Origin of the sequence: Thalassoroseus pseudoceratinae (assembly GCF_011634775.1) — a bacterium.
GTDB classification, from domain to species: Bacteria; Planctomycetota; Planctomycetia; order Planctomycetales; family Planctomycetaceae; genus Thalassoroseus; species Thalassoroseus pseudoceratinae.
On the sequence record NZ_JAALXT010000005.1, the window covers coordinates 403,701 to 519,043 of the forward strand.

General features: G+C 55.4%; 96 protein-coding genes and 1 tRNA gene (1 of these 97 only partly in view). 39 read left to right on the top strand and 58 right to left on the bottom strand.

Annotated elements, in window-relative coordinates:
* Positions 1–2 precede the first annotated feature (2 nt).
* Positions 3–419 carry an Hsp20/alpha crystallin family protein gene (locus G6R38_RS19310; RefSeq protein ID WP_166830088.1) on the top strand — a complete coding sequence of 139 codons (417 nt, stop codon included), beginning with the start codon at positions 3–5 and terminating at the stop codon, positions 417–419.
* A 34-nt stretch (positions 420–453) separates the two neighbouring features.
* On the opposite strand, the gene G6R38_RS19315 is transcribed toward G6R38_RS19310, so the two are convergent.
* The gene (locus G6R38_RS19315) at positions 454–1,107 is read right to left on the bottom strand and encodes a class I SAM-dependent methyltransferase (RefSeq protein WP_206028641.1); all 654 of its coding nucleotides are present in this window, start codon (positions 1,105–1,107) and stop codon (positions 454–456) included.
* A 157-nt stretch (positions 1,108–1,264) separates the two neighbouring features.
* Between G6R38_RS19315 and G6R38_RS19320 the strand changes: the two genes are divergently transcribed.
* Positions 1,265–2,200, top strand: coding sequence for a universal stress protein (locus G6R38_RS19320; RefSeq protein ID WP_166830090.1), 936 nt, complete (start codon positions 1,265–1,267; stop codon positions 2,198–2,200).
* A 41-nt stretch (positions 2,201–2,241) separates the two neighbouring features.
* On the top strand, positions 2,242–3,435 hold the full coding sequence (locus tag G6R38_RS19325) for a cysteine desulfurase family protein (RefSeq protein WP_166830092.1): 1,194 nt from the start codon (positions 2,242–2,244) through the stop codon (positions 3,433–3,435).
* 43 nt (positions 3,436–3,478) lie between these two features.
* Here G6R38_RS19325 and G6R38_RS19330 read toward each other — a convergent pair whose 3' ends face one another.
* Positions 3,479–3,922 carry a hypothetical protein gene (locus tag G6R38_RS19330; protein WP_166830094.1) on the bottom strand — a complete coding sequence of 148 codons (444 nt, stop codon included), beginning with the start codon at positions 3,920–3,922 and terminating at the stop codon, positions 3,479–3,481.
* 346 nt (positions 3,923–4,268) lie between these two features.
* Between G6R38_RS19330 and G6R38_RS19335 the strand changes: the two genes are divergently transcribed.
* Positions 4,269–4,814, top strand: coding sequence for a hypothetical protein (locus G6R38_RS19335; RefSeq protein WP_166830096.1), 546 nt, complete (start codon positions 4,269–4,271; stop codon positions 4,812–4,814).
* A 66-nt stretch (positions 4,815–4,880) separates the two neighbouring features.
* Here the strand turns inward: G6R38_RS19335 and G6R38_RS19340 are convergent, their stop codons facing one another.
* The 3 genes from G6R38_RS19340 to secA form a co-directional block, all read right to left on the bottom strand.
* Entirely contained in the window at positions 4,881–6,191 is a 1,311-nt protein-coding gene (locus G6R38_RS19340; protein ID WP_166830098.1) for a 3-deoxy-D-manno-octulosonic acid transferase, read from the bottom strand.
* Positions 6,192–6,219: 28 nt separating this feature from the next.
* The gene (locus tag G6R38_RS19345; RefSeq protein WP_166830100.1) at positions 6,220–6,600 is read right to left on the bottom strand and encodes a flotillin-like FloA family protein; all 381 of its coding nucleotides are present in this window, start codon (positions 6,598–6,600) and stop codon (positions 6,220–6,222) included.
* 67 nt (positions 6,601–6,667) lie between these two features.
* Positions 6,668–10,240 (bottom strand): preprotein translocase subunit SecA, encoded by a 3,573-nt coding sequence (secA, locus tag G6R38_RS19350; RefSeq protein ID WP_166830102.1) that lies wholly within the window; start codon positions 10,238–10,240, stop codon positions 6,668–6,670.
* Between the two features lie 417 nt (positions 10,241–10,657).
* Here secA and cutA point away from each other — a divergent pair, with 417 nt between their 5' ends.
* The 3 genes from cutA (at position 10,658) to G6R38_RS19365 (ending at position 13,363) form a co-directional block, all read left to right on the top strand.
* Positions 10,658–10,984 (top strand): divalent-cation tolerance protein CutA, encoded by a 327-nt coding sequence (cutA, locus tag G6R38_RS19355; RefSeq protein ID WP_166830104.1) that lies wholly within the window; start codon positions 10,658–10,660, stop codon positions 10,982–10,984.
* A 122-nt stretch (positions 10,985–11,106) separates the two neighbouring features.
* The gene (gene rph, locus G6R38_RS19360) at positions 11,107–11,835 is read left to right on the top strand and encodes a ribonuclease PH (protein ID WP_166830106.1); all 729 of its coding nucleotides are present in this window, start codon (positions 11,107–11,109) and stop codon (positions 11,833–11,835) included.
* 340 nt (positions 11,836–12,175) lie between these two features.
* The gene (locus G6R38_RS19365) at positions 12,176–13,363 is read left to right on the top strand and encodes a hypothetical protein (RefSeq protein ID WP_166830108.1); all 1,188 of its coding nucleotides are present in this window, start codon (positions 12,176–12,178) and stop codon (positions 13,361–13,363) included.
* Positions 13,364–13,465: 102 nt separating this feature from the next.
* On the opposite strand, the gene G6R38_RS19370 is transcribed toward G6R38_RS19365, so the two are convergent.
* From G6R38_RS19370 to G6R38_RS19390, 5 genes are all read right to left on the bottom strand, one after another.
* On the bottom strand, positions 13,466–14,839 hold the full coding sequence (locus tag G6R38_RS19370) for a hypothetical protein (protein ID WP_240928290.1): 1,374 nt from the start codon (positions 14,837–14,839) through the stop codon (positions 13,466–13,468).
* Between the two features lie 523 nt (positions 14,840–15,362).
* Positions 15,363–15,632, bottom strand: a complete 270-nt coding sequence (locus G6R38_RS19375; RefSeq protein ID WP_166830110.1) for a hypothetical protein — start codon at positions 15,630–15,632, stop codon at positions 15,363–15,365.
* A 135-nt stretch (positions 15,633–15,767) separates the two neighbouring features.
* A tRNA-Glu gene (locus G6R38_RS19380) sits at positions 15,768–15,842 on the bottom strand.
* A gap of 116 nt (positions 15,843–15,958) precedes the next feature.
* On the bottom strand, positions 15,959–16,156 hold the full coding sequence (gene csrA, locus G6R38_RS19385; RefSeq protein ID WP_166830113.1) for a carbon storage regulator CsrA: 198 nt from the start codon (positions 16,154–16,156) through the stop codon (positions 15,959–15,961).
* A gap of 236 nt (positions 16,157–16,392) precedes the next feature.
* A complete protein-coding gene (locus G6R38_RS19390) occupies positions 16,393–16,725 on the bottom strand; it encodes an HU family DNA-binding protein (RefSeq protein ID WP_166830115.1) in 333 nt (110 codons plus the stop codon).
* A gap of 422 nt (positions 16,726–17,147) precedes the next feature.
* Here G6R38_RS19390 and G6R38_RS19395 point away from each other — a divergent pair, with 422 nt between their 5' ends.
* The 4 genes from G6R38_RS19395 to surE all read left to right on the top strand — a co-directional run bounded on the left by G6R38_RS19395 (position 17,148) and on the right by surE (position 19,901).
* A complete protein-coding gene (locus tag G6R38_RS19395) occupies positions 17,148–17,705 on the top strand; it encodes a response regulator (RefSeq protein WP_166830118.1) in 558 nt (185 codons plus the stop codon).
* Positions 17,706–17,881: 176 nt separating this feature from the next.
* Entirely contained in the window at positions 17,882–18,460 is a 579-nt protein-coding gene (locus G6R38_RS19400; protein ID WP_166830120.1) for an FHA domain-containing protein, read from the top strand.
* A 6-nt stretch (positions 18,461–18,466) separates the two neighbouring features.
* A complete protein-coding gene (locus G6R38_RS19405; protein WP_166830122.1) occupies positions 18,467–19,108 on the top strand; it encodes an RsmD family RNA methyltransferase in 642 nt (213 codons plus the stop codon).
* Between the two features lie 31 nt (positions 19,109–19,139).
* Positions 19,140–19,901, top strand: coding sequence for a 5'/3'-nucleotidase SurE (gene surE / locus G6R38_RS19410; RefSeq protein ID WP_166830123.1), 762 nt, complete (start codon positions 19,140–19,142; stop codon positions 19,899–19,901).
* A 3-nt stretch (positions 19,902–19,904) separates the two neighbouring features.
* Here surE and G6R38_RS19415 read toward each other — a convergent pair whose 3' ends face one another.
* The 5 genes from G6R38_RS19415 to ilvN form a co-directional block, all read right to left on the bottom strand.
* Complete coding sequence (locus tag G6R38_RS19415) at positions 19,905–21,698, bottom strand: sulfatase-like hydrolase/transferase (protein WP_166830125.1); 1,794 nt, start codon at positions 21,696–21,698, stop codon at positions 19,905–19,907.
* 94 nt (positions 21,699–21,792) lie between these two features.
* A complete protein-coding gene (locus G6R38_RS19420; protein ID WP_166830127.1) occupies positions 21,793–22,173 on the bottom strand; it encodes a DUF4288 domain-containing protein in 381 nt (126 codons plus the stop codon).
* A gap of 137 nt (positions 22,174–22,310) precedes the next feature.
* Positions 22,311–23,315, bottom strand: coding sequence for a ketol-acid reductoisomerase (gene ilvC / locus G6R38_RS19425; RefSeq protein WP_166830129.1), 1,005 nt, complete (start codon positions 23,313–23,315; stop codon positions 22,311–22,313).
* 54 nt (positions 23,316–23,369) lie between these two features.
* The gene (locus tag G6R38_RS19430) at positions 23,370–23,750 is read right to left on the bottom strand and encodes a four helix bundle protein (protein WP_166830131.1); all 381 of its coding nucleotides are present in this window, start codon (positions 23,748–23,750) and stop codon (positions 23,370–23,372) included.
* A 17-nt stretch (positions 23,751–23,767) separates the two neighbouring features.
* A complete protein-coding gene (ilvN, locus tag G6R38_RS19435) occupies positions 23,768–24,325 on the bottom strand; it encodes an acetolactate synthase small subunit (protein WP_166830133.1) in 558 nt (185 codons plus the stop codon).
* Between the two features lie 332 nt (positions 24,326–24,657).
* Between ilvN and G6R38_RS19440 the strand changes: the two genes are divergently transcribed.
* Complete coding sequence (locus G6R38_RS19440; protein ID WP_166830135.1) at positions 24,658–25,668, top strand: site-2 protease family protein; 1,011 nt, start codon at positions 24,658–24,660, stop codon at positions 25,666–25,668.
* A complete protein-coding gene (locus tag G6R38_RS19445; protein WP_240928291.1) occupies positions 25,665–26,759 on the top strand; it encodes a tRNA dihydrouridine synthase in 1,095 nt (364 codons plus the stop codon). The genes G6R38_RS19440 and G6R38_RS19445 overlap by 4 nt, the downstream gene beginning before the upstream one ends.
* 70 nt (positions 26,760–26,829) lie before the next feature.
* Here the strand turns inward: G6R38_RS19445 and G6R38_RS19450 are convergent, their stop codons facing one another.
* The 12 genes from G6R38_RS19450 to G6R38_RS19505 all read right to left on the bottom strand — a co-directional run bounded on the left by G6R38_RS19450 (position 26,830) and on the right by G6R38_RS19505 (position 40,186).
* Positions 26,830–27,297: a cytochrome C oxidase subunit IV family protein gene (locus G6R38_RS19450; protein ID WP_166830137.1), complete on the bottom strand. Its 468-nt coding sequence runs from the start codon at positions 27,295–27,297 to the stop codon at positions 26,830–26,832.
* A 45-nt stretch (positions 27,298–27,342) separates the two neighbouring features.
* Positions 27,343–28,131, bottom strand: coding sequence for a cytochrome c oxidase subunit 3 (locus tag G6R38_RS19455; protein WP_206028642.1), 789 nt, complete (start codon positions 28,129–28,131; stop codon positions 27,343–27,345).
* Positions 28,121–29,827, bottom strand: a complete 1,707-nt coding sequence (gene ctaD / locus G6R38_RS19460) for a cytochrome c oxidase subunit I (protein ID WP_166830139.1) — start codon at positions 29,825–29,827, stop codon at positions 28,121–28,123. Before ctaD ends, G6R38_RS19455 begins: the two co-directional genes overlap by 11 nt.
* A 47-nt stretch (positions 29,828–29,874) precedes the next feature.
* Entirely contained in the window at positions 29,875–30,846 is a 972-nt protein-coding gene (gene coxB, locus G6R38_RS19465) for a cytochrome c oxidase subunit II (protein ID WP_166830141.1), read from the bottom strand.
* A gap of 69 nt (positions 30,847–30,915) precedes the next feature.
* Positions 30,916–31,740 (bottom strand): SCO family protein, encoded by an 825-nt coding sequence (locus G6R38_RS19470; protein ID WP_166830143.1) that lies wholly within the window; start codon positions 31,738–31,740, stop codon positions 30,916–30,918.
* Positions 31,740–32,192 (bottom strand): hypothetical protein, encoded by a 453-nt coding sequence (locus G6R38_RS19475; RefSeq protein ID WP_166830145.1) that lies wholly within the window; start codon positions 32,190–32,192, stop codon positions 31,740–31,742. Before G6R38_RS19475 ends, G6R38_RS19470 begins: the two co-directional genes overlap by 1 nt.
* A complete protein-coding gene (locus G6R38_RS19480) occupies positions 32,185–33,414 on the bottom strand; it encodes a hypothetical protein (protein ID WP_166830148.1) in 1,230 nt (409 codons plus the stop codon). Before G6R38_RS19480 ends, G6R38_RS19475 begins: the two co-directional genes overlap by 8 nt.
* A 152-nt stretch (positions 33,415–33,566) precedes the next feature.
* Positions 33,567–34,184 carry a c-type cytochrome gene (locus tag G6R38_RS19485; protein WP_166830152.1) on the bottom strand — a complete coding sequence of 206 codons (618 nt, stop codon included), beginning with the start codon at positions 34,182–34,184 and terminating at the stop codon, positions 33,567–33,569.
* Between the two features lie 82 nt (positions 34,185–34,266).
* Positions 34,267–34,812 carry a DUF3341 domain-containing protein gene (locus G6R38_RS19490; RefSeq protein ID WP_206028643.1) on the bottom strand — a complete coding sequence of 182 codons (546 nt, stop codon included), beginning with the start codon at positions 34,810–34,812 and terminating at the stop codon, positions 34,267–34,269.
* Entirely contained in the window at positions 34,802–36,202 is a 1,401-nt protein-coding gene (gene nrfD / locus G6R38_RS19495; protein WP_166830166.1) for an NrfD/PsrC family molybdoenzyme membrane anchor subunit, read from the bottom strand. Before nrfD ends, G6R38_RS19490 begins: the two co-directional genes overlap by 11 nt.
* A gap of 129 nt (positions 36,203–36,331) precedes the next feature.
* Complete coding sequence (locus tag G6R38_RS19500) at positions 36,332–39,433, bottom strand: TAT-variant-translocated molybdopterin oxidoreductase (protein WP_166830190.1); 3,102 nt, start codon at positions 39,431–39,433, stop codon at positions 36,332–36,334.
* Between the two features lie 3 nt (positions 39,434–39,436).
* The gene (locus tag G6R38_RS19505; protein ID WP_166830203.1) at positions 39,437–40,186 is read right to left on the bottom strand and encodes a TAT-variant-translocated molybdopterin oxidoreductase; all 750 of its coding nucleotides are present in this window, start codon (positions 40,184–40,186) and stop codon (positions 39,437–39,439) included.
* 316 nt (positions 40,187–40,502) lie between these two features.
* On the opposite strand from G6R38_RS19505, the gene G6R38_RS19510 reads away from it, so the two are divergent.
* On the top strand, positions 40,503–42,239 hold the full coding sequence (locus G6R38_RS19510) for a HEAT repeat domain-containing protein (protein ID WP_166830206.1): 1,737 nt from the start codon (positions 40,503–40,505) through the stop codon (positions 42,237–42,239).
* A 99-nt stretch (positions 42,240–42,338) separates the two neighbouring features.
* Here the strand turns inward: G6R38_RS19510 and G6R38_RS19515 are convergent, their stop codons facing one another.
* The 3 genes from G6R38_RS19515 to G6R38_RS19525 form a co-directional block, all read right to left on the bottom strand.
* Entirely contained in the window at positions 42,339–43,289 is a 951-nt protein-coding gene (locus tag G6R38_RS19515; RefSeq protein WP_166830209.1) for a PDZ domain-containing protein, read from the bottom strand.
* A 254-nt stretch (positions 43,290–43,543) separates the two neighbouring features.
* Positions 43,544–44,968 (bottom strand): class II fumarate hydratase, encoded by a 1,425-nt coding sequence (locus G6R38_RS19520; RefSeq protein WP_166830211.1) that lies wholly within the window; start codon positions 44,966–44,968, stop codon positions 43,544–43,546.
* A 184-nt stretch (positions 44,969–45,152) separates the two neighbouring features.
* Positions 45,153–45,416 (bottom strand): BON domain-containing protein, encoded by a 264-nt coding sequence (locus G6R38_RS19525; RefSeq protein ID WP_166830213.1) that lies wholly within the window; start codon positions 45,414–45,416, stop codon positions 45,153–45,155.
* Between the two features lie 437 nt (positions 45,417–45,853).
* Here G6R38_RS19525 and G6R38_RS19530 point away from each other — a divergent pair, with 437 nt between their 5' ends.
* Complete coding sequence (locus G6R38_RS19530) at positions 45,854–46,564, top strand: response regulator transcription factor (protein WP_166830215.1); 711 nt, start codon at positions 45,854–45,856, stop codon at positions 46,562–46,564.
* Between the two features lie 125 nt (positions 46,565–46,689).
* A complete protein-coding gene (locus G6R38_RS19535; RefSeq protein WP_166830217.1) occupies positions 46,690–48,072 on the top strand; it encodes a sulfatase-like hydrolase/transferase in 1,383 nt (460 codons plus the stop codon).
* A 54-nt stretch (positions 48,073–48,126) separates the two neighbouring features.
* On the opposite strand, the gene G6R38_RS19540 is transcribed toward G6R38_RS19535, so the two are convergent.
* Positions 48,127–48,582, bottom strand: a complete 456-nt coding sequence (locus G6R38_RS19540; protein ID WP_166830219.1) for a hypothetical protein — start codon at positions 48,580–48,582, stop codon at positions 48,127–48,129.
* Positions 48,583–48,715: 133 nt separating this feature from the next.
* Positions 48,716–49,732 carry a DUF1559 domain-containing protein gene (locus G6R38_RS19545; RefSeq protein WP_166830221.1) on the bottom strand — a complete coding sequence of 339 codons (1,017 nt, stop codon included), beginning with the start codon at positions 49,730–49,732 and terminating at the stop codon, positions 48,716–48,718.
* 408 nt (positions 49,733–50,140) lie between these two features.
* Between G6R38_RS19545 and G6R38_RS19550 the strand changes: the two genes are divergently transcribed.
* The 8 genes from G6R38_RS19550 (at position 50,141) to G6R38_RS19585 (ending at position 65,280) form a co-directional block, all read left to right on the top strand.
* Positions 50,141–52,813, top strand: a complete 2,673-nt coding sequence (locus G6R38_RS19550) for a tetratricopeptide repeat protein (RefSeq protein ID WP_206028644.1) — start codon at positions 50,141–50,143, stop codon at positions 52,811–52,813.
* On the top strand, positions 52,810–53,652 hold the full coding sequence (locus G6R38_RS19555; protein ID WP_206028645.1) for a DUF4159 domain-containing protein: 843 nt from the start codon (positions 52,810–52,812) through the stop codon (positions 53,650–53,652). The genes G6R38_RS19550 and G6R38_RS19555 overlap by 4 nt, the downstream gene beginning before the upstream one ends.
* Before the next feature lie 106 nt (positions 53,653–53,758).
* On the top strand, positions 53,759–54,790 hold the full coding sequence (locus G6R38_RS19560) for an AAA family ATPase (RefSeq protein WP_166830223.1): 1,032 nt from the start codon (positions 53,759–53,761) through the stop codon (positions 54,788–54,790).
* 106 nt (positions 54,791–54,896) lie between these two features.
* Complete coding sequence (locus G6R38_RS19565; RefSeq protein ID WP_166830225.1) at positions 54,897–55,877, top strand: DUF58 domain-containing protein; 981 nt, start codon at positions 54,897–54,899, stop codon at positions 55,875–55,877.
* Positions 55,874–57,976, top strand: a complete 2,103-nt coding sequence (locus G6R38_RS19570) for a BatA domain-containing protein (protein ID WP_166830227.1) — start codon at positions 55,874–55,876, stop codon at positions 57,974–57,976. The genes G6R38_RS19565 and G6R38_RS19570 overlap by 4 nt, the downstream gene beginning before the upstream one ends.
* A gap of 73 nt (positions 57,977–58,049) precedes the next feature.
* Complete coding sequence (locus G6R38_RS19575) at positions 58,050–61,940, top strand: DUF4175 family protein (RefSeq protein ID WP_166830229.1); 3,891 nt, start codon at positions 58,050–58,052, stop codon at positions 61,938–61,940.
* A 3-nt stretch (positions 61,941–61,943) separates the two neighbouring features.
* On the top strand, positions 61,944–64,292 hold the full coding sequence (locus G6R38_RS19580; RefSeq protein ID WP_166830231.1) for a glutamine amidotransferase: 2,349 nt from the start codon (positions 61,944–61,946) through the stop codon (positions 64,290–64,292).
* Between the two features lie 49 nt (positions 64,293–64,341).
* Positions 64,342–65,280, top strand: coding sequence for a hypothetical protein (locus tag G6R38_RS19585; protein WP_166830233.1), 939 nt, complete (start codon positions 64,342–64,344; stop codon positions 65,278–65,280).
* 85 nt (positions 65,281–65,365) lie between these two features.
* Here G6R38_RS19585 and G6R38_RS19590 read toward each other — a convergent pair whose 3' ends face one another.
* The 7 genes from G6R38_RS19590 to G6R38_RS19620 form a co-directional block, all read right to left on the bottom strand.
* Positions 65,366–66,793 carry a DUF1552 domain-containing protein gene (locus tag G6R38_RS19590; RefSeq protein WP_166830235.1) on the bottom strand — a complete coding sequence of 476 codons (1,428 nt, stop codon included), beginning with the start codon at positions 66,791–66,793 and terminating at the stop codon, positions 65,366–65,368.
* Positions 66,793–69,405: a DUF1592 domain-containing protein gene (locus tag G6R38_RS19595; RefSeq protein WP_166830238.1), complete on the bottom strand. Its 2,613-nt coding sequence runs from the start codon at positions 69,403–69,405 to the stop codon at positions 66,793–66,795. The genes G6R38_RS19590 and G6R38_RS19595 overlap by 1 nt, the downstream gene beginning before the upstream one ends.
* Positions 69,406–69,578: 173 nt before the next feature.
* On the bottom strand, positions 69,579–70,580 hold the full coding sequence (locus tag G6R38_RS19600; RefSeq protein WP_166830240.1) for an HlyD family efflux transporter periplasmic adaptor subunit: 1,002 nt from the start codon (positions 70,578–70,580) through the stop codon (positions 69,579–69,581).
* A gap of 52 nt (positions 70,581–70,632) precedes the next feature.
* Positions 70,633–72,000, bottom strand: coding sequence for a glycerate kinase type-2 family protein (locus tag G6R38_RS19605; protein ID WP_166830242.1), 1,368 nt, complete (start codon positions 71,998–72,000; stop codon positions 70,633–70,635).
* A 42-nt stretch (positions 72,001–72,042) separates the two neighbouring features.
* Entirely contained in the window at positions 72,043–72,459 is a 417-nt protein-coding gene (locus G6R38_RS19610; RefSeq protein WP_166830244.1) for a hypothetical protein, read from the bottom strand.
* Between the two features lie 100 nt (positions 72,460–72,559).
* Positions 72,560–72,778 (bottom strand): hypothetical protein, encoded by a 219-nt coding sequence (locus tag G6R38_RS19615; RefSeq protein WP_166830246.1) that lies wholly within the window; start codon positions 72,776–72,778, stop codon positions 72,560–72,562.
* Between the two features lie 146 nt (positions 72,779–72,924).
* Positions 72,925–75,057: a serine/threonine protein kinase gene (locus tag G6R38_RS19620; RefSeq protein WP_166830248.1), complete on the bottom strand. Its 2,133-nt coding sequence runs from the start codon at positions 75,055–75,057 to the stop codon at positions 72,925–72,927.
* A gap of 179 nt (positions 75,058–75,236) precedes the next feature.
* On the opposite strand from G6R38_RS19620, the gene G6R38_RS19625 reads away from it, so the two are divergent.
* The 3 genes from G6R38_RS19625 to G6R38_RS19635 all read left to right on the top strand — a co-directional run bounded on the left by G6R38_RS19625 (position 75,237) and on the right by G6R38_RS19635 (position 78,962).
* Positions 75,237–75,380, top strand: a complete 144-nt coding sequence (locus G6R38_RS19625) for a hypothetical protein (RefSeq protein WP_166830250.1) — start codon at positions 75,237–75,239, stop codon at positions 75,378–75,380.
* Positions 75,381–75,401: 21 nt separating this feature from the next.
* Positions 75,402–76,928 (top strand): dicarboxylate/amino acid:cation symporter, encoded by a 1,527-nt coding sequence (locus G6R38_RS19630; RefSeq protein WP_206028646.1) that lies wholly within the window; start codon positions 75,402–75,404, stop codon positions 76,926–76,928.
* A 165-nt stretch (positions 76,929–77,093) separates the two neighbouring features.
* A complete protein-coding gene (locus tag G6R38_RS19635) occupies positions 77,094–78,962 on the top strand; it encodes an aldehyde ferredoxin oxidoreductase N-terminal domain-containing protein (RefSeq protein WP_166830252.1) in 1,869 nt (622 codons plus the stop codon).
* A gap of 48 nt (positions 78,963–79,010) precedes the next feature.
* Here G6R38_RS19635 and G6R38_RS19640 read toward each other — a convergent pair whose 3' ends face one another.
* Together G6R38_RS19640 and G6R38_RS19645 are read right to left on the bottom strand one after the other, a co-directional pair.
* Positions 79,011–79,325 carry a Rieske (2Fe-2S) protein gene (locus G6R38_RS19640; RefSeq protein WP_166830254.1) on the bottom strand — a complete coding sequence of 105 codons (315 nt, stop codon included), beginning with the start codon at positions 79,323–79,325 and terminating at the stop codon, positions 79,011–79,013.
* 125 nt (positions 79,326–79,450) lie between these two features.
* Positions 79,451–79,867, bottom strand: a complete 417-nt coding sequence (locus tag G6R38_RS19645) for a hypothetical protein (protein ID WP_166830256.1) — start codon at positions 79,865–79,867, stop codon at positions 79,451–79,453.
* A gap of 337 nt (positions 79,868–80,204) precedes the next feature.
* Here G6R38_RS19645 and G6R38_RS19650 point away from each other — a divergent pair, with 337 nt between their 5' ends.
* The 3 genes from G6R38_RS19650 to G6R38_RS19660 all read left to right on the top strand — a co-directional run bounded on the left by G6R38_RS19650 (position 80,205) and on the right by G6R38_RS19660 (position 83,451).
* The gene (locus tag G6R38_RS19650; RefSeq protein ID WP_166830258.1) at positions 80,205–81,128 is read left to right on the top strand and encodes a DUF58 domain-containing protein; all 924 of its coding nucleotides are present in this window, start codon (positions 80,205–80,207) and stop codon (positions 81,126–81,128) included.
* A gap of 12 nt (positions 81,129–81,140) precedes the next feature.
* The gene (locus G6R38_RS19655) at positions 81,141–81,536 is read left to right on the top strand and encodes a hypothetical protein (RefSeq protein ID WP_166830260.1); all 396 of its coding nucleotides are present in this window, start codon (positions 81,141–81,143) and stop codon (positions 81,534–81,536) included.
* Between the two features lie 127 nt (positions 81,537–81,663).
* Positions 81,664–83,451: an ArnT family glycosyltransferase gene (locus G6R38_RS19660; RefSeq protein WP_166830262.1), complete on the top strand. Its 1,788-nt coding sequence runs from the start codon at positions 81,664–81,666 to the stop codon at positions 83,449–83,451.
* 30 nt (positions 83,452–83,481) lie between these two features.
* On the opposite strand, the gene G6R38_RS19665 is transcribed toward G6R38_RS19660, so the two are convergent.
* The 3 genes from G6R38_RS19665 to G6R38_RS19675 all read right to left on the bottom strand — a co-directional run bounded on the left by G6R38_RS19665 (position 83,482) and on the right by G6R38_RS19675 (position 87,220).
* A complete protein-coding gene (locus tag G6R38_RS19665) occupies positions 83,482–84,489 on the bottom strand; it encodes an ABC transporter permease (protein WP_166830264.1) in 1,008 nt (335 codons plus the stop codon).
* A complete protein-coding gene (locus G6R38_RS19670; protein ID WP_166830266.1) occupies positions 84,489–85,757 on the bottom strand; it encodes a pyridoxal phosphate-dependent aminotransferase in 1,269 nt (422 codons plus the stop codon). The genes G6R38_RS19665 and G6R38_RS19670 overlap by 1 nt, the downstream gene beginning before the upstream one ends.
* 95 nt (positions 85,758–85,852) lie before the next feature.
* On the bottom strand, positions 85,853–87,220 hold the full coding sequence (locus G6R38_RS19675; protein WP_166830269.1) for an HD-GYP domain-containing protein: 1,368 nt from the start codon (positions 87,218–87,220) through the stop codon (positions 85,853–85,855).
* 418 nt (positions 87,221–87,638) lie between these two features.
* Between G6R38_RS19675 and G6R38_RS19680 the strand changes: the two genes are divergently transcribed.
* The 6 genes from G6R38_RS19680 to G6R38_RS19705 all read left to right on the top strand — a co-directional run bounded on the left by G6R38_RS19680 (position 87,639) and on the right by G6R38_RS19705 (position 95,470).
* Positions 87,639–88,070: a chemotaxis protein CheX gene (locus G6R38_RS19680; RefSeq protein ID WP_166830271.1), complete on the top strand. Its 432-nt coding sequence runs from the start codon at positions 87,639–87,641 to the stop codon at positions 88,068–88,070.
* A 79-nt stretch (positions 88,071–88,149) separates the two neighbouring features.
* Positions 88,150–88,515 carry a response regulator gene (locus tag G6R38_RS19685; RefSeq protein WP_166830273.1) on the top strand — a complete coding sequence of 122 codons (366 nt, stop codon included), beginning with the start codon at positions 88,150–88,152 and terminating at the stop codon, positions 88,513–88,515.
* 190 nt (positions 88,516–88,705) lie between these two features.
* Positions 88,706–89,782: a protein-glutamate methylesterase/protein-glutamine glutaminase gene (locus G6R38_RS19690; protein WP_166830275.1), complete on the top strand. Its 1,077-nt coding sequence runs from the start codon at positions 88,706–88,708 to the stop codon at positions 89,780–89,782.
* A 181-nt stretch (positions 89,783–89,963) separates the two neighbouring features.
* A complete protein-coding gene (locus tag G6R38_RS19695) occupies positions 89,964–92,417 on the top strand; it encodes a DUF1549 domain-containing protein (RefSeq protein ID WP_166830277.1) in 2,454 nt (817 codons plus the stop codon).
* A gap of 34 nt (positions 92,418–92,451) precedes the next feature.
* Positions 92,452–93,777, top strand: coding sequence for a DUF1501 domain-containing protein (locus G6R38_RS19700; RefSeq protein WP_166830279.1), 1,326 nt, complete (start codon positions 92,452–92,454; stop codon positions 93,775–93,777).
* Between the two features lie 82 nt (positions 93,778–93,859).
* The gene (locus tag G6R38_RS19705) at positions 93,860–95,470 is read left to right on the top strand and encodes a pre-peptidase C-terminal domain-containing protein (protein WP_166830281.1); all 1,611 of its coding nucleotides are present in this window, start codon (positions 93,860–93,862) and stop codon (positions 95,468–95,470) included.
* A gap of 127 nt (positions 95,471–95,597) precedes the next feature.
* On the opposite strand, the gene G6R38_RS19710 is transcribed toward G6R38_RS19705, so the two are convergent.
* A complete protein-coding gene (locus G6R38_RS19710) occupies positions 95,598–96,716 on the bottom strand; it encodes a Gfo/Idh/MocA family protein (RefSeq protein WP_166830283.1) in 1,119 nt (372 codons plus the stop codon).
* A 148-nt stretch (positions 96,717–96,864) separates the two neighbouring features.
* Here G6R38_RS19710 and G6R38_RS19715 point away from each other — a divergent pair, with 148 nt between their 5' ends.
* The 3 genes from G6R38_RS19715 to G6R38_RS19725 are packed head-to-tail and all read left to right on the top strand — an operon-like array spanning position 96,865 to position 99,788.
* On the top strand, positions 96,865–97,863 hold the full coding sequence (locus G6R38_RS19715; protein ID WP_166830285.1) for a DUF1559 domain-containing protein: 999 nt from the start codon (positions 96,865–96,867) through the stop codon (positions 97,861–97,863).
* A complete protein-coding gene (locus G6R38_RS19720) occupies positions 97,863–98,303 on the top strand; it encodes a hypothetical protein (RefSeq protein WP_166830287.1) in 441 nt (146 codons plus the stop codon). The genes G6R38_RS19715 and G6R38_RS19720 overlap by 1 nt, the downstream gene beginning before the upstream one ends.
* A gap of 9 nt (positions 98,304–98,312) precedes the next feature.
* The gene (locus tag G6R38_RS19725; RefSeq protein ID WP_166830289.1) at positions 98,313–99,788 is read left to right on the top strand and encodes a DUF1501 domain-containing protein; all 1,476 of its coding nucleotides are present in this window, start codon (positions 98,313–98,315) and stop codon (positions 99,786–99,788) included.
* A gap of 83 nt (positions 99,789–99,871) precedes the next feature.
* Here the strand turns inward: G6R38_RS19725 and G6R38_RS19730 are convergent, their stop codons facing one another.
* The 13 genes from G6R38_RS19730 to G6R38_RS19790 form a co-directional block, all read right to left on the bottom strand.
* A complete protein-coding gene (locus G6R38_RS19730) occupies positions 99,872–100,333 on the bottom strand; it encodes a TraR/DksA family transcriptional regulator (protein ID WP_166830291.1) in 462 nt (153 codons plus the stop codon).
* Between the two features lie 351 nt (positions 100,334–100,684).
* Positions 100,685–101,230 carry a class II glutamine amidotransferase domain-containing protein gene (locus G6R38_RS19735; protein ID WP_166830293.1) on the bottom strand — a complete coding sequence of 182 codons (546 nt, stop codon included), beginning with the start codon at positions 101,228–101,230 and terminating at the stop codon, positions 100,685–100,687.
* 182 nt (positions 101,231–101,412) lie between these two features.
* The gene (locus G6R38_RS19740) at positions 101,413–102,489 is read right to left on the bottom strand and encodes a FemAB family XrtA/PEP-CTERM system-associated protein (protein ID WP_166830295.1); all 1,077 of its coding nucleotides are present in this window, start codon (positions 102,487–102,489) and stop codon (positions 101,413–101,415) included.
* Positions 102,490–102,538: 49 nt separating this feature from the next.
* Positions 102,539–103,732 (bottom strand): glycosyltransferase family 4 protein, encoded by a 1,194-nt coding sequence (locus G6R38_RS19745; RefSeq protein ID WP_166830297.1) that lies wholly within the window; start codon positions 103,730–103,732, stop codon positions 102,539–102,541.
* Entirely contained in the window at positions 103,722–104,918 is a 1,197-nt protein-coding gene (locus G6R38_RS19750) for a glycosyltransferase (RefSeq protein WP_166830300.1), read from the bottom strand. Before G6R38_RS19750 ends, G6R38_RS19745 begins: the two co-directional genes overlap by 11 nt.
* Positions 104,911–106,047: a glycosyltransferase gene (locus tag G6R38_RS19755; RefSeq protein WP_166830302.1), complete on the bottom strand. Its 1,137-nt coding sequence runs from the start codon at positions 106,045–106,047 to the stop codon at positions 104,911–104,913. Before G6R38_RS19755 ends, G6R38_RS19750 begins: the two co-directional genes overlap by 8 nt.
* 67 nt (positions 106,048–106,114) lie before the next feature.
* Complete coding sequence (locus G6R38_RS19760) at positions 106,115–108,670, bottom strand: RIFT barrel domain-containing protein (protein ID WP_166830304.1); 2,556 nt, start codon at positions 108,668–108,670, stop codon at positions 106,115–106,117.
* Complete coding sequence (asnB, locus tag G6R38_RS19765) at positions 108,667–110,580, bottom strand: asparagine synthase (glutamine-hydrolyzing) (RefSeq protein WP_166830306.1); 1,914 nt, start codon at positions 110,578–110,580, stop codon at positions 108,667–108,669. Before asnB ends, G6R38_RS19760 begins: the two co-directional genes overlap by 4 nt.
* Positions 110,581–110,737: 157 nt before the next feature.
* Entirely contained in the window at positions 110,738–111,358 is a 621-nt protein-coding gene (locus G6R38_RS19770; RefSeq protein WP_166830308.1) for an acyltransferase, read from the bottom strand.
* Between the two features lie 4 nt (positions 111,359–111,362).
* Positions 111,363–111,911, bottom strand: a complete 549-nt coding sequence (locus G6R38_RS19775; RefSeq protein ID WP_166830310.1) for a mechanosensitive ion channel family protein — start codon at positions 111,909–111,911, stop codon at positions 111,363–111,365.
* 104 nt (positions 111,912–112,015) lie between these two features.
* On the bottom strand, positions 112,016–112,531 hold the full coding sequence (locus tag G6R38_RS19780; RefSeq protein ID WP_166830312.1) for a hypothetical protein: 516 nt from the start codon (positions 112,529–112,531) through the stop codon (positions 112,016–112,018).
* A gap of 90 nt (positions 112,532–112,621) precedes the next feature.
* A complete protein-coding gene (locus G6R38_RS19785; protein ID WP_166830314.1) occupies positions 112,622–113,647 on the bottom strand; it encodes a response regulator in 1,026 nt (341 codons plus the stop codon).
* A gap of 247 nt (positions 113,648–113,894) precedes the next feature.
* A protein-coding gene (locus G6R38_RS19790) for a sulfatase-like hydrolase/transferase (protein ID WP_166830316.1) crosses the window boundary here: on the bottom strand, positions 113,895–115,343 show its 3' portion. The gene runs 3 nt beyond the window's last position; 1,449 of the gene's 1,452 nt are visible here — the last part of the coding sequence; its start codon lies beyond the right edge, outside the window; its stop codon occupies positions 113,895–113,897.

The window sequence follows — 115,343 nt, forward strand, 5'->3', positions numbered from 1 at the left end:
CCATGAGTGATCAATCCTTAATCCCAACTGAAACTTGCAACCCGCAGATGACAAGCGAAAACGGGACCAGTGCCGACCAAACCAATGGTCCTGTGTTTCGGCCGCATGTCGATATCGTCGAATCCAACGAAGCGATCACACTGACCGCCGACATGCCCGGAGTCGACGAGAACCATGTCGATCTTTCGATCGAAAAAGATGTCCTAACCATTCGTGGCACGGTGACGCCACCGGATTGGTCCGACTACAAAAACGGATACACGGAGTATCGAGTCGGCAACTATGAGCGGGCATTCCAACTGTCGAACCAGATCGACCGAAGCGGAATCGAGGCGAAAGTCCGACAGGGCGTGCTCCATGTTCGTCTGCCCAAATCCCAGCATGCTCAGACACAACGCGTCACCGTGCAAGCTGGTTAATCCGAATCTCGAAATCGTGTCATGATTCCGAGAATCACAGTTTGCCCCCGTCTTCCATCGAAGACGGGGGCTTTTTCGATGGAGTCTCCACTCGTTGAAATAGAAAGACGGTTTTGCTCATGGTCTCGAAGTGAGCGGACCAATGATTTGCGAGCCATTCAAAGGTTTCGATCGCGTAGAACATCACGTGCGTGGGTTCGGTCTTGTAATGCCAACCTGCAAACTGTTCGGGTGGCGGCAGCGGACTGGTCATGATTGCCAACCATCCACCGGGTTTGAGCAGGCTCCACAACCGATCGAGTTCGAATCGCGGACGATGCAAATGCTCGACGACCTCCGTGGTGGTAATGAAATCGTAACAGGCATCGAACACGGATTCGTCGCGAGCAAACGCCGGATCGTAATTCTCTACCAGAAACCCGGCTTCGCTGAACATCACCGATAGCGTGGGACCGGGACCGCATCCGAAATCGAGACCGACTGCCCCTTCCGGTAACCGTTCCACCAGCGGGATGAACACCTTGCTCAGAAACCGGCGATACGCGGGGTCGGCCGGGTCATTCTCGTGCTGTTCGTAGTGGCCCCGTTCCTCGGGGATGGGCAAGAACTCGGATGACGGCACGAAGACCAACTGGCAACGCAAACACTGCCGATACGAGCGTTTGGAATCGGAATGAAAATCTACCACGTCCACTGATCGGCAGATTGGACAAGTGTCATCGTGGGGATCGTTGAACTTCAGGAACGGCTCTGCAGACACGTTTACTTCTCGCCAATAACGTCGACTTCGGTTAAGATGGAGGAAATCGTTTTGCCGTTTCAATTTTCATGGAAGTGACTCGTCCATGCATAATATCGATAAAGTCTTGGTTGGAATCGACGCCTTCAAAGGTTCCGAGATTTCACTCGCGGGGCTCAGTGAACCTAACAGGAATGCGGTCAATCGAGCAACGTGGTTGGCTGGCCAATCCGATGCGTCCATGATTTTTGCGATCGTTGTCGACGCTGCCGGTCCGACAAAAGACGAGTTCCTCGCCAGCGAACCAGGTCAACAAGTTCAAGCATTGCTTCAGGAACTGGAAGCCCATGCGAAGAGCGAAGGTGTGCAGGCGTCATCGCAGTTGCTCTTTGGGAAATCGGCGGTTGAACTGACACGCGTGGCGGTGCAAGAACCTGCGGACATCCTTATCGTCGGTTCCCGGAACGCCGGCCGAGCGTCTCGGTTGCTGTTCGGAAGCACGGCGATGAAATTACTGCGGTACTGCCCGTGCCCGGTTTGGGTGTCGAAACCTGGAGCGGATTGGTCAGACTTGGAAATCCTCGTTGCGAGCGATCTCAAAGACGGATCGGAAGAACTCCTGGAACTTGGAGTAATGGCCGCCAAGTTGGGGGATGCCCGGTTGCGAGTGGTCCATGCGTGCGAACATGAGATGGAACGACGGATGGCCCACGTGGGCGTGAAAGATCATCAGCTTCAGGAGTTTCGTGAGAAGGAATGCCGTGCCGCCGAGCAGATGCTTCACGAGCAACTTTCCCACACGGACTATCGAACGCTCTCGAAAGGTGTGCAAGTTGATATTTGCCAAGCCGACACCGAGAACGCGATTCTCGATCGTATCGAAGAACATAACATCGCCTTACTCGTGATGGGCACCGTGGGGCGATCGGGGGTGCGTGGGATGTTGGTTGGAAACGCAGCCGAGCGACTGTTGCCGCAAATTTCCTGCTCCATCCTAGCCGTCAAACCCGCCGATTTTCAGTGCCCGTTGAAGTGGACGTAAACACCATCGCGTGAGGGTGTCGTTGGCGGTGCCGCCGGATCATGACCAACTTGCCGATCTATCTGGATAACCACGCCACGACTCGCACCGATCCGCGGGTTGTGGCGGCGATGTCGCCGTTCTGGACCGAATGTTTCGGCAACGCGGGCAGTGGGCAACATCGCTTCGGGCAAATCGCGGCAGATGCCGTGGAAAAAGCCCGTGGTCAAATTGCGGACTGTTTGCAGGTTCCGTCCAACGAAATCTACTTCACCAGTGGTGCCACGGAAGCGAACAACCTGGCTTTGAAAGGGATCTTTGCGGGACGCTCTCAAGGGCCAACAGGGCATTTGATCGTCTCCGCCGCCGAGCATCGGGCGATTCTCGATCCCGCCAAACGCCTCCGACGGAATGGCGTTGAGGTAACGATTCTTCCGGTGAATGAACACGGGCGTGTCGATCCGCAGCAAGTCGCCGATGCCATCCGACCAACCACGAAGTTGGTTTCGACCATCTGGGCAAATAATGAGATCGGAACTTGGAACGATGTCGCCACCATCGGGCGACTATGTCGCGAACGCGGCGTGTGGTTTCACACCGATGCGGTGCAAGCGGTCGGAAAAATTCCTATCGACCTAAGATCGCTGCCGATCGATCTCATGAGTTGTTCCGCTCACAAAATCTACGGTCCGCCCGGCATCGGTGCGTTGATCGTTCGGCGGGGACGACGGCGAATTCGACTCACTCCGTTGCTCGATGGCGGTGGCCAGGAGGGGGGAATCCGCAGCGGCACGGTGCCGGTTCCCTTGGTGATTGGGTTCGGCGAAGCCCTACGAATTGCCGGCGAGGAACTTCCGTCCGAAGAGGTCCGAATTCGAGAACTTCGCGACCAACTTTGGACTCGTTTGCAAACGCGTTGCGACTCGTTGATCTTGAATGGTCATCCCACGGAGCGTCTGGCGGGCAACTTGAACTTGAGTGTGCTGGGAGTGGATGGCACCGCGTTACTGGCGGGACTCACCGATGTGGCGGTCAGTTCGGGATCGGCTTGCACCACTCGCGATCCGGAACCGAGCCATGTGCTGCGAGCAATCGGACGCAACGATCAACTAAGCCGCGCGAGTCTGCGGATCGGTATTGGTCGGTTCAACACCATCGCAGAGATCGACACTGCAGCCGAGCATATCGCAACCGTCATCGAACAACTGCGTGACCACAAACGAAAACACACCGAACATCATGCAACGCACGATTGATTCGGTGTGAATGCGATTTCATCTCGGGTTCAACCGATGTCACCTACGGTCGATACGGACCCGGTGCGGGCACTTGGTATCCGACCGGAGCATACGACTGTTGCGGGGTCGGTGCGTACGATCCCATCTCTGCATTGGTCGCCGGGCTCATTGTGGCAGGTGCATGGTAACGATGCCAAAACTGCTGGGAGTAGGGCATCTGCGGTTGCATTCCCCAACCGGCTGCCGTCTGAGATTGCGACAACACATGCTTGTAGTTGTACGGACGAAAAGCTGTGTAGCCACCGTACGCAGGAATTTCCTGAAAGTAACCGTGCAACCACGGCTCTTGGCTGTCGAATGGATACAACTGACCGCCAAACCCGGCACCATCGAAATAGCCGAACTCACTGACACGGCCATTGGAAACCGGACCATATCCGGGCGTTTCGTAGATCGGACCGGCTGAGAACGCCAACGAAGCGGCGACGACGACACTGCTGATCATGTTACGACTCCCAACCGAACAACCACAGTCTGGCAAATAGTGGAGGCGAGGACCACGGGACACAGTCCGATGGTGAACACGGAATTTCGCCTCCATCAGTGTTATCGGTTTCTTCCGGCAACAAACTCCGGTTTCCGTTAGAAAAATTTCGGACGCGGCGACCGTCACCGTCGGAACTTCCGCCGCAGAAATTCCGAAAACCACCTTGGAAACGACTGTTTTTCCTCAAGTTACCACGGTTGAGTTGTACAGTTTCCCTACGGGATACCATCGTTGCGATCGGTTCCCCTGTCTGATGAACACCCCATGAGTCACCACGAATCCTTCGGAGTCGACAGGGCTTTCTATGCGTAAACTGACACACATACTCGCCGGTGGATTTCTCGCAGCAGCCTGCTGTGGAACACTGTCGGCACAGGACGAAGACCTTCCAACCTTGCGGTTTCCGACGAACCCGTTGGTCGAGACGGACTTGCCGCCCGTTCCGCTGACCGACAACAACGATGGCGACGGAATCCCAGAGAACACCGACGCACCGCCGATCACGCGAAAACGGTACGGATCGATTCTGACCAACGGTAGCTACCAACCGGTTCTCGTGCCCGCTGTTCCGACAGAAGGCGAATATCATCAACCGGGAGGTCCACGTGGCGTCACGGGATCGCCGTATTACTACACCGTCGATGGTCGTCGCGGTCCACTCTACAAAGTGCACGACCGACAAGGTGTGCCGTGGGGCCTAAATCACAGCTCGTACGAATATCACTTCGGTCCCGGCCACTACCGGAATGCCGAAGGTGGTCACTACCGCTTCCCGTACTACACCTATCGGGCACCGTGGTACTTTCCAGGCCACCCGATCTACAACCGCGACACCAACCTGCCTTGGTAATCAGCCTCGTTCTTGAGAGTGAGCGAAATCCGCGATGGACGTTTTGTCCGTCGCGGATTTTTTCGTTCACGGCTTGGCTGTGCCATCGAGGAGCGGAAGAAGGAGTTCGCACGTCCGACTGGTCGCACCTTGTTGCGTGAGGACCAACGCTTGAGCACGCTGCCCGATTTCACGGGCGTCTTCCGGATTCCGCAACCAATCGAGAAATGTCGTTTGAAGTTCTTCGGCATCCGCCGCGACACGGATCGCGTTTCCGGTCTGCAACATCTCGACGACACTGCGAAAGTTCTTCGTGTCCGGTCCGACGACGACGGCCACTCCGTATGCGGCCGGTTCAATCATGTTCTGTCCGCCGCGACCGACCGACAGACTTCCCCCCACAAACGCCATATCGGCAAACCCCCAACACGCGGCCAACTCGCCAAGAGTGTCGACCAACACAACAGGTGTCGCATCGGCCTGCGGTGGTGCTGAATGGGATGAGTCGCGAACGACACTCCGACGCACGAGCGGCAAGTTGAACCGCCCGACCAGTTCCGCGACCTCTTCAAAACGCTCCTGATGCCGAGGAACCAACACCAACCGCAGCTTGGGAAATTCATCACGCAACGCCAACCAAATTCGGATGGCAACTTCCTCTTCCGGTGATTGTGTGCTGCCGGCGAGCAAAACCGTCTCGTCGGTTTTCAGTCCCAATGATTCCTGAATGGATTGCGTCGCGGAGTTGTCTCGCTGGGTGTTGATACCATCGAATTTCACCGACCCGGTCACGTGGACGACTTCGCGGGGCGCTCCCAATTCGATCAATCGTTCGGCGTATGTGGGGTCCTGAGCGGCGAGCAAATCAAACCGTCTTAACAAGTTTCGCATCAAGGGACGAATGCGAGAATAGCCGCGAAAACTCCGTTCGCTAATGCGTCCGTTGATGAGTGCCAACGGGATGTTCATTTTCGATGCGATCCGAATAAAGTTCGGCCACAATTCCAACTCGACAAGCACGATGGCTGTCGGTCGGATGCGTCGAAACGCGTGTTTCACGGCCCAGGTGAAATCCAGTGGAAAGTAACAAACGGTGTGGTCGGGGAACTGCTCCTTCGCGACGGCGTGTCCGGTGGAAGTTGTCGTCGAAACCACGATTTCCAAGTCCGGTCGTTGATTGAGAAGCTCACGCAAGACGGTCCGCAGTTGGAGAACTTCGCCCACACTCACTGCATGAAACCAGACGCACGGCCCATTCGTTTCTCGCTCCGGCAACTTACCGAGCAGTTTCTGCCCCCAACCATCCCGGTATTTGCCGGTGCGAAACCGCTTCCAGAGAATCACTGGAGAAATGCAAACCGCGAGCATCAAATACACGCCGTTGAGCAACCAGCCCATCGGGAATCCTTCCCCAAAAATGTTCGGTTCAACGAGTTTGCAACAGGTCGTCGAGCCGGTGACCCACCTCGGCTTCCACGAGATCATCGAACGATAGGTCGTCTTCGCCTCGCTTGTGCAGTTCGATGTAGGCTCGCGTCACTAATTCGATGTTCGCTCCGCGAAGGTACGCACGTTCGAGATCCGCAATGCGTATTCGTACTCCACTGTGGGCGGCTAGGACCGCGGAGTCAATCACGTGGTTTGGGTTCACGCGACGCAAACGCATGAGGAGAATTTGCGGCAGCGAAATGGGCACTCCCGCCAGAAATGCCTGCAGCCAAGGCCGAAACAATCCTAGAACAAAGACAAAAAAGGACGCAAAGAGAAACAGAACACCCACCAAAATAGCAATGAAGACTGGGTCCATCGTGTACCTCGAATTCGACCGAATCAGTCACCCAGAACCATTGTTGAACGGCGGGCTCGATGTGCCGTTACGCACCTCCACAGCATTTCTTGTACTTCTTGCCGCTCCCACAAGGGCAGGGATCGTTGCGACCAACTTTTTCGCCGCGATTGACGATCGGGTCGACCACTTGATCTTCCTGACCGGGCAGGGGGCCTTCTTCGGTTGGTTGCTGTCCGCTTTGTTGCTGAGGTTGCGGAGCGGCGGCGTGTGTCGCGGCGGTGATCGTCCACAAGGAACCGACGAATTCCGGACTTTGTTTCTCAAGCCGGAAGATCGCCTGCGTGACTTGCTGACCAATTCGGTCCCACACGCCCGCGAACGCCGTGCGGCCTTGTCGTTTGTACTCGACTTTCGGGTCTTTCTGAGCGTAACTTTCCAGCCCGATCGTGGATCGCAAATGATCCATGTAGTAGAGGTGATCTTTCCAAGACTGGTCCAAAACCTCTAACAACAAAGAGCGTTCCGCCTGAGCAATTTCCGGCCGGTAACGACTTTCGATCTGCTCTGCGAGGCGAATCCGAGCATCTTCTTTGCTCAGGGATTCCAACTCAGACCGTTCGATTTTTACATCGAGTTGTTTGTCCGCGAAGCTGCACAGTTTGAGCAATGCATTCTTGTCGACCGGATGGCCATTGCGTTCTTCCTTGCCACCGAATCCGTACGCCTCGTCCAGCAACGCTTCGAGTTCGTCACGGACTCCCGGATCGATCATATAACTGCGGCTACGTTCGGCCAACAGGGTTTCGATGTCCGTACGCGATTTGCCCTGGAGCGTTTCGGGATCAATTTCGGTTTCAAACCGATCCGAGGCCCATTGCACAAGACGTTCACGTGCCACCTTTTCGCCGCCGGTTTGCTGCGGATTATCCGACAGGAAGTTGGTCATCCCGACGGCAACCGGGAAGGTGATTTCCTTCTCGCGGTAGAGTTCGCGGATCTTTTCATCCACCAGTGTGCAGGCTTCGTCGACCTCGAGGTTCTCGAATTCGCTCGGCTCGATGGTCACGGTGAACTGTTGGTTCAGCCAACCGCACAACGCTTTTCGGGGATAATCCTCGGCGAGAAACTCGTCGGCCAAACTGAAATCGAGTTTGGCGATGGCTTCGTTCGCCCGATCCATCAGATACCGGAAGACGTCGTCGCGTCCGATCTTCTTGAGCTCACGGTCATTGGTGTTGAGCCCCCAATGCCGATTGGCCCATTTGGAGAGTGCCAACCAATTCCACTCGCGTTCGTTCTCCTCGCCACCGGGGAGGTTTTCGTCGATTTGGTCTTGGAGGAGTTCCTCACTTTGCCGTTGCGCTTGGTCACGGAGGAAGTCATCCAGTTGCTCGCGGTCCATCCCACGGACTTCGTTCGGCTCGACGAGAATCCCGAAGGCCTGCCCAACCCAACTGGCGATGGATTCCCAACGGTACATATCGTCCAGAAACTCCGGCACCCACTTCTCGACTTGTCGATCGACCATCTCGAGAATCAGACCCCGACAGTTTTCGCCGTCGAGAATCCGTTGCCGATAGGAGTAGACCCGCTTCCGCTGGTCATCCATGACTTCGTCGTATTCGAGCAGGTTCTTCCGGATGTCGAAGTTGCGTTCTTCGACCTTCTTTTGAGCCCCTTCGATCCGTTTGTTGACGAAGCGGTTTTCGATCGACTCGCCTTTTTCCATTCCGAGTCGTTGCAGAACGTTTTTGACCCAATCGCCCGCGAAAATTCGCATCAGGTCATCTTCGAGCGACAGATAGAACCGGCTACTACCGGGATCGCCTTGCCGACCAGATCGCCCACGAAGCTGAAGGTCAATCCGGCGAGATTCGTGGCGTTCGGTGCCGATGACGTGGAGACCACCGACCTCGGCCACCTTCACGCCTTCCGCTTCCATGCCCTCTTCTTTAGCGATGCGTTTGCTGGTTTCTTCCCAGACTGATTTTGGCACATCGATCCGTGATTCATACGCCTGCTTGAGTTCGTCCCACGCCATGTGTTCCGGGTTACCGCCAAGGATAATGTCGGTCCCCCGACCCGCCATGTTCGTGGCGATGGTGACGGCTCCATACCGTCCACCTTGGGCGACAATTTCGGCTTCCCGCTCGACGTGCTTAGCGTTCAGCACGTTGTGTTTGATGCCCGCTCGATCGAGTTTCCGTGACAGCAACTCGGAATTCTCGATGGACACCGTACCGACCAAAATCGGACGGCCGGTCTTGTGAACTTCTTTGATCTCGTCGATCACGGCGTCCCATTTTTCATCTTCGGTGCAGAAGATGACATCAGGATTTTCGATCCGTTGCAGCGGTCGGTTGGTGGGAATGCTGACAACGTCGAGTTTGTAGACCTTCCAGAACTCCGCGGCTTCGGTCATCGCGGTCCCGGTCATCCCGCCGAGCTTCTTGTAGAGCTTGAAGAAGTTTTGCAGCGTGATTGTGGCGAGCGTTTGGTTCTCGCTTTTGATCTTCACGCCTTCCTTCGCTTCAACAGCTTGGTGCAGACCATCGCTCCACTGCCGACCTTCCATCGCCCGACCGGTGTGCTCGTCGACGATGATGATTTCCTGCCCTCGCACCATGTAGTTCACATCTTTTTTATAAAGATGGTGAGCCTTGAGCGAGTTGTCGATCAGGTGCGGCCACTCCATGTTTCCGGCGGAGTAGAAACTGTCGCCTTCCTTGATGTAGCCATGTTTGGCGGCGAGTTGCTCGGCGTGGTGCACACCGTCTTCGGTCAGGTGGCAGCTGTGCTCTTTCTCTTTGACTTCGAAATGCACATCGCGTTTGAGTTCCCGCGCGAGGCGATCGGCTTTCGAGTACTTTGTAATGTCATCATGAGCCGGACCGGAGATAATCAACGGGGTCCGGGCTTCGTCGATAAGGATGTTGTCGATTTCGTCGATGACCGCAAAATCAAGCGGTCCCTGAGCTTGCAACGATTTCGTCGGTTTCATGTTATCGCGGAGATAGTCGAAACCGAACTCGTTGTTTGTCCCGTAGGTGATGTCGCAAGCGTAAGCTTTCTGACGGTCAGCGGAGTTCATGTTCGATTGAATCGCACCGACGGTGAGCCCTAAGCCATTGTAGAGCGGCGACATCCATTCCATGTCGCGGCGGGCGAGATAATCGTTGACGGTAATCACGTGCACGTGACCGGCGAGAGCATTCAGACACGTCGGCAATGTCGCCACGAGGGTTTTCCCTTCCCCGGTGACCATTTCAGCGATCATGCCTCGGTGAAGAATCACACCCCCGACAACCTGCACATCGTAGTGCCGCATCTTCAGAAATCGGATTCCCGCTTCGCGAACCGCTGCGAAGACCTCGGGCAGAATGTCGTCGAGCGTTTCACCTTGAGCCAAGCGAGCACGGAACTTCTCGGCGGATTGCCGAAGTTCTTCGTCGGTCAGCTTTTGCACTTCCGGCTCAAACTTGTTGACCCGATCGAGAATCGAACCGGGAACAATTTCCACGTTGCCGTCTTTGTCGCGTTTGTAGCCGATCTCTGCTACCCGGCGTTCGTTCGACGATCCGAACATCCGAGTGATGGCCCGTTCAACTTTGGCGGTTCCGGCGGTAAATACGTCGCTGACGGTATCAAAAAATGACATGGCCTAGACTTTGCCTGAAAAATCGAATCCCTGATCGAAGCAATCCGTGCGGGTTTGGCATAAAAACCGGCCTCGCAACCCGCAATCTTCCCGTAGCTTAACTGAAATGACTATTCGTTGTCACCGCAGGAATCTTGACAACTCTTTCCATCCGTTTCCAACGGGGCTTCTGAAAGTTTATGCGTGATGCGGCAAACTGGTCAATGTGTGATAAAAGCGAAAAAACAACCAAACTCCCCAGCGTGTGTGACTTTCCAGCCGGCCAACTGAGGACAAATCGGCCACAACTGGGCCAGGAATCTTGAGCGGTTGCTTGGCAGGTGCGGAGCGAAGCGCTAAAACGGAGGTCGTGAGTGCCGTCGCAACAGCAAGACAGCGACGAGACACTCCCTCCAAGAATTCTCAGGGAACAAATTCATGCAGCGATCCCCAATTTTCGCCTATGTGACGGCTCCCGATCACGAAACAGCGGTCCGCATCGGTCGGGCGATCGTGGAAGATCGGTTGGCGGCCTGTGCGAATGTGATCGACGGCATGACTTCGGTTTACCGTTGGAACGACCAAATCGAGGAAAGCTCCGAAGTCGTTCTGATCCTGAAAAGTACCGCCGACCTGACGACATCGCTCACCGAACAGGTGCGGAAACTCCATCCGTACGATTGCCCCTGCGTCGTGACCATCCCAATTCAGGGCGGTGACGCGGAGTTCCTCGAATGGATCTCCCAAGAGACTCGATCACCTTAGAACGTGTCTCGCCCGTTTAAAGTGCCCTACAACAAGCTCTCTCAGCGAACACATAGCGTCAGCCACTGCACCAAAACAAGACATGGTCGAGTACCATGGAACAACAGAAAGACGAACACCCTATGCGTAGCGACAACCGAACAGCCGACAAGATTCGCCCCATTCGCATCGAACGCGGTTTTGCCTCGGCGGCTCCCGGCAGCGTGCTGATCTCCGCCGGCCAAACAACGATTTTGTGCACGGCGAGCGTGGATGAATCCGTTCCGCCGTGGAAGATGGACCCCGAAAACCCCACCGGATGGTTGACTGCCGAGTACAACATGCTTCCCGGCAGTACTTCACCCCGCAAACGTCGTGACCGTTCGAAAGTCGATGGACGAACGACGGAAATTCAACGCCTGATCGGTCGCAGCTTGCGAGCCGTTGTCGACTTTGAAGCTCTTGGGCCGCGAACAATCACGGTCGATTGCGACGTTCTCCAAGCCGATGGCGGCACGCGAACCCTTTCGATCACCGGCGGATTCATTGCCCTGGCTGATGCCATCGCCGGGCTGCGGAAACAAGGTTTGCTCGACAAACCAGTCCTGACGAACAGCGTGGCAGCTGTCAGCGTCGGAGTGTTCGGGTCCGAAGTGCTCTGCGACTTGGATTACTCCGAAGACGTACGAGCCGACGTGGACATGAACGTAGTCATGACCGGCAGCGGCGACTTCATCGAAGTCCAAGGAACCGCCGAAGGGGAACCATTTTCCCGAAAATTGCTCGATGCACAATTGTCAGTCGCCGAAGACGGCATCCGCCAACTCACACGGCTCCAGCAAGAATCCTTGGGAGAAAACTGGCCTCTCTGAAGAAGTCTCCGCCAGAGAACCAAAACGCACGTGGCGGCAAAAATCGCCACAAACCCTTTACATCGAAAGAGTTACCAAATCGCACCAAGATAGCGAAACAGCGAAGGAGTGCACGAAAACGCCAGTCTGGGTAGATGGCCGATGAAGCCACGCCGGGGCTCGTCTGCCCGATGGTCCGTGTCAAACTTTAAGGAAAATTGGCCTCTAGACAGGTTTTGCAAAAATTGCTAGATTCCCCGCGCTTCTCCATCCGGCCAGACGACCCCCCGCGTTGATCAGTGGTTGACGACGCGTTTTGGTGATCGCTGGTGATTACGAAACGAGCAGAAGGGAGTCTGTTGTGAGAATGCGAAAAGCGACGTGGTTCCTCACGGGATTAATGTTACTCGGCATGTGCGTTCCGGCGGCCTGGGGTATTGACAAACCGGTTCGCGGAAAACGGTATCCGCTGACGAAACAACATGGCCCATACATGATTATGGTCGCCAGCTTCAAAGCCCCACCGAAAGAACGCCGCACCTCCGAAGGGCTCACGCCCGAGCAAGCCGCTGACGAACTCGTGTACGAACTTCGGCAGATTGGAATTCCGGCGTACGTATTCTCACGAGATGAAGACCTTGAAAACATTGACACGATCGACCGTCTCGGTCGTCGACGATCGATGTCGTACCGGTCACAACAAGAGCAATTCTGTGTGCTCGCCGGGAACTACAAGAGCATCGACGAGGAAAGCCGCAGCGGAAAAATCGCTCATGCCACCCTCGACTACATCGAACGTAAGTTCGAGCCGAAGTTCCTGACTGATCTCGACAAAGACTACATGCAAAGCCAGCAGGCTTACGGCAAGAATGTGCAAGTCAAGAAGTTGGCCAGCGGCGGAATCGTTCGTCTGACACCAGCGAAAAAGCGAAAGAACAAAAAAGTGCTCGCCGGTGCGTTCCTCACGCTCAACCCCATGCTCGATCCTGAGGAAGTCAAGAACCGCACCTTCGACCCGTTGTTGCTGAAGCTGAACACGGGTGACGAACTGTCGCTGTTGAACAACTCCGGCAATTACACACTCGTAGTGGCTTCATTCTACGGAAAAGCCACGAAGGCACACGTCGGGGCAACCGGTCTGGCAAAACTACGGGAAGCGGCCAAGAAATTCCAAGTGAGTGACGCACTCGGCCAAGCTGCCGTCGATGCGTGGGAACTCGCGAACGCCATTCGCCAAGGGAATTTTGTGGTCGATGACGACCCATCCCAACCGCCCAAACGACAACCGATGGAAGCTTGGGTCTTTCACGACAAGTTTCGCTCCGTCGTGACCGTCGGTTCTTTCGACAGTCCGAATGATCCGAAAATTGCTCAGTATCAGAAACTCTTCCAAGCCAAATACAAGGAACACGCTCTCACCAAGCGGCCGTTCCTGACCGCTGAAACTGTCACGATCCCCGCGATTCTGCAAGAGGGACAAATCCCAGAAAAAAGCTGGCTCTGTGACCCCACCCCTCAATTGGTGGCGGTTCCCAAGCCAATCCGCTGAATCGATTGATCGAATGTTAAAACAAACAGCCCGCCGAATTTCGGCGGGCTGTTTTCGTTGCGTCATTGATGCTTCGGAAATTTCCGGTTCAATGCATTCTGATCAAACGGCACGTTCTCGCGAATGTCGTGACTGCAAACCGGGATCAGGTTCAGGCTGGAACGTGCGTGGCCGATCGTCACGCGGAGCGTAACCAGGATCGGTTGCGTTACTTGGCGAATCGATTGCTGAATCACAACCGCCAGCACTGCAATCCGTACAGCCAGGTGTCGAGCAACCGCCAGGGCAAACCGTCACGGGAACCATGTTGCAAACTTCGTAAGCCACTTGCCGTGGAACACATTTCGCAACCATCCGCGTGCAGGTGGTCGCGATTTGCTTCGGCACACATCGAGCAACCCGACGGGTAACAGTGTAAGGAACTTTCTTCGTCACACAGAATGGCACTTTGCGGCAACGAGTTTCTTCAACATAACGGCAGGTTCGGACCGGAATTTTGCGGGTCCGGGTTTCGCAAACCATTCGACAAGTCCGAACTGGCACGCGACGTGTGTGTTGCTGTTGCACCATTCGGCAAACACGAACCGGAATCTTTTCAACCACTTGCTCGGGCACCATGCGACAAACTTGATACGGCACCTTGGTGACAACGACCTGCGGAACATACCGAGTGACCTGAACTGGACACTGCCGCCGAACCACGACCGGTTTGTATGTCGTGCAGGGGACTTGTCGACAGACGACATTCGGCACGTAAACGCGTCGACAGGTTGTCACGCCGGGACATTGCACCATGCAAATCCGTGGGCCTCGGCATGGATCGCAAGTCAGTCGTGGCAACACGGGACCTGGAATGTACCGACGCTGCGTCGTCCAGCAACCACGATCCTCGCGAACCGTGCGATAAGTTGTCACAGGCTGCATCACCGTGTGGCAACGTTCCTGCATCACGGTTTCGCACACCGGCTTCATCACCGTGCGTCGACATTCCCGTTCCAGGGTTTCCGTCACCGGACGCATCACCGTGCGGCAGCGTTGCCGTTCGATTGTCTCGTAAACCGGACGGCTGGTGGTGTAGCATTCCTCGCGGTAACTCACGTCCCAAACCGGTCGCTGAACCTGATACTGCTCTTCCCGACAAGTGGTCTCGTAGACCGGTCGCCGAACGGTGTAGTTCTCTTGCCGATAGGCGGTCTCGGTGACATTTCGATAGCAGGTCTGCTGCACATTGTCGTACTGAGTTTCGTAGACCGTGCGATTGACGGTGTATTGCTCGGGCTGATAGCACGTTTCGTACACTGTGCGGTAGCAGGTTCGCCGCTCGACTCGGCATGCCGTGTAGCATGAAACCGGTTGGCAAGCTACGGGAGGGCAGCAACGGTAGCTTGCCGCCCCACAATATTGGGCGGAAACTTGCGTTGGAGTCTGTAACATCGCAGCGAACGCCACGATGCAAGTCATATTCATTATTCTCATGGTATTTACCTCTTCACAATGCGAGTGTCCTCGCGTCCCGTCCGACATGACAGGAAAGCAGGCAATTCGGAATGCACCGCCTAGTGGGATTATCCTCACAACATGAGCGAGTAGCAAAGGAATTGACTGGCCAACGGCCAAGAAAGTCGAACTCGGTCGGGTTAACGCGACCAGCAATCAAGGGTAAACCGCAGAGCCTAGGAAACTTGAGTAAAGCTGGGAGATTTCAGCTGAAGGGACTCGATATTCTGCAACATGTCCGCAAATTCGACATGTCACGTGTACTCAAACGACACCAGATATCGTCGTAACGAAAATGCTTGCGAATCGAGTGCTAAATCGGAGAGGTGATACCGATTGGAAGAACTAGGTGAATGACCGAGGTGAATAATTTTTGCAACAGACTGGAACAGTCGCGGAAGACAACCGCCGCGATCGAGACCCCATCAATATCCGCGCAGCGACTCACCGGTCGCTACTACGAAAGACGAATGGGGCTCAACCACAAAGTTCGGACCGCGTGTTAGAACGGAGCTTGAAAGCCCATGACCTGGAAACGAGCCAATTCCATCGTATCGGCTAATTTCACCGCACTCAGGCTTTCATAGCTGAGGACAACTTTCCGAGCCCCCACGCTATCGGGGCGGTCACGTTCGACGAGCAGCAGGCCGCCGGAGATTAAGAAGTTGATGAAGTTAATTGACTCACCGAAGGTCGTCACCACCACGCCTTGGCGGGGAATACTTTCCGGCCAATTCTCGAACAGATTCCGCCATGCTTCGCCCGCTTCCATTCGAGCCTCCTTGCTTTGAGTGGATAAGTGGATAGGAGTGGCAAACAAGACACAAAAAAAGCTCGAGAAGCTTGTTTAGCTACTCGAACTCAAATTTGCTCGGCGTTGTTGATAGAAACGCCAACTTGTGAGTAATGACCCCACGGGGATTTGAACCCCGGTTACCGGATCGAAAATCCGGTGTCCTGGACCTGACTAGACGATGGGGCCAGCGTTTGCGTGGAGGTAATTTAGCAGTTCCACCGAAGGAGTCAAGCCAAGTCACCGCGTTGAACGGTATGGAAATGAAAAATTTATTTCCGAGGTCAACCGCCGCCTGATGACCGCTAACTTTGACACGATCCTTTGGACTCAACCGCCTGTTCCAAACGGATCATTTCAAAGACTTCTTGTCGGTGGATTGGGACTTCGCGTGGTGCTTGAATTCCCAGCCGAACTTTATCTCCGCGAATTTCCACCACCGTAATCACGACATTATCGTTGATCACGATGCTTTCGTCTTTTTTCCGTGACAAGACCAACATGTGAGGGTACTCCGCAGTTCATCCGGGCTGCCATCACCGCTTGGCGAAATCCAAACGTATGGAGAAACATTGAGCCAAACCAATAGCGCAGCCCAAATCCAACACCGCAAGTCTACGGAGCAATGCAACATCAGTCAACGGACTGAGTCAAAAAGACCAGGGGGAAATCTCGAAATTCTCTGAAGAAAACGAGGGTTCCCACCGGTTCCGAATTGGCAATCGTCATCGCAAAGCGACTATGCCATTTCTTTGAGCCCCTTCAAAGCTCGGACTTTCACAACATCCTGAGCCGGTTTTGGCTTGGACATCATTTCTTCGCCGGTCGCAGGGTTGCGGACTTTGCGGGCAGGCTTGGCGTCCTGGTGCAAGACATAAATCTTCAACAAGCCAGGAAGGTTGAACGTTCGCGGGCCCTTTTTGTTGCCGAGTTCTTCGCTGATCAGTTCGGTCAGTGAATCGAGGACACCGCCAACTTCTTTGCGGGACAGCTCTGTGCGTTCGGCCAATTCGTTGAGGATTTCGGATTTGGTTAACGCTTTTTCACGGGCCGGCGCTTTCTTTTTCGCCATATCCTACTCCAGTTGTGTTGGGTGCTGATCAAAGGTTGGTCTTCACAAGATCGCCGAATGGCGTGTTGGTAGTTAACGGAAGATTTGGCGACTTGTCAATGAATGCCAGTGTTTTTCCACACTTTTTACGCGAATACCACCGTAAACACGGCCGAAGTCTCCTTGAAGACTCATGTCTTGTTCAACTTTTGGGAAAGGTTACGATTTATTTCCTAGATTTTCCCTGTCCATACGGATATCCTCTCCAACACCCACGAGCAGTCCCTAAGTCGTGCGACCGGGTTTGCACCACGCGACTCGCAACGACCGGCCCATACCACCCTGTTTCAGAATGCCCATATCATTCAAAACACGGGCGACTCCATATTGACCACTGGCGTTCGCATGATTTTTTTTCCAATCATCGTCAAGGACAGACTTTGATGAAGGACATCCTCCAATTTGGTAAGCAGCGATCCGCATTGATTGTGGATCGGGATCGAGTTTGGTGCAAATCGCTCACGGAACGCTTGAACGAAAGCGGTGCGCACGCCACTGAATGCCAATGTGCCCGCGAGGCGTTGGCTCTTGTGATGCAACAACGCCCAGACATCGTTTATTTGGACCTGCTACTCCACGATGACGCGGGGCAACTCAGTTCGGGCGGTTTTCTCCTGTGTGACCAACTCCGACGCTTCAACCCAAATATCCCTGTGGTTGTGGTCACGGAAGTCGATCTTCCCGATGCCCGCGTGCTCGCGGACAAAGTGGGTGTCTCTGCTTACTTCATCAAACCAATCGATCCCCGAAAACTCATTCGAAAAACGGCTTCGCTGTTCGATCCGTCGCATACACGATCGCTGAATTCCCTGTCGAAAAACTCCCCGGAGCGGGTCTCGTTTCGCTGTTACTGCGGACGTCGGTTTCGCATGTGCCCATCGAGACGCCGTGAGAAAATCGCTTGCCCGGAATGTGGCGAATCCGTTGTCGTCCCGGCGTAAAAACGACGCCTTGTAGGACAAGTGAATTCAAATTCCACTTGCACGATATCAGTAGATCCCATTATAAACAAAGGTGCGGATCTCCAGGATTCGCCTGCCATCCTCCTATCATAACTGAGCCCTTCACATATTCCCATGTGAACGTCTCCACGATCAGTGTGCAACGGAGTCGATTCATGGCCACCTTGATTATCCAATTCGGCAAACACAAAGGCCGTCGCCTACCGGTTCCGCCCAAGGACTGCGTGGTCGGAAGGGATGCGGGATGCTCGATTCGGCTGGGATCGCCTGATATCAGCAAGCGACACTGCGTTGTGCGAACAACAGCCCGAGGACTGCTAGTTCGTGATCTTGGTAGCCATAACGGCACGTTCGCCAACGACGTCCTCGTCACGGAGCCAACGCTCCTGGAAGTCGGAGATGTGCTGCGTGTGGGTACGATTCCCTTTTTGGTCGCCAAGGAGTTGTCGAAGGAAACGGTCACCAGCAAACCAGCCGCCGAGCCATCTCAACGACGGACGGCGAGGCCGGAACGCAAATCCAAGTCGGGGGAAGATGAAATCCTTGGCTGGTTGACCGACGAAGAAGGTGACGGCCGCGACACGACAATCATCAGTGAAAACGGAATTGACCCCAACGCCGATTCGGATTCCGAAGCCGTACCCGCCCACGAGACGGAACAAGAAGGCTCGCTTGTTGCCCAGGCAGCGGATATCATTCGCAGATGGCGTCAAGAACATGGGCAAACAGGTTAATCCTTCGTGCGAATTATTTCCGGTCGTTTCCGTCGTCGAACACTGCAAGCCAACCCAGGCATGGTCACCCGTCCGATCACGGACCGGATCAAGGAAATTCTCTTTGAGCGACTCGGCCCCGAGGTGGTGGAGAACCGTTGCGTAGCCGACATCTTTTCCGGAACCGGCACGCTGGGATTGGAAGCGCTCAGCCGCGGTGCATCGAGCGTCGTGTTTTTCGAGCAGGACTTGAAAGCCTACGAGTTGCTTCGTGAAAACGTCGAGAAACTCGGCGTTCAAGACGAAACACTGTGCTGGCGGACCGATGTGTTTCGCACGTCATTCCGACCGAAAAACGTGGACGAGATGCTGCCGTTTGAACTGGTTTTCTTTGATCCGCCGTACAAATTGGTGGAAACAATGCAACCGGGGCGGCCGCTGTTCAAGTCGCTGCGTCGTCTGGCACGCGATACCGTGACCGCTGATGACGTCCTCATGGTGTTTCGCACGCCTGCGGATTCCGTCTTTTCCATGCCCGAACCGTGGACACGCGAAGACACCTGGCAGAAATCTGGAATGGATCTCCACCTCTTCAGCAAGACGACCGAGGTAACAGAGACGGCCGAGGTGACAGAGACAACAGACACAACCGAATCGACCGAGAGTTGACGCCGGCCGGTCAAACCACTGAAATGTCGGCATGAACTTCCTCCTGACAAACGATGACGGTATTCACGCTCCCGGTTTGGCCGCGTTGCAAGAGGTGGTCTCGACGCTGGGCGATTTCATCACCGTTGCACCACACGAGCACCTGTCCGGTTGCAGTCACCGAGTCGACACCGGTTCGCCGCTGTTGGCTGAGTCGGTTGCGGACAATCGTTACTCCCTGACCAGCACACCCGCCGACTGTGCCCGAATCGGTTTGACTCACCTTGCCAAAGACACGGACTGGGTCCTTTCCGGAATTAACGACGGGGGAAACCTGGGAGCCGACGTCAACATGTCTGGCACCGTGGCGGCCGTTCGGGAAGGAACTCTGCTAGGAAAGCCGGGGATTGCATTTTCCCAGTATCGCAAATCCCGCAGCGATTTCCCTTGGGACGCCCTAATTCCGGTTGCTCGGCGAATTCTGCTCACACTGCTCGAAACACCGCTGCATGCGGGCGCGTTCTGGAACGTGAATTTTCCGGATGTCGGTCGTGAAGCACTGACGCAGTGGGCGGAGGCGGATCAAATTCCCCTGATATACTGCGAACTCGACCCGCACCCGTTGCCGGCTCTCTACGAAGCTCACGAAGACGGCTACATTTATCGCGGTGTGTATGGCGAACGTGATCGGGTCTCGGGACGCGACATCGACGTGTGTTTCTCCGGCGGAATCGCGGTGACACAGATCCTGCCTCCCCGATCACTGAGTGCCGAGGAAATTGAAACACTTCGCCGAGACGCTTCGAGTAGCTAACGGTCAATCGTCGACGCGAGTCACACGAACCGCTTTGACTTCCGGCAGTTGTCCGCCCTGAATATTCGCCCCGCGAATGATGAGCCGCGTTTCCGCCGGCTGCAATTCAACTTCTCCCAGCGGCAAACTCTTCCACTCAAACTCCATCACCTCTTTCCGAGCAATGCGGTCGGGAGCTGGAACGGGTTTGGGGTCGTGCGGCTGAGTGATCGTCTCTGACAACGATTTGTCACCGATCGCGACGGTCAATTTCGCTCCCACTTGCGACTTCGGACATTTGTAGTCAAGCGACACCGCATACCGCCCCGGTTCGACGACTTCGACCGGCCACCACGGATAACTTTCGGTGTTCGTCCAGCCGGAAATCCAATCGTTCGCCCAACCTGCCGGACCGAAGTACCGAATTCCCTGCCCCTTCGCCGGATGTAAATACGCTTCGTGCCCTGGCAGAACCGTGGTGGGTCGGGCAGACAGACCAAGCGGAATCGGTAACGGCTCAAAACTGTCTTGCGTGACGTCCTGATAAATCGTCTCGTACGCTTCACTCAACTCGTCGACGACACTAGGATGCTTCTTCGCCAGGTCTGTGTTCTGCGACGGGTCGGTTTGCATATCGTAGAGTGTCCAGTTCGCTCCCGGATTTCGTCGGACCAACCGCCAACGCTGCGTTCGCACCGCGCCTTTCGATCGCTTGGCGGAACTCCCGAAACCGCGAAAGGTGAACAACTTGCGATCCGGCCAATTGTCGGCAGCGGTCTGGTCTGCGAGCAACAACGGTGAAAGGTCGAGTCCGTCCCACTTGCCATGCGAACCGGCATCGACGCCACAGAGACTTACCAACGTTGGTAGCAAGTCGATGTGCATGGCGATCGGTTTCACGAACCGCCCCGCGGGAATGCGGTCTGGCCACCGCACGAACAACGGCACCCGCACGCCACCTTCGTCGACACTCCCTTTGCGTCCCCGCATGTGACCGTCATACCGATCGGTGTTCGCTCCGTTGTCGGTCAAGAACAGCACGATAGTGTTCTTCGCTAAATCGAGTTCGTCCAACTTCGAGAGCAAGCGACCCAGGTTGTAGTCGATGTTTTCGCACATCGCATACGCACACTTGGTCGTCTCTGGCAGGTCTTTGTGGGCGTATCGCTGCCAGTACTTTTCGGGAACCTGCCAAGGTGTGTGCGGAGTGTTCATCGGCACGTAGCACAGAAACGGTTGGTCGTGGTGCTTTTCGATGAAGTTCAAAGCGTGATCCGTCAACACATCGATAATGAATCCGTCCGACTGAAACTCTTCGCCGTTGTGTTCAAGCGTGGTGTTGAAGTAGTTGTTCCAATGCCCGGCACAGAATCCGACGAACTCCTGAAAACCTTGCCCATTCGGATGCCAAGGATAATGCCGACCGTTGTGCCATTTCCCGAAACACCCGGTTTTGTAACCATTGGCGGCGAAGATTTCCGCAATCGTCACTTCTTCGGTCCGCATGTTCTCTTCGCCACGAGTCACACCATGCGTGCGTGTCCGAAGGTTGTACCGCCCGGTGAGCAAGCTCGCCCGAGTCGGTGCACACACGGGGCTGACAAAAAACCGATCGAACCGCGCTCCGGAAGCGGCCAGAGAATCCATCACCGGCGTGTTGATGTGCGGATTGTCGTGACTATGGACATCCCCCCAACCTTGGTCATCGGTCATCACCAAGAGAATGTTCGGACGCTGAACCGGTTCCGCCGCCAGACCGAACCGCAGTCCACACAGGATGCCCATACCAAGTAATGCGAATCGAATACCAGAGCGCATCGGAAGCCTTTCGAACCGACCCAAGAGTTGAGGAACGAATCCACAATGCCGATCTTTGGGATGAACTTCAACCGTTCCCGGACCGAGCCACTCGCTACTCGGCGTAAAGCACCCAAACTTCGTCGCCGTTGACGAACCGCTTCAAATCGTCTTCGGACTCAACTTCTAAAAATGAGTAGGACACCTCGATTCCATTCGGAAGTCCACCGCCCTCGGCATCGACGCTGACCAACTTCCGGATCCCTTCAAAGGTCAGATGAGCCGGACGATCGTCACACGTCATCGCGTTCGAGCCTTCCGGAAGCTCGGCGGCAGCGGTGCCTTTCACGCGTGCATCATCGGAATCATCCGCCTCAACCAGATAGACACATTCATGCACGGGGTAATTGCTTTGAACCCCATCGTCATACCGGACCAGAAAAACCGCATGGGCGGCGTACCAAGGCATTTCTCTCCCCTTCACAAAAAAACGCATGCTCTCTTTCTTCAAAGAGCATGCGTTTCACGATGGATGCAATCAACAGAACCGTGTTCAAACCAACGGGCACGACTCGGCAAATGACGTTCTCACCTGAGATTCATGCGAAAACACCGAGTTCGACCAACTTGGTTTTAGACTTCCTTGGAGTCGATCCAGGTCATCATGCTACGGAGTTCTTTGCCGACTTTTTCGATCTCGTGATCCCGGTCGCGACGTCGAGACGCTTTGAACGCGGCTTGACCGGCTCGGTTCTCGAGGATCCATTCTTTGGCGAATTGACCTTGTTGAATTTCGCTAAGAATCTTCTGCATCTCGGCTTTGGTTTCTTCGGTGACGATACGAGGACCGCGGGTGTAGTCGCCGAATTCGGCCGTGTTGCTGACCGAGTAACGCATGTAGTTTAAGCCGCCTTGGTAGAACAAGTCGACGATGAGTTTCAGCTCGTGCATGCACTCGAAGTAAGCCATCTCTGGCTGATAGCCAGCTTCGACGAGAACTTCGAAAGCCGCCTTCACCAAAGCGGACACACCACCACAGAGCACAACTTGTTCACCGAACAGGTCGGTTTCGGTTTCTTCGGCGAAGGTGGTTTCGATCACACCACCGCGTGTGCCGCCGATGCCTTTGGCGTATGCGAGGGCCAATTGACGGGAGTTTTCGCTCGCACCTTCAGCGAGAGCGATCAAGCTCGGCACGCCGCCACCTTTTTCGTATTCGCTACGAACGAGGTGACCCGGTCCTTTGGGAGCCACGAGAGCGGCGTCCACGCCTTCTGGCGGCTCGACCTGGCCGAAGTGAATGTTGAACCCGTGCGAACACAGCAGCAAGTTGCCGGCGGACAGGTTCGGTTTGATTTCCGCTTTGTACAAGTCGCCTTGGACTTCATCCGGCAGCAGGATATTGACCAAATCGCCCTTCGCGGTGGCTTCGCTGATCGGCAGCGGCTCGAAACCGTGGCTGACGGCCAAATCGTAATTCGCACTGCCTTTACGTTGTCCTACGATTACATTCAACCCACTATCCCGCAGGTTCTGAGCCTGGGCATGGCCTTGCGAACCGTAGCCGAGAATGGCAATCGTTTTGTCTTTAAGCAGTGAAAGATCAGCGTCGTCTTCGTAGTAAACTTTGGCAGCCATGGTTAACCAGGGGTCAGGGTTCAGAAAAACAGGTGTCAGCAAACAGAGTTCAAGTTACAGCGGTTTTATCAGAAATGGTTGCGGATTCTTGATCATTGCCCCAAGCATTCGGCCAATTTCCCGGCACGCCATGCTGAGGTTCTGATGTTGTTCGAGAGTGATATATTTGCAGTCTTTGGCGAAATCGAGCGAGGTTTCAGTCTCGGCGTTCTCGCCATCGCAGTCGGTCAACTTACTCAGGAAATGGGCCTCGTACCGTCGTTTCGCCCAAGCCTCTCTCAGATTGTTGCAGACTGACCGTGAGGATCGTCGAATCTGAGAGGTCAAAGCGTAGCGTTCTTCGACTGGAAATTCACGCGACAACCAAAAAATCGTCATCGCTGTTCGGTACGCTTTCCGGTAAACCGTCAACTCCCTGACCGACTGAACCGCCACGATCGAAGCTCCCAATGCTACACGGTCTCGGCTTCCTGCTTGCTGCCAACTGATTCCTGTCCACCGTCACCTGGTTCTTGATCCAGTCCTTCGGTGATGGACTTTCGGCGACAGATGGCAATGCGACCGGTGCGGGCAAGCTCGAGAATGCCAAACGATCGCATCGCGTCGATGAAGGCTTCGATCTTCTTTTCCTGACCGGACAGCTCGACCACAACATGCTCGGGCGAGACATCCACAATGCGGCCGCGGAAGATGTCGGTCAGTTCTTTGACTTGTGTCCGGTTGCCGTCGGTGGTTTGCACTTTGATCAACATCAGATCCCGTTCGACATAATCGTCGTTCGAGTAATCTTCGACGCGAACCACTGTGACAATTTTTTCCAGTTGTTTACGTACTTGGTCGAGGACGCGATCATCGCCATTGACCACAAAGGTAATCCGGCTGAACTCTGGGTTTTCGGTTTCGCCGACGGCCAAACTGTCGATGTTGAACGCCCGCGAAGCCAGCATGCCGGAAATGTGGGCCAGCACACCGGGCTGGTTAATCACCAGGGCGCTAAGAACGTGTCGCATGTCTTCAACCTTTGTTGCCACTCAATTTTCGAGCTGGCAATTTTCAAGAAACTGTCCATCATCTGTGTCGATGGACATCCGAACGGGAGCCACTTTCGTGTCGGACCTTGCCCGTTGTTGTGGAACGCACAGTGTAACGCCGAGATCATCCCCTGACAATCAACTCCCCAAGTGTCTCGATTCTTCCGTCCGGACAATCTACTCCGAATCAGGTTCGCCGGAAAAAACGGGATTTGCGGGGGTGGCCAGGGAGTGATAGAATTCATCTCCTGTTAACCTGATGGGTGTGGGCACCTCAGGCGGTTGGCTCACGCGGTTCGGAACACGCTACTATGAATGCTCATGACAATTTCTGGATGTGGTCGATTCCATTCGGCACCTGGTTTGGCGTGCGTGTACGAATCAGCATTTGGCTGCCGCTGATCGTACTGTACATCTTCCTGCGTCTCCCGTGGCCTTTGAATTTCGCGTTGGCGGCGATCGGGTTCGTCTCGATTTTGCTGCACGAGTTCGGGCACATCTTCGCCGCTCGCCTCACCGGTGGTTCCGGGGAAGACATCCTCATGTGGCCGCTCGGGGGTTTGGCATTTGTGAGACCGGCAAATTCGACGTTTGCCCAGTTACTCACACATGGCGGCGGGCTCCTCGTCAACCTAGCGTTGTGCTTGCTGGCGATTGTCCCGGTTTCGCAGTCCGGTTCCTTGGGAGCGGCGTTCTATCCCTTTCTAGTACCGATTCACAACATCACCAGTTGGCCACAGGACGTGGCGATACTGACTTGCTGGCTCAACTGGGTTCTCATCTTGTTCAACCTGATTCCAGTGATGCCGCTCGACGGTGGTCAAATGGTGCGGTCGATCGCGGCTTCGCATGTTGGAAGTCGTCGGGCGGTCGAAATCGGCACGATGGTCGGTTTTGTTGTTGGTGCGGTATTCATGTTGATCGGGATTTTCGTTCCTGATGGAGCCACAATTCGTGGGGCCTCCGTGGTGCTGTTCGGATCGTTGATCTTCATCTCGAACCTCATCGAACGACACCAGATGCAACAAACCGACGTCTACGATGATTCGTTTCTCGGCTACGATTTTTCGCAGGGCTACACCAGCCTGGAACGCGAAGAGGGTGCCGAACGCCGACCAGGACCCATCGCCCGGTGGCGGAAACGTCGACAGGAAGAAAAAGAACAAAAACGCTTGCTCGAACAGGCCGAAGTGGAGCGTGAACTCGATACACTTCTCGAAAAAGTTCACACCCAAGGGATGCAATCGCTCACCGAGAGTGAAAAACGGCGTCTCAAAAAAGCCAGCAATCGCTATAAACAGAAGGGAACGGGGTCAGAGTGAGCGGAATCATTGGCGATGCCAAACACGCCGCCTTGGAGCCGTTGCACCTCGGTTCGGTCCGGTTGGAAACTCCCATCGTGCAGGCAGCACTAAGCGGATATAGCGACGGTCCGATGAGGCGAATTGCCCGCCGAATGGGGGCTTCGTACACACTCTGTGAGGTCATGCTCGACAAATTTCTCGTCGAAGCAAGCCGCAGTCGTAAGAATCGCCGTCACCTAGAGATTGCCGACGAAGAACACCCCGTCGGCGGCCAACTCATGGGAGCCGACCCGGAACTGTTCGAACCCGCTGCTTTGCGGTTGGTCGAAGTGGGTTTCGACGTGATCGACATCAATTTCGGTTGTCCGGTCAAGAAGGTCTTGGGGCGGTGTCGTGGCGGTTTTCACCTCAGCCAACCCGAAGTGGCCATTGAAATCATGCAGCGTGTCCGTTCGGCAGTGCCGGCGGAAATTCCCGTCACCGTCAAAATGCGACGCGGAATCGACGACACGCCCGAAAGCCACGACCGGTTCTACCAGATTTTCGAAGCCGCGTTCGACAACGGTTTAGCTGCCGTCACCGTTCACGGTCGCACGGTGACTCAGCGGTACATCGGCCCGAGCAAATGGGAATTCCTGCGGGAACTCAAGGCGTTCGCCGGCGATCGTGTGGTACTCGGCAGCGGCGATTTGTTCGATGCAGCTAGTTGCCTACGAATGATGGACTACACCGGTGTCGATGGTGTGACCGTTGCCCGCGGTGCGATTGGTAACCCTTGGATCTTCAAGCAAGTCGCACAACTTGCCGCCGGGCTGCCGATCGAGATTCCGACGTTGCACGAGCAACGAAGCGTCATTGCCGAGCATTTCCGTCTGGCGATCGAACTCTACGGCCCCGAACACGGTTGCCGTATGATGCGGAAATTCGGCGTGCAATTCGCAGAACTGCACCCGGAACCCGAAGCTGTCCGCGATGCTTTCGTCAAATCGAAACAGCCATCACAATGGATGGCTGCACTTGATCAATGGTATTCCGAAGACGCACCCGGTCGTGTTCCGCCGATCGAAGAACCAAATCCGGTGTGTGAATCACCGAGTGCCGCTCGCTAACGCGGTTGGCTCGTTCTATCTCGTGTCCACAGCAGCGACTGAGGACCGTCATACGGGCTTGAAGGAACCTCTACTCCGATTCCGCCTTGGACTCAGCTTCGTGTTCTCCAAGCTCGCTCGTTTGAGTACTGTCTGGGCTTGGGAGATCATCCCACGGACCACGATGGATGTAGTCCGCAAAGGTGATGGTGAACAGAATCGCCAGGAACATGAATCCGGATGCCGCAAAGCATTGCCGAAGCGGTGTTGCGTATTTGACTTGCATGAAGAACAGCAAGATCAAGATGGCTTTGATCGTGGCGATGACCAACGCAATTGTCAGGTTGAGAAACTCGCCAACATCGATCAACGACGCTCCATAGGTGATGATCAACAAAAAGATCAACGCCCCGAAGACTGCGTAGTAGGTTTTCTTCTCAACAAAATGATGCGACATGATGGTATTGCTGTCTAAAACAGTTACGGACGCCCAAATGACCGTCGAGAGCCGTTTGCCTTTGATCGTTGCTGGTTCTGTCTCGTGGAGGCCCGAAAGCATGGTTTTTTCGAAGCCCACCACTCACACAGAAGCCCAGAATCCAGTCTAGCGAATGAGATAAAGTAGCGGGTACAGGAAGACCCAAACGATATCCACAAAGTGCCAATACAGCCCGCACATTTCGACCGGCGTGTAATACTCCGAGGAGTAGGAATTCTGAAACGCCTTGTACGCGTAGATGCCCAAAATCGGAATGCCGATGATCATGTGCAATGCGTGTAAACCGGTCATGCCGAAGTAAAACGCCATGAAGATCCGTACGTGCTTCGGCTGCACAGCCTTGCCATGAGCGACAATCGCTTCCGCATGTTCGATCGCGGCTTCATCACCCGACTCTTGCGCGGCTTTGAGTTCTTCTTCGCCATGTTCCAGTAGCAGTCGTTCGTCGTCCGCCAAGTGGAAATTTGGACCGGGAACGAGGTGATGCTTGAACTTCTCGTAGTACTCGAAACTCTTCACTCCGAGAAAGATCGTGCCCAAAATGATCGTGATCACGATGAGCTTGCCAGCACCTCGGGAGTTGTTCGTCTGCGCGGCATGGACCGCGAGCACCATCGTCAAACTACTACACAACAAGAACAGGGTATTGACGAATCCTAAGATTCCGCCAATGCCATGACTGAGGTGCAGGCTCCCCTCGATGAATGCCAAGGGGTACGTTGAACGATAGATGGCATATCCCGCGAAGAATCCGCCGAAGAACATGACTTCAGTGGTGAGGAACGCCCACATACCAAGATTCGCGGCTTCGAACTGCTGTTCGGCGTCGTCGAAGTGATGCGCGACATGCGGGTCGTGTTCGTCATGATCAGTCGAGACAGTCTCAGTGGCCACTCGCTGACTCCTCTGTTGTTGTTTCAGGAATGTATCCCTGATTCATCTTGGCGGGATCGGCTGGTTCGCCGCGTTCGGCTTTCCGTAGTTCTTCGTCCAACACATCGTACTCATACGGCCCTCGCGTCACGATGGGAGTTTGGTCGAAGTTGAACGTGGTGGGCGGAGAAGGCGTAATCCACTCCAGACCGGTTGCATTCCACGGATTGCTGCTCGCTTTGGGACCGTACCGCAACGACCATAGCAAATAAATCAACGGGATTAAGTAACCAATGCCGAGAATCGAAGCCCCAGCGGATGACATCACATTCAGGATTTGAAACTCTTCCGGATAGATGTGATATCGTCGTGGCATCCCCAAGTAACCAAGCAGGAACTGAGGGAAAAACGTGAGGTTGAAACCGACGAAAATAATCACGGCGGAAACACGAGCCCACCACTCTGGATACATACGGCCTGTCATTTTCGGCCACCAGAAATGGATTCCGCCGAGGTAAGCCATCACCATCCCGCCCACCATCACATAGTGGAAGTGAGCGACCACAAAATAGGTATCGTGCAGGTGCACGTCCAAGGCAATGTTCCCCAGGAACAATCCGGTGAGGCCACCGATCGTGAACAACCCGATGAAGCCCAAGGCGTACATCATCGGCGTGTCCCACGTGATGGAACCTTTGTAGAGCGTCGCGGTCCAGTTAAAGACTTTAATCGCCGATGGCACGGCTACAAGCATCGTCAGGAACGAGAACACAATTCCGACATAGATGCTTTGACCACTCACAAACATATGGTGGCCCCAAACGAGGAACCCAAGCACGGCAATCGCCAAACTCGAGAACGCAATGAATGAGTAACCGAAAATCCGCTTGCGGGAGAAACAGGTGATCAACTCACTGACAACGCCCATTCCCGGCAGAATCATGATGTACACAGCCGGGTGGGAGTAGAACCAGAACAAGTGCTGGAACAACAGCGGATCACCGCCAAGGTTAGGGTCAAAAATCGGAAACCCAAACGCACGTTCGATCGCGACGAGCAAAATCGTAATCGAGACAACAGGCGTCCCGAGCATGATGATGACACTTGTGGCATACATCGACCACACGAACAACGGAAGTCGGAACCAAGTCAGTCCGGGGGCTCGCATCGTGTGAATCGTGACGAGGAAGTTTAGCCCCGTCAAAATGGACGAAAACCCGACGATAAACACACCCACAGCCATCACCATCACATAGCTATTTGTGAAGGTACTACTGTAGGGTGTATAGAATGTCCAACCGGTATCGACACCCCCAATGATGATCGACACCAATGTCAGAATTCCACCGACCATATAGACGTACCAACTCATCAAGTTGAGTTTAGGAAACGCCAGGTCTTTTGCACCGAGCATCAGTGGTAACAGGAAGTTTCCTAACACCGCCGGCACCGACGGAATCAGAAAGAAGAACACCATCATCACGCCATGCATGGTGAACATCTTGTTGTATGTCTCGGAGATCAAAAGATCTCCCTTCGGAGTCATCAACTCCAATCGCAACGCGACAGCGGCGGCCCCTCCGACAAAGAAGAACAGCGTGATCGAAATCATGTACATGATCGCGATGCGTTTATGGTCGACAGTCAGAAACCACGACCAAATATTATAGCTCGCGTTGAGATAGTTGCGTTTCGGTGAAATCGCGGCTGCAGCCATGACTATTAAACTCAAAAGGTAAAGTCTGCGAGTCGAATCAGTTCGATTTACTCGTTAGGTTTCTTATTGTCGTAAGCGGCTTGGTCAGCCTTTTCTTCGAGTGACTCCAAGTAGGAAATCAATTGGAGGACCTCATCTTCACTGACTTCATTCGCAAACGTCGGCATGACGGCTTGATGACCGGCGGCGATTTTTTCGTTCGGGTCGAAAATCGATTCCCGGATGTATTCCTCATCGGCCACAATTCGCCGACCACCGTTTAGGATTCGTTCTTTCCCGAGAATCCCCACCAGCGACGGACCTCGTCCACCGCCATCATGCAGGTGACAGTTGTTGCAATGATACTTCTCGAACACCTCTTTACCGGCCACATCGGCTGGTTCACTCGTTTGTTCATTGAGCCATTCGGCGTAGTCGGCGGCTTCCATCACATGGACCGTGCCGATCATCTCGGAGTGGCTCGTGCCACAATACTCGGTACAGAACAGGTGATACTCTCCGACTCGCGTCGGCTTGAACCAAACATAGGTGTACCGGCCTGGCAGCACGTCTTGTTTGATACGAAAGTCCGGGATGAAAAAGCTGTGAATCACATCCTCGGAAATCATCTTCATTTCAATTGTTTCGCCCACGGGAATGTGCAGGTCGTTGATTTCCTGCTTCCCGTTGGGGTGCTGATTCTTCCACATCCATTGTTTGCCAACAGTGTAGAACTGCTCATGCTCCGCGGGTGTGCGTTCCATTTCCAAGAACACGACCACACCCCAGCCGAACATGACCATGGAAATCACAAGCGGAACAATCGACCAACCGATTTCAAGCAGCACGAACTTACTGCCATCGAGTTTCGGTTGTACGGCGTTCGGGCGGCGTCGGTATTTGATGGCAAAGAAGATGATCAACGCGCAGATCAACGCCACAAAGAAAAACGATGTTGAAACGAGGAACCAGTTCAACTGATCGTATTTCTCCGCGAAGGACGATGCCTGTCGTGGGTATAGCCGAAATTCGCTTTCCATATCGGTCTGCTTTTGACGAACGAAAAATCAAAATCGAGTCTATTGGAGCCTCAACGTGGAGTGCCGAGATTACTCGGACGCCACCGTATTGGTCGGCACTCGCTTCTCGCGGCGGAGATGATAAATCACATATCCCGCCAGCCCGATCACCATGGCGATTCCGCCCAATCGGATCGCAGTGAGGACGGCGAATCCATACTTCCCACTTGCAGGATCGTACTGATAGCACAACAGCAGGATGTTATCCGTGACCGTGCTGACTTCACCGTTTGATGCCTCAACAACCGACAACCGCAAGTCACGATATTGAACGCCTTGCAGATACCGCGAGACAATTCCTTCGCTCGTCAGAACAATTAGTCCGGCCGAGTGGGCATACTGTTTGGTCAACGGATCGTATTGAAACTGAAACCCGACGGAATCGGTCAGCGTGCGAATCGCGTCTTTCTCTCCGGTGAGGAAGTGCCAATTCGCCCCCGCTTCCGGTTTTCCATACGCTTTCAAAACGCTTTTCTTTTTGCCGGCGGCCAACTTCGGCCCTTCACGGGAATCGAAACTCAAGGTGATAATGTCGAAGTCTTGGCCAATCTCAAAGTCGATGGCTCGTAGTGTTTCGAGCAGCCCGTCCATTGTCATGTTGCACAACATCGGGCATTCGAAGTACACCAAGTTCAAAACGACGGGGCGATCGTTTTGCATCAAATCCGCCAGTTGAACTTTCTCACCTTTGGAGTTCGTGAATTGAAGATCCAACGGCACTTGCGAACCGAGCCGTTGCTCCAAACTTGCTGCCGATAGCGGATCGAGAATCGACGATTCAGCCGATGCGTCTTTCCCGGCTGCAAAGAGCAGAGCGATTGCGATCAGAAGTAATGTCAAACGAGGTGTGTTCATCAGTTTTCGGACTCCTCGTTCTCGGAGTTCGAATCGTTGCCGCTCGCGCTCCCGGTCAGTTGCTCAAATGCTTCGAGACCTTCGGACTCCAACAACTGCATCGCCCGATCCAGTGGAATTCGAGCAATGTTGTTTGTGCGGTCGACCATCACAGTTTCGGCCAGTTGCTTCTTCTGTGCGGCGAGCATTTCACGATACATTTTGGCTTGCTCCGGCGTCACACGCGGTGATGGCGGAACTGACGAAGTGTCCCAATTTGGTGCGGGCGTCTCCGTTTCGATCGCATCGGGAACCGGTTGCTCGATCAGAAAGCTCGCGAGGAACAGTGTGAACACGATCAACACACCAAGGCTGATCATGGAAATTACGACACCGCGAACCCCAACAGATATTGGTTCGTGACCGCCTTCATCGTGCGTGGAATCAACGTGCGACGAGTGGGAGTCAGCCATGGGTGTGCTCCTCTTCTTCGGTGGCGGTCAGGTCGAATAGCCCTCGCGGTGCATTGAGGGTGTCGTCCGTGAGAAAACTCGGCAGCTTCCACAAGAAAGCGGCCATCCACAACCCACCAATTCCGACAACCGCGAATGGATCAGTCCAGGCAATTTGGAAACCGCTTCGTTCCAAACTTGGCACAATATTCCAGAACACGTCGACCAATCGCATGACAAGAATGCCGATGGCTAATCCACCGAGCAGTTTCGGGGTCTGCTTGAAGCTTCGCGAAACCAGACAGAAGAACGGCACGACGAAATGGAACAATCCCAACAGGATCGAAACAATCGCCCAACCATGTTCCCGGCGAATCAAGTACCAGGAAATTTCTTCCGGCAGGTTGCCGTTCCAGATGATGATGTACTGCGAAAACGCGAAGTACGTCCAAAGCATGATGAACGCTAACAGCAATGTTCCCAGGTCGCCCAGGGTGTTGCGGGAGGCGGAATAAATCGTGACATCTTTACCTTTGAGTTGGAACGGCAACAACGCTGCGACTGCCGCACACAAAGCAAACATCGCCACGCCACCGCCAACGATGACCAACGCTCCGTAAATCGTCGAGTACCACAGCGGGTCCAGACTCATAATCCAATCGAACGATGCAAACGTCGCCGACAGAAACAGAGCGAGCAACCCCATACCGCTAATGAACTTCAATCCTTCGGCGTTGGGCAATCCGGTGGACCGCATTTGTCGTTTGGTGGCCGTGTTCAGTGTGAATGCAAGGAATAGCCAAATGCCGAAATAGATCGGCGCTCGCATCACGAAGAACGGCTCGTTGAGGAAGAATTGCTTCTGTTCCAGCAAATGATTGCTGTGAATGTATTCTTCATTCGCCCAGGGGAAGATGTATCCAATGCCGAGATAAATTGGCACGGCCAAGACGGCCAACGGTAGGATCGTCGAAGAAGCCGCCGCCAGCATCGGCCGCACCGAGACGCCCCAATAGCCACCAACGAGTTGATGCAAAAGTGCCAACCCCAACCCACCGATGGCGAACTGCCACCAGTAGATGTAGCCGAGCAAATACGACTCGTAGAACGAACGCGGGTCGGCAAACAATGCCACGCCGCAAACTGCCAACGACACGACACCAGCGATCAGTGCGCGTGTGCGAATCGTGTTGATTTGCTCGATCAACGGAGGATGTTGTGAATGTTCAACTGTTGTCGACATCAGCCTCATGCCTTATCAAGGCTTTGGTTGTGGCTCCCGTGGTCTAAACCGAAATCATGACTGGCTTCAGAGCGTCACTCGCATCGAGATTGATGCGGCAATCACCACTGACTGACGAGTCGAATTCAGGTTCGGAACAACACGAGGGAACGTTACTCTTTGCTCTCCGGTGCGGATTGCAGTTTATCTTTCAAGTCGGCCGGCAATGCATCGACGGACGCATGATGGCTCAATTGCAATGCTCGAATGTACGCAGCGATGGCCCAGCGATCATCCGGGGGAATTTGCGAGGCATATGGATACATCCGGCCAATGCCGTTGGTGATCACACCGAAAAAGTGCCCTTCGCCCACGCCCCGCAATCGCTCGCCATCGTCGCCACTGACGAAGGATGGCGGTCTTGGGAATCCCCGTTTGACGACCATGCCATCAGCGTTGCCAGAGATTCCATGACAGGGCATACAGAAAATCTGATATCGCTCCTGACCACGGGCCAGCAATTCTTTCATTGTCTTGCCGTCCAACGCCCGATCCGGAAGCCCGCGAACGGGTTCACCGTCAACTCGGCCGGTGAAGAATTCTTCGTCGACTTTGAGTTTTCCTCGGGCAACAGTGCCGGAAATGATCGGGCGGGACGATTGCCCGTCTTGGAAGAATTCGCTCGCTTCCAACGGTTCGTACCGCGGCTGATCGATCATATTTTGATCGCAGCCAACCATCGCTCCGAGAGCGAGCAGTCCTAAACCGAATTGGATAATTCTGGAATCCATTGCGTCTTCAATTCTGAATCGAAAACCGAAAGCACGTTCTTCCGTCGGCCCATCGACTGAAGTCGGCGGGCGTTCAAAATATCTATTGAGGGACTTCGTAAATCGCCGCCGGTTCCAAACTTTCCAGGAACTCCCGCGACGACTGCATTTGAAATTTCTCGTCTCGGGATTGGAGACACAAGAAAAACTTGTCTCGGCTTGCGCTGGCAAACTCGGAAATGTTGAACACCGGGTGATGCGGTCGAGGCAGCCCGTTCAAACCGAGCATTCCCAACACCGCGCCAAACGCTGCGGAAAGCACAGTCAGTTCAAACGTGATCGGAATAAACGACGGCCAACTAAACAATGGCCGCCCCCCGACGTTGAGCGGGTACTCGATCACCGTCAAATAGTACTGCAAGCCGAATCCGCCCAATCCGCCGAGCAAACCCGCCGTTAGCACAATCAACGGAAGTTTCGTGTGACGAAACCCCATAGCTTCCGACAAACCGTGAACGGGGAACGGGGAGTACGATTCAAACCACCGATACCCGTGCTCTCGCGCCTTGCGTGTGGCGGCGATGAGATCTTCGGGTTCGTTGAACTCCGCCATCAGCCCGTAGGTTTCAGGGTCCCATTTAGTGGCCATGCCCGTTCCCCCCTTCTTCCGTCTCCAACAATTCACGCATTTCGAAGATCGAAATCGCAGGCAATAGTCGCACGAAAATGAACAAGCAAGCGAAGAAGAATCCGATAGTGCCGATGTACAACGCCCAATCCCAGAACGTCGGATAATACATATCCCAAGACGACGGCAAGAAATCGCGGTGTAAGCTGGTCACGACGATAATGAACCGTTCCAACCACATGCCGATGTTGATGATGATCGCGATCACGAACAGCATCTTGGAGTTCCGACGAACCGCCGGGAACCAGAGCAGTTGGGGAATCGCAATGTTGCAAGCCAGCAATGACCAGAAGAAGAAGGCGTATGGCCCACCCATCCGGTTTTCCAGCATGTAGGCTTCGACATCATGACCACTGTAGTACGCCATGAACGCTTCCATACCGTAGCCGTACGCGACGACCAACCCGGAAGCCAGCATCACTTTCGCCATGTTGTCGAGGTGGCGATCGGTGATGAAATCCTTCAATCCATATGCAACCCGCAACGGTATACACAGCGTGAGCACCATCGCGAAGCCGGAGTAAATCGCCCCCGCCACAAAGTAGGGCGGAAACACAGTCGCGTGCCAACCGGGGATAATGCCAACTGCGAAGTCGAAACTCACGATCGTGTGCACCGAGACCACCAACGGCGTAGCCAAACCGGCGAGCAGCAAATACGCGGTTTCATAGCGTTTCCAGTGCCGAGCCGATCCTCGCCATCCCATCGACAAAAAGCCGTAAGTGATCTGTGAGAACCGTGTTTTCGCACGGTCGCGGAGGGTGGCCATATCCGGAATCAAACCGACGTACCAGAACAGAGCGGACACCGTGCCGTAGGCCGTCAACGCAAATGCATCCCAAACCAACGGGCTGCGGAATTGCGGATAGATGTCCATCGTGTTGGGGTACGGGAAAATCCAATAGAAATATTGCGGTCGCCCCATGTGCAACAGGGGATACATCCCGGCACAGGCAACGGCGAATAGCGTCATGGCTTCCGCGAATCGGTTGATACTCGTCCGCCATTGTTGACGCAGCAGCAACAGCACCGCGGAAATCAGCGTTCCCGCGTGACCGATCCCAACCCACCACACGAAGTTGACGATCGCAAAACCCCACCCAACCGGGATATTGAGGCCCCAAACGCCGACACCGTACTTAAACAGCACCGCCACGGAGAGCATCAGCAACATGACCAACGCAAAGCTGACCGCGAAGCCGAGAAGCCACTTCCAACCGACCCCCTGTCGGAGCGTCAAACTGGTGATCTTGTCCGTCACCGACCCCAAGCTGTGACCCGGACCGATCATCGGATCGGCGGATGAATGCTGGGCGTCGTGTGAAGACGAGTCTGGCGAATGACTACTCATATCGTAACTCGAAGGCCGTTGGGATTGCCGTTTCTGAACCCATCAACTTTGTTTGCCACAACTCCGCAAGCCGTGGCTTCCAAAAACAATCATTCCGTCCGGCTCGTCGAGCCGTGACTTTCATTCACTCTAATGGTGAGCCGCTTCTTCGCTTGGTTCCAAAGCTGCTAGCTTCGGATGCAAATTTCTCACAACCGCCCCGTAACGGGTTCGCGGCCGTGTATTCAACTCTTCCAGCAACCCGTAAGTTAGCGGGCTTTCATTGGCCTGACTGACCAAGCTCGACTCATCGTTCAAATCGCCAAAGATAATGCTCTGAGTCGGACAAACCGCCTGACACGCTGTGACGATTTCACCATCCTCGATTCGACGGTCTTCTTTTTGCGACTCGATTTTGGCGTGCTGAATTCGTTGAACGCAGTAATTGCACTTCTCCATCACACCCCGAGACCGCACAGTCACATCCGGGTTCTGCAGAAGTTGTAGAACCGGCGTTTCCTGGACCGGCTTGGTGTACTCCAAGAAGTTAAACCGACGCACTTTGTACGGACAGTTGTTCGAACAGTACCGCGTACCGACGCACCGGTTATACGTCATTTCATTGATGCCATCCGGACTATGCGTCGTGGCATGCACGGGACAAACGATCTCACACGGTGCTTGTTCACAATGCACACAGGCAACTGGTTGGTGATCCGCCGTCTCCGGTTCTTCCGGGTCGCCGGAATAGTAGGTATCAATTCGTAACCAGTGCATTTCCCGTCCGCGGGCGACTTCGGTCTTACCAACAACGGGGATATTGTTCTCGGATTGGCAGGCAACCGTGCACGCATTGCAGCCAATGCACGCACTCTGATTGATCACCATGCCCCATTTGTAATCGTTGTATTCCTTTTCCGGATACATGGAGACATGCGGCTCGCCGTGCCCGACGTGCATGAACCCAGGATCATCAGGAGATTCCTGCAACTCTTCCAAGGAACCCGACCGAATCAAATGCCGGTTTTCCATTTGGAAGTGGTGCTGCGTTGTGGCGAGTACGTATTTCTCACCGGCCGATGCCAGCTTCACACCGGAAATCATCCACGGTTCTTCGCTGGTTCGCAATTTGTTTGCATTGAAGCCCGCGTCATCACCGACTCGCCCTGCATGAGTTCGACCATAACCCAAGTGCAGCGTGATCACACCTTCCGGCTGACCAGGCAACTTCATCACAGCGACATCGAGCGTTCGTTCGCCGTGCGTGAGCGTCACCATATCGCCGTTTCGCACACCGAGTTCATCGGCGGTTTTCGGGCCAATCAAGGCCGCGTTATCCCACGTCAACTTCGTGAACGGCTTCGGAAGCTCTTGCAGCCAACCGTTGTTGGCGAACTCACCGTCGCGAATCGTGGGATCAGGACGAAACAGAACCGTCAGACCACCAGCCGATTCCGGCAACTCGAAACCGTCAGCACTCGCAAAGCCCACTTCCAAAGCGACGTCGACCGGCTCGGGCTTGGGCAGCGAAGTTTCATCACCCGCGACAACCCCGTTATGAAGCGACTCCTGCCAGAACGCCTCGAACTTGTCACCCTTGTACTGACTCGCCCAATAATCCTGCACGGCAGTGAAAGCCGTCGTGGATTCCTCACCCAGCATGAACGCCAAAATCTCGGTGACATTTCGACCATCATAGAGTGGCGAGATCAACGGCTGCATCAAGGAGACCGTGCCGTCATAGGCTCGAACATCGCCCCAAGTCTCCAGGAAATGAGCCATGGGAACGTGCCAATGACACAATTGCGACGTTTCATCGCGATGCAAACCGAGATGAACTCGGAACGGGACATTGTTCAACGCATCCGCGAATTCAAGATCCGCAGGCGCGGAGTAGACCGGATTGCCGTCGAGAATCAATAACGTCTCGACCTCGCCAGTCCGCATCGCCTGAACCAACGCCTCGAGCGACTCTATATGACCAGCCTCATGGCCAACCAGCGGCTCGATGTACTCAACCGTCTTGCCGATGTTACCCAACTGCGAATTGATCGCGTGAGCCAACGCATGAACAGCGGGCGGTTGCGATTCACCCGCAACAACCAGACTCGCACCACCTTCGGAGACGCGGTAATCCTTCAGATCCTCAGCGACGGCGGCGATCCATGATTCTAGTTTCTTGTCCGCGTGAAGATCCGGTTCTTCGACATTCACACCCACACGAGAAGCGATCGCCATCGCGATTTGTGCCAAACGCTCCGGACTAACCGCCAGCCGATGATCCGCCTTGGCCCCTGTCAATGTCGGCGTACACTCAATCGCATACATCCGACTCATCGTCAACTTAGTGTCACCGTCACTGCCCATCACATTTCGACGAGCCATGAAGTCACGAGCCGCCACCATACTTGCGGGGCCGGACTGCAAGAAGTCCGCATCGAGTGAAAGCACGACATCCGCTCGATCGAAATGATGAATCGGCTGCACGTCCTGACCAAACGCCAACATCGCTCCAGCCCGAGCATGATCATTACAGACCGACTCGTACTGATGCCATTTCGCGTTGGGATACTTCTTCAGCAACCGCTGAATCTGATCGCGAACCGTCGGCGAGGTCACATTACCAGTCAAAACCCGCAACCCACGGCCCTGATTCGCCTGCTGACCACGAATCTCAACTCGCAGAGCCGACAAGAACCGCTCCCAGGTCGCCAACTGCCCACGGTCGAATACCGTTTGACCACGATCAGGATCGTAGAGCTGCAAGATCGACGCTTGAGCAAACACATCCGTCGCACCAGCGCGGATATCATCACCCTCGCGACCATGCCCCACCGGAACAGCGGGATGCGATGGATTGCCCTCGACTTTCGTCGGACGCCCCATATGACTTTCAACCAGCAACCCCGTGCCGAACCCAGCCAATGGCATAGCAGTCGCGAAGTACAACGGCACACCGGGAATCAACTCCTCCGGCTGCTTGACATAGGGCACAATCTCTTCGTGAGGCTGGGAAGCATTACAGCCGCTCAAACCAGCCAACGCCAAAGACGCGCCCATCACCGTCAGGAATTCGCGACGAGAAGCATCGTCCGTCCACGTATCGGCGGACGCTGGAAACTCGTTGCGAACGACATCTTGAAACTCTTCGGTGTCGGCCCACTCATCGAGCGTACGCCAATACTCCCGACCACGGGCAACCCGCAACCGCTCGCTAACTGATTGATTTTCGAATCCGTTTTTCCGAGGCATGACTCACCGATGACAAGCCGAGCAGTGGGTTTTGGGATGCTCTTTATGAATTCCGTAACGTTCCAACAAACCGTCTGCGATCGCCGCCATATCACCCGCACGATCATCGTCGGCGGCGACCTCAGGAAACTCACGCTTGAGATACTCCTGAAAATCATCGCTCTCCGAAAGCTCTTCACGCGAACGAAGCGTGAACAGAAACTCTCGCGGACGAATATTCTTCTCCGGGTTGCGGTGGCACTCCAAGCACCACTCCATATGCAGCGTATTCTCACGCCACATCAACGGCATCTTATCGACTTCCCCGTGACAACTCACACAGCCAATCCCCTTCGCGAGGTGAATACTGTGATTGAAGTAGGCATAATCCGGGACGTCGTGAACCCGAGTCCAACGCAACGGTTTCTCCTCCGTTGTGTTCGCACTCCGGAAACTCTCAACGACGGGCACGAACATTGACTCATCGCGATACAATTGCGAATGACAGTTCATACACGTTGCCGTCGGTGGCACATTGGCAAAAGACGAATCTTCCACACTCGTGTGACAATAACGACAGTCAATCCCGATGTCGCCCACATGGTGAGCATGACTAAACGGAACCGGTTGAGTTTGGATAACGTCTTCTTCGGTCGAATATGGCGAACGATAGAACGCGTAGAGCACGTAAAAAATCGCTGCGACAATAAACGCCGAACCAAAGATGCTCACCCGTGAAATCGTGTTGAAACTCGGATGAAAAACTTGCGGCATCCGCCTTCTCCGTGAGGCTTCCCATTAACGTGGGGACAAATCGTCAGACTGAGTTCCGCTGGAACACAGGTGAGTATAGGAATCCCTCGTCGGAATACCATATGAAGGAGCGTCGAACCCGGCACTTTCCCGGAAAAACTCTCAGTCAAGATCGGTACGGCTGTGAAATCCACTGTACGAGCCTGTCGTTTTCTCAGTCCGGCCAGTTCCAGTTTTTCAGGAATGAGAATTTTCAATTGGCACACTCGATGCAACGTGAATTCCGTTACAATTCAAACACGCCTGCTTGCCGAAACGACTTAATGGGATGCAACTGATGAACTGCTCTCGCCTACTACTCGCACTTACACTTCTCAGCAGCCCGCTCGGCGGCAGCTTGGTAACGGCAGCCGAACTTAGCCCCCAGGTGCAACAAGCAGTCGACCGCGGACTCAAGTTTATTCTTGGAAAAGTCAGCGGTGCTTCCCCAGGTCAAGACACCATCGGCGCATACGCCGCCTTGAAGGCCGGAGCCAAACCGGATCACCCCGCGATCGCAAAAGTGACCCAGAAAGTCACTGCCGCCGTGCAAGGCACCCGCTACCAACCGCGGAACACATCCCACAACTACACCACCGGCGTCGACTTGATGTTCCTCGAAGCGGTGGACGCCAAGAAATACAAGACAGAAATCGAAGCCATTGCTCGCCACTTGCTCTCGACTCAGTTACGACTTGGAGCGTGGCACTATTTAAGCAGCAGCGGTGGCAACGGCGACACCAGCCAAACCCAATACGCACTGCTCGGACTCTGGGCCGCCAAACGCGCAGGATCAAAAATTCCGTTGCACGTCTGGGACCGTGCAGCCACTTGGCATATCGTCACACAATGCCGCGACGGCAGCTTCGCTTATCACCCCAACCCGAACGGCAACAACAATGGCGGGACGCTCGCACTAACGGTCAACGGAATCAGCAGCCTGATCATTTGTCGTATGCAACTCTACCCGAACGCCGGCGAGATCGGTTCGGGACGCGGTGGCACACCAGCCGGACAGGAAAACCAAGAAGACAAAGCAGATTCCAAGAAATTTGGATTCCTCGAGCAAGTGGACATCGACGAAGCAGAGTCCGAACGAGAAAAAGAAGCCGAGCCGGATGGCCCCGTCCGCACATCACTGGCACGCATCGACGCCGCGATCGAGCGAGCTTTGTCTTGGGTCAATCGCGCTTATCTCTCGCCACGCCCACCGGAATGGCCGATGTACTACATTTACGGCCTCGAACGGATGGCCGCCTTCGCGAACATCGAAACAATCGCGGGACGCAACTGGTACGACGACGGCACCAACACACTCCTGAGGCTGCAACGCAAAGACGGCGGCTGGCCAGGACAATCCAGCGATCCCGCCACAACAGGCTTCGGGCTACTGTTCCTTACACGGGCAACCGCCAAACTGCTCGGCCGAAAAGTGATCACGCCACAAAGCGTGGGCTCGGGACTGCTCATTGGCGGACGCGGACTACCGGACAATCTTGGCCGCGCGGAAATTGAAGACGGCAAAGTCAAACAGCAGAAAGTCGTCGGACCGCTCGACGAATTGCTGGCAGAGCTGGAAAAACTCGACACCGCAAACGTCGCCTCCGCGCAGGCCGCGGTCGTCGACCAAATCAAGATCGGCAACAAAGAAGACCTTGTCGGCCAAACGGAGAAGCTCATCAAACTTGCAGATGATCCGCGACCAGAAGTCCGCCGCACCGCGATTTGGGCCATCGGACAGACGGCGGACATGGGGTTGGCCCGCCTACTCATTGAAGCCTTAGATGATGAGAACCTGGATATTCTCGTCGAAACTCAAGCAGCGTTGCGAACCCTGAGCCGACTACCACGTGGCCAGAACCTGCCCAACTCCCCCTGGAATAACCTTGCCGCCGACGCCACCAAAGCCGAACGCACGGAGTCACTGAAGAACTGGAAACAAAGACTCCGCGATCGTTGGCGACGCTGGTACATCCGCACGCGTCCTTATGACCAACGCAGCGATCTCTTCCTCGAAGTCCGCTCGAAAGACTAGACCGCAAATACGACTTTTATTTCCATGGCAAACAACGAACGGCCGTTGTTACCGCACACCCAAGCAACAGAACCCGCTCGAAGCCCTACGAGAACACGTCTAGTCTCGCGACCCCAGTGTCACCGAAAGCTCCAATACATCTTCCTCCCGCTGCACAACCATGGACAGCACATCGCCTGGGGAGTGCTCCGCGACCAGATTGGCGACATCTCGAAAACTGCTAGCAGAGACTCCGCCCACATTCAAAATGTAGTCGCGAGGTTCCAAGCCCGCCTTCTCAGCCCCACCACCCGGAACGACGGCCACCACCAAGAATCCATTCGATTGCTCGACGCCCTCGACTCCCATGGTGGCATTCCCACGACGGACCACGGCCACATCAGGCCGCTCTTCCTGCAACTTCGCAATCGCGTCCGGCGAAACGCTCGTATCGGGCGTCACCTCAATGACCTGCAGCCCCGGTATATCGAGAACATGCTCTAAGCCATCTTCACCGCCACGCCAATTCGCATCCAACACCGCAGTCGTGGCTCGGCGGAAATCACTCTCTAGCGAACCACCCCATTGCGATGGATCGATTCGCACGGACCCGCCCAGTTCCTCAAACCGAGCCGCACACCGATCCAAACGCAACTTCCGACTCTGACTCCACGAGGCCAACGTCAACGCGGTCACATCGGCATCGGGCGAATTCTGCAATTGATCGAGAGCTTGCTCGGCGACCGTGTAGTACTCGGGACGCGACGAACGGTAAAACTCATGGAGCACCAGGAGAACAGATTCCGCCTGAAGACTGCTGCCATGCAATGCGGTTTCTACGAGTAGCGGACACATCTCCGGCCCAGCTTCCAAGAACCGTTTGATTGCTTCTTCTCGAACCCCTTGATACTCACTTCCCAATGCTTGAGCCCATTCAGATGGCTCGTCGCCGACAAGTTCGTTCACAGGTGGCGCGGAAACAATAATCGCCACACCGACCAGCCCTAACCACAGCAACGCCATGGTGATAGGCCGAATGGTAGCAATAATCCACGTAGCAACAGTTCGCATTTCGACACGCCTCCCGCCGGAATCGGCAAAGGAAAAGGGGAGATTGTCAATTGTGAGCCGAGCAACCCGATTGAGCGCATGCCGACTCTAGATCGAAACCGATCTTCCATGCAGGTGCGAGCGTAAAACCACGTATGATCGCGAGAAACCACGCACACTACACGACATCATGAATCAATGTCGTCTGCGAGGCTGACAAGCAACCCAAGCACGGACCGAGAACGATCCAGCTGAGATTACAACCCGACCGGGCATCAACTTCGCGGTACTGTCATTTTGAATGGGTCAAGAGCGTCTGCAAGAACATCATCGGGAAGAATTCCTTGTTCCTGACACAACTCTCGAATGGTTTTTCCACTTTTAAACGCTTCTTTGGCAAGCGCGGCCGCTTTTTCGTAACCGATGTGCGGGTTGAGACTCGTTACCATCGACAAACTCTTCTCAACCGCTGCCTCACAAGCCTCTTCGTTCGGTTCCAGCTGCTCGATGCACAAATCACGAAAGGCCTTTACTGCCCCTGAGAGGATCGTCACGCTCTCCAAGACCGTCTGCCCCATCATCGGCATCATGATATTCAATTGGAAGTTGCCACCGGCAGCACCGGCGACCGTGATCGCTTCATCAAGCCCCATCACCCGGGCAGCAACCTGCATCAGGCTTTCACACATTACCGGATTGACTTTCCCCGGCATAATGGAGCTGCCTGGCTGAAGATCCGGAATTTTCACCTCATAGAAGCCACACCGAGGCCCAGATCCGAGCCAGCGGACATTATTCGCCAGATTGAACATCGTCACGGCGACAGCTTTCAACTGGCCATGACACTCAACCAGTCCGTCACGCTGCGCATTCGCTTCGAAATGATCACTGGCTTCGACAAAAGGAACGCCGGTTTCATCGGCGAGCACCTTGGAAACTCGATCACCGAACTCGGGATGAGTGTTGATCCCAGACCCAACCGCCGTCCCACCAACGGGCAGTTCAAGAATCGCCTGACACGCCTTCTCGGCTCGGGTAATCGACAATTCAACCTGTCGAGCAAAACCACCGAACTCTTGGCCTAATCGCAACGGAGTCGCATCCGCGAGGTGCGTTCGCCCGATCTTGATGATCCGATCCCAGGCTTGAGCCTTATTGCTCAACTCTTCGTGCAACGCCTTCAACGCCGGCACGAGCCGTTTCGTGATCGCCGTCCCGACGGCCACATGGATCGCTGTGGGGAACGTATCGTTGGTGCTTTGCCCCATGTTGACGTGGTCGTTCGGATGCACGCTCTTCGCCGGCGCGAATCGATCTTCGCCAAGCAATTCGACCGCACGATTCGAGATCACCTCGTTGCAATTCATATTGCTCGACGTGCCGGAACCCGTTTGATACACGTCAATTGGGAACTGATCATCCCATTTCCCGACCGACACTTCCCGAGCGGCATCCAACATGGCGGCGACTTGCTCATCCGACAGGGGATTCTTCCCGGTACCGGTGAGTTTACCGAGATCGCGGTTGGCAATCCCACAAGCGAACTTGACCAATCCCATCGCTCGAATCAGTTCCGACGGCAATGTTTGCCCGGAAACGGGAAAGTTCTGCACAGCCCGCTGTGTTTGGGCGCCGTAATATGCTTCGGCGGGGACTTTCACCTGACCCATCGAATCCTGTTCGATGCGGAACTCGCTCATGGGAATCGACTCTAAGGGGTTTTAATCCCGGCTGATCCAAGTTGGAAAACCGAGTGTTTTTGGGCAAGAAAGTGTGAACACAGTGTTAGTAACAACAGTTCAACCAATGGTAATGAGTTCTTGACGCAACACAATCCTGCGAGTTTTAAATTTTCGGCGAAAAGTGGGGATTTGAATCAGTAAGTCACGTCAATGCTCGGACATTGTCAGCGGTTGGACTCACGGAAATCTCAAAACGGGCCGCGTCGACGTCTCCCAAACGACAAACCCGACTCAACGCCAACTGCTTGGCGTCAAAGCTACTCACCACACCACTGACCAACACACAACCACTCCCAACTTCAACATCCAAAGTACTAAGCTCCGGGTGTCCATCACATTGCAGCGATCGAAGAACTTGACGACGCAACATCTGTCCGTCAAGTTGGTTACCACGTGGGACCGACATCGTTTCATCCCAAAGAAAGCGTATGGGAATGCCAGACCGCTGAGGGTCATGACACGAATTGTGATTTGTTATCAAATGTAGTGCCGTTCGAACCTTTCCATGAAAATAGGATGGGATTTCCTACCACGACCGATGCACACGGTTCGCCGACCGGAGATTGTACCGTACCTGTCAAGACCCGTCTCGTATTTTTTGATTGAAAAGCAATATGTTCGCTGCTTTTCCAAACGGCCAACAACTGGTATGATGTTGACCAAAGCTTCACCAAAAGGGAGCCATATCCCTGTAATTGTCAGGGGAATGGGTGCCCAAGTTTTCTTATCAGGCACAAACCAACCGGTTTCACATCACTAACCGGTTGTCAAGAGAATGAGTTCTTTCGATTCACTGGGGCTTCACCGAACGCAACTCATTACAGAAACTTCGAGTATATGGGAATGACCACGCGATCGAGTTCTTTGGATTCTTCACAGCCATCCGTTTCCCGAGTGCTGATCGTTGATGATCACGAGATTGTCCGGCAAGGATACCGACAAATCTTGGGCAACGATCCCAGTTTAGAAATTTGTGGCGAAGCGGCCACGGAAATGGAAGCCACTCAGAAAATCACCCAACTCAACCCGGACTTAGTCGTGGTTGATATCTCGCTACGCAATGGTCACGGGCTGGAAATCTGCAAGCAAATCCGGGCATGGAACGAGCAATCCGATGCGAGTTCGCCATCGCCGATGAAGTCGCTCGTCGTTTCCGCCCACGACGATGAACTCTACGCCGAACGGGCTCTGCATGCGGGTGCATCGGGATACCTCAACAAAGGTGAGACCGGTGAACGACTCGTGGAAGCGATTCACCGAGTCTTGGAAGGGAAAATCTTCCTTAGCCCCAAGATGACCGAACGCATCCTGAATCGGCTCATTGCCGGCCAACAGGATGAGTATCAATCCCCAATGGATACACTGACCGACCGGGAGCTGGCGGTTTTTGAATTGATCGGCAAAGGGTTGACGACGAAAGAAGTCGCCAGCGACCTGGAACTCAGTCCGAAGACGGTCGAGAGTTATCGGGAGAAGATCAAAGAGAAGCTCAACCTTCCCAATGCTAACCGCTTAGTGCGAGCCGCCGTTCAATATGTGCTCGAAGACGCATAACCGATTGATGCAACCGCACGCTCGCGTGTGTTCTACATAACGCTAATGATGCGGAGACTTGTTGGACCTCATAGAGACCGGTAGGGTGACATTCCCACACCGAAAGTCTTTTGAAGGACCCATCAATGCTTCGATTTGCGTTTGTCACGATCGCAGTCCTGTCCGGTTTCGGCAGGGTCGTCTTCGGAGCCGACCCCATCAATACCAGAACGGACACTCGCCCGAATGTCATTGTGATTCTGACCGACGACCAAGGCACACTCGATGCTGGTTGTTATGGAGCCACAGACCTACAAACGCCGAGCATTGATCGGCTCGCCAAACGCGGGGTGCGATTCACCCAGTTCTATGCAGCTGCTCCTGTATGTTCGCCGAGTCGCGCTGGATTGCTAACCGGTCGCTATCCGATTCTCGCCGGAATGCCAGGAAACGCCGGCGGGCCTCCTAACGAAGGCGTCAACGAACTGTCCGATATGGAAACGCCGAAAAGCGTCTGGGCGAAACAAACCACGATGGCGGAAATGTTCCATGCCGCTGGTTATGCGACTGCTCATATCGGCAAATGGCATTTGAACATTCGCAACGGTGAGCGTCCGCTCGACCAGGGTTTTGACTACTCGTTCGGACACATGGGCGGTTGCATCGACAACTTCACTCACTTCTTCTACTGGAGCGGCCCGAATCGGCATGATCTCTGGCGAAACAATGAACGCATTCGGGAACCGGGACAGTTCTTCCCAGACATGATGGTCACAGAAGCGTCGGAGTTCATCAGCACGAATCGCGAAAAACCGTTCTTCATATACTTCGCGATGAACACGCCGCATTACCCGTATCAGGGTGAACCGGAGTGGCTCGAGACCTACAAAGAGGTGCCATACCCCCGTAACTTATACAATGCGTTCGTTTCCACGTTGGATTCTCGCATCGGCCGATTGTTGGATCACGTCGACAAACTCGGACTGACAAACGACACGATTATCGTGTTCCAATCCGATCATGGACACTCGACCGAATCACGTGCCCATAACGGCGGTGGCAACGCAGGACCGTATCGTGGTGCGAAATTCAGTTTGTTCGAAGGCGGTATTCGTGTGCCGGCAATCATTTCTTGGCCGGGCCATCTGCCCGAAGGCGAAGTTCGGAATCAACTCGCCCACAGTTGTGATTGGCTACCGACGGTCGCGGAACTGTGCGATGTGAGGACGCCTCAAAATATTGATGGCCAAAGTCTCGTGCCTGTCGTTGTGTCCGCCGAAGTAAGTACACCGCACGACACATTGCATTGGACGTTTGGTAACAGTTGGGCGGTCCGCCACGGCGACTGGAAACTCATCGCCAACCCCCGCGACACCTCCAACAGGGGCCCACTCGGCAAAGAGGACAAACTCTTTCTCTCGAACGTCAATCAAGACAAGTCGGAGATGGAAAACCTTGCTCGGAAGAACCCGAACACGGTGAAAGAGCTGAAAGCCCTGCACGATGCCTGGAGCCAAACGAAAAAATAGGGGCGAAATCGCCCCCAAGCAGGTTCGCTAGGTCGCTTGTGACCAAAGTGCCGACTATCGTCGAACCTTCAAGTCAAAGTTATGGCTTCCATTATCACCATCTTTTTCCACCGTCGCTCCGATCGGAGTGTTGTATGGATCATTGAAGTGTTCCGGAAGTTGGTTGACGGCTCCGACATCGGTGGCCATTTCATCTTTCGGAACGGGTGAACCATCCGGCATCAGGATTTGAGTAAACAAGACTCGATACTGACCGGGGGCTGTCCCGTCCCGACCCTGCCGGGTCTGCAATTGATAGGCTCCGGATGCATCGGTGGTCGCAAACCCTCCAGTACCAGGAGTCCCCTCAACTGGAAAAAAAGCGACGCTGATTCCTTCGGCCGGTTCTCCGTTGACAGTAATTTTTCCGGAGACCGGAACAACTTCGTAATCTTCTCCCGCACTACCCCCGCAGCCTGACATCATTACAGAAATGATGACAGCTACACCGAATCGGCCCAATTCAGACATCTCAATTCGCTTTCAGTTTTTTCGACAGGGAACGCCAACCCAAAGAAACACAATCGCTAAAAATTACCGACGACTTTGAAGTCGCCGGTAACGAGTCAATAACAATCTACGTCAGCCCTTAAAGGAGTGATCTTTAATAGTCGCCGAGGACCTGTCCGTCTGCGATGTAGGCGAGATTGTTCCGCGTTGAGGGGTCAATCGTTTCCGACACAAATCGCACGGCCCCATCGGCGAGAAGAACTTGTGCTCCACCAGGATGCAGACTGCCAACGGTGCTCCAGTCTCCGAGTCGGCTAGCCCGTGCGCCGGGTCGTTGGAATGGCGGGCTGTCCCATGAACAGCAAACCGTGAAGTTGATTCCGCGACTGTAAGTCAGGTCGACACCAGCACCGACCCATTTTGAGTAGCCCCATGTCTGACCGGTTCCGTTCCAGACGTCACGCAGCGTTTCGCAGACCGCAACCGTGTTGCTTGTTCCATCGACAATGTCTCGTAACTTCGAGGACGTATCTGGCCCAAACAGTCGACGTGTTCCCTGCGATTCGTCTTTCCATTTGTTCGCCCAACTGGAAACCCGACGGACACTGAAATCGTAGTTCGTGTAGGCACCACCTTCTGCATTTTGTGAGCCGGAGATGTAATAAGCCGAACTCGTGCCGGTGTAGTGTGTTGGTCCCGCATCCGATGGACACAAAAATGCATCCAGTGAGGTTCCGACAACGATATCGTTCGCATTTCCAGACTGACCTGGTTCCAACCCACCGGGCACTGATGATCCGTTACGAGCTGTCGAGGCCGCTAAGTTGAAGTCGAATTGCTCCGCGAGGTTGCCTTGTTCAATAAACGGCAGGAGCAGCAACCATCCGCGATGATTCTTGTGGAACTCACCGCCGCCCGTATTGACCGCTGCCGTACCACTTGTAAATGACGAACTTGCGGATACAGAGTAGGGAAAAGCATTATGTGTGTCGTGGTAGTTATGTAACGCGATCCCCAACTGCTTCATGTTGTTCTTGCATTGCGTACGTCGGGCCGCTTCACGAGCCTGCTGCACAGCGGGCAGAAGAAGAGCAATCAGAATTGCGATGATTGCGATAACAACCAGCAATTCAATCAACGTAAAACCGCGACGGGATGAAGTGTGCCGCATCTCGACCTCCGACAGAAAAGAAGCGTTAGTTTGAGACTAACTGTACGATGTGTAACACGGATCCAAAGAATTTCGATCCGAAAAGTGAATTCAGTGTACCAATCTTTGTTTACTTGTAAACAATTTTTCTTGGATTTATTGAATTGTTCGTCGCAGTACTCTTGATCGGACACTAAGTATTCACGAATACCACGGTTCTTACGACATGACGATTGTGAATACAGTTAGCAATGGGAAACGCCTTTCACTAGAAGTTGCTTGTCAATCACAAGACTTCGGGAGAGCGAACCACTTGAGAACCCGCAAACTCCATTCTCAGTTTGGCTATTGCCTATTCGTTTCGGGTTCGTACGATAGACGGTTGTTGGTCTGTCCAGAGATGACGTTCTTTGATCCGGAACGGAGACCATGCCTTTGGAACTTGCGACTCAACTGTGTCGGCGACTGAACTCAATATCCGCTCGAACCGATGCCGGACCGCTGACCGTCTTTCTTCCCAAACTTCTGCTCACGACCCTTCTGGGGTCGTTTTTTATTGCGCCGACGGCAATCGCGGCGGACCTTTCTAAAGCTCAAGAGTTTTTCGAAACCGGGCAGTACGCAGAATGTATCGCACTGACCGGGGAAGCCATCGAAGACCGAGATTTCTCGGAAAGTTGGCGAACACTCCGGATCGAAGCCCAATTGGCAATCGGGCAATACGCCCCTGCATTGGAATCGTTGACGGCGGCTTTGGAACGTTATCCGCATAGCATTCGACTGCGATGGTTGGGGCGAGATGTCTACCGTTACAACGCGAAGCCCGACGATGCCGAGCGGATGGTCGTGGAATTGATCGAGAAAGTTCAACAGGCGTCGTGGCGGTATCGCAATGTGGCGGATCGGTTGGTGCTGGCTGAGTTCCTGTTGGAGCAGGGGGCCGATGCGAAGGAAGTGCTGCAAAGCATTTTTGATCAGATCAAGAAAGATCAGCCGAACTTGCCGGATGCGTTCATCGCCAGCGGGGAGTTGGCGCTAGCCAAGCACGACTACGGACTCGCCGCCACAGAGTTTGAAAAAGCCCGGAAGTTGGATGAAGACGATCCACGAATTGCGTTTGGATTGTCTCAGGCATACGCCCCGAGTGATGCCGAAAAAGCCCAAACGGCTCTGCAACAAGCATTGGAACGGAACCCCAGGCATGTGCCGAGTTTGCTGTCACTCGTGGATGATCAAGTCGACGCCGAACGCTACGAGACCGCTCACAAAACCCTTGCGGAGATCGAAACGGTCAATCCGTTGCATCCGAAATTGTGGGCGTACCGGGCGGTGTTGGCTCATTTGGAAAACGAACCCGACGAGGAGCAAGCCGCTCGCGAACGCGCGCTGTCTACCTGGCCGACGAATCCGGAAGTCGATTACCTCATCGGCAAGAAACTCTCGCAGAAATACCGGTTTGCCGAGGGTGCGAAGCGTCAACGGCAGGCATTGGAGTTCGATCCGTATTACCTGCCCGCGAAAATGCAGCTATCGCAGGATTTGCTGCGACTCGGCCAAGAAGACGAAGGTTGGAAACTTGCCAGCGAAGTTTTCGAGCGGGATGGCTACAGCGTTGTTGCTCATAATCTTTCGATATTGCATGACCATCTTGATGATTTCGCGATCTTGAAGTCCGATGGTTTCCTCGTCCGGATGGATGCCCGCGAATCCCGAATTTACGGTTCGCGTGTATTGGAGACGCTCCGCCGAGCGAAAGCCGAGTTGGCAAGCAAATACGATGTCGAATTGCCCGAGACGGTGTTTGTCGACATCTATCCGAAGCAGCAGGACTTTGCGATCCGCACGTTTGGTTTGCCGGGAGGTGCGGGGTTTCTCGGCGTGTGTTTCGGGTCGGTCATCACGATGAACAGCCCGGCTTCGCAGGGTGCGACGCCTGCGAATTGGCAGTCGGTGTTGTGGCACGAGTTCTGTCATGTCGTCACGCTGACGAAAACCAACAACCGCATGCCACGGTGGCTCAGTGAGGGCATTTCTGTTTATGAGGAACGCCAAGCAAACCCCGCATGGGGCGAGTCGATGAATCGGCAATACCGGGAAATGATTCTCGGTGAAGACCTCACACCGGTCAGCCAATTGAGCGCCGCTTTTCTGCGTCCCGAAACACCGATTCATTTGCAGTTCGCGTATTATGAATCGTCGTTGGTGGTGGAATACATCATTGAGCAGCACGGTTTGGACACGCTGAAACAGATTCTCGTCGACCTCGGACGCGGACTGCCGATCAATGAATGTTTGGAACGCACAACCGGATCGCTGACGGCCCTTGATGCGGACTTCAGCGATTACGCTCGCAATCGCGCTAAGAATTGGGCACCGGATGCAGATTTTGGCGATCCCGAATTGCCTCGCTCCGCTGATCTGAAAACGCTAGCGAAGTTTGTCGAAGACCATCCGAAAAACGTTGCCGCGTTGCAGCGGTATGCCACGCGACTCGTCGCTGGCGAACAGTGGGAGACCGCGGAAGAAATTCTGACGCAATCTGTAGAACTCTTCCCCGAACGCACCGGTTCAGAAGCGGCACTCGCAATGTTGGTCCGTGTGCATCGCGAGCAGGAGAACACGGACGCCGAACGAAAGACACTCGAACGCTTCATCGCTCTGAAAGACAATGCCTGGGATGCTTCGTTGCGATTGGCGGAACTGGCGAGTGAGCGAAAAGATTGGGCTGCGGTCCTGTCCCATGCCGAGCGGGTCTTGAGCATCAACCCATTGATCCCGGCCCCGCATCGGTATTTGGCCGATGCCGGTGAACGCAGCGGCGACGACGACCGGGCACTCACCGGTCTGTTGGCTCTTGCGGAGATGGAACCGTTCGATCCGGCGGCGTTGTCTTATCGCACCGCGAAATTGTTTCAACGCACCGGCCAAACCGATTCTGCCCGCCGACACGTTCTGCAAGCCCTGGAAGAAGCCCCACGTTACCGGGATGCCCAACGGTTGCTGCTTGCGATTGTCGAGGGACCGACTGAGACACCGACTTCCACCGACCCTCCACCCGCGATCGCGGAGGATCGGACCCCCAACCCCGAGGACCGACGATGAACCGTGTCCGCAATTCTGTCATGACCTTTCTGATCGTGCTTGTGATCGGGAGCATCGCCTGGGCTCAATACGGGCGCGGATGGCGTCGCGGTCGGGTTGATCCTTCGCAAATCGACCCCGCAGACATCGACCGCAATGGCGTGCCAACTTGGGAGAAAGACACTGAGTTCCAACAGGATGTCTTCACGTTTGCCCGCATCCACTACACCTCCTACCGGGATCGTCCCGGTCGCGGAAAGTGGGACACCGATTGGCCCGATAGCGATCTGAATTTTTCATTCCGACTGCAACAACTGACCTCACTCAAAGTCGATCCGAACGGCAAGATCGTGCGGTTGGATGATCCGGAGCTGTTCGACTACCCCTTTATTTACATCATCGAACCCGGCGAGATGATGCTGACCGAACCGGAAGTTCAAGGCTTACGGCGGTATCTGCTCAACGGCGGATTTCTCATGGTCGACGATTTCTGGGGCGAATACGAATGGGACACGTTTTATCAGAATCTCAAACGGGTCTTCCCCGATCGCGAACCCCAAGAGTTGCCGTTGGAGCATGAAATTTTTCACTGCGTGTACGATCTGACCGAGAAACCTCAGATTCCCAGTATCAACCATTACCTCAGCGGTCGCCGCACGGAACGGTGGGACGCGACTGAAGCCCACTACCGCGGTTTGTTCGACGACGACGGCCGAATGATGGCCATCATCTGTCACAACACGGACCTGGGAGACGGCTGGGAACGCGAGGGTGTTGATTCCGGTTACTTCCACGAGTATTCCGAGAAGTGGGCGTATCCGCTGGGGATCAACATCGTGACCTACGCCATGACGCACTAAGAAAAACCGTTGGGTCTCACAAACCCAAACGTCATGCAGTGGGGTTTCATTCTTCGGGTGCCGGCTCACAGAGTTGTGGCACACATTCACTGTCAATTTGCTGCCAATGGAATCGGGATCAAATATCGTGAACGCTGGCGAATCCTACGACGATGAACAAGCCGCTGTCGAGCAAATTCGTAGCGGGCGAGAGCGGATTGAAGCCGAGTTGTCCAAGGTCATCATCGGGCAACGGGAAGTGACGGAGCAACTCTTGCTCAGTTTGTTTGCGGGCGGTCACTGTTTGATCACCGGGGCACCAGGGTTAGCAAAGACGCTGCTCGTGCGGTCGGTCGCTCAGATCTTCCATTTGAAGTTCCAGCGGATTCAGTTCACGCCGGACCTGATGCCTGCCGACATCACCGGCACGGAGATCTTGGAAGAAGCCGAGGACGGTCGTCGACGGTTGCAGTTCGTCAAAGGACCGATCTTTGCGAACGTGATTCTCGCCGACGAAATCAACCGCACCCCGCCGAAAACGCAGGCGGCTCTTTTAGAAGCGATGCAGGAACACCAAGTGACGGCGGCGGGCGTGCGGTATCCGTTGGAGGAACCGTTTTTCGTGCTCGCTACGCAGAACCCGATCGAGATGGAAGGCACGTACCCGCTGCCGGAAGCCCAGCTTGACCGTTTCATGTTCAACGTGCAGATCGATTACCTGCCTGAAGACGATGAAGTCACCGTCGTCACGCAGACCACATCGCGGAAACCCGAGCCGATCGAACCGCTCTTTACGGGCGAGGATATCCTCCGGTTTCAGGATATTGTCCGTCGCGTCCCGGTCGCTGAGGACTTGGTGCGGTACGCGGTGCGTTTGGTCGATGCCACGCGTCCCGGGCGTTCGCATACGCCGGAGTTCGTCAATAACTGGGTCAGTTGGGGAGCGGGTCTGCGGGCGGCTCAATATCTCATTTTGGGAGCGAAAGCCCGAGCGTTGTTCGCCGGTCGCACGCATGTCGCAATCGAGGACATCCAAGCCCTCGCCCACGCCACGCTGCGACATCGTGTCCTGGTCGGTTATCGAGCCGAAGCCGAAGGTGTCTCCGTCGAGAACGTGATCAGCCGACTGTTAGAAACGATCGAAGTGCCCAAGCAATGAGGTTCCCGAATCCATGTGTGCTACGGCTCTGTGAGCCGTGCAATGTGTCAGCGTCGATCGAAAAACACGGCTCACAGAGCCGTAGCACCCTAGCAAAATTTCATTTATGAATGTGAGCACCTCCGAACCCACGACCCCGAATCCGACACGATCGGCGATGGCGTCCGATCCGGATGCGTTAATGCGGATCAAGAATCTCGAACTGCGTGCGAAGGCGGTTGTCGAAGGGTTTCTGACTGGTTTGCATCGCAGTCCGTATCACGGGTTTTCGGTGGAGTTTTCGGAGTATCGCCAGTACTCGCCGGGCGACGATCCGCGTTATCTGGATTGGCGATTGTTTGCCCGCAGCGATCGCTACTACATCAAACGCTTCGAAGACGAAACGAATTTGCGGTGTTGGTTGTTGGTCGATCTCAGTCGTTCCATGGGATTTGGGAGCGGCGACCACACCAAAGCCGAGTACGCCAAAACCGCCGCCGCCACACTTGCGTACTTCATGACGTTGCAACGCGACGCAGTCGGCATAATGACGTTCGACGAAACCATCCGCGAATTTCTGCCGGCCCGGTTCCGCACCGGTCACATGCGACGCTTGATGCTCGGTCTGGAAAACAGTTTGGGTGGCAAGAACACCGACCTGATCACTCCCATCGAACAGATGGCCGATCTGGTCTCGAAACGCGGACTCGTCGTATTGATCTCCGATGTCCTCACGCCGGTCGAACCGCTGCGGCAAAGTCTTTCCTACTTGCGTTCGCGAGGACATGAAATCGTTCTGCTGCGAGTTCTCGATCCCAGCGAGACCGAGTTTTCCTTCCGCGATCCAGTGATGTTTCACGATCTCGAATCCGGCCGGGAAATCTACGTCGACCCCGATGCCGTCCGGGAATCGTACTTAAAAAACTTCCACGAACATGCGGCTTCTCTCCAGCAGATTTGTGACACGTTGGGAATCGATCTCATCTCCGTACCCACCACGCAGCCGTTGGAGTACGTGTTGTTCGACTTCCTCAACATGCGGATGCGACGCAGTCGGTCGGCGGCGACTCGCTCGGCGAATTTGAATGCGGGAGGGCCGACGGCATGAACGTATTGTTCCTGTCCTTCCTTGCAGGGACGGCGGCGGTCGCGTTTCCGATCGTCTTCCATCTCATCCGCCGCACACCGAAAGGTCGGCAGGAATTCAGTTCGTTGATGTTCCTTCAACCCACGCCGCCGCGATTGACCCGTCGCAGCCGTTTGGATGATTGGTTGCTGTTGCTGCTGCGGACCGCGGTGATCGTGCTGTTAGCACTCGCATTTACGCGACCGTTTTGGCAGACCGCAGTGGAACTGTCGGCCGACGATGTTCGTGGAAGACACGTCGCGATTCTGGTCGATACCAGTGCCAGCATGCAACGCGGTAAGTTATGGCCGAAAGCCATCGCCGAAGCGGAGAAAGTTCTAGAGGAACTCGAACCCGCCGATGTGGTCGCGTTATGGACGTTCGATCGCACGCCCGAACGCATTGTGGGATTCCCGGATGAGCAAGCCAAAGACGCCGCGAAACTCAACCACGAACTTGTGCGAGGCGAGCTTGCGAAGCTGGAACCGTCGTGGCGGACGACGCGGCTGGGTGATGCGTTGGTGACCGTTGCGGAACAATTAACTGAAATTGAAGACAAAGACGACGAACCTTCGGCACCGCAAATTGTGTTGATCAGCGATCTCCAAGAGGGAGCCGACTGGCAAACCCTCCAAGCGTTCGAATGGCCCGAGCAAGTCCAAGTCGATGTCAGGTCGCTCACACTGCCGACTCCATCCAATGCGTCGCTGCAATTGCTTACGCGAACCGATTCGGACGAACCGAACGCTCCGCCAAAAGTCCGCGTGCACAATTCGTCAGACTCAACCACCGAACAATTCAGAGTGCGTTGGGCAAGTGCTGATTCGCTTGCCGATGGACAAACCGTGAAGTTCTATGTGCCACCGGGTGAGAGCCGTGTACTCTCGGTACCGCGTGATCAGTCCACGAACGCCGATCGTTTGGTGCTTACCGGAGATCACGCCGAATTCGACAACACGTTCTTCGTGGTCCCACCGAAACAACAACACGTCCGCGTTGCCTATTTGGGTGACGATGCAAGTGACGACCCTCAAGGCTTGTTGTACTACTTCGAATCGGCTCTCGCCGAAACTCCTCAACGTCGCGTGGAAATCACGAAAGTCGACGCGAACGATCCATTGCTCATTTCAAAGAACGCCGCTGACTTCGTATTGGTGACCGCGAAAATCACGGATGCGGAGCAAGCCGCCCTCGAACGCTATTTCAATGACGGCGGAACGGCTCTTGTTGTTCTGCAAGACTCCGAAGTCGTGTCATCGTTTGGCCCCTTGTTGAGCGAGGTCGTCACCGAATCGGAAACCCCGACGGTCACCGAAGATGATTATCAGTTACTTGGTGAAATCGACTTCTCTCACCCGCTGTTCCGACCATTCGCGAATCCGCGTTACAGCGATTTCACCGCCATTCGATTTTGGCAAACCGTGCCGATCGACTTGCCAACGGAATCGTCCGCGACCGTCATCGCCCGATTCGACAATTATCGACCGGCGTTGTGGGAACAAACGGTTGGCGAGGGAAGATTGTTCGTCCTCACCAGCGGTTGGCAACCGAGTCACAGCCAGTTCGCCTTGTCCACAAAATTCGTCCCGTGGCTGGAGGCGTTGCTGTCGTTGTCTGTCGAACCGACATCTTTGCAAACCAGCCCAAGCGACAATCAAACCCTCACGCTGCCGGAGAACCCGAACAACGAAACGCGGTTTGTCGAAACTCCTGGCGGCGAACAACTTCGCGTCCCGAAGGACGCTACGGAAATCGAAACCGCGACGGCACCAGGGATTTACCAACTCGTTAGCGAATCCGGTCGGCAGACCTTCGCGGTCAATGTGCCGCACACGGAGAGCCAAACCGCTCCGTTCGACTTGGAACAACTGGAACAACTCGGCGTTTCGATCGGCGTACAAACCACTCGCGAGGAAGAGTACGCTCGACTGAGTCGGTTGCAGAACATTGAACTGGAAAACCGCCAGAAACTTTGGAAATGGTGCATCGTGGCAGCTTTGGTGTTGATCGGTCTGGAAACCGGTTTGGCCGCCTGGCGAACGCGTCGCACACATTCACCAAAAACGGATCAGCCTGAATGACGGGTTCCCCAATCGTCCCGCATTCAACCATAATGGACTCGTGTGGGATCAAAAACTCTTCCGGAGACATCTCATGATCGACCGTCAATTGGCCCGCCGGTTGGAACCGGTCGCTCGTCGACTGCGACAACTCCGCCTCTCCCATGGTCTCACGATCATTTGGCTGATCGCGGCGAATGTTGCCGTGGTCGCACTTTGCCTCGGACCGGTTTCGAGCCGGTTCACGTTCGGATTGATCGGCACCACGTGCGTGATCGCGGTGATCTACGCTTTGTGCGTTTGGCGAATGACGATCAACGACCGGCGGTTGGCCTGGCGAATCGAGTCGAAGTATCCCGACCTCAATGCCAGCTTGCTGACGGCGATCGAACAGCAACCGAACCTAGCGAATGGCCAATACGGGTATGGATACTTGCAACAAGACGTCCTGCGGCGAGCGCTCACGCACTCCGAACTTCACTCCTGGAAAGATAGTGTACCGAAGTGGCGAGTTTGGGCCGCTCATTTGGTGAACGGGCTGAGCGTGGCTGTGTGGATTCTCTTGTTGCTCGCGTTGTTCGATGTCGAACGGTCGTCCGCAAACACACCGGACGGCTTGGCTTTCGAGGATGTCAAAGTCACCGAAAACCTTCCGTATGAACTCACTGTGGAGCCCGGCGATGCGGATATCGAACGTGGCAGCAGTTTGCTCGTGTTGGCACGGTTCACCGGTCCGCTGCCACCCGATGCCACACTGGTGACCGAAGATGAAACCGGCAACAGTCGGCAAATTGCACTCGCAAAAAGTTTGGACGATCCGGTGTTCGGTGGGCGGATCGCGGCGGTGGATCGACCGCTCACCTACAAAATCGCGTTCGCGAAGCAAGAGTCTAATCCGTACCAAGTCACTGTCTTCGAGTTTCCAAGATTGCAGCAAGCCGACGCAAAACTACACTTCCCCAGTTACACGAATCAAGATGACAAACTCGTTCAAGATGTCCGGCGAGTATCGGCTATCGAAGGCACGGAAGTTACGCTTGTTTGTCGACTCAACAAGCCGGTGCGTGAGACACAGCTCATTGAAGACGGTCAAGAACCCATCGTACTCGTCGCCGATCCTGATGAACCGACCACGGTGCAAACCACATTGACGCTCGACCGCTCTCGCCGATTGGAACTCAAGCTCACCGACAGTGAGGGCCGACAAAATCGAGACCCAGCGGAGTTCGTCTTGAAAGCCTTACCGAACCGTCCGCCGGACTTGAAACTCACGTTCCCCGCGAAAGACATGCAGGTTTCACCGATTGAAGAACTCAATCTGGCGGCGAACGCTTGGGATGATTACGGACTGAAACGCTTCGGTCTCAACTACAACTTGGCCGGCAGCGAGGGCCAGGAAATTGTGCTCGCCGAAGATGTCCCCGCGAAGGAACGACTTGCCAAGGAACACGTGCTGTCCTTCGAAAATCTCGCCGCCGAGCCGGATCAGTTGGTGTCTTACTACTTCTGGGCGGAAGACATCGGTCCCGATGGCGAGCGGCGACGGACATCGGGCGACCTGTATTTCGCCGAGGTGCGGCACTTCGAGGAAATCTTCCGACAGGGGCAGCAACCGACGGCGTCTCAACAACAGCAGCAGCAACAACAGAACGGGGGTAACGCGCAGCAAGCACAAAAGTTAGCCGAGCTGCAAAAGCAGATCATTAATGCTCTGTGGAAAATCGTGCGTCGCGAAACCCGTGATCAACCCACCAAGAAGTTCGCCGACGATCTAGGTTTGGTGCTCGAATCGCAAATCTCCGCACTCGAGCAAACCAAGGAACTCGCGGAGAACCTCCAAGACGCCCAATCCCAAACCTATGTCGAGGCCGTCCAACAGCACATGCAGGAGACAATCGTCGAACTCGGTACAGCCCACGAGCAGGCCATCCCAGAGAAGTTGCAACCGGCACTTGCGTCCGCTCAGTCGGCGTATCAGGCATTGCTCAAATTGCGAGCGAGAGAGCACGAAGTTGTTCGCAGTCAGCAACAACAATCGTCCAGTCAAAGCAGTTCGAGTTCGTCATCCAGCCGTTCACAACAACAGTTGCAACAACTGGAATTGGACGACGACGAAAACCGCTACGAAACGCAGCAAACCGCCTCGCCGCAGGAGACGCAGGAACAGCGGGAGGATCGGCAAGTCCTGAACCGATTGCGGGAACTCGCCCAACGACAGAACGATCTCAACGACCGCGTCAAGGAATTGCAATCCGCTTTAGACGAGGCCCAAACACAGGCCGAAAAAGAGGAACTTGAACGACAGCTCAAACGGCTCCGCGAGGAACAACAACAGATTCTGCGAAACATGGAGGAACTCGATCAGCGGATGACCGAACCGGGCAACCAAGAACGCATGAACCAAGAGCGGCAACAACTTCAGCAAGCCCGCGAGAACGCTCGGCAATCATCCGAGGCATTGCAGGAGGGCATGGTCTCGCAAGCCGCCGCCGAGGGCACGCGAGCCGAGCAGGAACTCCGCGAATTGCAGGACGAATTCCAACGCCGCACGGCGAATCAATTCAATGAAGACGTCCGCAAAATGCAGGAGCAAGTCCGCAAGCTCGAACAGCGAGAACAAGAACTTGCCGAGAATCTCAAGGAAATGGATCAACCAAAGCAGCCATCGAATTCACTCCGTGGCGAATCGAAACGTGAGAAAATCGCGGAGCAACTCCAGCAACAGCGACAAGACCTCAATGACTTGCTCGACCGCATGCGAGAAACCATTGAGCAAGCCGAAACCACCGAACCGCTGCTCGCCGAGGAACTCTACGAAACCATTCGGAACACCCGCCGCGAGAATCCCGAGACGGCTCTCGAATCCGCCGAACGGTCGTTCAATCGCGGTTTCGTGGAAGACGCTCGACAGCAAGAACGGATCGCAGACCGAGGCATCTCCAGTCTCAGGGAAGGCATTGAAAAAGCCGCCGAAAGTGTGCTTGGTGATGAAACCGAAGCTCTCAAGCGAGCCGAACAAGAACTCCGGCAACTCTCCCGCGAGTTAGACCGCGAAATCGCCGAAGCCGACCCGCAAGCCGTCGAAAATCAAGCCGGTAACAATTCGCGAGAGAATGCAGAATCCAATAACGCCAACAACCAAGATGCCGAGTCCTCGCAGCAGAACCCAAGTGGCCAATCCTCGTCATCGCGGAGTCAGAGAAACCCAAACCAAACCGAAGGCGAACAACAAAACGCTTCCGAAAACGGTTCCTCACCAGAATCCGAACAACCAATGCCGAACGGTCAGCAATCCCCGAGCGGTGGGCAGTCGCCGAATAATGAGGAATCACAAGACGGTCGTCAATCATCGAACGAGGAACGGCAACCGAATGACGAACAATCGCCAAGTGGACAACAATCCCCCGGTGGGCAACGCTCGCAACAATCGTCTGAGCAACAACAACCCGGTCAAGCGAATGGCAACGGTGGGCAACCATCGGGCGAGTCGCAGCCGAACGGTTCGCAACCATCCCAACCCCGTCCCGGTCAACGACCGAACGGTGGACAACCCGGAGAGCGTGGCGGAGATGATCGCAACTTGGGACCGGCGGGAATGGGTGGCTTGGACCAGTTATTGAACCCGAGTGGCAACCGTCCGCCAGCGCCGCTCACGGGTGAGGGGTTTCTCGATTGGTCGGACCGTTTGCGAGACGTGGAAGAGATTGTCTCCGATCCGGAACTGCGTGCCGAAGCCGCTCGTATTCGCGACCGAGCCAAGGCGATCCGCAAGGACTTCAAACGCCATTCGCAGCCGCCGAATTGGGACGTCGTCCGCGAGACCATCGCCGAACCGCTGGCCGAGTTGCAGAACCGCGTTTCGGAAGAACTGCTTCGCCGGAGTGCCAAGGATGCTCTCGTTCCACTCAACCGCGACCCCGTGCCCACGCAATACGCGGAGCAAGTGCAACGGTACTTCGAACGGCTCGGAACAGGTCAGGAGTAAATCGTGTTGCCAGAACTTCCAAATTATTGGGGTGCCCTCGAATGGCGACCGTTCGCGATCACCGCAGTCGTCGTGTTGGGAGTGTTGTTGCTGTGGTCATGGACGCGAACACACGTCGCGGGATGGGTCCGAATCGTCGGCGGCTTGGCGAAACTTTTGGCAATCGGGTTGTTGGCGGTGATTCTCGTCGAGCCGATGCGGAGCGAAACCAAACCGCGTCCGGGGGCCAACGGCTTCGTGATTTTGGCCGACAGCAGTCAAAGCCTCACAATTCACGATCCCGACCAGCCAACCACACGAGCCGAACAACTGAAATCCAATCTCGATAACGAAACCGATTGGCAAACCGACCTCGCGGCCGACTTTAAACTGCGACGATATGAAGTTGCCCATCGACTGCGATCGGTCTCTGATTTTTCGGAAATCGCATTCGACGGCACGGAGTCCGCGTTGTCTTCCGCGTTGCAATCCGTAGCCGGTCGGGATTCGACACGTCCGACCGCGGGCATTCTGCTCTTCACCGATGGCAACGCAACGGATCTCTCCGAGACGTTCCAGACCACCGACATGCCGCCGGTGTATCCCGTTCTGCAAGGCGATAACGAATCGCCACGGGACATTAGCATCACCCGTGTCACGGCCGCACAAACGAACTTCGAAACCGCACCGGTCACGATTGCCGCCGAGATCGTTAGTTCCGGCTATGCGGGAAAATCAATCACGGCGCAGTTGCTCGATGAACGCGGGCGAACTCTGCAAGAGCAACTCGTGCGGAATGTGAAAGACGACCACGCCTTCGCCCTGCGGTTTCAAATCAAGCCGTCCAGGCGTGGTGTCTTGTTCTACACGGTGCGAGTTTTCGAGAAGGGCGAAGCGGAGCAATTCGACAATCCCGAAGACAGCGAAGAAGCCACGCTCGTCAACAACACACGACTCGCCATGGTCGATCGTAGCGGTGGACCGTATCGGGTGCTCTATGTAACCGGTCGCCCGAATTGGGAGTTCAAGTTCCTTCGGCGAGCCCTCGATGATGAACCCGAAATCGAGTTGCTGGGACTGGTGCGGATCGCCAACAAGGAACCGAAATTCACGTTCCGCGAACGCGACAACGGCAGCAACCAGTTGTTTCGCGGATTTGATCAGAATGAAGAAACCGCCGAACAATACGACGAACCCGTGTTAGTTCGACTCGGCATCGAAGACCCCGAAGAACTTCGCGACGGGTTCCCGAAAGTCGCCGACGATTTATTCGGCTATCACGCGTTAATTCTGGACGACTTGGAAGCCGACTTCTTCACGCAGGACCAGAAATCGCTGATCCAGCAATTCGTTCGGCAACGCGGCGGCGGGTTTTTGATGCTTGGCGGACAGGAGTCGTTCGTCAAAGGGAAGTACGCGCGGACGCCAATCGGCGAATTGTTGCCGGTGTATGCCGATCGCGGCGTCAACGAATCGCCGGAGGAGAACTACAAACTCGTGCTGACCCGCGAAGGTTGGTTAGAACCGTGGGTGCGGATGCGGTCCACTGAAACGGAGGAACGCAAACGTCTCGGTTCGATGCCGCCCTTCCGAACCGTCAATCGGGTCGCGGCCATCAAACCCGGTGCGAGCGTGTTGAGTCATGTGGAGTCGGCCAGCGGTGCGATTCACCCCGCATTAGTGGTGCAACCGTTTGGGCAAGGTCGATCGGCCGCGATGCTCGTCGGCGATTTATGGCGTTGGCAACTCACTCGAAAAACTGAAGCCGACACCGATCTGCAAAAAGCCTGGCGACAGATGATGCGGTGGCTCGTTGCGGAAGTCCCACAGCGAATTGAAGTCTCCACTCGCCGCAAGACCAATGCACCAAGCCAACCGATCGAGTTGCGAATCAAAGCGTTCGACGAACGTTACCGTCCGCTCGACAACGCAACCGTCAACGTGAAAGTTCAAACACCGAACGAGGAGACGATCGATCTGGCTGCCGAACCGATGGCGGCACTCGCCGGGGAGTATCAGCTGTCATTCGTCTCCCGGCAACCGGGGGCATATCGGGCGACAGTGCAGGTGAAAGCCAGCGACTCCAGCGATGTGGGCCAACGCGAAACCGGTTGGATTTCCGAGCCGGCAGCCCAGGAATTTCAAACTCTCAAACCGAATCGCGCATGGTTGGAACAAGTGGCCCGTGAGACCGGTGGCGAAGTCGTTTCGGCCGACAACTTGGACGACTTCGTCCGCGACTTACCGACTCGAAACATTCCCCTGACCGAAACTCGAATCGACCCGGTCTGGCATAATTGGCCCGTGTTTCTGTGTGCCCTCGGTTTGTTAGTGACGGAATGGGGCCTGCGGCGATGGAAAGGTTTACCATGACGCCCCCTGTTTCCAATTGACCTGTGAAAACCTGACGAGCAATCACACAATGATCGGTACTTTTGTTGTCTTGATGCTAGCTTCGCTTGCCACTCAAGCGGATGCACCAACGGTGATCGTCGTCACCGGCGCTCCAGGAACCGAAGAATACGGCACCGCATTCAACACCTGGGCGGACCGCTGGCAAACTGCTACCGAAGAAGCGAAGGCCCAGTTCATTCGCATCGGCGATGCATCGGATCAAGACGACCGCCAAGTTCTCCAGCAAAAACTCAAGAAATTGGAGGATTCGAAAACGCCTGCGGTGTGGTTAGTGCTGATCGGGCATGGCACATTCGACGGCACACGGGCGAAGTTCAATCTGCACGGGCCGGATGTCACCGCCGAGGAACTCGCAAAATGGCTCACGCCACTACCGATGCCGTTGGCGGTCATCAATACCGCATCGGCCAGCGGGCCGTTCGTGAATCGTCTCTCCGGTCCGAATCGCGTAATTGTCACCGCAACCAAAAGCGGCTTTGAACACAACTACGCCCGGTTTGGTGACTATCTCTCGCAAGCCATTTCCGACGCGGAAGCCGACCTCGACAAAGACGAACAAGTTTCATTATTGGAAGCATTTTTGGCGGCTTCCTCACACACGAATGAGTTCTACAAGCAAGATGCCCGCTTGGTTTCCGAGCATGCGTTGATCGACGACAACGGCGACGGCCTCGGCACACCTGCCGACTGGTTCCGCGGTTACCGTGCGATTCGCACCGCCAAAGACGGAGCCCAAGCCGACGGCCTACGAGCGAATCAATTCGTCCTCATCCGTCGCGGGGATGAGGCGAAATTGTCGGAAACACTGAGACAAAGACGAGACGAACTCGAACGCCAAATCGCTGAACTTCGCGAGAAAAAATCATCGCTCCCCGAAGACGAGTACTATGCACGTCTCGAACCGGTGCTGATTGAGTTGGCGAAACTCTATCAGGATACGGAATAAGTGTAGGCTGGATCGAGACCCAGCACTGGCGGCAAAGATTTGGTAAAAGTGCTGGGACTTGTCCCAGCCTACAAACTTAAAGAGATTACGCGCGGATGCTGTCGATCTTCGTTGGAGTGCGTTTCTCTGGGCCGAGGTGTTTGGGGACGTTCATTGTGGTGAGCATGGTGTTGTAGACGTCGAGACCTTCGGCGTTCACGTCGAGGATTTGCCCGGTTTTGAATCGTCCACCGGCGCCCGTGCAGGCGTGGAAGATGCCGGAGAGTTCGCGTTTGATGTCGTTGTGGCGGCCGTCGCCGGATTCTGTGGAAATGGTAATCAGCGAGTTTTCGAGGATCGTCTTGCCGTTGGCGTCGATGGAATCTTTTCCGTCGAGTCGTGAGAGAAAATACGCGACTTCTCGCATCTTCATGTGGGCGTGAGCACGGAGTTCTTCGTTCTTTTTGTTCTCACGGAACTCGTGCCACCACTCGTGACTGCACCCGCCCGAACCGCTTTTTCTTCGCTGGGCTTTGTCATTGAACTCGAAGACCTTGCGGCCGTTGTATTCGTAGTTGCCAGTGAGCCGAATGCGTTCACCCGCCGCGAGGAACGTCAGTGAACCAAACCGTGTGCGGTCGGTTTGAATGGCCAGGGCGTACAAGTCCGCCATGAGTCGCCATTCGCTGGTCAGTTCTTCGAGCGTAATGTCGATGCCCTCGCCGCCGGGGTCCGCGGTTCCGCCGTGCGGGATTTTCGAGTTCGGTGGAAGCGGCGGGGCGTCTTCGGTTTTGTCGTTCATCGCGAACGCACGTTGTTCGTATTCGCGGATGCGTTCGAGATGTTCGGCGATGCGGGTTCGCGAGGTGTGACCGAGCGGCGAATTCTGTCCGGTGTAGAACCGGTATTGGTCGACGACCGTATCCAAGACGCTGCGTTTCAGACGTTCCCGACGAGCATCAGGACTGCCATCGGTCGGGGCGAGACTGCCGAACACACGATCGAACAGATCGCGTGGTTTTTCCTGCATCGTGGCGGCGACGGTGCCATCGGGGTTGTAACTGTGCACGTACCGACCGACGCGGCTGCGACGAAAGAAGGTTCCGCCGACGAGCGTGGGCACCATTCCGGCGGGCAAGCCTTTGGGGTAGGCGGCATGGCGGATCATTTGATCGATCGACCCGCCACCGGCTTTCGCTTCGCCATCGGGCGGTTCGGCGGTGAACGCGGCGGCGGCACCGTCGTAGTGGGCGTTGCTGCCTTTTTCGTCGGCTCGCACGTGATCTACGCCCCGCATGACCAGCAATTTCTGGCTCAGCGGTTTGAGCGGTTCGAGCACGCCGTCATAGCCTTCTTTCTGTAGCGGTGCGGGGATGCCGAGTCCGAAGAACACGTTGAATGCCCGAGTCGGAACCGTGTTCGCATCGGCGGCGTGAAGTCGCGGCGTCCACATTTCCTCCAAGAACGGCAAACCGACCGTGACCGCGCCCATGCCTTTTAAGATGGTTCGCCGACTGATGGGGTGAGAATTCATTACGACTCTTCCTGTTGGGTGCGGGTGGTTTGGACAAGATCACTCATGACAATGGCCGAAATCAAGCTGGCATATGTGCCGCCGTTCTTCTGGGACTGCTGGTGAATTTCCTTCACCAACGGTGCGTCGGCGGCGATCAAGGGGCGACCGAGGGCGAATTGTGTGACCTTCCAAGTCAGACTTTCTTGCACACGTTCGCTGTCGGCGAGTCGGTCCATCAGTTCGGCCGAGGTTGTGTACGCGATCGGTTTCGCCGTGCCGGGGAACAGAATCGTTCCGTCGCTCCGCAACGGGTTGCCGTGCTCGTCGCGTTCGTGCCACGCTCCGATGCCGTCGAATTGTTCCAGTCCAAACGCGAGCGGTTCGAAGCGGACGTGACAGACTCCGCACCTCGAATCGCCGATGCGTTGCTCCGCGATGAGTCGTTGGGTGAGTCCGGTTTTTGTGGGCGGCGGAGTCGTGTTGACGCACGGCGGCGGAGCGTTGATCGTGCCTCGCAATAAATCGTGGAGCACGAACAATCCGCGGGCCACCATCGAGGCTTCATCACCGCCGATCGTGAGCACACTACCCTGCGTGAGCAATCCCCCACGGTGCGGAACATCGGACAAATCGTAGCGAGCCAGATTATCACTTTGGGGTTTCAGGTCGTAGAACTTTGCGAGTTCCGGCGTGGCGAACGTGACTTGAGCGTTCAACAAATCGGATAATGGACGGTTCTGTTTCCATGCGACTTCACGGAAGAACGCGATTGTTTCCCGTCGCATGTCGTCTGCTAACTTCGGGCTCCATTCGGGGAAGCGGTCTTCGTTGGGACGGAGATTTCTCAGCCGATCGAGATTAAACCACTCGACGAGAAACTGTTCGGAACGATCGATGGTGCGAGGGTCTTTGATCATTCGCCGAAGTTGCGATTCGATCTGCTCCCGTGAACTCAAGCGGCCTTGGTCGGCGGCCTCGAACAATTCACGATCCGGCGGAGCGCCCCAGACGATGTAGCTCATGCGGGAGGCGAGTTCGTAACTATCGAGCAGTCGTCGCCCGCCGTCGCCGCGTTGGTGTTCGATGCGATAGACAAACCGCGGCGACTGCAACATGGCCTGCACGATGTAGCGGATGGCTTCTTCGAAATCGCCGCCGGCACTGGCGACGGTCGTGGCGATGCCGCTGAATTGGTTGACTTCGTCCCGATTGAGTGGGCCGCGAAAAAGCCACTTTCCCATTGCGGCGACATGGTCACGCATGGTGTCGTCAGTCGAGAGTTTACGACTTTTGGAAAACTTCGCCGAGAACTCCAGCACATTCATCCGGTTGACAATGATTTCGGCGAGCTTGCTGTAGGCTTCGATGTGTTTTAGATCGATTCCCAGATTGTAAGCGGTGTTGCGGAAACCGTCGGCTCGCAGATCGGGTGGCAAAAGTTGCTTGGCTTCCTGGCTGATATCGACATCGACCGCCGCTTTCACGGTAGCGATGTACTCCGGCAAGGTCAGCCGTTGTACCCACACGTCACCCGCATGGCCTTCGTTCTTGTAGACGACCGGATCGATGGCTTCGCTAGTCCATTCGGCTCCCTCGTCGAGCCACTTTCGCAGTTGTTCTTTTTCGTCATCGGAAAGCGGTGCCCGATCATGCGGCATTTCATCCTTGGCGACGAGTTGCCACAGTTCGCTGTCCTTCGCATTGCCCGGTGTGATGACGTTCCCCCGATCTCCCCCCGCGAACGCAGCGGCTTTCTTCGAGAGATCCAAACCACCTTGGTGAATGGCGGAATCGTGACATTCCAGGCAGTGTTCCGCGAACAACGGAGCGATGTGCGTTTCAAAGCGGCTTGGGCTTTTTCGCGTTGCCAATGGAGAGGATGTATTGGGATCCGCTTGGCTACCGGCCCGGAACTTCTGAAGGACTTCGTTCGCTGACAACGCGCGGTTGTAAATCGCAACGGCATGGAACTCGCCCAACCAGGGACGATCGTTCGATTGCTCATTCCCTAAGATCAGTCGATAACCCCGGTCCCAATTTCGCAGGTCTCCCGCGACGTTCCGGTTGGCGCTTTGCCGACCGTTCACGAACATTCGGGTCTGCCCGCGTGGGTCCCGTGTGAAGACGACGTGTGTCAGTTCCGTTTTGAGTGACTTCGCAGGTGTACTGGTTGAAGGAATGCCGTTGGTGCTGGTGCGGGTGGATCGCAAGCGGGCGTCGTACTGGTCTTTTTCTTGCCCCAACGTGAAATTGCGGTGACTGGTATCCGACGAGATCGACACTACTCGAGCCGGTCCGTCTTGGGATGTGTTCGCCGGCTTCACCCACGCCTCCACGCTGATAGCATTCGACTTGCGAACGGCCTCAAACACTTTGGTCGCTGGCTGCTTGGAAACGATGCGAGTCGCTGATCGGATCGTGAGATGATCGGCGGCCCAACGCACGTTGCTGGGCGAATCAATGATCAAATCCAATGGGTTGCCGACACCGCTGCGGTCATGAACCACGTTGCCTTTGCCGTCACGGAAATCGTACCGAACGAGCAAACCGTCTGCCGCTTGCGTCTGTGTTGAGGTCAGAATACTCAGAAGAACGGCGAGCAGTCCGAGACGGAATCGATGCGTTTTCATGTCGACACTTTGCGGAACGCGGTGGTCGGAACCAACGAATGGGTCCGTTCAGAATACCAACTTCCACAACATCCTCAAGCAGCTGCCGTCAGATTGAGGATGTGTCGCCGTCTCTCGTGAATTCCGAAGACACGCCGCACGGTCACGCGTCGGATGCCATTTCGGCAACCGAATTATGGGGAAATTACGTGGTTCCAACGAATTTCGACACCGGATTCCTGCCGGACGGACGGCCACCGTTCGGCTGGGGCAATCGTGAGGGTCCGATATCGTGGATCATCACGAAACGCGGCGGTTCCTGCCAAATGGCGTCCGGTGTCGATGGATTCCAAGATGCCGATTCGCTCTTCTTTCGGAGAGAATCGGACCGACACTCGCTGACCGATTTCCAATCGCGCGGCTTTCGCGGCTTTGAGTTCCACGCGAACTTTGGGATGGTCGGTATCTTGAATCGTCATAAACAACGCATTTGCTGGCAGCGTGGCCTCCGGATTGACATGCACGCCCGCGACGACACCGCCAGTCGGAGCGGTCCATGGTTTCGCTTCGGCAAGCCGCTCCCATTCCGCGAACGCGATCTGGCATTCCTGTTGCTTCGCGATGAGCTGATCCAGTTCAAGCTCTTTCCGAATTTGCGCGGGCAGTTCGAGACGTTCCCGTTCGAGTTCCTGTAACTTCGAAGACGGTTGCGACGTAATCCCTACCGTGGCTGCACTGAGCCCGAGAATTTCGGGGGTGCCCAATTCCGTTTCGTCTTGGGTCTTCAACCGCTGGATCACATCGTCGAGTTGTGCCATACGAAGATTCAATTCCGATTCGTATTGGCGGGTTCGCTCGGCAACCTGTTCGGTGGATTCTTGCAGTTCTTTTTCGAGTTCGTTGCGGTAGTTCCAAGCCGTCTCATCCCGAATCTCGGCCAGCGTTTGCCCTTCATGCACCGTTTGCCCCGAGTGAACGGGCAACGCGAGCAACGAAATCGGCGACTCGGCAGTGATATGAACTTCCGGAGCAAGACACACACCCCGAGCGCGTTCCACAGGGCCGGCTTTGCTCCAGCTGACGAAACCGCATCCCAGTCCGAACGCGAAAACGATGGCGAGAAAACAGACCTTCGACGAAGGTTGTGGGGTGAACGACTGCGTCGGAACAGATGGAACGTGAGACGTGTAAGACACGAATCGACTCCCGGATGTCTGATGCTCCCAGAGAAATCAGGAGCAGATCGGATCATGATTGGAAAGGAGGAGATGACGGGTTCCAGAGCGCAACCCGCAAATCCATGACATTTGTATGTGTCGGCCCCGTGATAATCAAACTGTTTGTTTGTGCAAAGAACGGATAAGAATTGTTGATCGCCAAAAATTCGTTTGGATTGAATTGTTTGTGAACGGCGGTTTCGCGAGTTTGCTCATCGGCGATGGCTCCGGCGGCATTGGTGGGGCCGTCTTCACCATCGGTTCCGCCGGAAAGAATTGCGAGGTGATCCATCCCGGTGTCCCAGAATTCCATCAGAGCCGCCAACACGAGTTCCTGATTCCGCCCACCTTTCCTCGGTAACTCGGTCGACGCAAGATGCACCACCGGTTCACCGCCACTAAGCCAACATCGTTTCGGTTCATCGGGAGAAGCCGATCGTGAGAACTCCGCACACTGTCGAGCCAAATCTCGACCGACTTCACTCGCAACCCCTGCATGATCCGTGCCAAGCACTTCAATTTGATAACCCATCGTCACTGCTTGTGCCGCTGCGGCGTCTACCGCAACACGATTGTTACCGATGATGCAATTTCGGACGCTGTCAGGAATGGGCAGCGGATTGAAATTCCGTTCCCTGTGGTGCAAAACCTGCCAAATTGGTTCCGGAACAGACTCCCGACCGGGATCGAATTTTTCCAACACGGCGAGGGCAGCGGTCGGTGTGGATGAGTCTGCAACCGTCGGACCGGAGGCAATGATCTCCAACGGATCGCCGATGACGTCGGAGATGATCAGCGAAATCGTACGGCCTGCCGACGATCGCCGTGCCAAACCGCCGCCTTTGATCTGTGAGAGTTGCTTGCGAACGAGATTCAATTCCCCGATCGTCGCGCCGGATCGCATCAGAAACCTTGTGACGGTTTGTTTGTCCGCGAGTGAAATGCCGTCAATCGGGCAGGGCAACAATGCGCTGCCGCCGCCGGAGATCAACACCAAACATACATCGTTCGGCCCGAGATCGGAGATCAATTCCAAAATCTTCCGAGAACCAACGACGCCCTGTTCCGTCGGTTCGTTCACGCCCGCCGGTCTCGCGGGATGAAGTTGAATTTTTCGCAGCGGTCGCACACAGTCTTCCGGCACATTGACCCAACCGGAGAGGTGATCGAGCAACCCCTGCGAGGCGAAAAACTCCTCGACCGCGGCCGCCATTCCCGCTCCGGCTTTCCCGGCTCCGACGACAACACAACGCTGAAACCGATCACGTGGAATGGCTTCGTCGGCGATCGTCAGCGAGGCGGAATCCGCCGAAAGCACATTTGTGACCAACCGTTGCGAATCGACGGCGGCAACGCCGGCTTTCCAAATTGTGAGAGCATCATCACGCAGATTCGTCATTCCATTCACGATCCTGTTCATGTGCATGCCCGCCGGAACGCATCAGGACGGCGGAAATGTCCGGAGCACTTCAACTCCGTCGATTTTCCACTCCGAAGCGGCATTGAGTTGCATCGTCAAGGCGAACACAACTCGCGACGGCTTTCGCGTCAGGATACACCGAACGACCGCCGTCTGCCCATCCAAACGGACATTTTGAATTGTCCCGGTGATTTCGGTTTCCTGCTGATCGAACTTCTGCCAGACATCATCGGGGGCCGCTTCGGAGTTGCGACGCATCTCCTCGGCCATCAACGATTCCAATCCTGCCCGATCGTTGGCGAGCAATGCCGAGATAAACTTTTCGGCGGTCTCGTGGGCCGTCCATTCGGCTCGCCAGCGATCCGCACCGTAGGCGATGAGCGAGACAGCGGCGATTATGATCGCAGCGAGCAAGACGCGTCCCGTCCAATTCCACATGCCATCACCGCTGAAAATGTTCCGCGCAAAAAAAGACCCTGGCGATGTTCCGACCAGGGCGTTCGTCGATTCCGTTGATTTCCGGTGGGCTCGGCGGCAATTAGGCCGAAGACCGCATTCGCCAGTAGGTTGTCATGACTTCAAACACATCCGCGGGAACTTCGACTTCGTCGTCGGCGAAGTCATCGAGCCAGGCTCGGTTGTGTTCCACGGCATCGCTCAGGATGCGGGCCATTTCTTCGAGACGCACACTCACGCGAGGTTCGGGTGCGAATGCCGAATTGGCGGCTCCTGTAAACAGACGTAATCGTGGTCGCATGCAGCGTCCTTCTGCGGAAGAAACTCAAGCCGGTAGGGACCCAACCGAAGTTCTGTGCAACTGGTGTCCTCAATCTTCAAATCCTTCATCATCGTTATCGGTCGAGATTCGAATGATCTTCATGAAAAATTCGATTACACAACGATTCAAGGAATTGGATCGAGAGTAGGGAATTTAGGGAAAGTTAGCCGCGAGACGTCGGCACCGGGACGGTTGGCGGAACGTCTGGGCCCTTGCCAATCCGTAACCTGCGAATTCGCCGCCGAACCGGCCGCCGAACCGGTGAACTGGAAGCGACCGATCGCAAAATCCTCGACGGAAAGAAACCGATCATTGGCGATCTGCCAGGCTGCATCGGCACTGGCACGTCCCACCGCGATGGTTCCGCCATCACCCAACAAACTGCCGGGACCAGCGATGCGGAGCGTCTTGACGAGTTCGTTCGGTTGCGGAGACTGCCAACGCACAATCGCACCGCCTTCGTTCAACCCGAGGAGACAGTCTGTCAATGAGAGTTGAAGCAGCGTCGATGGCATGGCCCGATCGGCTGACCAATCGAGCAGCGATTGTCCGTCACGAACGGTGACGGACTCCAACCGAATCCGCGATTGCACCGGCGATTCCGGTTTCGCCACGCGAAGGAGCGAAGCCGCATCGACGAACAACGAATTCTGCAACCGAACGTGTTCTGGCAACTCGGCGGCGGTAAAAACCGATCCCGAGGAAAAATGACAATCCCGCACCAAGACTTGGTGTTGGCCTGCCGAATCGAGCGGTTGCCAATTGATGAACGAGGTGGTCCCCTCCGCAACGGTGCTTCGGAATCGACAGCGATTCAGCCCGAAGTTTTCCGCCTGAAGTTCCATTGCGACCGATGTTTCCGTCCCGACGTCTAGACTCTCAAACGTGACGGTCGTCGCGGTGATTTTCCAGGCGGTGGACGTGATCCGTAACCGCGCCGGTTCTGTGCCTACCCCGCGGACGGTCAACGGTCCGACGGTGTTGATCGGCGAAACCGAGTATAACTGTCCGCCTTCCAGTTCAATCACACCATTGGCATCCGGCGAAGGCAAGGGCAACGCCTGCGGTGCCGGTTTGGGGCTGGGTGTTGTTTTCGAGGCGTCGTCGGTTGGCTCGACCGGTTTGTCCGCGGGAACGGTAGGCCTCACAGCGGACGGAATGTTGACCAACCACGATTTCAAACCCGCATCGGACATCGTGACGGCCGCGCCAGAAACACAGAGCAGCATGGCGGCGACAGTTTTCCATCGTCCGCTGGATGTGTCGGTTTTCTCGGGACGACCGAGCGCGGCCTGAAAACTTTCTCGAAAACTGCGAATGATATTCCGGTGTCGCGGACGAGCGGTGCCCCACCGATCCCGCAGTTGTCGAAACGATGACGGCCGCCGATTCGGGTCGGGGTCTGTCAAAGCATGAATGATTTTCGCGAGCGGTTCCGGCGTTTCGATGGCGATTTCCCGGACATCCGGAACGCGTTTCGAGGTGTGAGCTACGAGTTTCGCCAACGGATCCCCCGTGGGATACGGCGACCGTCCCGCCAACAAATGCCACAACAAACACCCCATCGCGTACATATCCGACGTTGTTCGACACGGTTCGCCAGTGCCGATGCGTTCGGGAGCGGTGCCGTCGTAACGGTTGGGAGTGGTGCATTCGGGAACGGTGAGTTGCGGCCGAAGAATCGGTGTCAAACCGGGATCGACCAACACCGCTTGACCGTCCGCCGAAATCCGCACGTTCTCCAATTGTAAGTCGCCGTGCAGAATGCCCGACGTTTCCAATTCCGCCAGTGTTTGCACCATCTGCCGGGCGATGGCCTCCACGACATCCGCCGGGAAGCGTCCGCGTCGCGTGAGCAACTCTCGCAATTGCGGACCATCAGCAAACGGGCTGACGGTGATCAGTTCCTCACCGAAATTCAGCACCGCCACCGGCCCAACCGCTCCGCCATGTCGGACTCGCGGAAACCGCTGAATCAGATCCTGTAGTTCTGCCGCCAGACGTTCGCTGTCCGCCTTGGGACAACGAGACCGTTTCAAAGTGACCCGTCGAGACGCGGACCGATCTTTGGCCGAGTATGTCACGGCTCGTTCACTGGAACCAAGCCGGTCCACCAATACCCACGGACCGACGGTGAGATCCTCGAAGCGATATTCCTCTAGCAAACTGGCCTGGAATGGAGTGAGTTTGCCACGTCCGACGAGTGCATCAATCCAAACCGAATCGAATGCCGGCAAATCTCGCGACAACTTTCGCACACGACCACGACATCTCCGTAGATCGCCCGGCGTGCATAAGCCGAGCTTCAATAATTGTTGCCGAAGTGGTGACGACAGCGGTTCCATCGCATTTGCCCAAGACCGAACGGATTCCGTAACCGCGATATCGCAGATTCCGGCCAAACGGACAAGATCAGCTTGGAGACGATTTGTCGTAAGTGACGTTGCTCCGTCACGATGTGATTGCGTCGCGGGGGCGGATTGTTCAGAATGCGAACCGATCCGCGAAAGTCGTGTTCTGGATGACGCAGTCAAGTTTTCTCGTCATCCGCAACCCACCGAATGTCACCGCGTACAGTTAGTCATCTTGGAAAGGCTTCCACGTGAATACTCCCGCTGAAACGTCCGAAACACCTGCAAAGAGAAGCGGTGGTCATGGATTGGGACCGACATTAGCCATCGTTGCGGCGATTGTGCTTGCGGTGATTGTGGCGTTGATCTTTCCGCACTTTGCGGCATCGCTGAAAATTGGTGGCGATATTTTCCTCGGGCTGCTCAAAATGCTCGTGGTGCCGTTGGTGGTAGTCAGCGTGATGAGCGGCGTCTTGGGTTTGGGAGATGTGCGAAGGATCGGACGCCCAGGGGGAATGGCGGTTTTGTACTATCTATCGACGACCATTCTCGCGGTGGTCGTGGGTTTGGTGGTGGTGAACATCGTTCAACCCGGCAAAGCGGTGAATCAATCCGAACTGGAAGCCGCCGCCGATCAGAGTGAGGAGGCAGTCGAAGCGCGTCAGAAAGCTGCCGCCCGAAAGGCTGCGGATGAAGCATTGGCAACATCGCTGCAAGCCAAAGACGATGCCCAAGCAGAGTTGGACCGCGCAAATTCCGCACTTGCCGAAACGCCAGACGATGAAGCACTGCAAGCCGCAGTCGAACAGGCCAACGCCGATTTGAAGGCCGCCAATCTGGCCGTCACTCAGGCGGAACGTCAGAAACGAGATGCCGGTGAGGAACCCAGTTTGGGGCGAATTCTCGAAAACCTGGTGCGGATGCTGTTCACCGATAACCTGTTCCGCTCCGCAATGAACATGGATTTGCTGCCGTTGATTCTGTTTAGTCTGTTCTTCGCCGGATTGCTGACCACGCTCGGCTCCCGTGTGGATGCAATCACGACACTCGTTGAGCAATTCAACACCGCGTTGATGCAGTTCGTGTTGCTAATCATGAAGACGGCCCCGATCGGGATTTTCTGTCTCGTCGCCGCTCAGTTCGGTGAAGCACAGGCCGAGGATCGTTTGGGCACCGTCATCGCACAGACTCAATCTTACTTCATTACCGTGTTGATCGGTTTGGCCGTTCATGCGTTTGTGACGTTGCCTTTGATTCTCTGGCTCGTCACACGTCGGAACCCGTATCGATTCATGCTAAAAATGGCGAAACCGTTGTTGACGGCTTTCTCGACTGCCAGTTCCTCGGCGACGTTGCCCATCACATTGGAAACCGTGATCGACGATGCGGATGTTTCACGCGAATCCGCCGAATTCGTGCTGCCGTTGGGCGCGACGATCAACATGGATGGCACCGCATTGTACGAAGCGGCGGCGGCAATCTTTATCGCTCAGGCAATGGGGGCAGCCTTCGATCTTACATTGACCAAGCAAATCGTCATCGCGGTGACAGCCACGCTCGCGGCCATCGGAGCCGCCGGAATTCCCCAAGCCGGGCTGTTCACCATGATTATCGTCTTCAACGCCGTCGGTCTACCGGTGGAATACGTGGGCTATATTCTCTCAGTCGATTGGCTGTTGGACCGCTTCCGCACGGCGGTCAACGTGTTTGGTGATTCGGTCGGTTCGGCGGTCGTCGATGGCAGTTTCCGCAGTGCGATGAACGAACCGGTTTCGTAGGACGGTTCTCTGTCTTTATCGTTATCTTTCTGATGGGGGCAGGCGGTCTCGCTCAAAGACCGTCGGCCATCCATCGGCAATTTTGAGACTCGCATTGTGGCCGATCATACGGTTCGGCATAATACAGCCCGTTCTAGAATTATCCGCTGAATTGGAGGAGCAGTCGTGTCGGAGGGACCGGGCAACGGAGCCACCAAAACACCGCAGGACTTCCAAATTCGGCACGTCGATGTCAACTTAACCAAGAAGACCACCGACGTAACGCAAATTCCCTGCGTGGATTACGAAGACGCATTCGGGGGAATGGCTCGCGGGTTCAAGCTACTTGAAAGCTGCCCAGTCAACGATGCGTATGCTCCCGAAGCAACCTTGATCATGAATCTTGGTGTCCTCAGTGGCACCGACTTCATGACCGGATTGCGAACGTATTTCCATGCGTATTCACCATTGAAGATGTCGCTCGTGGGGAAACCCTCTGCGATGTGGTCGGCGGGCAGTGGGAAATTCGGCACGAAATTGCGGATGCTGGGGGTCGACGAAGTCTGCTTCACCGGACGATGTGAATCACCCAGCCTGTTGCGAATTTCCAAAGGCGACGACGAACAACTGCAGTTTGAAATTCTCGACGCGAGCCACCTCGTCGGTTTGCGGACGAACGCCAAGATTCAAACGCTCCATCAGCAATATCCGAATGCTCATTTCGCGGTCGTTGGTCCGGCCGGTGAAAACTACAACGCCGTCCGGTTTGCCGCCATCGCCCTGTCCACAGAGAACCAACTTAAAAGCGGCGATCCCAAAGCCCGTTGGTGCGGACGTGGCGGTATGGGCGGCGTGATGGGTTCCAAAAATCTGCTCGCCATCGTGGCCGACATCAAAGACGTGCAACTGCCCAAAAGCGGCCCGGAACTCAAAACGATCAACCAGGAAATCGCCCGGGGCAAAGGCTCGGCACGATTTCGAGACAAGAAAAAGAACAACGGCGGCGGCGGAACCTGGGCGAATTACGAGGCACTCAACCCCGTCCACGCCATGCCAGAAATGAACTTCGTTCCCACCGGAACCGCGGTTTCACTGCCGTTGCATCGACCATTGGTCGAAGAAATGGAGCCGCTGCTGGTCAAGGACGAATCTTGTTTCCGCTGCGGAATCAGCTGTCACAAAAACGTTTACGACAAGGAAACGGTCGAGAAGAACGGCAAGATGAAAGAAGTGCCCGGCAAGTTTCGGGCAAAACTCGATTTTGAACCGCTCAACTTGTTGGCATCGAACATCGGCATTTTCGATATCCATCAATCTTGCGAACTGGTGGAACTCGTGGACGAGATGGGGATGGACTCCATTTCCTGTGGCACCACGCTTTCGTATGCGATGGAGTACAACAATCGACACCGGGACAAGCCCATCGCGGGTGGACTCCGCTATGGAGATTTCGAAGCCACACGGGACGCCGTCATTGCGATGGGCGAAGGACGACTCGAAGAACTCGGGCAGGGCACGTTGCGATTGTCCCGTCATCTTGGCGAAACCGGTTACGCCATGCAGGCCAAAGGCGTGGAATTCCCAGCGTATTTGCCGCAGACAAATCCGGGATATCCCTGGGCACTCGCCGGCGGGCATATGTCGATGAAGACCTATTTGCTCCTGCTCTACGAACGCGAAACCAACATGGAATACTGGGTCGACGCCATCACCAACCCCAAACGTGGTTTGGCGATCCTGCGTGACGACTTCCTCGGTTCCTGCAAGTTCACCGGACTGCCCAACGATCAGATGGCGACCGCCATCGAGACGGTGTCCGGATTGTCGTGTTCGCCGGACGTTCTGGAAAACACGATCCGTCGTGTGTTCCTCAGAGGCTACAAGTTGGAGCGGATGCAAGGTTTCGGTGCGGACGATTACGTGATGCCCGCCGAATCACTCCAAGAGTATCCACAAATCCAACTGCCGTACTTCAACACTCCGGAGTTCTTCGAGGAACTCAAGAAACAAGTGATCGCCCGGTTCGACGAAATGCTCGCTGCGGAAGAGTGGTAACCGGTCGCATTTGGTAAGCCAAACGCAACCCGGACGGTTCAAGACGCGTTACGCTTCCGGCAGTTCGAGGTAGATGTCTTCTCCCTCGATACTAACTGCGAAGATCGCATGGACCAAGTTCGGGTTCAAACAGTGCCGACCGGTCTCGACATCGAATTGCCATCCATGCCAAGGACAGGTAACGATGTTGCCGTTCAACTGCCCCTCACCGAGCGGTCCGCCGGCGTGAGGGCAAACACCGTCCATCGCGTGCACGACGCCGTCCACATTGAACACGGCCACCACTCGCCCGCTGACGGCGAATTCCCGGCTGGTCCCCGGTGGGATCTCACTGACTCCAGCAATTCGGACACGCTCGGCCACAATCACGTTCCTTCAACGGCGACATTGTCGAGATGACTTCAACACCCGGCTCCCAGCGGAGGCGGACTGCTCATGGTAGACGATGTACGCAGGAAAGTTGAGCGTCGCACGATTCCTGTCGTCGTTTACCATTCGTCGTTGAATTTTTGTCCGTAGCTATCCACCGAACGACCAACGCCAAACTGTTCTGGGGGACGGGAAAGAACTCGCAAACTCACGGAATGACCTGCACAGATTCCTTCACACAGCAGATGGGCTCCGAAATCGTCATCTTCATCAAACGGCAACGCCTGCCAATGCAGGGACGAGATCGAATCGAACAATGAGTGCAGTGACAAGATGTCGAAGGTGAACCGAGACCAACTCAGCTGCCCATCAGATGGGCCGCCTTGCATCTCTGTCTTCGAGACAAACAAAGTCACCTCCCAGAGTGCACCGTTGGTCCAATAGTGACAGCCCACCGGTGCCAAGATGTCGATCGGCAAAATTTCGCCGGCGACAGCATCTGCAAGTTCGGAAAGCCATTTTGGAGGGTTAGCCATGGGAAGTCAGTGTGTGGTAATCGTGGCTGAGCACTTAGGTTGGCGAGACAAGACGGTTTTGGAAATCCTTGCGGAACTCAACAGCTCCGTTCACAATGGTGGGAAACGAATCGTTGCGTGAAGCGTTACTGAACTAATATCTTGGGGCAAGTTAAATGCCAATTCAATTCCAATTCCCGAAACATCGATAAACTGTTGACAAAACACAACATTTGTGAGCCAACACCTCCCAGACCGGTTAAACACCCCAAACAACCCCTGCTAACTTGCGAGACATTTTTGTTTCAGCTTTTGAACACACCTCCCAATCTGCGGCCTCTCCCATAGGAAGATAACAATGCCTTTGCGATCTTCTGGTGATTCGGAGATTCCGCTCGATCCGACAGCACTCGCACAGTTCGGCAAGCTCGAAGTCGTCGCAAGACTCGTGGTGGAAGGCTTTATGATTGGGCAGCACAAAAGCCCGTTCAAAGGCTCCAGCATTGAGTTTGTGGAGCATCGAAAATACTACCCCGGCGATGAAATTCGGCACATCGACTGGCGAGCCTACGGCAAAACCGGCAAGTATTACATCAAGGAATTTGAGGACGAAACCAACCTGAGGTGCTATCTCGTTGTCGATGGTTCCGGCAGCATGGGATACGGGCAGAGCACGCTTTCCAAATTTGATTACGCCCGCTACTTGGCCGCTTCGCTCGGCTATTTGCTGCTCACGCAACGAGATGCGACCGGCTTGATGACGTTCGACACGGCCGTCCGAAACCGATTCGAACCATCCGCGAACCCGCAAAGTTTTCGGCGACTTGTCGAAACGCTCGAAGACACTCGGACCGGTCGTGAAACCAGCATCGCGAAAGTGCTCGCAGACCTGTTGCCGTCCATCAAACGGCGAAGTCTCATTGTCTTTCTGAGCGATTGTTTCGATCGAATCGCCGATTTCGCAACCGCTCTCAAACTGTTCCGTCATGCACGGCACGAAGTGATCGTTTTTCACATTGTGGCCCCCGAGGAAGAGGATTTTCCGTTCAGCCATCCCACGCAGTTCCGAAGTCTCGAACGGGACGGGCATCGCATCCTCGTCGACCCGCATCAACTTCGAAGCATGTATCTCGAGCAGTACCAGAAGTTCTGTGACGACTTGGTGCAAACGTGCGGGAAGATCGGCGTCGACTATGAAAAACTCGTCACTAATCAGCCATACCACACCGCGCTTGGCAAGTTTCTGGATTACCGTGCCCGACGCAAAGCCCAGAAACGGTAAGGAATGATCGCGATGAGTGATGACGAACGTAACTTGGTCATCTACGCGCGTTTGGCGGCGGCATCGCAGGCGAAACGGCAGTTGGCTGGTCGTGACCGTTTTCTGATTCTCGCCGGAGTTGCCGCCACACGGGCAGGTTGGCCAGCCATCGCCGAGGAAGCGCGACGATTGGTGCAGCAGAACAACCCTCGTCATCTCATCGGTCAATGGGACACCTTCGGCGACGCACTTCGTAGTGAGGATTTCCCCGTTTTCCTCAAACAACTTCAGCGAATTTGTGGCCCCGAACAGGCAGACCACTTGCTGCATTCTCTTCGATCCGATCCCACAATACCGCCAGAACCGCAGACCGATGACCTCGGCACCGCCATTCTCGCGATGTGGTCGACAGCTGACGTGAAGGAGTGACCCGCTCCGGAAACCGTCTTGAGCGGAATTCCTATTTCTCCTATTCTCCGCGAGCCTGTTGGAGTCCAAGTCCACGTTGTGCGCATCGCACCTTTTCCGGAAGGTCGACTGCGAAATAAGACTTTGGATGAGCACGACTTGGGTGCCGAACATCGCCACATCAAGATGCCCCTGGGAGAAACCGATCGTGACGGACCATGATCAACGGATGGCAGTGGAAAACCCGGCAATTGCCACACATTCGCCGAACCATCGTCGGTGGCGGATTTGGGCGTTGATCGGGATTTGCGGGCTATTCCTCTTGGTGTTCGAGATTGGCCGTTACCGCACGCTGACGAAACATGAAAGCTTCGTCGCTGTTGTCTCACGTGGCATGTTGACCAGCGGCGATTGGGTGGTCCCTCGATTCGCAAACCTACCGCGATTGAAAAAGCCACCGTTGGCATACTGGACCGCCGCAACCTGGAGTGCAGTCTTCGGAACGCATGCCGAGTGGACCGTGCGGCTTCCATCTGTTCTGGCCGCGTTGATGCTGGCCGGTTTGCTGGGATATTGGGCGAGCCGATGGTACGGACACGCCGCGGGAGTCGCCACGGCCCTGGTACAACTCTCCGCTGTCTTCACGATCGACTTCGGACGTAAAGCCGAGGTTGATATGCAATTGTGTCTTATTACCACTACGGCGTTATTCCTGATCGGCACTTACCGACCGGGGGAATCGCGTGTCCGATCGTTTTGGCGATGGGCCGGGGTGTTGTCGTTGGTGGGGCTGTCCTGGTTGGCGAAATTCCACTACGGCCCCGCGATGATTCTGTCTGTCTGCGGGGTGTGGTTCGTCTCACAGCGTTGGTGGCGATCGTTTTGGAATCTGCTGAATCCCTTAGGGTTACTCGTCATTCTGGCTGCGGTTCTGATTTGGCCTTATCTCGTCCTTCGACAAATCCCGGATGCCTGGGAAATCTGGCAAGCAGAAACTGTTGGGCGGGCAATCGGTCAGTTGGGCCGACAACCGGTTTGGTTCTATCTCCCCCAAGTGGTTGCGTTGATGCTGCCTTGGTCGTTGCTACTGCCGTGGATGTGGCCTCGGAGTTTGCAACGCCTGCGACAAGGTGACGAACGCGAACGCTTCCTGTGGATTTGGTTCTGTGTTCAATTCGCCATTTTGACAGCGTCGGCGTTCAAACATCATCACTATCTCATGGCCGCACTGCCCGCCGTTTCACTGACTTTGGGACGGACGCTCTCCGAAGTCGTGGTGGAACTGCGAAGTGGACAGCGACAATTCTGGCGGGGTTGGGTGGTTGTCAATTTGGTCAGCGGTTGCGCAATAACCGCGGCGAGTTCGGCAGTCGTCGGTCGAAAATGGCCTCATTTGGTGCTGCCGACGGGCGTGGCAATGGCATGCTTATCGGTTGGATTGCTTGCCGCCTCGGTGTTCTTCGTGCAACGACGCTGGCGATCCGGATTAGTCTCCGTAACCGCTGGTTTTGGAGTGTGCTATGTGCTTGTGATGGGCTGGATTTTTCCAAGTCGTGATGGTCGTCTGGCCGATGTCCGGTTCGCAGCGGAACTGACAGAGAAGTCACTGCCCGCACCAATTCGCGTCTACGGACTGAAGGAACATCCGGTCGTCTATTATCTGCCGGAATCAGCCGCACGAGTCGAGGAACCCAATCGACTCAGCGAGGAACTTGAGTCTGCCGGTCGTTTGTTGGTGGTCACAGCAACCAGCCGGACCGCTGAACTGAGTCGAATCGGTGAATGCCGAGTTGTCCAACACGCTCGACACGCAAACGACACCGCACCGGCGAAAGGCGAACCGTTGGCATTGTTCGAACTCCGGGTCTTGGAGCCAGTCGATCAATTGGTTCCGCCAGCCGTCGCGGAGAAAGCAATCCGAAATCGTCACCGATAATCACGAACGGCTGAACCCCTTGAGCGGGAATCACACACCAGAGCGACGTTGTCGCCATTGATCCAACGTGACCGCCGCAATGATGATTGCTCCCAGAATCACCTTTTGATACGACGTGGGAATTTCCAGCGTGACGCAGCCGTTCAGGATGGTCGTCATCACGATGGCACCGGAAAGCGTCCCGAGGATGGAACCGCGTCCGCCGTTCAAACTTGCTCCGCCGATCACGACAGCGGCGATGATCTCCAGCTCTTTGCCCATACCGGCTTTCGGATCGCCTTCGCCGTTGAGAATCGCAAACTGAAACAATCCCGCCACGCCGACGAACACCCCGGCCAACGTGTAAACCAACACCCGCACTCGCGAAACCCGCACACCACACAGGTGCGCCGCCTCTTCGTTCGAGCCGATCGCAATGATCCGGCGACCAAACACCGTGAACCGTAGCACGATCGCGGTCAATACGGACAGAATGAACATCACCCATACACCGCTGGAAACACCGAGCCAGTCGGGAATCGGATAAGGCGTTTGGAGGTTTAACACCCAATCGGGGGCTTTGCCGAAGGCACGAATTGGCGTGTCATCCGACAGAATCAACCCAAGACCGAAGAACATGGTCATCGTGCCCAGCGTGGCGATGAACGGCACCACTCGTAACCCGTTGATCAGCAATCCGTTCAGCAAACCCGTCCCGCACCCGGTGAGCAAACCGGCTGTCAATGCGGCGGCGGTGCCGTAGTCTTCCCGAAAGAACCACGCCGTCACCGTTGCGCACAGTGAAATTGCGGCCCCGGCAGAAAGATCGATCCCACCGGAAATCACAATCAGTGTCATCCCGAGTGCCGCGACTCCAACAAGCGAGGCGTCTCGAAGAATCTTTTGAACCGTTTCCACGGTGAAGAACAGAGCGTCTTCCGGTCGGTCGGCGAGCAGACGGTCCGCGATGCCGAAGATGGCGTAAACAACCACCAACCCCAACAACGGACCGAGCAACGCACCCAGCCGACGAATGATCGAAACTTGAGCGGCAGCCATTAGCTTGGAACGGGGTAGGGGGTGTCGAGACGGTGTTGCGGATGAGCGTCCAAATACTCGGAGACCTTGTCTTCCCGCGAAATGGCGATCGGCAAAAATCCGAGGGCCTGTTCCAGTCGTTCGTTCGGCTCGGCACAACTGAATCGCAGAAAACCGGCTCCGGCCTGTCCGAAACACTCGCCGCCCAAGCACGCGACGCCGAAGTCCTCGTCCGCTCCTTCAAGCAAGTACAACGCCAACCCGTGACTGGTGATCTTCAACCGATTGCACACCGGAGCGACATTCGGGAACACGTAGAACGTGGATGTCGGCTCGATGGTTTGGAAGCCTTCGATCCGGTTGAGGCCGTTGGTGAGAAGCTCCACTTTCTCTTGGAACTTCTTCATTGTGGAATCGCGTTCAGCGTCATCCTGATTGAGTGCCGCCGTTCCCGCCCGTTGAACAAGCGCCGGTGTGCAGGACAGTGTCGTGTTCACCATTTTGCCGATGGCTTCGATCACATGCGGAGCCGAGACGGCAAATCCAAGTCGCCACCCACTCATACTGTAAGATTTGCTGAATGTGTACGCTGCGACACACTGATCCATCATTCCCGGCTGAGCCAACAGCGAATGATGTCGGCCCTTCCACACCATATGACAATACGGTTCATCACTGAATACCGCGATGTCTTTGCCTCGCACGATGTCGGCGATGTTCCGAAGATCGTCTTCGGTCGTCACGCCGCCCGTTGGGTTATGCGGTGTGTTCAGAAAGATCGCTTTGGGTTGTTCGCTGTTGTTCACGAACTGGTCGATATCGTCGATATTCGGACGGAATTCGTTTTCCTGTTTGAGTGCCGAGAGCGTGATACGTCCACCGCGACGCTCGATGTTCGGCACATAGGTCGGAAAATACGGGCTGAACACCAACACGCCGTCACCTGGGTTGACGAACGCTTCACAGAAAAACTGCTCGAAGACCTTCGCACCGGGACCGGCGACCACGTTTTCACGCTTCGCGGGGATGCGGAACTCCCGCTCGACCATTGCGGCGGCGGCATCACGGAATTCTGGCAAACCGGGTGAGGGACAATAGTGCGAATGGTTCTGCTCGATCGACTCAATCCCGACCGATTTCGCCGAAGCCGTGCTATCGAACGGGCTATCACCGATCTCCAGTTCGACCACATCCTTCCCATCCGCTTTCAACGCCTTGGCGACCGCCAAAACGGTAAACGCGGTTTCCACAGTCAATGATTTCGCAAACTCACTCAGCGTGGCCGACACGATGTATTCCTCAAGAAGCGCAATAGCCAGGGGACAGAACGAGCCCCCAGTATGCCCGCAGACACGACGCAACGCAATCGCGTGGAATCACCCCATCAAGCTTGATCGCGGTATTGGTGACACGCGGAACCAGTGAGCACGTCCTTCGAATAGGGAATCTCGTTTCGTCCGGGTGTTGGAATCGCCTGGACGACTTGCCGTTCCGACGTCGCCAGATCGATGATGGAATCATCGGAGACCGGCACTTTTTGCCCTTGGGAATCCCTGACCAACTGCACGATCGGTCGATCAAATTTGCCCCGGTTGGGACGCAACACTTGGGCAACACTTGCATCGTCGAGGGTTACAAAACTCCCGATCGGAAAAAGACTAAACGCATTGAGCAACGCCGTGATAACTTTGGAATCCAAAACCCGCTTCGACGCCAACTGAAGCAAGCACTCGACCGCGCCGTAAGGCATGATGGGGTTCCGGTAAGACCGTGGCGACGTCAATGCTGTATAAACATCCACAACATGCAAAATGCGGGCAAATGGATGAATCGAGGAACCCTTTCGCCCCCGTGGGTATCCTGTTCCATTGAGACTTTCGTGTACCTGATAGACCACTAACGGTACGATCCCTGGAATGCCTGATATTAGAGTCAAAATATCGAGGGTGTGAATCGGATGCTTTTGAATTTCCAAGAACTCAATTTCCGTCAGCCGTCCACTCTTTGACAGAATCTCTTCGGGAACACGGGTCATTCCCCAGTCGTGAACTAACCCGCAAATCCCTAGCAATCGGACATTAGAAACGTCAAATCCCATTTCGACGCCGATTGTCATCGCCATCAAAGACGTTTGCAACGCACGCTCGCTCAAACCTTGTTTATCGGCACTCATCGCAATACTTAACACATGCTCGTTGTCCTCAGCCATATCCGTGAGATAGGTCGCAACAAGTTGTGCAATTTGCTTCCCGTTGAGCTCCTGCCCATGACCAACCTCGCGCATCATTGAGTCGAGTGACTCTCGAGTCGCCTGATGCTGCGTCAGCAACTCCTCGCGGCGTGATGCATCAAAGGGTTTCCGACCGTTGGAAACCATCTGGCCTTGCATTGCAGGGCCATCATTTTTAACAAGCAACACGCCCTGATCGATAATCGAATCTAGTCGTTCGATCAGCTCTGAAGTCGTCCCGACAGTTTGACGCCCTTCAATGTCGGAAACATCGAGTGTCACATTCCCTAAGTCATCCGGATTGATACGAACATTGTCTTTACCATAGGAGGCGATCCGCTGCTTGAGTTGAGACGTGATCGTTGTCCCTTCCGCGACCAACAGCACACCGGCACTATTGAGAAGTGGATGCCGCAACTTGGTCCCTGTCAATAAGTCAGCGATCTGCACAGAGACACCAGGCAAACTGGCGTCCCGATCGGACTCGGAAATCACAGGTTCAGATACTAGGGATTCGGTCATCGGAAATGAGAGAGTACAAGAAAGTAATGTTTCATCGTCATTCGGAGCGAAGCGATGACGCAAAGGTCGCCACAGCAGACCATAGTTCATGTGCTAGGCACGAATGAGACTTTTTCGCAATCCTGGTGAAAAGAAACAACATCGTCACGAACATCATGTAGTCTAAAACGAGCAACCAAATCATTCGACCACATACGAAACCCGTTAAATCGTTGTAACCGGAGTCCTCATCAAACTCTTAGCCCGAATCCCAAGATAACAAAACGCAACAAAACGCAGCGTAAGCTAGTTTAGGAACGAATTCATCCCACTCTTCATGGACTCATTCTCCCTCACTGAATTCCTGATTGGCAACAACGCAATGACAACTCAAATCAGCCAAACATCACGCCTGACAGCGGCTATTGTGAACCCTCTTATGGGTTCCACTCGAGACGTATTCACAATGATGCTTGGTTGTGAGCCTGTTCGGGAAAGTCTTACGCTAAAGAATTCTGTGGTCCCGGCCTTCGACCTCAGTGCGGTCATTGGAATCACAGGCGGAGCAACCGGAACCGTCGTTTTTAGCGTGGCCCGCCAGACGGCCTTGAATATTGTGGAACGCATGTTGGGGACGAAAGTCGAGGAAGTCAACGCCGATGTCCGAGACGCCATTGGCGAGATCACGAACATGATTGCCGGGTCTGCAAAAGCCAAATTTGAACAACTAAATCTCTCGATCAGCACCCCCAATATCATTAGCGGAGCTGACCACGAGATTCATTACCCGACTTCGATCAAACCGATCTGCCTCAACTATCAATCCGACGTCGGCAAATTCTGTCTTGAAGCCGGTTTCGCACCAAACTAGCATGCACGATCTGTGCACTCCATTCACTCGAATACACTCATTTCCAATCTTTACTTGGTTATATAGAAAGACCACGCTCATGCGAGCACTAGTTGTTGACGACTCAGGAACAATGCGAACCATCATCAAGCGAGGACTCTCTCTGCTGAGTGTCACGCAAGTTGCAGACGCTGAAGATGGCGTGCAAGCACTCAGTCTCTTCAAGTCCGCGGAGTTCGATTTAATCCTGAGCGACTGGAACATGCCGAATATGGACGGGCTGGAATTCCTAGAGAACGTCCGAAGTATCAACGAGACAATCCCGTTCATCATGATCACCACGGAAGCGGAGCGATCACGAGTGGTCTCGGCAATTCAAGCCGGTGTTTCAGACTATATTGTCAAGCCGTTCACAGTGGATGTCTTGAAAGCAAAACTCGACCGTTGGATCCCTGCAGCGACCTAATCCCCCAGGGGAACGAGGTCGACCGTGTGTGGCACCCCAGGGCCACTAGCATCCTTGATGCTAGGAAGACTTGCATCCTAACAAGACACATTCTTGCCAAACCTCAACTGTTGGTAAGGCGGCAGGATGCAAGAGTTCGACTGATACCGGATATGAATTAGTCACTATTGAGAGAAGAAAGAACGGTTCTGTGGTGCAGCAACCAATTCGTATGTTGGTCGTCGATGATTCGCTCCTCTATCGCAAGATTGTCCGCGATGCTTTGGAAGCGATTCCTGGCGTCGAGGTCGTCGGCTCCGCAGGTGATGGAATCGCCGCCGTGGAGAAGATTGAGCGGTATCGCCCCGACCTCATTACACTCGATCTCGAAATGCCACGAATGAACGGAATTGAGGTTCTGGACCAACTTCGATCTCGCCAGTGGTCCACGAAGGCAATCATGATCAGCGGGGCCAACCAGTCGGACGCTGAACGCACAATGAATGCCTTGCGTCGGGGAGCGTTTGATTTCATCGTCAAACCGCGGACCGATTCCATCGAGCATAGCCGCCAAAAACTGATCCATGATTTATCGGAGCGAATCGAGGCATTCCGTATCAAAACACAGCGTGTCCAACCGACGATTCCGGTTCCGGCGAAACCCGCGAGTCTTCAAGAGTCTTGGCGGACTCGGGCATCGGGAACAATCGAGGCCGTTGCCATTGGAATCTCCACGGGGGGACCGGATGCACTTCGACAGCTAATCCCGCAACTCCCAGCGGACTTCCCGGCTCCAATTTTGATCGTTCAGCACATGCCACCGATGTTCACGCGGTTGCTGGCTAATGGTTTGAATTCCTCGAGCGCATTGAATGTTCGAGAAGCTCAATGCGGGAACCCGATGGAACCGGGCAATGTGTATATCGCACCGGGCGGCAAGCAGATGAAAGTCGTCAAGATTGGTGACGATGTCCACGTCAAAATCACCGACGATCCGCCGGAAAATAGTTGTCGACCGGCCGTGGATTATCTGTTCCGCTCACTGGTTCCTGTGTATGGCGCGAATACGCTCGGCGTGATCATGACCGGCATGGGGTCGGACGGTTTGCACGGCTGTCGCGAGTTGAAGAACGCGGGCGCCAAAATCATGGTTCAGGATGAAGCTAGTTGTGTCGTCTTTGGGATGCCTCGGTTTCCGATTCAGGAAGGACTGGCGGACGAAGTCGTTCCCCTGCAAGACATGGCCACTCGGATTCAACGCAGTGTCGCGAGCAAAAGTCTTGTTTAGTCCGTTCGCACGACTTGCCATGCGAAAATTTCTCTTGGATTCGGTGCAGAGCGTTACGCCCGCCGATCTGACAGATCGAAAAAAACAGCAATCGGGATGCCTTCCGAATTGTTTTTGATGGATCGAGTTTCATATACTACCAATAGATTGGAATGCTTTGATCCGTTGGTGGTAAGTCTTGATGAAACGATTTTTGCTCGGTTTGAGCTTTCTTGCGTGTGTTTCCCCATTGGCTGTTGCGGATGAGTCGCAATGGTCGCGGTTGGAATTGACGCCGAAAACCATCACGCTCCGCGGCCCTCATGCCAAGCAACAACTCTTGGTTACAGCTTGGGCATCGCAATCTCTCCGTCGAGACGCCACCCGGGATGCGGAATTCGTGTCCGAGAACCCCCAGGTCGTCCGCGTGGATGAACATGGACTGTTGCAAGCTGTCGGTGATGGCACAACAACAGTCCAGGTGCGTGTCGCCGACTTGACCGCGACGGTTCCTGTGAAGATCACAGAAACAAGTGCCCCATTGCCGGTCGATTTCGAACGTGACGTCCAACCAATCCTGACCCGGTTCAGCTGTAATGCCGGGGCGTGTCATGGAAAAGCTCGTGGACAGAACGGATTTCAACTCTCGCTATTGGGGTTCGATCCGAACTTCGACTACGATGCCCTCACCAAAGAAGCACGCGGTCGGCGGGTGTTCCTGCCGGACCCGTCACGAAGTCTTCTGCTGACCAAACCCATCGCCCGCACGCCGCACGGTGGCGGAAAGCGTCTTGATCCCGAGGGCGAGCACTTTGAAACGCTCACCCGTTGGGTGGAATCCGGAGCCCCGCGTGAACTTCCCGGTGTGGCCAAATTGGATCGAATCGAAGTTTACCCGACCGAACGCATCCTGAAGAACGACGACTCGCAACAACTTCTCGTCACCGCCATTTATGCGGATGGCACACGCCGAGATGTCACGCGACTCAGCTCGTTCCAGTCCAACGAATCGGCGATCGCTGCCGTCGATAAAGATGGCGTGGTCACCGCCGGAAAACTCACTGGTGACGCCGCCATCATGGCTCGGTTCATGGACCAAATCACGGTCTCGGAAGTCGCGGTGCCGCTTCCGGGGCAAGTTCCAGCAGAGTTCTACACGGAATTGCCGAAGCAAAATTTCATTGATGGTTTGGTCTGGGACAAACTCCAGAAACTCGCGTTGAAACCCTCCGAACCGGCTCCCGATCACTCCTTTCTGCGTCGGGTGTATATCGACATCATCGGCCGCACCCCGACCGCCGACGAAGCCCGAGCGTTCTTGGATGATCCGTCGCCAAACAAACGCAGCGAGTTGGTGGACAATCTGTTGAACCGCCCCGAATTCGCTGAGCATTGGGCGAACAAGTGGGTCGATTTGTTGCGGCCGAACCCGTATCGCGTGGGCATCAAGAACACGTTGAACTATGACTATTGGATTCGACAAAAATTCCGCGAGAACACGCCTTGGGATGAATTCACACGGGAATTGCTCACGGCTCAAGGCGGCACGTTCCGCAACGGAGCGGTCACGCTGTTTCGGGATCGTCGTTCCCCCGACGAATTGACGACGATGGTCAGTCAACTCTTCCTCGGCGTGCGGCTGGACTGTGCGAAATGTCATCACCATCCATTTGAGGTGTACGGGCAGGACGATTTCTACAGTTTCGCGGCTTACTTCGCCAAAATTGGTCGCAAAGGGAAGGGACTGTCTCCGCCAATTTCCGGTTCGGAAGAGATCATCTACACCGCGACTAGAGGTGACGTCAAGCATCCGCTCACCGGCGAAGTGCTTCCACCGAAACCGTTGTTCGGCGAACCGGCAGACATTCCCACTGGCACCGATCCCCGAGTCAAGTTGGCCGAGTGGATCACCTCCGACGACAACCCGTTCTTCGCAAAGGTCATGGCCAACCGTATCTGGGCGGACCTGATGGGCACGGGCATCGTCGAACCAGTGGACGATTTGCGAGGTACAAACCCACCTGCCAACGAACCACTGCTCGATGCTCTCGCCGAAGATTTCCGCGAACACGACTACGACATCAAACATCTGGTGCGACGGATTGCGAACTCCTACGTTTACAGTTTGAGTTCCCTACCGAACGATCGTAATTTCGTCGATACGCGGAACCATTCGCGGTATTACCGGCAACGGTTACGGGCGGAAGTGTTGCTCGATTCGGTGGCTCGGATCACCGGCAAACCGAACTCGTTTTCGGCGATGCCCGACGGTTCGCTCGCCAAGGAAATTTGGACGCACCGTGTGCAATCTGATTTCTTGGATGCCTTCGGTCGTCCCGATCCGAACCAAGACCCACCCTGCGAACGTACCAGCGATACCACCTTGGTCCAGGCGTTACATTTGATGAATTCTCGCGATTTGGCCGCCAAAATCACCAGCGACAGCAGCCGCGTTGCCGAGTTGGCTGCGAGCGACAAACCGCCCGAATCCATCGTCGAAGACCTGTACTTATGGGTGTACGCGCGATTTCCTTCCGATCAAGAGCGACAAATCGGCGTAAATTTATATAATCAAGATGGACGAACCCGCCGAGCTGCAACCGAAGATTTACTATGGGCGCTGCTCAACACCCCGGAATTCGTCTTCAAGAACTGAACCCACCTTCCTACCACCCCCTGCCGAGGCCCCCATGCCAATTCATCGAAACTGCGAGGGAATGACTCGCCGAAGTTGTTTGCAACTTGGTTTGACCGCACTCACCGGCGGTGGTTTGGCCCATTCGTTGCGGCTCAAAGCGTCGGCGGCTCCCACCACGGAACTCGCCGCTCCTGCCAAGAGTGTCATTCTCATTTGGCTCGATGGCGGACCATCACACTACGAAACCTTCGATCCGAAACCGACGGCCCCCTCGGAAATCCGGGGCGAATTCTCCGCGATCAACACCAGTGTGCCGGGCGTGCACTTCTCTCAGCATTGCACCAAGCTTGCTGCGATGATGGACCAAATCTCGGTCATTCGCTCCATCCGACACAACCAGGGGAATCACGGAGCGGGCAATCACTACATGATGACCGGTGCTCCGCCGCGAATTCCGGTCGGCTGTGGTGCGTTCGTCAGTTTCCATCCGAGTTTGGGGTCCGCAACGGCCTACCATCGGGGCAACAACGGCGGACTGCCGTCGTACTTCTCGTTGCCAAAAATGTCGCGATCGGGCGGCCCGAACTTCCTCGGTGCGAAGTATGCTCCGTTCGTGGTTTCGGACAACCCATCCAGTTCGAACTTCCGCGTGCGTGACGTCGCCCTTCCCAACGGATTAACGACCGACCGTTTCGCGAACCGCACCGATCTTCGAAAGCTCGTCGATCAGTTGCCCCGCATGAACGAAGCCGCCGCGTCCGATCCGGTGCCAGCTCTCGATGAATACTACGAACAAGGCGTGGACTTGGTGACCTCGCCGGAAGCCCAAGCTGCATTCCACATTCAAAGCGAACCGGACGAGTTGCGAGACGAGTACGTCCGCGATGGTTTCGGTCAACGGGCGTTGCTCGCTCGACGATTGGTCGAAGCCGGTGTGCCGTTCATCACGTTGTACGAAGGCGGTTGGGACCATCACCGCGGTCTGTTCGATAGCTTCAATAAACGCATGCCGAAGGTTGATCAAACCGTCGCCACGTTGATTCGTGATCTTGATAACCGGGGGATGCTCGATTCCACACTGGTCGTGATGCTCGGCGAATTCGGTCGCACACCGAAAATCAACAAAGACGCCGGTCGCGATCACTGGTCGAACGCGATGTCCGTCCTCATGGCCGGTGCGGGCACACCCGGCGGCACGATCGTCGGGGCCACCGACCGAGCTGGGTATTCTGCGGTTGATAACGTGAAAAGCCCCGAAAATTTCGCGTCCACCATCTACAGCAAACTCGGCATCGATCCGAATACCATCCTCTACACACCGCAAGGTCGTCCGACCCACTTGGTGAGCGATCCCACGCCAATCACCGAGTTGATGTAACCCAGAGCAACGCGGTCAAATTTGTCGGATGCATACCGCACGTACCAATTCCGAGCGACAACGGGCAACATTCAGTAAATCGATGAATCAATTCCATTCGGCCCTGGCCACCTGCCTTTTGTCCGTTGTCCTCAGTTGCCCTGCGTTTGCGGCACCGCCGTCAGTGACGGGATTCTTTCCGGCGGGAATGCAGGCGGGCACGACGGCCACGGTTACGGTCAATGGCAAAATCGGCGATCGCCCCGTGTCCGTGTGGTGCAGTCGCGATGACCTCTCGATCGAACTAGACGAGAAGAAAAGCGAGTTCCGCGTCACCGCTCCGCCAGAAGCCACGCCGGGACCATGTTGGATTCGGTTGTCAAACGCGGAGGGGGCATCGTCGGTCCGGCCGTTCGCGGTTGGCACACTGAAAGAGTTCAACGAAACCGAACCGAACGAAACGCCCGAAAAAGCGAACACGTTGGAATTGTCGCAGATGACGGTCAACGGTCGGTTGGCGAAATCAGGGGATGTGGACACGTTCTCGGTATCGCTCAAGACCGGTGATACGCTCGTGGCTTCGCTGGCCGCGCATGAGTTTGGTTCGCCGATGGACGGCGTGTTGCAGGTGCTTTCGCCGGAAGGCTTCGTGTTGCTGCAGAATGATGATGCACGCGGCATCGATCCGCTGTGCGTTTTTCCGGTTCCCAAGGACGGCGTGTATTCGGTCCGTGTGTTTGCGTTTCCGGAGACACCGAACAGTTCGATTCGGTTCGCTGGCGGCAGCACGTACATCTATCGACTGACTCTCACCACCGGTCCATTCCTCGATCATGTCGAACCCATGGCCGTCACTTCCGATGAAACGCCGCTGAAACCTGTCGGATGGAATCTGCCCAAGGACTTCAGCGGTTTGACGGTCACTCGGGACAATCTCAAGAAAACAGCGATTGTCTCTCACCCGATGGCTGCCGGGTTCATTGGTGTGCCGATCGTTTCTGTACCGACTCGGGTCGAATCACAGGAAGCCAACACGATCCCGATTCCCGTTTCGATCCACGGTTCCATCGATTCACCAGGTGACACCGACATCTTCAAGTTCGACGCCAAGAAGAACGACACACTCGTCTTCCGAGCAGAGTCCCGTGCGTTTCGTCAGGAACTCGATCCGGTCTTGCGATTGCTGAATGCCAAGGATTCGGAAATCGCTCGCGTTGACGACCCCAAACGCAACGAGTTCGATGCCGTTCTGGAACGCAAAATTCCCAGCGATGGAACTTACCAGATCGAAGTTTCGGATCTGTTTGGACACGGCGGGCTGCGGTATGCGTATCAGTTGCAGATTGCCCCAAAGACCGCTGATTTTTCAATGACCGTCGAAGCCGACGCCTTCGCGGTGAAAGCGGGTGAATCGTTAAAGATCCCGGTCACGATCGCACGGGTGAATGGTTTTTCAGCCGTCATCGAAGTTGCGGCGACGGGACTTCCCGATGGGGTGTCGGCGAAGCCGGTTCGTTCGGAAGCCAAAGGCGATTCTTCGAAGAAAGTCGAATTGGAATTGACCACCGCGAAGGACATGACTTTCAACCAACCATTCCAGATCGTCGGCAAACCGGTCGACACCGACACGGTTCAAGAACACCCCGCAACCGCGACCGCACCGGGAGCATTCTCCCCGATTGCGGACCTCTGGCTAACGGTTCGCAAGCCGTAACGATTCGTTGGCTATCATTTCGAAAACGTGGGTGGCAGGGTCTCGCAACGTTCGAATGCTTCACCATGGCCACTCAAAGCCGTGGGTATGCCATACTCCCGCTGAAGTTGATGCAGATTCTGATCGTTCACGAAAGCATCGTGAGCGGGTTCTTGCGGTTCTCCAACGGGAACAAGACCGGCTTTTGTTGTCGATGAGATTCAAAGACGGCGGCGATCATCTCGATGGAATCACGTGCGTCTTCCACATTGCACAATGGTTCCCGGTCGTTCTCGATCGCGTCGAGTAAATCGCTGACGATGACCGGGTGAGCACCACGGTAGTCGAAATCCTTGAGCGTTTCCGGTTCACCGGGACCGTTGGAGGTAATGGGAATCCAATCGGCATCGCTGCGAGCGGCGGACCATGTCGGGCTTTTCAACCAGAGCGCGGGTCGAAGATAACCGGACTGCATTTCGATCACGCCTTTGCTGCCGAAGATCGACAAACCAAACCGCGACGGTCGTCCGCCGGCATCTTTGTGGGAGTTGAAATAACCGGTCACGCCGTTCGTGAAACGGTACATGGCATCCACACCGTCACCGGCTAATGGGCCGATGCCTTCGGGACCGTCTTTCACATCGGTCTTGGTCACTCGCTCGCCGTTCTGTGTGACTTCGGCGAAACACCACTCGACTTCTCCACCAATGGCCTGCATCAATTCGAGAGCGTGCGAACCGAGAACCCACAGATCCTCGCTGCCGCCGCGTCGGTCTTCTTTGCCACGTGCGCGAATCTCCAGCACTTCGCCAATGGCACCGTCTTGCAGCATCTTTTTTACGATCGGCAATTGTGGCGAGTAGTGGGCGATGTGAGCGATCGTGAGCCGCAGGTGTCGCATTTGGCAAGCCTGCACGATGTCGTCCGCTTCGGCGAGCGTGCGAGTGAACGGCTTCTCCGTGTAGACGTGACAACCATGTTCGAGGGCTGTCATGATCATGGCGTGATGTTGGTCGATCCATCGCGGACAGACAGCGACGATATCGAGTTTTTCCTTCGCAATCATCTCCCGATAATCGGCGTAGCCGGTGTCGACTTTGAGCTTCTTCAAAGCCGCCTGCAAACCAGACTCGTGGGCATCGGCGACGGCCACGATGTCCGTTCGCGGATTGGACAACCAAGCCGTATCCATGCCATGCCCGTAATTTCCACGCCCCGTGTGCCCGATCACGCCCACTCGGTATTGCTTCTTCGATTCGTCCGGCATGGAGCGACTCCTACAGTAGTATTGAAACTTAGGCGATCCTTATCGTAACGGCTTTGTGAAGGAATTGCTTGCCCGACTGAACGACGTTCTGGTACCGTTTAGCATCAAACCACACCTCAACCTTTCAATTTCCCTTAGGATTGAGTCGATGGATCATCTACGAAAGTCGCGCCATACCGGTTTTACGCTGATTGAGCTGCTGGTGGTGATCGCCATCATCGCAATCTTGATTGCTCTGTTGCTGCCCGCGGTTCAGCAAGCTCGCGAGTCCGCACGACGGACGCAATGCAAGAACAACCTCAAACAGATCGGGATCGCGTTGCACAATTACATTGACTCCAACAAAGGCGTGCCCCCCGCTGCGGTGCTGCCGTTGAACTCCACGTTCGAACCTTGGTCGGCTCACACGCGGTTGCTGCCGTATCTTGAGCAAACGAACCTCGCGAATTTGATCGACTACGATGTGAGCCCCGAGTTCACTGGCAACCCGGAAGCGTGTGCCACTCGCGTGGCGGTTTTTGTCTGCCCCAGTGACCCCAACGATCGCCCGCGTCCCACTCCCACACTTACCCACTACCCGGTGATGTACGGTTTCAACCAGGGCACTTGGTTTACTTACGACCCAGTTTCCGGCGAGGTTGGAGATGGAGCGTTCGGCAACAACCGGGCGTTTCGGCCAGCGGACATCACAGATGGACTGACTAACACGCTCGCGGCGGCGGAAGTCAAAGGATTTCAACCGAATCTGTGGGACACTTACATGCCTGCCAACTTGGGTGTGGCACCACCAGCGACACCAGCAGATTTGGCAGCGCACTACGGCGGCACCTTCGACTCCAACGGTCATACCGAATGGGTGGAAGGCGATGTCCATGAAACCGGATTCACAACCACCTTCACTCCGAACACACACGTGCCCTACACTGACAGTGGCGTCGAGTACAGCATTGATGTCACGTCCGTCCGCGATGGGGAATCCGCCAGTTCGCCAACGTACGCGGCGATCACGGCTCGCAGTTATCATCCGGGTTCCGTGAACGCACTTCTAATGGATGGTTCCACGCGTTCGGTGAGCGAAAACATCGATCTGACTGTCTGGCGAGCAATGGGCACGCGAGCGGGTGGCGAAACGGAGTCGTTACCGTAATGCGGAATTCTCGTCGAGCCGGTGAAGCCAAATGGATCGTGATCGCGGTAATTGCCTTGATCGCGATCATTGCGTGTTACTGGTATCTCTCGAAACCGGCGACGCAGCCGGATGTTGATGAAGGTCGCGTCGTCGCGGACACTTTCTTCACGCAGATTCAAAACGATCAAGCTGTCGAAGCGTGGCAATCAACGACGGCGGAGTTCAAAAGTGCCGACGGTCGCGAAGCGTTTCTCCGTCTGCTGAAACGGCGGCCGTTTTTGCAGAAGCCGTTGGAGTTTGAATCATCGAAAACAATTACTCTCGGTGAGGAAGACCGCACGGAATACGTGTTCAATTCGCCGGACGCACCGAATGCCTCGATACGAGTCGTGATCGCGAGCGAGTCGGACACATGGAAGGTTGACCGGCTTGTGGTCGAACCGAAGGACACCAATTAAGGATCGAATATGTTTTCGCAGAATCATCGACCGTTCCCGGAATTCAACCGTCGCGAATGGCTCACAAGAGCCGGAGCGGGAGCCGGGCTCTTGGGGTTGGCGGGGCTACTACATGATGAAGGCGTGTTGGCGGCGAGCGATTCGACTGATCGGTCACTGAATCCGATGGCACCGCAGGAAACCCACTTTCCACCGCGTGCGAAACATGTGATTTGGATTTTCGTCAACGGCGGACCGAGCCAAGTCGATACCTGGGACTACAAACCGGCTCTGGAAAAGTGGGACGGCAAATCGATCAAGGAGTTCGACGAAAGTTTTAAAGACACGACCGGCTTTTTCAAGAACGCCGTCGGTGGGTTGATGAAGTCGCCGTTTCAGTTCACTCCGCGTGGCGAGTGCGGCAAACCGGTTTCGGAAATTTTTCCGCATCTCGGTGAGCATGTCGACAAGATGGCGTTCATTCATTCCGGGCATACGGAATCGAACAACCACTCTCCCGCGTTGTTCATGATGAATTGCGGTCTGCCGCGAATGGGCTTTCCGTGTGTCGGTTCATGGGTCACATATGGACTGGGCAGCGAAGCCCGCGACTTGCCGGGGTTTGTCGTGATGAGTGATCCGAAGGGCAGGGGATTGCCGAAAGGTCATGCGGCGAATTGGGGAGCGGCGTTTTTACCAGGTGTTTATCAGGGCACGCATTTGAAGCCGAAAGGTCCGCCGATCGAAAACCTATCGCCGCCCGCGAGCAGCACTCCAACGACGCAACGAAGCCAGTTGGATTTTCTCAAGAAGATCAACGAGATGCATCGCGAGCAGTTCGCCGCCGAAGCGGAATTGACGGCACGAATACAGAGTTTCGAATTGGCGTATCGAATGCAGTCCGCCGCTCCGGAAGCAATCGATTTGTCCGCCGAACCGGATCACATTCAGAAACTGTATGGACTAAACGAAAAAACCTGCGGGCACTTTGCGGCTCAATGTTTGACCGCCCGACGGATGGTCGAACGTGGTGTGCGGTTTGTGCAGATTTATTCCGGCGGGATGGAAAACCAACGCTCGTGGGACGGGCACGCGGACATTCACGGCAATCATTCGCAATTTGCCGGCGAGACGGATCAGCCAGTCGCCGGCTTGTTGACCGACTTAGCTCAACGCGGACTGCTCAACGACACGCTCGTGGTATGGTGCGGTGAGTTTGGGCGGTTGCCGATTGCTCAGAAAGGCAAGAAACCCGGACGCGATCACAACCCCCACTGTTTCACCGCATGGATGGCCGGCGGTGGGGTCAAAGGCGGCGTGAGTTACGGTGCGTCGGACGAGGTCGGTTACAAAGCCGCTGAGAACAAGGTGCACGTGAACGATTTGCATGCCACGATTTTGCACCTTCTGGGCATCAATCATGAGCAATTGACGTATCGCTACAACGGTCGGCGGTTCCGATTAACCGATGTCGCAGGGCATGTGCTACACGACATCATCGCGTGAACGGATTTCGTGGAAAGACACGCGCAAAAAAAGCACGCCTCGAGAGCGATACTTCGAGGCGTGCTTGCTGATGTCAAATCGACCTAATCTCTCACGTCGATATCGCCGATGGTGAATTCTTTCTCACTCATGCGGCCTTCCATTTCATAGGCAGATTCCCAATTCGCCTCGAAATCGTGAGAGCTTCCGCCTTCTTGCTCGTGAAGCCGTTGGCAGTTGATGCACAACGGGGTGAACGGAAGGGCCTTGAGGCGTTCGATGGGAATCGACTTGTCGCACATCTCGCATTGCCCATAGCGACCGGTGCGAATTTGTTGGATAGCTCGTTCGATTTGCTTGAGTTCGCGACTCTCTAGCTCGGCGATGTGAGTGTTGAGCTCATCCGATTCACCATCCAAAGCGGCATCGCAAACATCACCACCTCGCTCGAGACCCACGTCGGAATCTTGGGAACGCTCGAACTCGCGAAGGAGCTTCTTCCGGAGAGCGTCTCGTTTGCTGATCAAACGCTCGTGAAGTCGGAGTAGTGCATCTTTTCTCGCCATGAGTACGTTCCTTCCTCCGGCACGAATCACGTTCGTGTTACTGGGTGATTCCGTGCGTCGCAGAGACGTGTTTAGGAGAAATGGGGGGGCGGACGATGAACTATAGGCCGGCCGAAACAGGAAGGAAATTTGCGAATCGTGAAAATTCTGCCGAAATCTCAATTCTCTTTCGCTCGGCAACTGATCTCGTCTTTGCCTCCATTCCACATTCTTTACGTTGCGGAACGGACGTTTGTTGGCAAAAAAGGCAGCGACAAACGGATTTTCGGAATTCTGTCCGGCATAACCGGCAAAGGTCGACGAAAATCAGGAGAAGAGTGAGCAGATCAGACGCTATGAGACGACAACTATTCAGGCCATCACGGGGGTCGCTCGTCGGATTCGCAGCAACCGAGTCTCTTGGGTGTCTAACTCTTGTGGTGGCTGAGACTTCGGATCAAAAACGCTCGCGGAAGTCGAATATGTGAAGGTGTCGTCACGTTCCGCCATCCAGATTTGCGGACTGCCTTCCCATCCACGGGCGAGGACCAAGCGTTGACGCGGTGCGTCCCAAATGGCGGCTGCCCATTGTCCCCACAGATACCGGAAAGCCGCTGGTCCGCGAGCTTGGTAGAATTCGAGAAGCTCTCGAGGAACTAAAGGGTCTTGGGCGTGTCGATGGGATTCGCCCCATTGGGGTTGTCCGAGGACGGTCGCACACATGGTCCCGTCGGCATTTTGGACCGGTTGTCGCTCCGCCATCGTGACAGGCTTGAGACGCGTGTGGATCAGGGCGGCTTCACCGAGCAGAACAATTCCGTTACCGGTCCCTCGCTGCAATTGGTGGAGTAGTTTCTCGGCCTGAATCGAATCGACTCGGTCACCATCGTGCTTCAGAAGACCCGCCATTTCAGCCATCGTTTTCGCTCCGATTCCTGCCGCCCTCGCGGGACTACGATCGTGATCTGCGAAACGATACGTCGCTCATCCCCTACGTCAATTATTCCCTTCCATCTCGAATTTCAAGATGTTAGATGTCCTACCGATTACGATACCTGAAACGGTTGTAAGATCTACCCAAAAGTTCAACGATGTACATTTTAGGGAATTCCCCGAACGATTCGCGGGCCAATCCACCGGGTTAGCCAGATGGGGAGTTTTTGCCACACCCGAATCGCGAGGCTGAATTTCCCGTTGTCCGGCCGCATCTCGTTGGCGTTACCTTTGCGAATTAAGGATTGCCAAATGGCGGGTGCTGCTTGGGCTCCCCATTGTTTTTTGAAGCGATAGGTTCCACTTCCTTCGGTACTTCGACCGAAATCGAACGTGTGCTGGCTGCGTTCGACACTGCGACACAGCAAATGCCAATACATTCGCATGTTGACGCCGGTGGGATTGAAATCGCGGATGGTGCTCGCACTCGGCACTTGCGTCACGCCTGGGCCGTGAACCAACAACGCTGCTGATGCCAACTGGCCTTCGTAGTACACGGCACAGATTTCGGCATCGTTCGGGAACGCGGTGAGAATGCCCTCGAACAGTGAACGGGGAAACGGTGGTGTCCCCAGGTCTCGCATATTCCGGCAGAACACCTGATAGAAGTCGTCGAGCAGTTCCGTTCCTCCCCACACGGCGACGAAGCGTTTGTCATTGAGCGGCTTGCGAATCTGGCTACGAACTTTGGACTTCAGATCGTTCCAGAGCTGTTCGGTCGTCTCTGGCAAGGCGAGTCGCATGTGAACTTTCGAGGTATTCTCGGCGTTCAGGCGGGGGTGTTCGTGTCGCGTTTCGTGTCGCAACTCTAGCGAGCGAACATTGAGTTCGTCCGCCAATTGCGTGGCCCGATCGATCAGAGCGTTCGCGAACTCCGCTGAGTCTGCCAGTACTCCCCCGGTGTTCAAGTACGGCAAACTCACAAGAAACCGTCCGAACAGCCACGTGTCCAACAGTGACAACGGCAGCACACCGACGATGTTCTCACCGGCATACGCCGTCAGAAAATGTGGATGTTGTTGCATGCTACCGTGCAAGATCTCTGACCATTCGCTTCGCAGCAGGAAGCCAAGATAACCGTGCTGCGTGAGATACTCGTCCCAACCCGTGGGGGCCGTCTGCGAAACAATGATTTTCGGCGTGATTGTGGCAATGGCTGGTGGTGCAGTTCGCAAGGAGGTCATAGTTGGCTCGATGGAAATGTCGGAAAGACGAGTCTCGGAGTCCGCTGTGTCAGAGGGTTGAACCGACAGTCAACGGTTCCGGTGTCGGTTTGGTCTCCGGGGTTGGCAAGACATCGCGATAGACATCAACCAGAGACGCCATTCGTCGGGCGAAACCGAATCGCTCGACAACAGTTTTTCGAGCCGCGATTCCGAATTCTGTTCGACGATCGGGAAACAGTACCATCGTCCGGAGGGCATCTCGCAAGTTGTCCCACCGTCCGGGTTCGATCAGCAGACCGTTCTTTTGGTCGTCGATCGCTCGCGGTACTCCGGCAATTCGGGTCGCGACAATAGGCAATTCACAGGCCATCGCTTCCAGAACCACGTTCGGCAACCCCTCCCGCAACGAACTCAGTGCGAATATGTCCAACGCTTGAAAAAATTGACGCGGATCAGACAAGTGCCCCATCAGATGAATCCGGTCTTCCAGACCCGCCGACTGAATCTGTGTGGCCAGTTTTGCGTGTTCACCGCCTTCGCCCCCGATCAGCAAGCCGACATCACGACCTTCCCGGATCAACTCATTGACCGCCTTGATCAGCAAATTGAATCCTTTTTCCGGAGACAACCGCCCGAGGGCACCGATCAAAATGCGATTGCTCGGAACATGGAATTTCGCTTTTGCTGCCTCACGTGAGAGCGTACGTTCGTAGTCGTCCGCTAGAATGCCGTTCTCGACGAGTTGCACACGCTCTTCGGACACACCGGCCGCCAAACAGCGATCCACCAAGTCCGGCGACACGCACAACACGCGGTCGTACCAACGCATCGACCAACGATCGACGTGGTAATAGACTTTCGATCGGTGAGTATTCGTCACCCAGCCATGCACGGTGGTGACAAGTTTCATGGGGTGCAGCTTCGCCACCGCCAAGCCGAGCGCGTTGCTTTTGTAATCGTGACCATGCCAGATCGTGACGCCACGTTGCCGACAAATCCGCACCAAACGGTAAAGCACCCGAGGATCGAACGGGCCACCATCGGGAACGGAAAGAATCTCCGCGTCAGCCAACTCCGCCCGCTCGACGAGCGAAGCCCAACCGGGATCGTTCGATGGATGCATGAAAGCACATGCGCTGTCGTAACCCGCATCCGCCAGAAACCGGGGTGAATTGAGAATTGTCTTCTCCGGTCCGCCGCCAACTCCTGTGACAACGCGAGTGTGCAGCACGAACGGACGGCGTGGAGTTTCATTCGGCATGGCTTACAGTCTCGGTAGGAGTAACAGAAATCTCAGCGTGCGGCTTCCAGACGGATTCCAACACACGGGCTTTTGCGGCCCAACTTTCGCTGGTCAGTCGTTGACGGGCGGTTTGCTGACCGACCGGGACATCGGTGTAGATGCGTTCGATCACACGATCCGCAAACGTCTGGGGTGTCGTCACGGCGTCCAAGCAGTCGTCCCACTCCCGAACAGCCGGTAACTGCCGTGTGACCACAGCTCGCCCGGTCGCTAAATACTCTTTGAGTTTCAGCGGTTGCATGGCCCGCGTGACCGGTTCATCGACGTATGGCATGATCAGAACCGATGCCTTGGCTGCCCAACTTGGCAACTCCGCAAACGGCACCGGAGGATGCAGCTCGACCCGCGACAACCGCGAGAGTTTCGGATCGGGATCTTGTTGCGGACCGAGCAGCACAATCGTCCCGCGATCGAGTCCATTCGACAAAGCTTCGAGGAATTCGACATCCATGCGGCGATCAATCACTCCCCAGAACAAGATGATCGGTTCTTCCCGATCCGCCTGCGTCGGTTTTGGACTGACTGCATTTCGCCAGTGCTCCAAATCCACGCCGTGCGTGAGCATCATCGGCGACCGACCGTGACTCACCGCGTGATCCTGCAACGTCTCGCTCACCACGATCACATCATCCGCCGCTTGCAGCATGTCCCGATCCATGTTGGCGAGCGTATCGCCATCCAAACCGGGCCAAACGCTGAAGTCATCGACGCAGTAGTAGACCCACTTCGCCACTGGCAACTGACCAGGAAGGTCCGCCGTGATAGGAAGTGTCGTCAACGCAATGACAGGTTGCGGCAGCGATTCCACGATCGGTTTCAGTTGGCGAGTCAACAAGGCCCGATTCCAACGCCGGTCCCGTGTTCGCGTGAACCATGGCCACATGCGAGGGTTGAGAACCGTCAGATTCTGCGGTGTCGATTCGGTATCGGTTGGTTCGACGTGTCGCCAATCACGGAGCTTCTCCCAAACGCGTTTGGCCGTCATCCAATTCAGTTTCGGCGTGCGGGTGCCGATCGTGTTGACCCACACCGTGGATGTCTCGGGAAGCAACCGTCGCACGAGGTGTTGGCAACTCGAAGGGTGCCGTCCCCAATCGTCGGAGAACACAAGGAGCGAAGGACCGGCGGCGGTTTCGTTAGACATCGGTCATCTCCTCGTATTGGCTGCGGTAGGCGTTGAGCATCCCTTCGAGTGAGAAGGTTTCATATGCCTTCGCTCGGGCATTTTCGATGAGCGTGTCTCGCAGCGAAGCGTCCGATGAAACCGTGAGAATCTGTTCGGCGATTGCTTCGGGAGATTTCGGTGGTGCGAGCAATCCTGTGACTCCATGCGTGACCATTTCACCGACTCCACCGACATCGGTCGACACGACGGGAATGCGGGCAGCCATCGCTTCGATAATGGTCAGCGGAATCCCCTCGCTGATGCTCGAAAGCAAAAACACATCCGCCGCCGAGAGCAGCCGAGCCACGTCGGTCCGTGTACCCAGGGCCCGCACATTCGACGCCAGCGAATGCTCCTTGATGAACGAGCCGATCCGCGGGCGTTCTTCACCATCACCAACCAAAACCAATTTGATGTCCGGCCGCAACTTCGACAGCGACCGCACCGCCTCAAGAGCCGTGAGATGATCTTTGAGCGGATGCAGTCGAGCGACCATCATCACGACCAAGTCGGAGTCGGCCAGACTCAGTTCCTCGCGGACTTCACTTCGCAGATTGGCATCGGTCGTGCCGAACGCGGACAGATCGACACCGTTGTAAATCACCTCGACACGTTCGCTCGGCAGACCTTCTTTTTCGATCAAAGCGTCGCGTACGGACGCCCCAACGCCGACCAACCGATCGTCGCGTTTGAGCAAGAGTCGATTGCAAATCACCCGTTTGGTTTTGCGGACATCGGGATGATGCCGTCCGTGTTCGGTAAACAGAATCGGCAACCCTCGGCGTCCCCGACGAGCGAGCATCGTTTGGAAGAACGGAGTGTATTGATGAGCGTGCACGAGTTGCACATTCTCTCGTTCACAATACTCCCACAGACGTTTGGCACATTGCCGATCGACACCGGGCTGCCGGCCCAACACCTCGACCGAAAAACCTTCCGATTGCAACGTTTCACCAACCGGGCCGAGTTCGTCCAAGCACGCGAAAACGAAGCGAAACTGATCCGACAACCGACGCGACAACGTGGCGGCCAGCAACTCCGCACCACCAACATTCAAACTGTGTACGACTTGGCAAACCGTCGGTCGCGAGTGAGTGGGGGCAATCATTCGATCAATTCCGGAAAACAAGCGAACTAAGAACTAATAAGAAATCTAGAGGACACGAATTTCGTCACTAAGCTTTCGACCGCCAGCGTCGCGGGTTCATCATCCGCAACGCGATCGACGCCCATTGGGTCGGTCGTTTGAGCATCGCTTTGACACGTGTTTTCTGAGGGACGAACGGAACACGTGGCGGATATGATTTCGTTGGCAACGGACGACTGATTCCGAGTGTTTCGACACCGTCACGGAAAGACGCATCCCGGGCACCTTCGGTCATCAAGACCGACACGCATCGAGCGACCGTGCGATTCTCGAACCGATTCAAATCGCTCCATGCCCGATCCGCCCATGCATTTCCTTGCTCACAAAGCTTGCGACGAAGTTCCGCGTCGTCGGTGTACCGAGCCGCCCAACGCAACACGTTCGCTTTTCGCATCTCCTGAGCCGCCCAGGTTTCATTGGGGTAATCCAATTCGTCCGCCCGATCGAGCCAAGGACTTTCGTGCTGCAACATCCAACGGACATAGTGCAACAGCGAAGCTCGTGCGTAATCGAAGGCATCGTCGAACTGTTCGGATTCGGTTTTCAGATCGAGATATTTCGCGAGAGACGTCAGAAACACAACGTAAGACCAACGCAATTCCGCATTGAGTAAATCGAGTGCGGTCACATCGTCATCGGGATGTACGCAACGGGCGATCAGCGTTTCCGCGAACGTGAGGAAGCGATCTTCCCCGGTGAGTTCCCAGGCATCGAGACACGCATTGAGTGAATTGCCCGCCCCGCGACCCGGAACTTGGTTGTCCAGACCACACGTCGCCGACGCGAGGCCGGTCGGACCGTCATCGACCACACCCAAAATTGTGCGGCGACCATCGTCCATGCGGATCACCCAATCCGCCAACCCGATGACCGCTTCTTTCGCCGCCATCGACCCGGTGAGATAGTGATACGTCAACAGGCCAGTGGTGTAGTTGTGTTCGTTACTGGGACCGCCGCCGTAATCCTTTCCATCCGGCCGATTGGCCCGCGAATACGTGCGATGCGTCGAGGTCCGGGCGTGCTGAAAGTGATCGGTATGCCAGAACATTCCGCCCGAGTAGGCGGCCTTGTCGGCCTCGGTGTGATAAATGTCGATATCCATCACATGCCGAGCCAGCGGATCGAACAACTCCCACCAGGTCGGATCTCCTGTCCGAGTGAGTTGCAGGATGCCGCCGAAAACCAGATCGAACTGATTGTTGTAATGGGAAACGATCGGGGCCTCACCCGCGAACTCGGCTTGTTCGTGGTCGGCTCGAATGTCGCCAAAGTTCCGCCAACCGTACTCGTCGGTGATCTCCCGCCGTCGCGAAATACTGTGCATTCCGCTGAGAGATTCCTTCAAATACGGATCGACTCGCCCGACGGAGTCGCTACAAGTCACCGGTCGAAAGACCCCGCAGGTGTCAATCCATCCTGATGAGAGTATCGCGCGAACGGGCCGGTGAATCCATTCGAGGGATTGCGTTTCGTCGGTCGCGGACGTGTGCAACCAAATCGTGTGAGTTTTTCGTTCGCCACCCTGGAGTTCGTGTCCGCCCGGCCAATCCTGTGGGAACAGTTCCACGATCACGGTGTCATCGCAGACCCGCAATGCCTTCGGAAACTGCTGCCAGAATTCCGGCACGCCGCACTGCAACATTTGATTCGCGTTTTGAATCTTGATGATCGGTTCCGCATGGAGTCCTTCGATCGCCGTCGGTTCACTCACCCGATATCCGCGGTACCGACTGGGCACGCGACCGGTACGATCAACGTGCGTTTCATTCCGCCAGTTTTCTCCACCGCTCGATTCTTGATGCAGGTGAAATTCGACTTGGTCGCTGTCCTTCCAGAACGTGCCCGGCTCCAATTGCCATGACAATTCACTCGACGAATCCGCCAGAATCGCGGGAACTTCAACCGCGAAATCCTGAAAGAAGACCGAACCGGGATCGCCCAAGTCCCACAGTCCGCCTTGGTGTTGGGCAGCCTGAGGATTGTGCAACGTGACATCGCATCGCACGAGACCGGTCGCGGGAAAGACATCGATCCGCATGGCAACCCGCAACGGGTTCTCCTGCAATGCACCGATCGCATGAGCCGACCACCGAACCGGACCAGTGGCATCCCAGCTCACGGACTCCCACGTTGTTGCCACCGATCGTCCCTCGTGATCGTGCAGCTGCAACGCAATTGGCAGCAACGGCCGATCGTCGATTTGAAGTTGCAGGCCACTTGCCATCGGCGTCATTTCGACTTTGGACTTGGCATCGAAGGTGTCCACCGACTCGGTGGTGATCGACCATTCGGAACGTCCCGGTTCGATGTGGTCCGCCACGAAATCCACAAGGACCCACTTCGCGGAACCGTCCGGCCATCGCGCGAGAATTTCCGTCTGGGCCGAAAGTGCTTGTCCGGACGAACCGGTGACGCTCCAACCGTTGCATGTCGTGACTAACCCTCTCGGCAGACACACGCCGTGCGAGATGGGCACGTCTTGTCGTTTGCAACGGACGGGATTGGCAAGCGTGAAGGGGATTGTCGTGACGTTAGAGCCTGCGACGAGCTCTGCCGGTTTCCCATTGACGAGGGGCGAATTCATTTCAGCACCGCCTTTGCGGAAGAATCATGAGAAGCAGGGGAAGATCCGTAAGTTTCCAACCAACGCCCGAGAACGAGCAGCGTCCACAACATCGTTCCGTGTCGGCCAATTCCCGACTGATGTTGTCGTTCGAGTCGGCGGACGGTGTCGGCTTGCACAAACTCGTGAAGTCGGCAACCGTCGGCGAGCACATAGGCTTCGCATTGATCCCGGAGCGGGCCGCGTAACCAGGTATCGACGGGAATCTCAAATCCCTGTTTCCGTCGATGGGCTAATTTCGGCGGGAGACGATCTTGATACAGTTCCTTGAGCAACCATTTCGTTTCGCCATCGCGGATTTTGAACTGCGAGGGAATCGTGGCGGTCAATTCAAGTAACTCATGGTCCACAAGCGGCGGACGAACTTCCAAACCGAACGCCATGCTGGCCCGATCGACTTTGGTGAGAAAATCGTCCGGCAACAGCACGTTCGTATCGACTGCGAGCATTCCCGCCAACGTGTCACCGTTGCCGTCGGGGTACGTCGCGGCAATGTCGAATCGCGGCTCGGCATCGGTGAACGCATCCGGGCGAAGCAGCCGATTCAGCCATGCTTCGTCGCGAATGGCGAGGGTATTGCGATAGGCGTCGGCAGCCGATCGGGAAAGGTTTGTGAGTGCCGACCGCAATCGCAACGGTCGCGGCAACCAATCTGCTTGAGGCCAACGGGACGCCATGCGAGACAACACTTGCGAGCGAAACCAGCTCGGCAACCGTCGTCGCCAGCGGTCTTCTTTGAGATCATGCCCGTACCGACTGTATCCGCCGAATGCTTCGTCGCCACCGTCTCCCGAAAGCACCACCTTCACCGCCTTCGCCGCGACTTCCGCCACGCACATCGTCGGCACAGCAGAGGCGTCCGCGAATGGTTCGTCGTAATGATGAATCAACCGATCCAACCCGGCGACGGCTTCGGCTCGCACGATTTGTTCGGTGTGTCGCGTTCCGAATTGCTCGGCCACTTGCTTGGCGTACGGAAGTTCGTTGAAGGCATGTTCTTCGAAGCCGATCGAAAACGTTTGCAACTCCGTTCCCGCGGCAAGGTGCGAGACAACCACACTCGAATCCAAACCGCCACTCAGAAACGCCCCGACCGGAACATCCGCGATGCGATGCGCCTGAATAGTTTCGGTCAACTTCGCATCGACTCGCTCCTTCCATTCCGCGAGCGATGTGTCTTCATCTTCCTGAAATTGCAACCGCCAATACCGTTGCGGTGAGACACGCCAATTCGCGGCGTCGATTCGCATCCAGCACGCCGATGGCAACTTGCGAATCTTCTGGAACACGCACCGATCACCGGGAATGATTCCAAATGTGAGGTAGTCGCGAATTGCCGACGAAGACAGCGACCGATCAATCCCCTCATGAGCGAGAATCGCTTTCAGTTCAGAACCAAAGACGAGTTTTTCTTCATCCTGGTAAACGAACAACGGCTTCTGCCCGACCCGATCACGAGCCAGGAACAACTGGTGTTCCCGCGAATCCCAAATGGCGAACGCGTACATGCCCCGCAGATGGTCGCACATCGCGGGACCGTGTTCCTCGTAGAGATGGACCAGCACTTCCGTATCGGACTGCGTTCGGAACCGGTGCCCTTGCGTTTCGAGCCGTCGCCGCAGCTCGGCGTGATTGTAGATTTCCCCATTGAAGACAACTTGTACACGATCGTCTTCGTTACCCATCGGTTGACGACCGCCTTCGAGGTCGATGATCGAAAGTCGCTGGTGCACCAACCCGAGCGGCCCATCACGGAAGGTTCCCGCTCCGTCCGGTCCTCGATGTGCGATCGCTTGGCCTAAGTTCTCGACGGTCGATTCTTCGACGAATCTGCTCGGGTCTCGATACAAAACCCCCGCAATGCCGCACATTCCACGCCTCGAAGTTCAGTCACGATCCCACTGTCTCCGAGTGCAAACGCAATGCGTCCACTACGACTCGAAGACCAAGTGCTACGCAACTTTATCCTCAAGTGAGGAATGTGCCGGGACGGAGGCGGTGCGAGTAGGTAGTTTCCCGCAAGTTGCCTCAGCGAACGCCGAGTTCGGCGGGTGAGAGATCTTCGGGGGGAGTTGCGGAATCGGATGATTCGTTGCGAAAACGAATCACTCGGGCGGGCACACCGACGGCGACGGCGTAATCCGGCAACGGCTTGGTGACGACGGCACCGACTCCGACGATGCAATGACGCCCCACATTCGCCGCAATAACCGCTCGTTCACCGATCCAAGAATCCGCACCGATCGTCACCGGCTCGTACACGCCGGGTTGTTCGCGGATGGGGATGTCTAATCGCTCGGTGCCATGCTGTCGGCAACCGTTCATGACCGACACGTTCGAGGCAATCAGCACGTCTTCTTCGATGGTCACATCGCCCAAGGTGCAATAGCTGCCGATATACGCATTGCGATGCAATCGGGCGGTCGGGTGGGAAATCGTGGTGCCGAAGGAGACGCACACGTTCGCCTCGCACGCCGGCAACACCTGCCGATAAAATCCCCGCCGTAACGTCACGCCGATCGTGCCGGGAATCAGGCTGACGGTTTGCGACCAAAACGAAAACGTACTCGTTCCGCGACACATCCACGCCGCCGGTGCCATCAGGATGACCGCGATGCAGTCGACTAGAAATTTCAATCGGGCACGCATGGCTTCACTTGGAATCGGTCGCGGTTTTGGGTTGAACGTTCAGCAATTCCACCGGGGTCGTGAACAAGTTGCTATTTGGAATCAGTACGAGACCGTTCGAGGTTTCGATTGTGGTGTAACGCAAGTCGATGTCCGTCACCACACCTTCCCAGCCAGACACTTTGATGCGGTCTTGGCGTTCGAACGGTTGGTAAATCAACAAGAGCATTCCCGAAAGCACATTCGAGACGATGTCCTTGAGGGCAAACCCCAACGCAAACCCTGTCAGACCAAGACCACCGACGAGCGCTGCGACATCAATCCCTAATGTGCCCAACACCGTGATAATTGCACAAGACCAGATGACGCCTTTGGTCATCTTCACAATGAAATCGATCACACTGACGTCAGCGTTCTGCGATTCAAGAACCCGACGCACAATTCGGACAATCACCAAGACAATCAACCACGTCACCGCCAAGATGACAGCCGAAGAAATAATCTCCGGTAGAAAATCTTGAAACTGTGATTGCCAGTCTTGCGGCGTGTTTTCTTCAGTGGCAGCGAAGAGCATTTTGGTTTCCGATCGGATCAACAGTTCGAGAAGCGAGGCAACGTCATCATGTGACGCCCCATGTTACGCTGCCAGTCTCCAATCGCAAACGGACGGCCGACGGGTTAGACGGATTCGAGTGTGAGTTCCCATTGCTCGCGGAAGTTTTGCAGGAACGTTTCGCACACCGCTTGCCAAGCGGTCGCGTCGACGGTTTGTGTTTCGTCGCTTGCGAATTGAGTCAACGTGGATTCGAACGCGTCGCGAAACTGCCGTCCAACATTTCCGTAGACCACATCAATGCCCGATTCCGTCGAGGCAATCCGTCCGGAGCGTCCATCGAACGACTCCTGAGTCGCCAGACGCTTGAAGTGTTTCACCGCTTTATGTAGCTCGAAGGCAGATTGCCCAACCTGCTCGCTGAGGGACTGTTCGCACCAATTTTCCGAGAAGTCCAAGATCTCGACCAACATTTCCTCAGCAGATTCCAGCCGAGTGTTGGGGAGCATCGTTGTTTCGGGGTTGGTCCAGCGGGACAATTCGTAGTCCAGTCGGCCCAGCAACGAGAACAGAGCTTGCTCGTACTCGGTGGGCTCGACGACGCTGTGTTCGCGGGTTGGCTGTGAATTATCGGCATTCATGAGAGACACATTCCCACAAGATTGTCAGGCTTTTCTCGATGTTGTCGCGGTTTCCGAACGGTTCGCGTCAGGCGTGTGCTGACCAACCGGCTAACAGGAGGCCACGTGACGGCCGACTTTGGCGATCAGGTTTTCCCAGGAAACCGGCTTGGAAAGCGAACCGGCACAACCACTCAAACGACCACGCATCCGGTCAAACAGTTTGTCCTCGCCGGAGAGCAACAACACAGGGATGTGTCGCGTTTCGGCATGCTTCTTGATGGTCTTGCACCACTGATAGCCCCCTACGTTCGGCGTAGCGGAATCGACCAAGATCACATTCGGCTCGATGTCGGAAAGATGCTCCAGTGCATACGTCTCGTCATCCGTCGCTTCGACGTCGTAGCCGGCTCGTTGCAATGCCAGCGTTGCCAACTGCCGAAATGTCGGGCTGGCATCGAGCAGCAACACGCGGGGCGTTTGGGGTTCGGGATTTGCTTCCTCGACGTCGGCGTCGGATTCATGCGCGTCAGCCGGTTCTTCATTCAGGACTTCGACCACTTCCAACATCTTAAGAGGTTCATCGTCGGTGACTTCCAAGACTTCCGGTTCCGCGGCGAGTTCCAGGATCTCACCGACTTCGGAATCATCGAGTTCTTTCCATTCTGATTCGGAAGACTCAAGAAGTTCATCGACCGACCATTCATAGGTCTCACAGTTATCGTCGCCCGTGAGTTCGTCGTCCTCCGATTGGTCCTCATCTTGGTCCGCGGATGGCTCGGACCAGTGCGTTCCCTGAAGATTACCAGGGTTCGGAGTCGATTCGGCTTCCGCGACTTCGCTGGTCTCCATGGGAGCCGGTTCGCATTCGTCCGCGAGTTCGCCGGACAGCGATTCGAGCCAGCGTAAACCCGCCGTTACCGTTGCGTTGGTCGGAGCCACCTCGGCGGCCTGCCGAAGTAACTTCGCGGCTTCGGTTGGCGAGTCCGCCACCCAGGCTAACCACATCCACACATCCGGGTTTTGTGGATCGTCTTGCGATGCCTGTTCAAGATGCAACCGGGCCAACAGACGGTGTCCGTCACGCGCGGTTTGAATTCCTTGTTCCAGAATCTCCGAGCCAACATCTTGGGACATGCACTCACTCCTCTCAATCTCGATATGACTCGGACCTTGACCGCCCACGAGCGGAGTTCCGAACATCTAGAGATAAGGTAGGTTGTGATTGCGTATGCCCAAAATGCGGAACCGGATTTCCCCCCAATTTGTCGGCAAGCGAAGAGGAACAGGGTCAATGAATCGATTCTAACGATCCCGCCAGTTCAGCGGTCCATCGCCGTTGCAGGTCGGCCACACTCCACCGGCAACGGTTCCCGAGCAGATGTCACTTCGTATTTGTCGCCCCAGAAGCCAACGTGGGAAATGAAGATTTTAAATCGAGTGTGTCGCCGGTCTCCCGTTGCAATTCGAGCAACGTTGCAAAAAGAGAACGCATCTTCGATTGAGAACTTGGCATGTCGGCGAGATTCTCGAGTTCCAATGGGTCGTCCTGCAAATTGTAGAGCAACGCCCGGGAGATTTTTGGATAGAGAATGAGTTTGAAGTCGTCTTCAATCACCGCACGTTGCAGTTGCAGATAGGCACAGTAGATGGCGTCGTATTGCTGATCGCGTTCGCCTGTGATGAGCGGAAGCAAACTGCGGAACTGCACGTAATCCGGTTTTTGCACACCGGCGAGTTCCAACGCTGTGGGCATCACGTCCTGCAAATACACTTGAGCGTCGAGTTTCTTGCCGATCGGGACACCGGGACCGACGACGATCATCGGCACGCGGATGCTGTGATCGAACAGATTCTGTTTGCCCATCAAACCATGTCGTCCGACGGCAAGACCGTGATCGGCGGTGAAGAAGATCATGGTGTTCTTGTCTTGTCCGGTTGCTTCGAGCGTATCGAGAATCCGTCCGATTTGCTCGTCCATGTGCGTGATGATCGCGTAGTACTCCTGCCGATGCACCTTCACCGCGTATTCCGTTCGTGGAAACGGCGCGAGTTTTTCATCCCGCAGACCTTTGCCGGCTCCCATCGCTTCTTTATACGGATACTCCGGCACATAACTTTCCGGAACGGCGATGTCTTCGAGCGGGTACTTCTCGACATATTCCTGCGGGCTTTGCCGGGGATCGTGCGGGGCGTTGAACGCGATGTACATGAAAAACGGGTTGTCGCTTTGTTTCGATTGCCGAAGAAAACCCTCTGCATCGTCGGCCACGACTTCGCTCCAGTGTTTGCCGCCCTTCCAAAACCCATCGAACTGCGTGTCCCACGGTTTCCACTCGTCGGTTTTGCCTTCGATCGGGCGGTTATAACCTTTCGGTGTTTGATTCGGCATACCGCCGCGAATGTGTCCCGCCGTATCAAACGCTTTCGCGGCATCGGTTCGCACGTGCCATTTGCCGGTGAAGTAGGTGTCGTAACCGGCTTCCCCCATCAAGACCGACCAAAACCGACCGGCTTCACGTTCGGCATCAGTCTTTTTGTAGACTTTCTCGGCCTTCCACAAAAACCGCCCGGTGTTGAGCATCGTGCGACTCGCCACACACACCGCACCACTCCACGAGCCCATATTGTAGGTCCGCGTGAACGTCGTGCCCTTAGCGACCAACCGATCCAGATTCGGTGTTTCGATTTCCTCGTTCCCAAGAGCCGCCAATGTGTCGAAGGCTTGATCGTCCGCAAATAGGAACAGCACATTCGGACGTTCCGCCGCCGTAGTCGAGGACGCGAAAATTCCGGTCAGAATGAGAATGGCAAGGGATTGAAGAGCGGAGCG

Bases quoted from the DNA above. Each gene is read 5' to 3' on its own strand.
- G6R38_RS19310 (WP_166830088.1), top strand. From the start codon at position 3: ATGAGTGATCAATCCTTAATCCCAACTGAAACTTGCAACCCGCAGATG.
- G6R38_RS19320 (WP_166830090.1), top strand. From the start codon at position 1,265: ATGCATAATATCGATAAAGTCTTGGTTGGAATCGACGCCTTCAAAGGT.
- G6R38_RS19325 (WP_166830092.1), top strand. From the start codon at position 2,242: ATGACCAACTTGCCGATCTATCTGGATAACCACGCCACGACTCGCACC.
- G6R38_RS19330 (WP_166830094.1), bottom strand. From the start codon at position 3,922: ATGATCAGCAGTGTCGTCGTCGCCGCTTCGTTGGCGTTCTCAGCCGGT.
- G6R38_RS19335 (WP_166830096.1), top strand. From the start codon at position 4,269: ATGCGTAAACTGACACACATACTCGCCGGTGGATTTCTCGCAGCAGCC.
- G6R38_RS19340 (WP_166830098.1), bottom strand. From the start codon at position 6,191: ATGGGCTGGTTGCTCAACGGCGTGTATTTGATGCTCGCGGTTTGCATT.
- G6R38_RS19345 (WP_166830100.1), bottom strand. From the start codon at position 6,600: ATGGACCCAGTCTTCATTGCTATTTTGGTGGGTGTTCTGTTTCTCTTT.
- secA (WP_166830102.1), bottom strand. From the start codon at position 10,240: ATGTCATTTTTTGATACCGTCAGCGACGTATTTACCGCCGGAACCGCC.
- cutA (WP_166830104.1), top strand. From the start codon at position 10,658: ATGCAGCGATCCCCAATTTTCGCCTATGTGACGGCTCCCGATCACGAA.
- rph (WP_166830106.1), top strand. From the start codon at position 11,107: ATGCGTAGCGACAACCGAACAGCCGACAAGATTCGCCCCATTCGCATC.
- G6R38_RS19370 (WP_240928290.1), bottom strand. From the start codon at position 14,839: ATGAGAATAATGAATATGACTTGCATCGTGGCGTTCGCTGCGATGTTA.
- G6R38_RS19375 (WP_166830110.1), bottom strand. From the start codon at position 15,632: ATGGAAGCGGGCGAAGCATGGCGGAATCTGTTCGAGAATTGGCCGGAA.
- csrA (WP_166830113.1), bottom strand. From the start codon at position 16,156: ATGTTGGTCTTGTCACGGAAAAAAGACGAAAGCATCGTGATCAACGAT.
- G6R38_RS19390 (WP_166830115.1), bottom strand. From the start codon at position 16,725: ATGGCGAAAAAGAAAGCGCCGGCCCGTGAAAAAGCGTTAACCAAATCC.
- G6R38_RS19395 (WP_166830118.1), top strand. From the start codon at position 17,148: ATGAAGGACATCCTCCAATTTGGTAAGCAGCGATCCGCATTGATTGTG.
- G6R38_RS19400 (WP_166830120.1), top strand. From the start codon at position 17,882: ATGGCCACCTTGATTATCCAATTCGGCAAACACAAAGGCCGTCGCCTA.
- surE (WP_166830123.1), top strand. From the start codon at position 19,140: ATGAACTTCCTCCTGACAAACGATGACGGTATTCACGCTCCCGGTTTG.
- G6R38_RS19415 (WP_166830125.1), bottom strand. From the start codon at position 21,698: ATGCGCTCTGGTATTCGATTCGCATTACTTGGTATGGGCATCCTGTGT.
- G6R38_RS19420 (WP_166830127.1), bottom strand. From the start codon at position 22,173: ATGCGTTTTTTTGTGAAGGGGAGAGAAATGCCTTGGTACGCCGCCCAT.
- ilvC (WP_166830129.1), bottom strand. From the start codon at position 23,315: ATGGCTGCCAAAGTTTACTACGAAGACGACGCTGATCTTTCACTGCTT.
- ilvN (WP_166830133.1), bottom strand. From the start codon at position 24,325: ATGCGACACGTTCTTAGCGCCCTGGTGATTAACCAGCCCGGTGTGCTG.
- G6R38_RS19440 (WP_166830135.1), top strand. From the start codon at position 24,658: ATGAATGCTCATGACAATTTCTGGATGTGGTCGATTCCATTCGGCACC.
- G6R38_RS19450 (WP_166830137.1), bottom strand. From the start codon at position 27,297: ATGCTTTCGGGCCTCCACGAGACAGAACCAGCAACGATCAAAGGCAAA.
- ctaD (WP_166830139.1), bottom strand. From the start codon at position 29,827: ATGGCTGCAGCCGCGATTTCACCGAAACGCAACTATCTCAACGCGAGC.
- coxB (WP_166830141.1), bottom strand. From the start codon at position 30,846: ATGGAAAGCGAATTTCGGCTATACCCACGACAGGCATCGTCCTTCGCG.
- G6R38_RS19470 (WP_166830143.1), bottom strand. From the start codon at position 31,740: ATGAACACACCTCGTTTGACATTACTTCTGATCGCAATCGCTCTGCTC.
- G6R38_RS19475 (WP_166830145.1), bottom strand. From the start codon at position 32,192: ATGGCTGACTCCCACTCGTCGCACGTTGATTCCACGCACGATGAAGGC.
- G6R38_RS19480 (WP_166830148.1), bottom strand. From the start codon at position 33,414: ATGTCGACAACAGTTGAACATTCACAACATCCTCCGTTGATCGAGCAA.
- G6R38_RS19485 (WP_166830152.1), bottom strand. From the start codon at position 34,184: ATGGATTCCAGAATTATCCAATTCGGTTTAGGACTGCTCGCTCTCGGA.
- G6R38_RS19490 (WP_206028643.1), bottom strand. From the start codon at position 34,812: ATGGCCACTAAATGGGACCCTGAAACCTACGGGCTGATGGCGGAGTTC.
- nrfD (WP_166830166.1), bottom strand. From the start codon at position 36,202: ATGAGTAGTCATTCGCCAGACTCGTCTTCACACGACGCCCAGCATTCA.
- G6R38_RS19500 (WP_166830190.1), bottom strand. From the start codon at position 39,433: ATGCCTCGGAAAAACGGATTCGAAAATCAATCAGTTAGCGAGCGGTTG.
- G6R38_RS19505 (WP_166830203.1), bottom strand. From the start codon at position 40,186: ATGCCGCAAGTTTTTCATCCGAGTTTCAACACGATTTCACGGGTGAGC.
- G6R38_RS19510 (WP_166830206.1), top strand. From the start codon at position 40,503: ATGAACTGCTCTCGCCTACTACTCGCACTTACACTTCTCAGCAGCCCG.
- G6R38_RS19515 (WP_166830209.1), bottom strand. From the start codon at position 43,289: ATGCGAACTGTTGCTACGTGGATTATTGCTACCATTCGGCCTATCACC.
- G6R38_RS19520 (WP_166830211.1), bottom strand. From the start codon at position 44,968: ATGAGCGAGTTCCGCATCGAACAGGATTCGATGGGTCAGGTGAAAGTC.
- G6R38_RS19525 (WP_166830213.1), bottom strand. From the start codon at position 45,416: ATGTCGGTCCCACGTGGTAACCAACTTGACGGACAGATGTTGCGTCGT.
- G6R38_RS19530 (WP_166830215.1), top strand. From the start codon at position 45,854: ATGACCACGCGATCGAGTTCTTTGGATTCTTCACAGCCATCCGTTTCC.
- G6R38_RS19535 (WP_166830217.1), top strand. From the start codon at position 46,690: ATGCTTCGATTTGCGTTTGTCACGATCGCAGTCCTGTCCGGTTTCGGC.
- G6R38_RS19540 (WP_166830219.1), bottom strand. From the start codon at position 48,582: ATGTCTGAATTGGGCCGATTCGGTGTAGCTGTCATCATTTCTGTAATG.
- G6R38_RS19545 (WP_166830221.1), bottom strand. From the start codon at position 49,732: ATGCGGCACACTTCATCCCGTCGCGGTTTTACGTTGATTGAATTGCTG.
- G6R38_RS19550 (WP_206028644.1), top strand. From the start codon at position 50,141: ATGCCTTTGGAACTTGCGACTCAACTGTGTCGGCGACTGAACTCAATA.
- G6R38_RS19555 (WP_206028645.1), top strand. From the start codon at position 52,810: ATGAACCGTGTCCGCAATTCTGTCATGACCTTTCTGATCGTGCTTGTG.
- G6R38_RS19560 (WP_166830223.1), top strand. From the start codon at position 53,759: ATGGAATCGGGATCAAATATCGTGAACGCTGGCGAATCCTACGACGAT.
- G6R38_RS19565 (WP_166830225.1), top strand. From the start codon at position 54,897: ATGAATGTGAGCACCTCCGAACCCACGACCCCGAATCCGACACGATCG.
- G6R38_RS19570 (WP_166830227.1), top strand. From the start codon at position 55,874: ATGAACGTATTGTTCCTGTCCTTCCTTGCAGGGACGGCGGCGGTCGCG.
- G6R38_RS19575 (WP_166830229.1), top strand. From the start codon at position 58,050: ATGATCGACCGTCAATTGGCCCGCCGGTTGGAACCGGTCGCTCGTCGA.
- G6R38_RS19585 (WP_166830233.1), top strand. From the start codon at position 64,342: ATGATCGGTACTTTTGTTGTCTTGATGCTAGCTTCGCTTGCCACTCAA.
- G6R38_RS19590 (WP_166830235.1), bottom strand. From the start codon at position 66,793: ATGAATTCTCACCCCATCAGTCGGCGAACCATCTTAAAAGGCATGGGC.
- G6R38_RS19595 (WP_166830238.1), bottom strand. From the start codon at position 69,405: ATGAAAACGCATCGATTCCGTCTCGGACTGCTCGCCGTTCTTCTGAGT.
- G6R38_RS19605 (WP_166830242.1), bottom strand. From the start codon at position 72,000: ATGACGAATCTGCGTGATGATGCTCTCACAATTTGGAAAGCCGGCGTT.
- G6R38_RS19610 (WP_166830244.1), bottom strand. From the start codon at position 72,459: ATGTGGAATTGGACGGGACGCGTCTTGCTCGCTGCGATCATAATCGCC.
- G6R38_RS19615 (WP_166830246.1), bottom strand. From the start codon at position 72,778: ATGCGACCACGATTACGTCTGTTTACAGGAGCCGCCAATTCGGCATTC.
- G6R38_RS19645 (WP_166830256.1), bottom strand. From the start codon at position 79,867: ATGGCTAACCCTCCAAAATGGCTTTCCGAACTTGCAGATGCTGTCGCC.
- G6R38_RS19650 (WP_166830258.1), top strand. From the start codon at position 80,205: ATGCCTTTGCGATCTTCTGGTGATTCGGAGATTCCGCTCGATCCGACA.
- G6R38_RS19655 (WP_166830260.1), top strand. From the start codon at position 81,141: ATGAGTGATGACGAACGTAACTTGGTCATCTACGCGCGTTTGGCGGCG.
- G6R38_RS19660 (WP_166830262.1), top strand. From the start codon at position 81,664: ATGAGCACGACTTGGGTGCCGAACATCGCCACATCAAGATGCCCCTGG.
- G6R38_RS19665 (WP_166830264.1), bottom strand. From the start codon at position 84,489: ATGGCTGCCGCTCAAGTTTCGATCATTCGTCGGCTGGGTGCGTTGCTC.
- G6R38_RS19675 (WP_166830269.1), bottom strand. From the start codon at position 87,220: ATGACCGAATCCCTAGTATCTGAACCTGTGATTTCCGAGTCCGATCGG.
- G6R38_RS19680 (WP_166830271.1), top strand. From the start codon at position 87,639: ATGGGTTCCACTCGAGACGTATTCACAATGATGCTTGGTTGTGAGCCT.
- G6R38_RS19685 (WP_166830273.1), top strand. From the start codon at position 88,150: ATGCGAGCACTAGTTGTTGACGACTCAGGAACAATGCGAACCATCATC.
- G6R38_RS19695 (WP_166830277.1), top strand. From the start codon at position 89,964: ATGAAACGATTTTTGCTCGGTTTGAGCTTTCTTGCGTGTGTTTCCCCA.
- G6R38_RS19700 (WP_166830279.1), top strand. From the start codon at position 92,452: ATGCCAATTCATCGAAACTGCGAGGGAATGACTCGCCGAAGTTGTTTG.
- G6R38_RS19705 (WP_166830281.1), top strand. From the start codon at position 93,860: ATGAATCAATTCCATTCGGCCCTGGCCACCTGCCTTTTGTCCGTTGTC.
- G6R38_RS19710 (WP_166830283.1), bottom strand. From the start codon at position 96,716: ATGCCGGACGAATCGAAGAAGCAATACCGAGTGGGCGTGATCGGGCAC.
- G6R38_RS19715 (WP_166830285.1), top strand. From the start codon at position 96,865: ATGGATCATCTACGAAAGTCGCGCCATACCGGTTTTACGCTGATTGAG.
- G6R38_RS19720 (WP_166830287.1), top strand. From the start codon at position 97,863: ATGCGGAATTCTCGTCGAGCCGGTGAAGCCAAATGGATCGTGATCGCG.
- G6R38_RS19725 (WP_166830289.1), top strand. From the start codon at position 98,313: ATGTTTTCGCAGAATCATCGACCGTTCCCGGAATTCAACCGTCGCGAA.
- G6R38_RS19730 (WP_166830291.1), bottom strand. From the start codon at position 100,333: ATGGCGAGAAAAGATGCACTACTCCGACTTCACGAGCGTTTGATCAGC.
- G6R38_RS19735 (WP_166830293.1), bottom strand. From the start codon at position 101,230: ATGGCTGAAATGGCGGGTCTTCTGAAGCACGATGGTGACCGAGTCGAT.
- G6R38_RS19740 (WP_166830295.1), bottom strand. From the start codon at position 102,489: ATGACCTCCTTGCGAACTGCACCACCAGCCATTGCCACAATCACGCCG.
- G6R38_RS19745 (WP_166830297.1), bottom strand. From the start codon at position 103,732: ATGCCGAATGAAACTCCACGCCGTCCGTTCGTGCTGCACACTCGCGTT.
- G6R38_RS19750 (WP_166830300.1), bottom strand. From the start codon at position 104,918: ATGTCTAACGAAACCGCCGCCGGTCCTTCGCTCCTTGTGTTCTCCGAC.
- G6R38_RS19755 (WP_166830302.1), bottom strand. From the start codon at position 106,047: ATGATTGCCCCCACTCACTCGCGACCGACGGTTTGCCAAGTCGTACAC.
- G6R38_RS19760 (WP_166830304.1), bottom strand. From the start codon at position 108,670: ATGAATTCGCCCCTCGTCAATGGGAAACCGGCAGAGCTCGTCGCAGGC.
- asnB (WP_166830306.1), bottom strand. From the start codon at position 110,580: ATGTGCGGCATTGCGGGGGTTTTGTATCGAGACCCGAGCAGATTCGTC.
- G6R38_RS19770 (WP_166830308.1), bottom strand. From the start codon at position 111,358: ATGCGTGCCCGATTGAAATTTCTAGTCGACTGCATCGCGGTCATCCTG.
- G6R38_RS19775 (WP_166830310.1), bottom strand. From the start codon at position 111,911: ATGCTCTTCGCTGCCACTGAAGAAAACACGCCGCAAGACTGGCAATCA.
- G6R38_RS19780 (WP_166830312.1), bottom strand. From the start codon at position 112,531: ATGAATGCCGATAATTCACAGCCAACCCGCGAACACAGCGTCGTCGAG.
- G6R38_RS19785 (WP_166830314.1), bottom strand. From the start codon at position 113,647: ATGTCCCAAGATGTTGGCTCGGAGATTCTGGAACAAGGAATTCAAACC.